The following is a 114,474-nucleotide window of genomic DNA, read 5'->3' as shown; positions in this document are numbered from 1 at the left end:
ATCCAGATTCGTACCCGCGAAATGGAAGAGATGGCCAACAACGGTATCGCCGCGCACTGGCTGTACAAGTCGTCTGGCGATGAACAGCCGAAGAGCACCCATGCGCGGGCCCGTCAGTGGGTCAAGGGCGTGCTGGAAATGCAGCAGCGTGCGGGCAATTCGCTGGAATTCATCGAGAGCGTAAAGATCGACCTGTTCCCGGACGAGGTCTACGTGTTCACGCCGAAGGGCCGGATCATGGAGCTGCCGAAAGGCTCCACGGCGGTCGATTTTGCTTATGCCGTGCACACTGACGTCGGCAACAGCTGCATTGCCTGTCGGATCAATCGTCGGCTGGCCCCGCTTTCCGAACCGCTGCAAAGCGGCTCGACCGTCGAGATCGTCAGTGCTCCCGGGGCGCGTCCGAATCCGGCCTGGCTCAACTTCGTCGTGACCGGCAAGGCCCGTACGCACATCCGCCATGCGCTCAAACTGCAGCGCCGGTCGGAATCGATCAATCTCGGCGAGCGTCTGCTGAACAAAGTGCTTAACGGCTTCGACAGCACGCTGGAAAAGATTCCGGCCGAGCGCGTGCGCCTGATTCTTGCCGAGTATCGGGTCGAGGTCATCGAAGACCTGCTTGAGGACATTGGCCTGGGCAACCGCATGGCTTATGTGGTCGCTCGCCGATTGCTGGCCAGTGAAGGCGACCAACTGCCGAACGCAGAAGGTCCTCTGGCTATTCGTGGCACCGAAGGCCTCGTCCTCAGCTACGCCAAGTGCTGCACGCCGATTCCAGGCGACCCGATTGTCGGGCATTTGTCTGCGGGCAAAGGCATGGTCGTGCACTTGGACAACTGCCGGAACATCACGGAAGTCCGCCACAACCCCGAGAAGTGCATTCAGCTGTCCTGGGCCAAAGACGTCACCGGCGAATTCAATGTCGAGCTGCGCGTCGAACTGGAACACCAGCGCGGCCTGATCGCCCTGCTCGCCAGCAGCGTGAATGCTGCGGACGGCAATATCGAAAAAATCAGTATGGATGAACGCGATGGTCGCATCAGCGTGGTCCAACTGGTGGTCAGCGTTCACGACCGAGTGCACCTGGCCCGCGTGATCAAGAAACTGCGCGCCCTGGCCGGCGTGATCCGCATCACCCGCATGCGCGCGTAGTCAAACCGCAAACAGGAGTTTTTCATGAGCAAGACCGTCATCTCCAGCGACAAAGCCCCTGCCGCCATCGGCACCTATTCCCAGGCAATCAAGGCGGGCAACACCGTCTACATGTCGGGACAGATTCCGCTGGACCCCAAGACCATGGAGCTGGTCGAAGGCTTTGAAGCTCAGACCGTTCAGGTCTTCGAAAACCTGAAGGCTGTGGCCGAAGCTGCAGGCGGTTCGTTCAAGGACATCGTCAAACTGAATATCTTCCTCACCGACCTGAGCCACTTCGCCAAGGTCAACGAGATCATGGGCAAGTATTTTGAGCAGCCGTACCCGGCGCGCGCCGCCATTGGCGTTGCGGCGCTGCCGCGTGGCGCGCAGGTCGAAATGGACGCCATTCTGGTCATCGAGTAAATCCCGGTGCGGAGCGCAAGCCCGTTCCGCCTCCTCAGAAAAGGAAGGACTCCACCCATGCGTGTTGCGTTTGCCCTCCCGCTGCTGGTCGCACTGCTCAGCGGCTGCGCCAGCCACTCCGACAAAAGCCCGGACGGTACCTGGATCAATCAGGCCGCCATCGACGCCGCAGCCCAAGGCGGTAACCTTCGGCAGGCCCTGCTGGCTCACGGCCCGAATCTGGAATGGAACATCAACACCAAGGCCGGACAGGCCACTGCTTCCAACGGCTTCGAGCTGAGTGAAGGCAAGATCGCCAGCAATGCCGACGGCAAGTTGCGTGTCGACTTTTACGGCAATGCGTCCGATGAGTTGACCATCAAGGGTGATGACCTGGTGCAGCGCGCCAGCGACACGGGCCCCGAGCAACATTTCCGCACGCCCAAGGAAGCAGCGCCGGCCGGCGCCCAACCCGGCACCAGTTTCGAGCGTGCTCTTTACACCGCCTACCTCGGCGGCAAGTGGACCATCGTCAATGGCGAAGGCCAGGGCAGCACGGTTGAGTTCCTGCCAGACGGCAGCGTCAGCGGCCTGCCGGGCAATGATCGCTATGCGCTGTGCCTCGCCGGCGACTGCGCAGCCATGAGCGGTGAGTACGACAGCATGTGGCTGGAGAAGAACGAGCGCGGCAATCCGTGGATCTTCGTGCGCAACGGCAAACAGCTGGAGTTGTTCCAGGCGGTAAATAACGCCCAGGCAACTGAAATGCCGGATCTTCGCCCGGGTGAGCAGCGCTGGGTGCTCGAGAAGAACTGACTATCGCGTACGCATGGTAGGACCGGCTTCAGCCGGGAAGAGGCCAGTACCTACAACCTCAATTTCCCGGTTGTAAGACTGACGCCTTCCCGGCTAAAGCCGATCCTACGAATCGACGCCAACGCTAACTAGTTCGGCTGATCTGCCAGCATCGCCTTATACCCTTCCTTATAAGTCGCATAACGCGGCGTCCAGCCCAGCGCCTTGGCGCGGGCGTTGCTGCAGCGCTTGCTCCCGGTGCGGCGCACGCTGTTTTCATCCGACCACTCCGTGACACCCAGACGCTGACGCATCCAGTCGACCACTTCGGCCAGCGGCGCGGGTGCATCGTCGACGCCGAGATAGCAGTCTTTCAGTGCCACCTCGTCCGATGCTGCTCGCAGCAAAAACGCCAGCAGCCCGGCGGCGTCATCGGCATGAATGCGGTTGCCATACAGCGGCGGGTTGGTTGCAACGGTGTAGCCCTGACGTACCCGGTTCATCAGGTCACTGCGGCCCGGACCGTAAATTCCGGTCAACCTGACAATGGTCGCTGGCACCCCACTGTCCAAGGCCACTTGCTCTGCCTCGCGCATGACCTGGCCCGAGTAACCGGTGGCGTCAACGGGTGACGTTTCATCGACCCACTCGCCTTGCTGTTGACCATAAACGCTGCTGCTGGAGACGAAAAATATCCGCTTGGGTCTCTGGCCGCTGCGCTCGCTCCAGCCCAGTACGTGCCGGAGGCCTTCAACATAAGCCGCGCGGTAACCCGCTTCATCCCGGTCAGTCGGTGTGGCGCAGTAGACCAGGTAATCGAGCCGGCCTTCCGGCCAGTGCGCGGGAATGCGGGCGTCGAACAGGTCGCCGCTGACGCCGAGCACGCCTGCAGGCAGTTTCTCAACGGAGCGGCGCAGGCCGTACACCGTCCAGTCATCAGGCAACAGCTGGGACGCCAATCGGCTCCCGATGTCGCCACATCCAGCAATCAAAACGGATGGCGCTGACATGTCCAATCTCCACATCACTTATTGAATTTCAGCCCGTAAAACGGGCTATAAAACCGACCATTGGGAAGCATTCTCAGGAAAAAAGAGACGCTCTTACTTTTGTTAACAAGAATTACTTGCAATAATAACGGCCCTTTGTTCTCCTCCGCTCGCCTAGCGCCAGCGTGACGCTCTCAGAACGAACACCTATTTCATATCAGGTCGGGCCAGCATGACATCTATTCAAATCCCCGCTTCGTCAATTGCCACTCGAGGTCTGCCATGTGCTGGACGCGCCATTGCCGCGCTGCTGTTCAGCCTGATGTTGACGCCTGTAGCCCTCGCTGACGCCAACGCTCCTGCACAAAAACCCGCCGTACAAGCCGAGGCGCCAGCCGCTACACCGGTTGACCCCGCTACAGCGCCAGGCGTTCAAGAACTGACCCCGGCTTCTGCTCCAGCTGAGTCGCTCGACGCCGCGGCGGAAGATAACAGCCTGGGCATGTCCCACGATCTCTCGCCATGGGGCATGTACAAGAACGCGGACATCATCGTCAAAGCCGTGATGATCGGTCTGGCCATTGCATCGGTCATCACCTGGACCATCTGGATCGCCAAGGGCTTCGAACTGCTCGGCGCCAAACGTCGTCTGCGAAGCGAAATCGCTGCGCTGAAACGCGCGCGTAATCTGGACGAAGCCAGCGCAGGGGCCAAAAAAGAAGGCACCCTTTCCCACTTGCTGGTGCATGACGCACTCGAAGAGATGCGTCTGTCGGTCAACACCCGCGAGCGCGAAGGCATCAAGGAGCGCGTTGCTTTCCGCCTTGAACGCCTGGTCGCCGCCTGCGGCCGCAACATGAGCATGGGCACCGGTGTATTGGCGACCATCGGTTCGACTGCGCCGTTCGTGGGCCTGTTCGGTACCGTCTGGGGGATCATGAACAGCTTTATCGGCATCGCCAAAACCCAGACCACCAACCTGGCCGTTGTAGCGCCGGGCATCGCCGAGGCCTTGCTGGCCACCGCGCTGGGCCTGGTTGCCGCGATTCCTGCCGTGGTCATCTACAACGTCTTCGCCCGCTCCATTGCCGGTTACAAGGCGCAAGTGTCCGACGCTTCGGCGCAGGTTCTGTTGCTGGTTAGCCGCGATCTGGATCACCAGCCTGCGGCCGAGCGCAACCAACCGCCGCACATGGTAAAGATGGGGTAAACCATGGGCCTGCATTTGAAGGAAGGCGATGACGATCTCGCCGAGAACCACGAAATCAACGTGACGCCGTTCATCGACGTCATGCTGGTCCTGCTGATCATCTTCATGGTTGCCGCACCGCTGGCAACCGTGGACATCAAGGTCGACCTGCCCGCCTCTACCGCCAAACCGGCGCCTCGGCCCGAAAAACCGATTTTCCTGAGCGTGAAAGCTGATCAGAGCCTGTACCTGGGCGATGAAAAAGTGGCCCGCGAGCAGATCGGTCAGGTGCTGGATGCCAGGACCAAGGGCAAGAAAGACACCACGATCTTCTTCCAGGCTGACAAAGGCGTCGACTATGGCGACCTGATGGACGTCATGAATGCCCTGCGCGGCGCCGGCTACCTGAAGGTGGGCCTGGTGGGTCTCGAGACGGTCGGCAAGAAATGATCAATACGCGCCAAAAGCTGACGCGCTATAGCGGTAGTCTGTTGTTGGTGCTGGCGGTCCATGCCGTGGCGATTGTCGTCGCATTGCGCTGGCCCTCCTCGCAGGCCATTGAGCTGCCCCCGGCGGCGATGATGGTCGAGCTGGCGCCCGTTCCAGAGCCTGCACCGCCGCCACCGCCAAAAGTCGTGCAACCGCCGCAGCCGCCCGCGCCTGAAGAACAGCTGCCAATTCCGCCAGTCGCCGAGGCGCCCAAGGCCGAAATCGCTGTGCCCAAGCCGGTCAAGCCCAAACCCAAACCACAGCCGCCAAAACCTGTGAAGAAGGTCGAGCCGCCGAAGGAAGAAAAGCCAGCCGACGACAAGCCGCTGGACGCACCGCCGTCCAACGCCAAACCGGAGAAGTCGGCGTCGCCGCAACCCGCTCCGCCCACGCCACCGAGCAATGCATTACCGACGTGGCAGGGTGAATTGCTGAGTCACCTGAGCAAGTTCAAGCGTTATCCGGAAGACGCCCGACGCCGGGGCATGCAGGGCACCAGCAAGCTGCGCTTTGTGGTCGATGGCGAAGGCCGCGTGCTGTCCTATGAACTGGCCGGCGGCTCAGGAAGCGCTTCACTGGACCGAGCGACTCTGGAAATGATCCGCCGCGCGCAGCCATTGCCCAAGCCGCCGCCGGAATTGCTGAAGAACGGGTCGCTGGAAGTCGTCGCTCCCTTCGTTTATTCCCTGGATAAACGCTGAAACCAGAATTTTGTCAGCCGCGACGGGTTGATAACGTGCGTCTATCGATTGCACCCGCTATGCTGGGGCCGCAACTTCATGGACGCACGTTATGACCCTCACAGAATTGCGCTACATCGTTACCCTCGCCCAAGAGCAGCACTTCGGCCATGCCGCTGAACGCTGTCACGTCAGCCAGCCGACCTTGTCAGTGGGCGTAAAAAAGCTGGAAGATGAACTCGGCGTGCTGATTTTCGAGCGCAGCAAGAGTGCCGTACGTCTGACCCCGGTTGGCGAGGGCATCGTGGCCCAGGCGCAGAAGGTTCTCGAACAGGCTCAGGGCATTCGCGAACTGGCCCAGACCGGCAAGAATCAACTGACCGCGCCGCTTAAAGTCGGCGCGATCTACACCGTTGGCCCGTACCTGTTTCCTCACCTGATTCCGCAACTGCACCGGGTCGCCCCGCAGATGCCGTTGTACATCGAGGAAAACTTCACCCACGTGCTGCGCGACAAGCTGCGCAATGGCGAGCTCGACGCGATCATCATCGCCCTGCCGTTCAACGAGGCCGATGTCCTGACGCTGTCGCTGTACGACGAGCCGTTTTACGTGCTGATGCCGGCCGATCATCCCTGGACCCAGAAAAAGACCATCGATGCCTCGGCGCTGAACGACAAGAGCCTGCTGCTGCTCGGCGAAGGTCACTGCTTCCGCGATCAGGTGCTCGAAGCCTGCCCGACGCTGGTCAAGGGCGGCGACGCTGCCAAGCACACCACCGTGGAGTCCAGCTCGCTGGAAACCATTCGGCACATGGTCGCGTCGGGGCTGGGTATTTCCATCCTGCCGATGTCCGCCGTCGACAGCCATCACTACGCGCCCGGCGTGATCGAGGTCCGTCCGCTGTCGCCGCCGGTGCCATTCCGCACCGTGGCAATCGCGTGGCGTGCCAGCTTCCCGCGTCCGAAAGCCATCGAAATCCTCGCTGACTCGATCCGTCTGTGTTCCGTCGCTCGTCCTAAAGCTCAGGCTGAAGCGAGTTAAGGGACGGTATGACGGAGCTGTCTCATGTCTCGGTCACGGCGCTAAAAGGCGTCGGTGAGGCAATGGCTGAAAAGCTGGCGAAAGTCGGTCTTGAGAACATTCAGGACGTGCTGTTTCACCTGCCGTTGCGTTACCAGGACCGGACTCGTGTTGTGCCCATCGGCGAATTGCGTCCGGGCCAGGACGCCGTGATCGAAGGTGTGGTCAGCGGCGCTGACGTGGTCATGGGCAAGCGCCGCAGCTTGCTGGTCAGGATGGGCGACGGCACCGGCGTGTTGAGCCTGCGCTTTTACCACTTCAGCAACGCGCAAAAGGACGGCCTCAAGCGCGGTACCCACGTGCGCTGTTACGGCGAAGCCCGGCCCGGTGCCTCAGGCCTTGAGATCTACCACCCGGAATACCGCGCGATCACCGGCGACGAGCCGGTGGCCGTCGAGCAGACACTGACGCCGATCTACCCCACGACCGAAGGCCTCACCCAGCAGCGCCTGCGGCAGTTGTGCCATCAGAGCCTGTCAATGCTTGGCCCGAAGAGCCTGCCTGACTGGCTGCCGGATGAGCTGGCGCGCGACTATCAACTCGCGCCCCTGGCTGACGCCATTCATTACCTGCACAACCCGCCTGCCGATGCTGACGTCGAAGAGCTCGCCTTGGGCCATCACTGGGCGCAGCACCGACTGGCATTCGAAGAGCTGCTGACACACCAGCTTTCCCAGCAACGCCTGCGTGAAAGCCTGCGCTCGCAACGCGCACCTGCACTGCCACCGGCGAAACGCCTGCCGAAGAAATTCCTCGCGAACCTCGGATTCCCGCCCACGGGTGCGCAGCAGCGCGTCGGCAACGAGATCGCCTACGACCTCAGTCAGCACGAGCCGATGCTGCGTTTGATTCAGGGCGACGTAGGCGCAGGCAAGACGGTCGTGGCAGCACTCGCGGCCTTGCAGGCCCTCGAAGCGGGCTATCAGGTCGCACTGATGGCGCCCACCGAGATCCTCGCCGAACAGCACTTCATCAATTTCACCCGCTGGCTGGAGCCACTCGGCATCGAGACGGCCTGGCTTGCAGGTAAGCTCAAGGGCAAGGCCCGCGCGGCGTCACTGGCGCAGATCGCCGGCGGTACGCCCATGGTCGTCGGCACCCACGCGTTGTTCCAGGACGAGGTGCAGTTCAAGAACCTCGCGCTGGTCATCATCGACGAGCAACACCGTTTCGGCGTTCAGCAACGCCTGGCCCTGCGCAAGAAGGGCGTCGGCGGCTTGATGTGTCCGCATCAGCTGATCATGACCGCCACCCCCATCCCGCGCACCCTGGCGATGAGCGCCTACGCCGACCTCGACACGTCGATTCTCGACGAACTGCCCCCCGGGCGTACGCCGGTGAATACCGTTCTGGTGGTCGACAGCCGGCGCATCGAAGTGGTCGAGCGCGTACGCAATGCATGCGCCGAAGGCCGGCAGGCGTATTGGGTGTGCACGCTGATCGAGGAGTCCGAGGAGCTGACGTGTCAGGCCGCTGAAACGACGTTCGAGGAACTGACCAGCGCGCTGGGCGAGCTCAAGGTCGGCTTGATTCACGGGCGCATGAAGCCCGCCGAAAAAGCCGCCGTCATGGGCGAGTTCAAGCAGGGCAACCTGAATCTGCTGATTGCCACGACAGTGATCGAGGTCGGCGTGGACGTCCCCAATGCCAGCCTGATGATCATCGAAAACCCGGAACGCCTGGGCTTGGCGCAGCTTCATCAATTACGCGGTCGGGTCGGCCGGGGCAGCGCGGCCAGCCATTGCGTGCTGCTGTATCACCCCCCGCTTTCGCAGATCGGTCGCCAGCGGCTGGGCATCATGCGTGAAACCAACGACGGCTTCGTGATTGCAGAAAAGGATCTGGAGCTGCGTGGGCCGGGCGAGATGCTCGGAACGCGCCAGACAGGACTGCTGCAATTCAAGGTTGCTGACCTGATGCGCGATGCAGATTTGCTGCCAGCGGTCAGGGACGCGGCGCAGGCGCTGCTTGAGCGCTGGCCCCAACATGTCAGTCCCCTGCTGGAGCGCTGGCTGCGCCATGGCCAGCAATACGGCCAAGTGTGAAGCAGTCAACGCAATAACAGGGTGTCTCACCTCTATAACAACTAAGCTGGTTATACTTCAGCGATTGTAGGAATCTGGATACAGGCCATGACAGAAGTTGCCCACATCGACGCAACCCCACACTGCCCCTCTATCATTCGGCAGTTGCTGGGCAAAGCCGCTATCAACTTCCGTGAAGTGACTGATGACGAGTCTCTTCCGCTTGATCAAAAAGTGCAGGCCATTCTGGTCGACGATTCCGTTGGCGCGCTGTTCATCCTGTTTCCACAAAACCAATTGCTCGACCTCAATCGTGTTACCGAGTTGACCGGCCGCAAGTTGAAGGCGGTTCCGAAAGAGTCGCTCGAACTCATGCTGCAAAAACATAAACTGGGCACGTTGCCCGGCCTGCCTTCGCTGACCAGCTCGCCTTGCCTATATGAAGAGCGGATTCTGTCCGGCAATACCGTGCTGATCGATTCCGGTGAACCAGGCCTCTTGCTGGAAATCAGCAGCGAGGAATTCAAGACGCTGTTGACCAAGGCCAGCGCTGCCCGCTTTGGCGAGCCGGTGACCTCCGTCACGCCCAACCTCACGCGTCCCGATGACGACCGCGAGGAAATCACCAAAGCCGTTCAGAATTTCACTGCCCGGCGCATCCAGCAGCGTCTGGAGTCCACGGTGGAAATCCCGCCGTTGGCCGACACGGCGCAGAAGATCATCAAGCTGCGTGTCGATCCCGACGCGACCATCGACGACATCACCGGCGTGGTGGAAACCGATCCGGCATTGGCGGCACAAGTCGTGAGCTGGGCTGCGTCCCCGTATTACGGTTCAGCCGGCAAGATCCGCTCGGTGGAAGATGCCATTGTTCGCGTGTTGGGTTTTGATCTGGTGATCAATCTGGCGCTCGGTCTGGCGCTGGGCAAAACCCTGGCGCTGCCCAAGGATCATCCGCAGCAGGCAACGCCGTACTGGCAGCAGTCGATCTACACAGCCGCGATCATCGAAGGCCTGACCCGCGCCATGCCCCGTGCCGAGCGCCCGGAAAGTGGCCTGACGTACCTCGCCGGCTTGCTGCACAACTTCGGCTATCTGCTGCTGGCGCACGTGTTTCCGCCGCATTTTTCGCTGATCTGCCGCCAGATCGAAGTCAACCCGCACCTGCATCACAGCTATGTCGAGCAGCACCTGCTGGGCATCAGCCGCGAGCAGATCGGCTCCTGGCTTATGCGCAACTGGGACATGCCGGAGGAACTGGTCATCGCCCTGCGCTTCCAGCACGACCCGCACTACGCAGGCGAGCATTACAAGTATGCGAACCTGGTGTGCCTGGCGGTGAGACTGCTGCGCAAGGAAGGCATTGGCTCAGGCCCGCTGGAAAGCATTCCGGACGAGCTGCTCGAACGCCTGAAGCTGTCCCGCGAGAAAGCTCAGGACGTGGTGAAGAAAGTACTGGAGGCCGAAGTGCTGTTGCGCGAACTGGCCTCGCAGTTCAGTTAATCCGGAAGTGTCCGGGGAGGACTACTTCTTCTTCCTCGGCTTCAGATACTTCGTCAGCCCCTGAAACCACATCACCAGGCCAGCGTTGCCGGTCACCACGATATTCTTTTCCTGAATGCCCTGCATGAACGCGAGCTGCTTGTTCCGAGCCTGCAGGGTGGCGAAGCCGTAGTCGGCATCCTTGAAAGAAATCACGAAAGCAGGCGCCGCGAAGGTGCCGGCGCGGCTCTTCACGCGTTGATCGCGCACGATGAAATGCCTGGCGATCTTGCCGTCAGCCGTCTGCAACTGGAACGCCAGATCCTTCCCCGCAAGTTGCTGTTGAAACGCGGGATTATTGCGACTGGCGCGGGCCATCAACAGGCCCAATATCCAGAGTAGAAAACGAAACTTCATGCGTGGGCCTCATGGGGTCAGCGGCAGTTTGGGTGACCAGGCGCAGTGTAGCGAGCTTGATTGACCGGTGAACAAGCAGAACCGGTCAGTCGCAAAGTGGCGGACTGGACGAAGCGCACAGGTCCAGCACGGTTGATTCATCGGGCATAAAAAAATGGACATGCCGACTGATCGGCATGCCCATTTCCGCGCTGCTCGCCCCCCGCAGAGCGCTCAGCGAATTACTTTTTCTTTGCTGCGGGTGCCTTGGCCGCTGCGGCCTTGGCTGGCTTGGCATCTTTGGCGGCTGCTGCCGGCTTGGCTGGTTTCGCTGGCTTTGCCGCGTCCGGATTAACGCTGTCTTTGAGAAACTTGCCCGGCTTGAACGCCACCGTGTTGCTGGCCTTGATCTTGACGGGCTCACCGGTCTGAGGGTTCTTACCGGTGCGGGCGCCACGATGGCGCTGCAAGAAAGTGCCGAAGCCAACCAGTGTGACACTGTCCTTCTTGTGCAGCGCGTTGGTGATTTCGTCGAGCACGGCGTTGAGGACGCGATTGGCTTGTTCTTTGGTGAGATCTGCTTTCTCGGCGATAGCCGCTGCGAGTTCTGGTTTACGCATATGAAGCCTCTTTTACGGTTTTTTGTTTTTATGTCCCGTGCAGCCCTTGCGGACAGCGAGCAGGTGCCGCAACAGCTCTACGTTGCGGCAGACCGGAATGAGAATGGCACGCCACCGGGGCCCGCGCCAGTACGTGAGCCACGATTGTTTCAACTAAAAGATGGCTTATCCGACAGAACGACTGTTAATCATGCCAGCAGCGGGGGCAAAGCCTTGTTCAGGGCGAGCTTGTCCATCACCGCAGCGCCTGTCAGCGCGTAACCCAGCAGGTTGCCGTCGCTGTCGCAGCACAACGCTTTGATATCGGCGCCCTCACCTTCCACGGTCCAGACACCTTCCGAGCCCTTGGGCGGCGGGGACACTACCAGCGGGCAAACCGGCGTTTTCACCGTCACCGGCATTGGGCCATATTTGACGGCTGTGGGTGTACCAGCGAGGGTCTGCGCCAAGGCTCGGGCGCAGTTCATCAGCGGCATGACGTAAAGCAGGTTCAGCCCATCCACTTCAGCGCAGTCGCCCAGCGCGTAGATGTTTGCGTGGGACGTCTGCAAATGCCGGTCGACCACAATGCCACGCCCGACTTCCAGGCCCGCCGCTGCGGCGAGATCAGTGCGAGGACGCAGGCCTATGGCCGACACCACCAGATCGCAATGCAGCACCTCGCCATCGGACAGGTGCGCTTCGAGCCCGGTGTCGGCACGATCAAGCCGAGTCATCAAAGGTCCGAGGTGAAAACGCGCGCCCAGGCTTTCCAGCCCGGCCTGTAATGCTGCGGCGGCCGCAGGAGGCAGCAATGTCGGCATCACCTGCTCGCATGGCGCAACGAGGTCGATTTCGTGGCCGCCCAAAATCAGATCGTTGGCAAACTCACAGCCGATCAGGCCTGCGCCGAGGATCAACACCCGCTTCTTGCCGGCTGCTGCGGCGCGGAAACGCGCGTAATCCTCAAGATCGTTGATCGGGAATACGGCGTCGCAAGCATCACCCGCCACCGGCACGCGGACGGTTTCCGCCCCCCAGGCCAGAATCAGGTCGCGGTAGGCCACCGCTTCCTCGCCGATCCACACACGCTTATGACCCGGATCGATGCCGCTGACGCGGGTGTGCGTGCGTACCTCGGCCCTGAGCTGCTCAGCCATGGCGCCCGGCTCGGCCATGCTCAGTCCGTCGGCTTCCTTGTTTTTGCCAAAGCCGGTGGAAAGCATGGGTTTGGAGTACGAACGGCCGTCATCGGCGGTGATCAGCAACAGCGGCGTCTCGCCATCCAGCTTGCGAAATTCGCGAGCGAGGTTGTAGCCGGCCAGCCCGGTACCGATGATCACGACAGGTGCGTTCATTCACTTCTCCAGCGGGGTCTTGGAAGTCGGCGGATCAGCCGATTTCGATCATTTCAAAATCCATTTTGCCGACGCCGCAGTCAGGGCACAGCCAGTCTTCCGGCACATCCTGCCAGAGCGTGCCCGGCGCGATGCCGTCATCCGGCCAACCGTCGGCTTCGTTGTAAATCAGGCCACAGACTACGCATTGCCACTTTTTCATCGTTCGGTTCTCTTGGTTTCACGCTAGACGTCCCGGACGCTCCGCTGTCGTCGCGAAGTTTATCGAATGGGTCAGGCCTTTTACTGATCACAGCGCCATGACGCAAGTTTCATTGATGTACAACGCGTGTACTTTCCAGTGGGAGCTGGCTTTAGCCGGGAAGGCGTCAGTGGCCTCACCGCGAAATCGAGGGTGCTCACACCGGCCTCTTCCCGGCTGAAGCAGGTCCCACGAATACTCCGCGCATCGCCAGGTGGACTGGCTTTAGCCGGGAAGGCGTCGGGGGCGTCGGCGCAAACGGGTGGGTGCTCCGGTCGTCGGTCAAAAATCGCAATCATGCTAAGCTCGCCGCCTCGATTGCCGCCTGTGTTTGTCTCCCGTGATCCAGCAAACCCCTGCATTTCCAGCGCCCGAGTGGCTTTTGCGCGATCAATTGATCGGAGCACCCTCGACCGCCGTTCTTGAGTGGCTTTTCCACGAAGATTCCTTGACCCGACGCCTGACCCGGCTCTCTGACGACCATTTTTGCGTCGAACCGCAGTTCGAAGGCTGGCAGCCCCTGCGTGACGATGAATGCGCCGCGCTGCAATTGCCTGAGGGCAGCGAAGGCTGGGTGCGTGAGGTCTACCTGCTGGGCCGCAATGAAAGATGGGTGTTTGCCCGCAGTGTCGCCGCTCGCCGCGCGCTGGAGCAGGATGGCCTGCACATGGACGAACTCGGCACCCGGTCACTGGGCGAGTTACTGTTCAGCGATGAAGCCTTCGCCCGCGGCCCGCTGCAGGTCTGCCGCTATCCTGCGCAATGGCTGCCCGAGACGGACGCACAGCAGGGCTTGTGGGGACGCCGCTCCTGTTTCAGCCGAGGGAACTTGAGCATTCTGGTAGCGGAAGTGTTTCTGCCCACTGCATGGCGTGCCATCGAACCCAACGCTCCACTGCATGCTCAAGAGGGCCGCTGATGTACCTGTCGTTGCTCAAATCCCTGAACCGTCTGCACCCGCGCGCCTGGGACTTCATCCAGCTCACGCGCATCGACAAGCCCATCGGCATTTATCTGTTGCTGTGGCCCACCTTGTGGGCCGTCTGGATTGCCGGCAAAGGCTCGCCATCCCTGAGCACGCTGCTGATTTTCGTCGTCGGCGTGTTCCTGATGCGCGCGGCGGGCTGCGTGATCAACGACTTCGCTGACCGCAAGGTGGACGGCCACGTCAAACGCACCGAGCAGCGGCCTTTGGTCAGCGGCAGGGTGACGTCAAAAGAAGCGCTGATCCTGTTCGCGGTACTGGTGGGAGCGAGCTTTGTGCTGGTCTTGTTCACCAACGCGACGACGATCTGGCTGTCGTTCGGCGGGCTTGCTCTTGCAGCCACTTACCCCTTCATGAAGCGCTACACCTATTACCCGCAGGTGGTGCTGGGTGCCGCGTTCTCGTGGGGCATGCCGATGGCGTTCACCGCCGAGACCGGCGAGCTGCCCGCTGCCGCCTGGCTGCTGTACATCGCCAATCTGCTGTGGACGGTGGGATACGACACGTATTACGCGATGACGGATCGCGAGGACGACTTGAAGATCGGCGTGAGATCCACCGCCGTGCTGTTCGGCGATGCGGATCGGGTGATCATCCTCACGCTGCAATGCCTGGCGTTGTTTTGCCTGATGCTGGCGGGTGCGCGCTTCGAGCTGGGCCTGTATTTCTTCATCGGTCTGCTGGTAGCGGCGGGATGCTTCGCCTGGGAGTTCTGGTCGACGCGGGACAAAGACCCGCAAGCCTGTTTTAAGGCCTTTCTGCACAACCATTGGGCGGGGCTGGCGATTTTTGTCGGGATCGTGGCGGACTACGCGCTGCGCTGACCAATTCGGACGCACGCAGCGCTTTAAGCGATCAGATTATGGCTTGGCGATGTGCCAGACGTCGCCCTTGCCGTCGCCGGTTTTGTCGCCAGCGGCCTTATCGCTTTTGAAGAAGTACAGCGGCTTGCCCTTGTAAACCCACTGCGAAGCACCGTCATCGCGCTTGATAATGGTCCAGTCGCCCTCAGGCTTGTCGCTGGCCATGGCAGTCAGCGGCGGCCAGTTGGTTGCGCACTGATCGTTGCAAACGGACTTGCCTGCCGAGGTGTCTTTATCAAAGGTGTAAAGGGTCATGCCTTTGTGGTCGGTGAGCATGCCGTCACTGGTCATCGCGGGCGCGGCAGCGAATGCCATCCCGGAAGATGCCAACGCTGCTGCCGCCAAAAGGCGCATCAGAGCAGAAGAAATTTTAGCCATGGATGAATCCTCTTCTTGTTTGTCGTTGTATGGACATTTCTTGTAGGACAAGTCCCCAGCTTAGCCCTAGACCGGCGAATACGCCTAGCGCGAACTAACCTGTCACACGACTGCAATAATTCCGTTATCTAATGCGCCCCAAGACAGTTAAATGACAAGAGGTTCGAGGCATGGCTGGCAGGAGCATTCTGATCGTCGACGACGAAGCACCCATACGCGAAATGATTGCCGTCGCGCTGGAAATGGCTGGCTATGACTGCATTGAGGCTGAGAATTCGCAACAGGCCCATGCCGTGATTGTCGACCGCAAGCCGGACCTCATCCTGCTGGACTGGATGCTGCCCGGTACATCCGGCATTGAGCTGGCCCGTCGTTTGAAGCGTGACGAGCTGACCGGTGACATCCCGATCATCATGCTCACGGCCAAAGGCGAGGAGGACAACAAGATCCAGGGTCTTGAAGTCGGCGCCGATGATTACATCACCAAACCCTTTTCTCCCCGCGAACTGGTCGCCCGGCTCAAGGCCGTGCTGCGGCGAGCTGCCCCGAACGATGGCGAATCGCCGATCGAAGTGGGCGGTCTGCTGCTGGACCCGATCAGCCACCGCGTGACCATCGACGGCACACCTGCCGAGATGGGCCCGACCGAATACCGCCTGCTGCAATTCTTCATGACCCACCAGGAACGCGCCTACACCCGCGGGCAGTTGCTCGATCAGGTCTGGGGCGGAAACGTCTACGTGGAAGAGCGCACCGTGGATGTCCACATCCGGCGTCTGCGCAAAGCCCTCGGCGAGGCTTACGAAAATCTGGTACAAACCGTCCGCGGTACTGGCTACCGCTTCTCCACCAAAAGCTGAAAACGCTTTTGGCAGCGATTCAGACCGCTGAAGACAAGGACGCGTTAATTGAATCACAACTGGCATGGCACCCTGATCCGGCACTTGCTGATGTTGGTCACAGCCTCGCTGTTGGCCGGTTTGATCAGCGGGCATTACGGCGGGTGTCTGGCAATCGGTCTGGGGCTGTATCTGGCCTGGACCCTCAAACAGCTGCTACGCCTGCATGACTGGCTTCGCCATCACAAACCCGACGAGCCGCCACCCGATGGCTATGGCTTGTGGGGGGAAGTCTTCGACAGCATTTACCATCTGCAACGACGCGACCAGCGCGTGCGTGGCCGCCTGCAAGCAGTTATCGACCGTGTTCAGGAATCCACTGCCGCGCTGAAAGATGCCGTGATCATGCTCGACAGCGACGGCAACCTGGAATGGTGGAACCGCGCGGCAGAAACCTTGCTGGGCCTGAAGACGCCCCAGGACAGCGGGCAACCCGTAACCAATCTGGTCCGCCATCCGCGCTTCAAGGAGTACTTCGCCCACGCCAACTACGCCGAACCGCTGGAGATTCCTTCGCCGGTCAATGACCGCCTGCGCATTCAGATGCTGATCACCCGCTACGGCAACAACGAGCATCTGATGCTGGTGCGCGACGTGACGCGCATGCACCAGCTGGAGCAGATGCGCAAAGACTTCGTCGCCAACGTGTCCCACGAGCTGCGCACACCATTGACGGTGATCTGCGGCTATCTGGAGACGCTGCTGGATAACGTCGAGGACGTGAACCCGCGCTGGGTCCGTGCGTTGCAGCAAATGCATCAGCAAGGCGGACGCATGCAGACGTTGCTCAACGACCTCCTGCTGCTGGCCAAGCTGGAAGCCACCGATTACCCGTCCGACAACCAGCCCGTGGCCGTGTCGTCGCTGCTGCAAAGCATCACCAATGATGCTCAGGCCCTGTCAGGAGACAAGAACCAGCAGATTACCCTGGAGCTGGAAAGCGACGTCAGCCTCAAGGGCAGCGAGGCGGAGTTGCGCAGCGCGTTCTCCAACCTGATCTTCAATGCGGTCAAATACACGCCGGCTGAAGGCAAGATCCGCGTCCGCTGGTGGAGTGACGGGCGTGGCGCCCACCTGAGCGTGCAGGACTCCGGCATCGGTATCGACAGCAAACACATTCCGCGCCTGACCGAGCGCTTCTACCGCGTCGACTCCAGCCGCGCGTCAAACACCGGCGGCACAGGCCTGGGCCTGGCGATCGTCAAGCACGTGCTGCTGCGCCACCGTGCGGCACTGGAAATCAACAGCGTCCCCGGCAAGGGCAGTGTGTTTATCTGCAACTTTGCCCCGGCGCAGATGACCAAAGCCTAGGCAAGCCTGTAGATAGCCGCTAAATTGCGTCCCTTGTGCCCTCCAATTGTGAGGGCTTGTTTCATTCCACACCTCAAAACGGAACCTGCAAAACCCCATCATGGACCCTTCCCCTGGTATCAGCCTGGCTTCACTCTTCGCCGATTTCGGCATGATTCTTTTCGCAATGGTGTTGGTTCTGCTCAACGGATTCTTCGTTGCGGCCGAGTTCGCCATGGTCAAACTGCGCTCGACTCGTGTTGAGTCCATCGCCGACAACAACGGCTGGCGCGGACGCATTCTGCGCACCGTTCACAGTCAGCTCGATGCTTACCTGTCGGCTTGCCAGCTGGGTATTACGCTGGCGTCGCTGGGTCTGGGCTGGGTCGGTGAGCCGGCGTTCGCGCACTTGCTGGCCCCTTTGCTCGAGACGGTAGGCGTGGAGTCGCCTGAAGTCGTCAAAGGCGTGTCGTTCTTCAGCGCCTTTTTCATGATTTCGTACCTGCACATCGTGGTGGGTGAACTGGCGCCGAAATCCTGGGCCATTCGCAAGCCCGAGCTGTTGTCGCTGTGGACCGCGGTGCCGCTGTACCTTTTCTACTGGGCGATGTACCCGGCCATTTACCTGCTCAACGCCAGTGCCAACGGCATTCTGCGCATCGCTGGCCAAGGCGAGCCCGGCCCTCATCACGAGCATCATTACAGCCGTGAAGAGCTCAAGCTGATCCTGCACTCAAGCCGCGGTCAGGACCCCAGCGATCAGGGCATGCGCGTGCTGGCCTCCGCTGTGGAAATGGGCGAACTGGAAGTGGTGGACTGGGCCAACTCCCGCGAAGACATGGTCTCGCTGGAGTTCAACGCCCCGCTCAAGGAAATCCTCGCGATGTTCCGCAGGCACAAGTTCAGCCGGTACCCGGTGTACGACTCAGACCGCAACGAGTTCGTGGGTCTGTTGCACATCAAGGACCTGCTGCTGGAGCTGGCGGCACTGGATCACCTTCCCGAGTCCTTCAACCTCGCCGAGCTCACGCGGCCGCTGGAGCGCGTCTCCAAGCACATGCCGTTGTCGCGTCTGCTGGAGCAGTTCCGTCAGGGCGGCGCGCACTTTGCGCTGGTTGAAGAAGCTGACGGCAAGATCATCGGCTATCTGACGATGGAAGACGTGCTGGAAGTGCTGGTGGGCGATATCCAGGACGAACACCGTAAGGCCGAGCGCGGGATCCTGGCTTATCAGCCGGGCAAGCTGCTGGTACGCGGGGACACGCCGCTGTTCAAGGTCGAGCGCCTGCTGGGCATCGATCTGGACCACGTGGAAGCCGAAACCTTGGCAGGCCTGATCTACGACAGCCTCAAGCGCGTGCCTGAGGAAGAGGAAGTCATGGAAGTCGAAGGCCTGCGCATCATCATCAAAAAGATGAAAGGCCCGAAGATCGTGCTGGCAAAGGTGCTCAAGCTGGATTGAACTGCCCGTCAGAGCAGATGATCAATTCCCGCCAATCGCGAAGTTGGGCAGGCTCTGGACCGGTTGCGAGAATTCGTACGGGATCGACTCCAGCGCCAGCCCGACATTGCGCTGCACCACGAAGTGCAAATGCGGGCCGGTGCTGTTGCCGGTGTTGCCGGAGCGCCCGAGCGGCGCGCCCACTGCCACATGCTGGCCTTCCTTGACGCTCACCGATCCCTGCTGCAAATGCAGATAAACGCCCATCGTGCCGTCGTCGTGCAGGATGCGCACGAAGTTGCCGGACGGATTGGCGCCTCGGCCAGTTTGGGCATTTTCGGTTTTGATCACAGTACCGCCTCGCGCAGCGATGATTTGCGTGCCTTCAGGCATGGCAATGTCGATCGCATAGCGGCTCTTGGCACCTATGTGGCTGTAGGACCCGTTGGCACCCTGACTGATGCGAAACGGCCCGCCCACCCACGGCAACGGATAGCGATAGGCAAATCCACTCGCCGAGACGCCCCGCTGTGGGTCGCCAACGATCGATCGCAGACTGGGCTTGTAGGTCATGGCCTTGCTGGCGACTTGCGGGCTGAGGGCGATGAGGCGTTCGTTGCTGCGCGCCGCGATGGTGCGGCGAATGACTTGGTCGGACACCCCCACCACGTTCTTCACCCCGGCCAGACGCAGCTCGACTTCCACGGGTGCGTAAAGGTCGTTTCGCACGTACAGGCTGTCGCTGCCATTGGCTTTCTTGACGCTCAGGCGCACCTGGCTGTCGATGCGCTCGACCATGCGCTCGCGAAGCTTCATCACTTGCGCGCCACGCACGGGCTGGTCGGTAAACGACACCACGCCATTGGCATCGGTGAACCGATAGATCGTGACTGCCCCGGCGGTCTGCGTCGCCAGCAGTAAGGCACAGACAACCAGCACGCGCTCTAACATCGGGATAGACCTGGTGAGTGGACGATTGGCGCCCAGCCTAACAGCGATGCCGACGCAATTGGACTCATCCGAATCAATCGGTAATAGACGAAGCGTCAAGGAAATCGCGTCAGCATGGGGCGCGATCGGAATTGCAAATTCTATGCTAGGTAGCGTGAGAGCGAGCTTGCTCGCGAAGATGGACTCCCGGCCGCTGCAAATTTAGCGGATTTACCGGTCTCTTCGCGAGCAAGGTGGAGCACCACCCCGGTTGCTCCCACATAGTGAGCACTCGCCGGAAAATCAGCACCCCTGACGTGGCAGCGGATCAGGCACCCGGCACGAAATGCTTCTGCGCAGTGCCACGGGCAATCAGGCGCGAGAGGTAATCGAGCTTCTGGGTGTCCTTGTCGACGAAGCGGAAAGTGACCTGCAGCCAGTCGCTGTCGGGCTTCTGCTCGAAGGCGGCAATCGCGTGCAGATAGCCGTTGAGACGCGCGACCTCGGCGTTTTCACCCTGTTCCAGATCGAGCACGGCGCTCTCCAGGATCTGCGGCAGCACCTCGCCACGGCGGACCAGCAGCGACGCTTCCTTGAGCGTCAGCGCCTTGATCACACAGGGCTGGTTCCCGCTCGGAAGACGCAACTGACCCTGACCACGACCCGTCGGTGCAGCGGCTGGAGCAGCCTTGGCCATTGGCTGGACCGCAGGCTGAGCCGCCTGCGATGCCGCCGAAGCAGCGGGTGCCGTATTGACGACCTCAGGGCGATTACCGGTCAAAGCGCTGAGCGAGTCATTGGCAAACGCCGCATTGGCGCGGGCCGGACCACTGGACATCAAGGCATCGAGCTTGCCGACCTTGTGCAGCGCTTTTTTGACCTTGGTCAGCAGTTGTTCGTTGGTGAACGGCTTGCCGATGAAGTCCGATACGCCGGCCTGGATCGCCTGGATGACGTTTTCCTTGTCACCACGGCTGGTGACCATGATGAACGGCATGGTCTTCAGGTTTTCCTGCTGGCGGCACCAGGTCAACAATTCCAGCCCGGACATTTCGGGCATTTCCCAATCGCACAACACCAGATCGAACACTTCACGGCTCAACAGCACTTGCGCCTTGCGGCCATTGACGGCGTCTTCCAGCGCGACGCCTGGAAACGCGTTGCGCAGTCCTTTCTTGACCAGATCACGGATGAACGGTGCGTCATCCACCACCAATACACTGACTTTACTCATCGACGCTCCTGATGGCGTGTTCACCGCAAAGGCGAGCATTCGCTGGCGGGCGGCCAGCTGCCAAACTGTTTGACGACACCGGGACTTTTATTCGCGGGTGACTTGAAAAAATACGGGCAGACCGGAGAAACAAAAACGCCCGGCGGTCGCCAGGCGTTTTTTCTCAGGCAATCTTATTTATCGTCAGGCGCGTCCAGAACATTAATCCTTTCGGCGGTCAGACCTTTGACTTCTTCCTGCATGCGCTTGAGGCCCAGGTGGCGAACGTCGGTACCGCGCACGAGGTAGATGACCAGTTCGGAGATATTCCGCGCGTGGTCACCGATGCGCTCCAGCGAACGCAGCACCCAGATCACATTGAGCACGCGGGAGATCGAACGCGGATCTTCCATCATGTAGGTGACCAGCTCACGCAGCGCCGTCTTGTACTCGCGGTCGATATTTTTGTCGTACTGCGCAACGGACAACGCCAGATCGGCATCGAAACGAGCGAACGAGTCCAGTGCATCGCGCACCATCTTGCTCACCTGATCGCTGATATGGCGCACTTCGACGTAACCGCGCGGCGACTCACCCTCCTCGCACAGCTGAATCGCACGGCGGGCGATCTTGGTGGACTCATCGCCGATACGCTCAAGGTCGATGACCGACTTGGAGATGCTGATGATCAGACGCAGGTCGGAGGCAGCAGGCTGACGACGGGCCAGAATGCGCAGGCACTCTTCATCGATGTTGCGCTCCATCTGGTTGATGCGGTCGTCCACCTCGCGCACTCGCTGGGCCAGGCCCGAGTCGGCTTCGATCAACGCGGTAACGGCGTCGTTGACCTGCTTCTCGACCAGACCACCCATTTCCAGCAGGTGGCTGCGAACTTCTTCCAGTTCAGCGTTGAACTGCTGGGAGATGTGATGTGTATGGCTGTCTTTGATCATGAGTGTCCGTCCGATTGATTGCGCGGTGGTTCAAGGCTGACGAAACACGTGCTAGCCGTAACGACCGGTTATGTAGTCTTCAGTCTGCTTTTTGGTCGGATTGGTGAACAACGTATCGGTGTCCCCGTACTCGACCACCTTGCCCATGTGCAGAAACGCGGTGTAATCCGACACGCGCGCGGCCTGCTGCATGTTGTGGGTAACGATCACAATGGTGTATTTGGATTTCAGTTCGTAGATCAGCTCTTCGACTTTCAGGGTCGAAATCGGGTCGAGCGCGGAGCACGGCTCATCGAGCAGCAGCACTTCAGGTTCGACGGCGATGGTGCGGGCGATCACCAGACGTTGCTGCTGACCACCGGAAAGTCCGAGCGCCGACTCATGCAGGCGGTCCTTGACCTCGTCCCACAGTGCGGCGCCGCGCAACGCCCATTCGACGGCTTCGTCGAGCACGCGCTTCTTGTTCACGCCTTGAATACGCAGCCCGTAAACCACGTTTTCATAAACGGTCTTGGGGAACGGATTGGGCTTCTGGAAGACCATGCCGACCCGGCGACGCAACTCGGCGACGTCCTCGCCTTTAGTGTAGATGTCGTGGCCATAGAGCTTGATCTCGCCCTGAACGCGACAGCCGTCCACCAGATCGTTCATGCGGTTGAAGGTGCGCAGCAACGTGGACTTGCCGCAGCCGGACGGCCCGATGAACGAGGTGACGCGTTGTTTCGGGATGTTCATCCGGATGTCGAACAGCGCCTGCTTCTCGCCATAGAAGAGATCCAGCCCCGGCACTTCCAGCGCAACGGCTTCGTTCGCCAGATCCAGCACCTGGCGCTTGCGACCCAGGGCCGACATGTTGATGCCGTGGGCGTGGGGTTCGTGTTGCATGGTCTCTCTCCGTTCGTAGCTGCAAGCCTTTAGCCGCAAGCTGCAAATGTGGTGCTGATACGGTATGCGGCTTTTCAGCTCGCCGCTTGAAGCTTGAAGCTTGTCGCTGACTCAGTCTTCAAACGCCTTGTACTTGTCGCGCAGGCGGTTGCGAATCGTCACCGCCGAGAGGTTCAGCAGCGCAATCACCAGCACCAGCAGCAGGGCCGTGGCGTACACCAACGGGCGCGCGGCCTCGACGTTGGGGCTTTGAAAACCGACGTCGTAAATATGGAAACCCAGGTGCATGATCTTCTGATCAAGGTGCAGGTACGGGTAATTGCCGTCCAGCGGCAACGACGGCGCCATCTTGACCACACCCACCAGCATCAGCGGCGCCACTTCACCCGCTGCCCGTGCCACGGCCAGAATCAGGCCGGTCATCATGGCCGGGCTGGCCATCGGCAGAACGATCTTCCACAAGGTTTCGGCCTTGGTCGCGCCCAGGGCCAGCGAGCCCTCGCGCAGCGTCAGCGGGATGCGCGCCAGGCCTTCTTCGGTGGCGACGATCACCACCGGCACGGCGAGCAGCGCCAGAGTCAACGACGCCCAGAGCAGGCCGGGCGTGCCGAACGTCGGCGCCGGCAGGGCTTCGGGGAAGAACAGTTGATCCAGAGAACCGCCCAGCACGTAAACGAAAAAGCCCAGCCCGAACACGCCGTAGACGATCGCCGGAACGCCCGCGAGGTTGTTCACGGCGATGCGGATCAAGCGTGTCATCACGCCCTGACGTGCGTACTCACGCAGATACACGGCCGCGAGCACGCCAAAGGGCGTCACGATGACGGCCATGATCAGCGTCATCATCACGGTGCCGAAGATAGCCGGGAAAATCCCGCCCTCCGTGTTGGCCTCGCGCGGGTCGTCGCTGAGGAACTCCCAAAGCTTCTGGAAGTAGAACCCCAGCTTGGTCATCGTGCCCATGGCGTTGGGTTGATACGCGTGAACCACCTTGCCGATGCTGATCTCGATTTCTTTGCCGTTGGCGTCACGGGCCGTCAGGCTGTCACGATTGTATTCGGCGTGTAACGCGCCAAGCCGCGACTCGACGTCTTTGTAGCGGGCGTCGTATTCGGCACGCTCGGTGGCCATGTCGGCTTGGGCCGCTGCGTCGAGTTCGCCGTTCAGCTCAAGCTTGCGCGCTCGCAGACGCAGCCGCTCGATCCCGTGGTTGATCGCGCCGATCTCGCCCTTTTCCAGGTCATCCAGCTGATCGGAAATCCCCTGCACGCGCTCGATACGCGCCTGCAGTTGCGGCCATGCGGCTTCGCCTTGCGCGACGACTTTGCCGTCTTCCTTGACGTTGACCAGATAGCCGTAAAAGTTGCCCCACTCGCGGCGCTCCAGGGTCATCAATTCTGCTGGCTTGCGCGGGTCCTTGAGCCACTCGCCAATGACCCAGTTAAAATCGCTGGGGCTGATGTCCCGGTTGCCGACCTTGAACAGATCGCGGGTCATGAACTCCGGCCCCCGATCAGGGACTGGCAACCCGGCGGCCTTGAGCCTGGCGCGCGGCACTTGTTCAGACTGAACCAGCTCGCCCACCAGCACGTGGCTTTCCTGTCCGGGAACGTCGTATTGGGCGGAAATCACATCGGCGGGCCAGAAGTGTCCCAGCCCGCGCACGGCGATCACTGCCAGCAGGCCGATGGTCATGATCACCGCGATAGACACCGCGCCCGCGCTCAGCCAGACGCCGGGGGCGCCACTGTTGAACCATCGCTTGAGGGAGGTCTGCTTCATCGGTTTCAACCTGCCCTAAAGAGACGAATACTGCTTGCGCAGGCGCTGACGAATCAGCTCCGCCAAGGTATTCATGACAAATGTGAACATCAGCAGCACCAGGGCGGCGAGGAACAGCACGCGATAATGACTGCCGCCCACTTCCGACTCGGGCATCTCCACCGCTACGTTGGCCGCGAGCGTGCGCATGCCTTCGAACAGGTTCATGTCCATGATCGGCGTGTTGCCGGTGGCCATGAGCACGATCATGGTTTCGCCGACGGCGCGCCCCATGCCGATCATCAGCGCAGAAAAAATCCCCGGGCTGGCCGTGAGGATCACCACCCGAACCAGCGTCTGCCACGGCGTGGCGCCGAGGGCCAGTGAGCCGAGCGTCAGACCGCGCGGTACGCTGAACACGGCGTCCTCGGCGATCGAGTAAATGTTGGGGATGACCGCAAAGCCCATGGCGATCCCGACCACCAGTGCGTTGCGCTGATCGTAGGTGATGCCCAGGTCGTTAGTGATCCACGAGCGCATGTCGCCGCCGAACCACCAGTTTTCCAAGTGCGGGCTCATGCTCAGTGAGACCCAGCCAATCAGCAGAATGACCGGAATCAGAATCGCGCTTTCCCAACCGTCGGGCACCCGCAGACGAATCGAGTCAGGCAAGCGCGTCCAGCCGAACCCTGCCAACAAGATGCCGATGGGGGTAAAGATCAGCAGGCTAAAGATGCCCGGCAGATGCCCTTCCAGATACGGTGCCAGAAACAGCCCGGCGAAGAACCCGAGAATCACCGTCGGCATCGCTTCCATCAGCTCGATGATCGGCTTGACCTTGCGGCGCATGCGCGGCGCCATGAAGTAAGCGGTGTAAATCGCCGCAGCGACGGCAATCGGTGCGGCCAGCAGCATGGCGTAGAACGCGGCTTTGAGCGTGCCGTAAGTGAGGGGTGCGAGGCTGAGCTTGGGCTCGAAATCACTGTTGGATGCGGTGGATTGCCAAACGTATTTGGGTTCGTCGTAGTTTTCGTACCAGACCTTGTCCCACAGGGCGCTCCAGGAAATCTCCGGGTGCGGGTTTTTCAGGCTCAAGGGCAGCAGCTTGCCGCTGTCCTCAACGACGATGCGATCCGCCCGCGGCGACAAGCCCATCACGGCCGGGCCGCTGGCAATCGGGTCGATCAGCAGCGTGCGGTGAGCGGTGCTGTGGAACACACCGAGCTTGCCGGAGGTGTCCATGGCGATGAAGCCCTTGCGGCGTTGCTCGGCGGTGATCAGGGAGATCGGTGCGCCGCTCATTTTGAAATCCCGAATGTGCTGCAGATGCATCTCGCCATCGACGTCCCGCGCCATGAACCACTGCGCGATATTGCCTCGGGAACTGCCGATCACCAGAGAGACGCCACCGACCAGTTGCGTGCTCGCGGTAGTTTCGGCATCGGCGTCTTCAAGCAGTTTGTAGCGGCCGTTCAACGTGCGATCCCGCAGGTCGAACACATCCACCAGCGCGCGACCATTGATCACGTAAAGCCACTGCTGGCGTGGGTCGACGTAGATGGCTTTAACGGCCGCCGACAGCTGCGGCAGCTCGATTCGGTTCTGCTCGCGAGTCGTTTCGCCCGTCATCAGGTTTTCAGACTGGGTCAGCGACAACACGTGCAGCTGGGGACCGGTTGCGCCGGCCAGAATCAGGGTGGTGTCGCTCGCCTTCAGACTGACGTGCTCGATCGCCCGCCTCCCTTCGTCCAGCACCAGCGGCGTCTCGCCGTAGGGATAGGTAATCGTGGGGGTGATGGTTTTTTTGCTGTCGGGATAGCTGATCGGGTAAGCGTGCTTGAACACCAGCACCTGGCCGTTGGACAGGCCAACCGCGATCAAAGGCTTGCCGGGCTGATCCTGTGCCACCGACGTCACTTTCGCGCCAGCAGGGATCGGCAAAGCCATTCGGGAAATCTCGCCGCCGTCCTTGAGGTGGAAAAACAGCGCTTCGCCCTTGTCGGACACGCGCATGGCGACCTGATTCTGCTCTTCGATGGCCAATACCATCGGCTTGCCGGCATCCTGCAGCCAGGCAGGCGTTTGAGCATCGCTGCGCGTCAGTTTCGCCCCTTGGAACAACGGCGCAACGACGTAAGCCAGATAGAAGAAAATCAACGTGATGGCGGCCAACACGGCAAGACCACCGACTAAGACGTACCAACGCGTCAGACGGTCTTTGAGCGCACGGATCCTGCGCTTGCGTTGCAGCTCGGGCGCATTGAAATCGATGCGCCCGGGACGGGGGTTTTCGGTCATTGATGAATTGGCCAAATCATTCATGCGCACACCGTAGCCGCTGTGTATGACAAATACATGACAGCGAGGTGACGCAAAAAAGCCCGCCGCCCCTGAATCGGGGCAACGGACTGTTCAGTGTTCTGCGAGCCTCGTTCCATAAGGCCTTTGTCGTTTGTGGCGGGACGAACCTGTCACCCCGCTTCAGGGTTGTCTGGGCAGCGTGCTCGCTACCGTTCTTGTAGCCCCAGATCAGCCAAGGCTTTGCTAGCGACCTTGGCTGGTAACGGAATGTACCCGTCTTTCATGACAACTTCCTGACCTTGTTTTGACAGGATCAATTTGACGAACTCGGCTTCAAGCGGATTCAACGGTTTGTTCGGCGCTTTGTTGACGTAGACATAAAGGAAGCGCGCCAGTGGGTAGGTGCCATTCAGCGCGTTGGCTTCGTTGTCTTCGACGAACTCGCCGCCTTCTTTTTTCGCCAGGGGTACGGTTCGCACGCTGGACGTTTTATAACCAATGCCCGAGTAGCCAATGCCGTTCAGCGAATTGCTGATGGAGCTGACCACTGACGCTGAGCCGGGCTGTTCGTTGACGTTGGGTTTGAAGTCGCCCTTGCACAGCGCCACTTCCTTGAAATAACCGTAGGTGCCGGAAACCGAATTACGCCCGAACAACTGGATGGCCTTGCCGGCCAGATCCCCCGTCACGCCCACATCGCCCCAGGTTTTTGCATCGGTTCTGGCGCCGCACAGCCGGGTGGCGGAAAAGATCGCGTCGACCTGCTGCAGCGTCAGGCCCTTGATCGGGTTGTCCTTGTGAACGAACACTGCCAACGCATCCACCGCTACGGGAATCGCCGTCGGTTTGTAGCCGTGCTTCTGCTCGAAGGCCGACAATTCGCCGTCTTTCATCTTGCGGCTCATGGGCCCCAGGGTCGCAGTGCCCTCAGTCAATGCGGGCGGCGCTGTCGAAGAGCCGGCGGCCTGAATCTGGATGTTCACGCTTGGGTATTCTTTCTTGTAGGCCTCGGCCCACATCGTCATCAGGTTGGCCAGTGTGTCGGAGCCCACGCTGGACAGATTCCCGGAGACCCCACTGGTTTTGACATAGGGCTTGATTGCCGGGTCGACGGCGGCACAGGCATTGCCGACAGTCACGCCAGCCGCCGCGAAAGTCAGCGCCGTCATCAAACGTTTGAAGGTCATGCATTGCTCCTGGCGAGGTGAAGAGTGCCGCCATCGCTGATGGCCATGTGACCACTCTATGACCGGAATATGACAATCAAATGAAAGGCGCCAGTCATAACGACTGGCGGCTTCGGTTTCAGCGGGGGGGGTTATCTATGGTTCGATCAGGATTCGACCGGCTTTCTTCTCATCAGGAAAATACCGATCCCCATGCCCATGGCGCAAAGAATCGCCACGTACCACGCCGGGCCCATCGGGTTGGCAGCGAACATCAGGCTGACGACCATAGGCGTTAAACCGCCAAAGATGGCGTACGCCAGGTTGTAGGAAAACGACAGCCCGGAGAAGCGAACCACCGGCGGGAAGGCCTTGACCATCACGAAGGGCACGGCACCGATAGTGCCGACAAACAAACCAGTGATGGCATAGAGCGGATACAGCAGATCCGGGTGCGTGCCGATCATGTGGTAGAAGGTCCACGAACTCACCAGCAGACCGAGTGAGCCGAACAGGAACACCAGGCCCGCGCCAACTCGATCCGCCAGCGCGCCAGCCCCGATACACCCCAGACTCAGCAAGACAATGGCGAGGCTGTTGGCTTTCAGGGTATCGGCAGGTGCGAAACCATAGGCCTTTTGCAGCAGGGTCGGGGTCATCAGGATAACCACCACCACACCGGCAGAGAGCAGCCAGGTCAGCAGCATCGACAGCACAACGGCGCCACGGTGATCGCGCAGGACTGCCTTGAGCGGCACTTCGTCAGCCAGTTGCTTGCGCAATTGGAGCTCGGCGAACACCGGGGTTTCGTGCAGCCAGCGGCGCAGGTAAACCGACATCAGACCGAAGACGCCACCAAGCAGGAAAGGAATCCGCCAGGCGTAGTCCGATACTTCAACGGGCGAGTACACGCTGTTGATCCAGGTAGCGACCAGCGAGCCGAGCAAAATCCCGGCCGTCAGGCCGGACGTGAGGGTACCGCAGGCGTAACCGACGTTACGGGCGGGAACGTGTTCGGAAACGAATACCCACGCGCCAGGCACTTCGCCACCAATCGCGGCGCCTTGAATCACGCGCATCAGCAGCAGCAACATCGGCGCCCAGATGCCGATCTGCGCGTACGTTGGCAGCAAGCCCATGATCAGCGTCGGCACGGCCATCAGGAAAATGCTCAGGGTGAACATTTTCTTGCGGCCCAACAGGTCACCAAAGTGCGCCATGACGATGCCGCCCAGCGGCCGAGCCAGATAACCGGCGGCAAAAATGCCAAACGTTTGCATCAAACGTAGCCATTCGGGCATATCTACGGGGAAAAACAGCTTGCCTACTACTGCTGCGAAGAACACGAAAATGATGAAGTCGTAGAACTCCAACGCTCCGCCCAGGGCAGACAGTGAAAGGGTTTTATAATCGTTACGGTTCAGCGGGCGCGAAGGCTGTGTGGCGCTTAAAGGCACAGAGGACATAACAATGGCTTCTCTTTTGAGGCTCTCTTTGGGCGAAAAATCAACGGTGACTCAACCGTGGGTAACGGCTTCACACGCGATTTCTCGACTCGAAAAGTTAATCGGGCATCAAAATTGCGTGCCAAAAATGGCGTAGTGCGCCAAGTCGGTCCGGCACGATAGCAAATTGCGTACAAATGCACATGGATTGCAATGACGCGAAGGCATCATGAAAAAGCGGCGGTCGTGTCAAGACGGCGCGCTCGATATACTTGCCGGCCGCGACTCAACCGGGCTCTTCAGGGAAGTTGTGCGAAGCCATTTGCCCAAGTCGTTTTCGCAGAGTTTCCCTTTAAACAAAATGAAGACTTAGTAGAGTCATGGGTCAGAGGGACCCAATAATGATTGAGCTCGAACAAGAAGATCCGATACCGCAGGGCGATCTTGCCCTGCAGATTACCGCCCTGCCTCGCGAAACCAACGGCTTCGGCGATATTTTCGGCGGCTGGCTGGTTTCCCAGATGGACCTCGCCGGTACTGCCATGGCGAGCAAGGTGGCCGGAGGACGTGTGGCGACTGTAGCCATCGACCGCATGGCGTTCCTGGTGCCCGTCGCGGTGGGGGCGCAGTTGTCGTTCTATACCCAGACCCTGGAAATCGGCCGCAGCTCGATTCAGATGATGGTCGAGGTGTGGAGCGATGATCCACTGTCCAGCGAATGGCGCAAGGTGACCGAAGCGGTGTTCGTTTTTGTCGCCATCGACGGCAGCGGCCGTACCCGCTCGGTGCCTGCCCGACGCTGATCCTTAAGCCCGGGCGGGCCGATGTGCCCGCCCTTGGCTTTGCGCAACAAACTCATCAAGCTTGGCGCAGTCTGATTCAGTCACTGTCCTTCGAGTGAGAACCCCTATGCCTACGTCAAACGTCGAATCCTTCCAGCTCGGTGAGCTTAATTGCTGGCGCATCCGCCACGGCCAGGCCGAGCTGGTGATCGCCCAGCAAGGCGCTCATATCATCAGTTACCAGGTGGACGGCGATAATCCGCTGATCTGGTCCAACCCGGGGGCGTTGTTCAAATCGGGTAAGCCTATTCGCGGCGGGATGCCCATCTGCTGGCCGTGGTTTGGCAATTTGCAGCGCAATCCGCCAAGCGTGCAGGCCATGCGCGAGAGCGATGAACCGGCAAAGGCCCACGGTGAAGTCCGCGCGATCGACTGGGAGTTGATGGGCGTGGGTGAGGACGGCGACGCATTGATCGTCGAATTCATCCAGCCCCAAGCCGAAGGGCATTTGCCGGGCTGGCCGCACGCCGTTGGCCTGAAGCTGCACATCCGCCTGGATGCCGCGCTGAATGTCAGCCTGGTGAGCTTCAACGCTGGTGCTGAAGACGTCACGCTCAGCCAGGCGCTGCACAGTTATTTCGCGGTGAGCGACGTGGCCCAGATCAGCATCGAAGGGCTGGATGGCGTCGAGTACCTGAACACACTGGAGAGCTGGGACACCCAGAACGTCCAGGTGGGTGACATTACGTTCACTGGCGAGACGGACCGGATTTATCAGGACACGCCTAACCTGATCTCAGTGGTCGACCCGACATGGGAACGCCGTATTCAGATTCAGACGGCGGGTTCGCAATCGGCCATCGTCTGGAACCCGTGGATCGACAAGACCCTGACCTTCGACGATATGCAGGCTGATGGCTGGAAGAGCATGGTGTGCGTTGAGACGGCGAACGTCATGACTGACGTCGTGACGCTCAAACCGGGTGATATGCACGCGCTGAGCGTCAGCATCTGGGCCGAGCCGTTGGCAGACGCCTGACAACACTGCGCTATTTTGTAGGACCGGCATTAGCCGGGAAGGGGCCGGTTTGAGCACCATCAATTTTGTGGTGCAACACCCGACGTCTTCCCGGCTAAAGCCAGTCCTACAGTGCGTCGAGCCGGTCCCATCGGGATCTGTGCGCGGCGCCAGTCCTTACAAATCCGCCTCAACCACCACACGCACTTTCGACGCGTCCAGCGCGTAGGCGGCGTCGGCGAGATCATTGCTGACCTTCTCGACCTTTAAGGTGCCGATGACCCACAACGGTGTGTAAATGTCGGAGATCTTCAGGCCTTTCGGATAGCGCACCAGCACCAGCTGATTCGGCGGCGGTGGCGGCACGTGGATGCAGGCGCCCGGGTACGGGACGAGGAAGAACAGCGTGCTGTGGCCTTTCGCATCAGTCTCCAGCGGCACCGGATAGCCACCCAGGCGGATGGTTTTGTCGTTCATCGACGCAACGGTTTTGGTGGAGTACATGACGGCAGGCAAGCCCTTGCTCTGCTTCAAACCGCCCTTGCTGTCGAACGTTCCCTGACCTTCCGGCGAGTTGTGGTCGATTTCGGGCATGGATTCGAGGGCTTTCTGATCCGACTTCGGCATCAGTTCGAGCCAGTCGGTTTCGGGTAATTCAGCGGCGCGTACCAGTCCGCAGACCAGCAGCAGTGAAACGAAGAGGAGATGACGCATTGGAGATGCTCGGCGGGAGGAGTTGAGTGCCGGGCATTCTAGCCCTCCGCGCAGCAATAGCGCAGAGGGCCAGCGGTGCTTAACGCTTTTTAATCATGCCGTAGATCACCAGCAGGATGATCGCGCCGACGAGCGCACCGAGGAAACCTGCACCCTCACCTGCGCGATAGATACCCAGCGCCTGACCACCATAAGTGGCGGCCAGCGAGCCACAGATGCCGAGCAGGATGGTCATGATCCAGCCCATGCTGTCGTCGCCTGGCTTCAGGAAGCGCGCCAGCAGACCTACGATCAAGCCGATGAAGATGGTTCCGATGATTCCCATGCCATGTCCCTCTGTTTGAATGAATATGCCAATAGCCTAGCTAGCTATCGGCAACACGCTATGAGAGGGGCAGCGGTGGCGAATGGTTCAACAGGATGTGCAGGACACCGCTGTGATCAGTTTTTGATCAAGGCTTCGACCCGTTTCACCTGACGATCCAGCGTTGCGCGATCTTTGCTGCGCACGGTGGCGTGGCCGACCTTGCGCCCGGCCTTGAAGGCTTTGCCGTAGTGGTGCAGATGGCAATCTTCGACGGCGATGACCTGATCCACTGCCGGCACTTCACCGATGAAATTGAGCATCGCGCTTTCGCCGACCTTGGCCGTCGAACCCAACGGCAGACCGGCAACAGCGCGCAGATGGTTCTCGAACTGGCTGCACTCGGCGCCTTCGGTGGTCCAGTGGCCCGAGTTGTGGACGCGCGGGGCGATCTCGTTGGCTTTCAGGCCGCCATCGACTTCGAAGAACTCAAAGGCCAGCACCCCTACATAATCCAGCTGCTTGAGCACACGACCGGCGTAGTCTTCGGCCAATGCCTGCAACGGGTGGTCGGTGCTGGCGATGGACAGGCGCAGGATGCCGCTGTCATGGGTGTTGTGAACCAGCGGATAGAAGCGGGTTTCGCCATCACGGGCGCGTACGGTGATCAGCGAGACTTCGCCGGTGAACGGCACAAAGCCCTCCAGCAGGCACGGCACGCTGCCCAGTTCGGCGAAGGTGTCGCTCACGTCTTCAGGGGTGCGCAGTACTTTCTGGCCCTTGCCGTCATAACCCAGCGTGCGGGTTTTCAACACGGCCGGCAGACCGATGCTGGCTACCGCAGCGTCCAGATCCGCCTGGGACTGGATGTCAGCGAACGCCGGCGTCGGGATGCCGAGGTCCTTGAACATGCTTTTTTCAAACCAGCGATCGCGGGCGATGCGCAGTGCTTCGGCACTCGGGTAAACCGGCACGAACTGCGACAGGAAAGCGACGGTTTCAGCCGGCACGCTTTCAAATTCGAAGGTGACCAGATCAACATCATTCGCCAGCAGGCGCAGGTGTTCCTGATCGCCGTAATCGGCGAGCAGGTGCTCGCCAAGGGCAGCGGCGCAGGCGTCCGGTGCAGGGTCAAGGAAGGCGAAGTTCATCCCCAGCGGAGTGCCCGCCAGTGCCAACATGCGACCCAACTGGCCGCCACCGATTACGCCGATCTTCATGAAAACCTCAGGCCTCGCGTGGGTCTGGATTGTCCAGAACGCTGTCTGTCTGCTCAGCGCGGAATGTCTTCAGCACTGCGTGGAAGTGTGGGTGCTTGGCGCCCAGAATACTGGCCGACAACAGCGCAGCATTGATCGCGCCTGCTTTGCCGATGGCCAAGGTCGCGACCGGAATGCCGGCAGGCATCTGCACGATGGAGAGCAATGAATCGACGCCCGACAGCATGGAAGACTGAACCGGGACACCCAGAACGGGCAGGTGAGTCTTGGCAGCGCACATGCCTGGCAGGTGAGCGGCGCCACCGGCGCCGGCGATGATCACCTCGATGCCACGGCCCTCGGCTTCTTCGGCGTACTTGAACAGCAGATCGGGCGTGCGGTGCGCCGAAACCACTTTGACTTCGTACGGAATGCCGAGCTTTTCAAGCATGTCGGCGGTGTGGCTAAGGGTGGACCAATCGGACTTGGAGCCCATGATCACGCCAACCAGTGCGCTCATCGTCGTGCCTCTCATCGGGCGCCCGCAGGCGCGGCTAAAAACAACAAGCCACGCGGGAGGACCGGCGTGGCTTGTTGTACAAATGATGACCAGTCGAACCGGCCGAAGGCCGCGGAGTATACCGCAAAGATCCTCGTTTGACAGGCTGCCGGCGACCTCCCGTCAGCCCGCCAAACCGGCCCGTGGAAGCCCGGATTTACTGACTCCAAGGTCAGGCAGCCGGTTAGGTGCCGCCGGCTTCCAGCTTGCGCCACAGCAGCCGGACATTGGCCTTTCGAACCAAGGCGCAGCGGTACAGCCGAATCTCCAGCGGGACGTGCCACTGAGTGCCGCCGCAGATCACCAGCTCTCCCCGTTCGAGCTCCGCCGTCACGCTCAGCCTTGGCACCCATGCGATCCCCAACCCCTGCAACGCCATGCCCTTGAGACTGTCGGCCATTGCCGTTTCGTAAATCGTCGTGAAGCGCACGCTACGCTGGCGCAACAGCAGGTTCACCGAGCGACCCAGAAACGCACCTGCGCTGTACGCCAGCAGCGGCACGCTCTGCTCCCCTTCCAGGTCGAACAGCGGCCGTCCCTCTTCGTCCGTCGAGCAGACCGGCAGCATTTCGGTCACGCCCAGATGCAACGACGGGAAGATCTCGGCGTCCATTTGCAGCGCCGCGTCGGGGTCGTAGAACGCCAGCATCAGATCGCAGCCGCCTTCACGCAGCGCGTGCACCGCGTCACCGACGTTGGTGGCGACCAGGCGTGTGGCAATGTTCAGCCCTTCGTTGCGCAATTGCGCGATCCAGCGGGGAAAAAAACTCAGTGCCAGCGAGTGCGCCGCAGCGATCTGCATGACCTCGCCCTGCCCGCTTTCCAGATGGTGCAAATGACGCAGCACTTCGCCGAGCTGGTCGACCACCGTGCGCGCGGTGACGAGGAATAACTGCCCCGCCGCTGTCAGTTCGATCGGCGTGCGAGAGCGATTGACGAGCGTCAGCCCCAAGGCTGCTTCGAGGCTGCGAATGCGCCGGCTGAAAGCCGGTTGCGTGACGAACCGACGCTCCGCTGCCTGGGAAAAACTGCGGGTCGCGGCCAGCGCACTGAAGTCTTCCAGCCATTTGCTTTCCAGGTTCATCGTTTCTCCAACCTAAAAGAAGTTACGCATACGCAGGCGCAAACGGGAGCGTCATACACTGATTCACACGCTTGCAACAATCCCCACGTCACCACGGCATTATGCCGATTGCGCATAGGGCAGCGTTTTACAGCATTGGTCCAGAATAGCCTACAGGCCTAGTATCAAGGGCGTTCCGGCTTAGTCCGTGCCCATCTTGAGACTTTCTCTATCATGTCCTCCGCTGCATCATTTCGCATCGAAAAAGACTTGCTTGGCGTTCTCGAAGTACCCGCTGAAGCGTATTACGGCATCCAGACCCTGCGCGCAGTGCATAACTTCCGCCTCTCTGGCGTTCCGCTTTCGCACTACCCAAAGCTGGTCGTAGCGCTGGCGATGGTCAAGCAGGCAGCAGCGGACGCAAACCATCAGCTGGGCCATTTGAGCAACGAGAAACATGCGGGCATAAGCGAAGCCTGCGCGCGACTGATCCGCGGTGATTTCCACGATCAGTTCGTCGTCGACATGATTCAAGGCGGCGCCGGCACCTCCACCAACATGAACGCCAACGAAGTCATCGCCAACATCGCGCTCGAAGCGATGGGCCATGCCAAAGGCGAATACACATTCCTGCACCCGAACAACGACGTGAACATGGCGCAGTCCACCAACGACGCCTACCCGACGGCCATTCGCCTGGGTCTGCTGTTGGGCCACGACGCGCTGCTCGCCAGCCTCGACAGCCTGATTCAGGCGTTCGCGGCCAAAGGCCACGAGTTCAACCACGTGTTGAAAATGGGTCGTACCCAACTGCAAGACGCGGTGCCAATGACCCTGGGTCAGGAATTCCGCGCCTTCGCCACCACCTTGACAGAAGACCTCAACCGCCTGCGCAGCCTGGCCCCTGAGCTGCTGACCGAAGTTAACCTCGGCGGCACTGCCATCGGTACCGGCATCAACGCCGACCCTGGTTATCAGCACCTGGCCGTTCAGCGTCTGGCGACCATCAGCGGCCAGCCGCTAGTGCCGGCTGCGGACCTGATCGAAGCCACGTCCGACATGGGTGCTTTCGTGCTGTTCTCCGGGATGCTCAAGCGCACCGCGGTCAAGCTGTCGAAGATCTGCAACGACCTGCGCCTGCTCTCCAGCGGCCCGCGCACCGGCATCAACGAAATCAACCTCCCTGCCCGTCAGCCAGGCAGCTCGATCATGCCGGGCAAGGTGAATCCGGTGATTCCGGAGGCGGTGAACATGTGCGCCTTTGAAATCATGGGCAACGACCTGGCGCTGACCATCGCGGCCGAAGGCGGTCAATTGCAGTTGAACGTGATGGAGCCGTTGATCGCCTACAAGATCTTCGACTCGATTCGCCTGCTGCAGCGCGCCATGGACATGCTGCGCGAGCACTGCATCGTCGGCATTACCGCCAACGAAGTGCGCTGCCGTGAGCTGGTCGAGCACTCGATCGGCCTCGTCACTGCGCTGAACCCGTACATCGGCTACGAAAACGCCACTCGCATTGCCCGTATCGCGCTCGAAACAGGCCGTGGCGTGCTGGAGCTGGTGCGTGAAGAGGGCTTGCTGGACGACGTCATGCTGGCGGACATCCTGCGCCCCGAGAACATGATTGCGCCGCGGCTCGTGCCCTTGAAGGCTTGATCGTCCGGCTCTGCAGCACTTGCAACATGATCACCAGGCTGAGGGTCTAGACACCCCTCACCCTTTTGAGGGCCGGGAGCACACGCTTCCAGGCCCTTTTTTTTGCCCAGTGTCATATGGGCTTGATGCAAACCGGATAAAGACTCCAATAACGCGCGCCGGTATAGTGCGCACCCTCTAAGAAAGCGAGGAAACACCAATGCTTGAAGTCATCAACGACTTCCTCTCGGGAAAAGTACTGATCGTGCTCATTGTTGGGCTCGGTGGATATTTCACGATTCGCTCGCGTTTCGTTCAGTTCCGTCACTTCTTTCACATGTTCGCCGTGTTTCGCGACAGTCTGCGCAGCAGCGCGGGCCAGTTGAGTTCATTTCAGGCCTTGATGCTGAGCCTTGCCGGCCGTGTTGGCGCCGGCAACATCGCAGGCGTCGGCATTGCCGTGACCCTGGGTGGCCCCGGCGCAGTGTTCTGGATGTGGGTCACTGCCCTTGTCGGCATGGCGAGCAGCTTTTTCGAATGCTCCCTCGGCCAACTGTACAAACGCTGCGACGCCGAAGGCCAGTTCCGCGGCGGTCCGTCGTATTACATTCAGCACGGGCTGGGCAAACGCTGGCTGGGCATGATCATGGCGGTGTTGTTGCTGGTGACCTTCGGTTTTGCCTTCAACGGCCTGCAATCCCACGCCGTGACCCACTCGCTCAACGACGCGTTCAAGATCTCGCCGAGCTACGCCGGCGTCGGTCTGGCGATTCTGCTGGGTCTGGTGTTCGTCGGCGGGATCAAGCGCATCGCCAAGGTCGCCGACCTGCTGGTGCCGATCAAGACGCTGGTCTATATCGCCGTCACGCTGTATGTCATCGGCGTGCAGTTCGAACACGTTCCGCACATGCTGATGACCATCGTCAAAAGCGCGTTCGGCATGGATGAAGTGTTCGGTGGCCTAATCGGCAGCGCCATTGTCATGGGCGTCAAACGTGGCGTCTTCGCCAACGAAGCCGGGCTGGGCAGTGCGCCCAACGTTGCAGCGGTCGCTCAGGTCGAGCACCCGGTTGCACAGGGTGTGGTTCAGGCGTTCAGCGTATTCCTCGACACTTTCGTCATCTGCACCTGCACCGCGCTGCTGATCCTGCTGTCGGGTTTCTACACGCCTGGCTTCGAAGGCGATGGTATTGCCCTGACGCAGAACTCCCTCGCCGCCGTCGTCGGTGACTGGGGCAGACTGTTCATCAGCGTGGCGCTGGCGCTGTTCGTGTTCACCTCCATCCTCTACAACTACTACCTGGGCGAAAACAGCCTGCGCTTCCTGCTGGGCGAGAACCGCAAGGCGATCTTCTTCTATCGCGTATTGGTCCTTGCGCTGATTCTGTGGGGCGCCGTTGAAGATCTGGGCACGGTGTTCGCCTTCGCCGACATCACCATGACGCTGCTGGCCTTCGTCAACCTGATCGCGTTGGCGATGCTGTTCAAAATCGCGCTGCGGGTGTTGAACGACTACGATGCCCAGCGTAAAGCCGGCATCAAGACGCCAGTCTTCGACTCCAGCCAGTTCCCCGATCTGGACCTGGACCTGAAAGCCTGGCCAAAGCCTGATGCCGCTCAGCCTGCGGCCCACGCGCAAGCGATCAGCGGCAAACCCGTCGCGGACCCGCGTTGATCATTTGAACGTCTACTGAGGGAGACAGGCATGAACCGCGAAAACCACGCACCAGCCCGCCAGGTGATGGTGCTGTATACCGGTGGAACCATCGGCATGCAGGCCAGCGAAAACGGGCTGGCGCCCGCTTCCGGCTTTGAAGCGCGCATGGCTGAGCAACTGGCTGCACTGCCCGAAATGGTCGTGCCGCAGTGGACGTTCCGCGAAATGTCTCCCCTGATCGACAGCGCCAACATGACGCCCGCCTACTGGCAGCGCTTGCGTGAGGCGGTGGTCGAGGCAATTGAAGCGCAAGGTTGCGATGCCGTGCTGATCCTGCACGGCACCGACACCCTGGCCTACAGCGCAGCGGCCATGAGCTTTCAACTGTTGGGCCTGAATGCCCCTGTGGTGTTCACCGGCTCCATGCTGCCAGCGGGGGTTCCCGACAGCGATGCCTGGGAAAACGTCAACGGCGCCTTGCAGGCGTTGGGTCACGGGCTCGCCTCGGGGGTGCATCTGTACTTCCACGGCGAGCTGCTCGAGCCCACTCGTTGCGCGAAGATCCGCAGCTTCGGCCGTAATCCGTTCGCGGCACTTAATCGCGCTCGGGGTGGTGAGGCCGCATCGGCGTTGCCAGCGGCACTGGATTATCGTCAGCCCAGGCAACTGGCGAACGTCGCCGTGCTGCCCCTGTTTCCCGGCATTGGCGCCGCTCAGCTCGACGGTCTGATCGACAGCGGTATTCAGGGTCTTGTGTTGGAATGCTTCGGCAGCGGCACGGGCCCCAGCGATAACGCCGACTTTCTTGCCAGCCTGCAGCGTGCGCACCGGCAAGGCGTCGTCGTCGTGGCGATTACCCAATGCCACGAAGGCGGCGTCGAACTGGATGTGTATGAGGCCGGCAGTCGTCTGCGCGGTGTCGGCGTGCTGTCCGGCGGCGGCATGACCCGCGAAGCCGCATTCGGCAAGCTGCATGCACTGTTGGGGGCTGGACTAAATGGGGATGACGTGCGGCGGTTGGTGGAGCTGGATGTGTGTGGGGAATTGCGCTGAGCGACTAGCGCCGCTCAGATGATGGTCTGCAGGCCTTTGTCGGCGATGACATTCAGCAATTTCAACGCAGGTCCTGCAGGACGGCTATCGCCCTGTTCCCATTTGCGTACCGTTGAAGCTGTAGTGTTAAGGTGCAGCGCGAATACAGGCTGGCTGAAATTCAACGCCAGCCTCAAGTTCCGTATATCCCCAGGGCTAAGCTCCCGGACGGGTGCTGGGCATATCGACTCAAACTCGCGCAGGGTGATCTTGCCCACAGCGCCTTCCGCATAAAGCTCGGCGATATCTGCCCGTAGCGCCTCAATGATTTTACTGGTCACAGTGAACCTCCTCTAACGTTCCAGCCCGCAAAGCCAACACCATTGCATCCTCGGGCAGGCCGAGAAAAACTTTGCCCGCACAGCGCAGAGCCTTTTTTTTCCTCAGCCGTAATATTTGCTCGGGCGCTTTTCGCAAAACCGATCAGAAACACGTAGCTGTCTCCCGACTTCGCGGATAGCAGGGTACGATAACCGCTGCTCTTCCCTCCGCCGGACCGGGCGACTCGCTTCTTGTACAAGCTTCCTCCCAAATCCGCGTCGACCAAACCGTCTTCCATCTCTGCAACTGCATCGCAGAGCGCGTTGTCGGAAAGATTTTCGCCAGCTTGCCACTTTGCGAAATCCCTTCGCTTCAGCACCATCATCCGATCACCTGATTCTGAGTGTATACCCGTTACGGGTATGATTTATGTCGATAGGGCCATGACTCCGCCCAACGGCTTTAACCATAGCCAACATAGATCAGCAGCACGGGGATAAACGTCACCAGGTGATACAGCTCGCCGACGTCTTACGCCATTTCACATCCGGTAGCGGCTCGCTAATTCAAAACGTCCCACGCTATGTAGCATTTAATGCTGACCTCGCAGAGCCGGGACGCAGGGAATATCTAGATCTACGAATAAGCCACTTCAACCGGCCGCTTATCCATCGCGTCCTGCAGCATCGAATTCAGATTGCCGGAGATGTTTTCGCACAGCGCTTTCATCTGGATCTCGTGCTCGGAGGCTTTGAACGGGCTTTGCAGGTCGGTGCCGATTTTCTCGATTGCCAGCAGCATGAAGCCCACCACGGTGGACGCCAGCGGCGTGAACCATCCCAGCGTGTCTACCAGGCCGATCGGCACAATGATGCAGAACAGCGTGATGAAAAGGCGCGGAAACGTCACGTAGGGGTAAGGCAACGGCGTATTGGCGATGCGCTCCATTCCGCCCTGATTATTGGAAATTTCCACCAGCGTCGCTTCGAGGCGCTCCAGACGGATGCTGTCCAGGCGGCCGGCTTTGTATTCCTGCGCGATGATCGCGGCAGACTCATTGAGAATCGCGTTGGGGAAGTTGTTGGTGCGGGTTCGGCGCTCGTACTCTTCCCGGGAAATCATCGCGGTCACCTGCTCGGCGCAATCGCTGCCCTTCAGATGGGCCGAGAGGCATTCGACGTAAGCCACGTGACGGCGCAGCAGTGTGGCCTTGACCGGGTTCAGGCCGTCCTCGTCATCAATGAACGTCAGCACCTGCCGGGCGAAACTGCGGGAGTTATTCACCAGCGCGCCCCATAACGTGCGTGCTTCCCACCAGCGATTGTATGCGCTCGTGTTGCGGAAACTGGTCAGCACCACCAGCGCAGAACCCAGCAGAGTCAGGGGCATCGATGGCAGGGTGATCTTGCGATCCAGAAACAGCATGAAGTCGGCGGTGACGACAACGTCCCAGATCAGCAGCCAGAACAAGGACCAACCGATGTAGGTAAACGTCCGGATCATTGTCCGGTACTTCTTGACGATAAATTCCTGCAAAAGCCACCCCCCGTCGCAATACGTTGAATCAGTCGGCAAAGGCTCGACCCACAGCTTCGAATACCTGCAGGCAAGTTCGTTCGTTACGACCACAGGCTAAATGTAACCAATTACTCTAGGAAAGCTGAATCGGTTCTCCCCCGAGCCGGCTGACAGATTGTTCATGGAACGATAACGCCCTCCCTGTGCTCAACACCTATCTGGATGTTTCAGCTACCCGTCACGAGGAGAACGTTAATGAGCTCGTCTGCCAATACTCCCTCCACCGAACGATCAGGCGCTGCGCGCACGTTCACGCCGCACACCGACCGCGACCAACTGACCATCAATACCATTCGCACCCTGGCCATGGATGCCGTGCAGAAAGCCAATTCCGGCCACCCCGGCACGCCTATGGCGCTGGCACCTGTCGGCTACACGCTGTGGAAAGATTTCCTGCGTTATCACCCGGAACACCCTGACTGGCCAAACCGGGACCGCTTTGTGCTATCGGTCGGTCACGCTTCGATGCTGGTTTATTCGCTGCTGCACCTGGCAGGTGTGATCGAGATCGACGAGCACGGCAAACCATCGGGCAAGCCTGCGGTGAGCCTCGAGGACATCAAGCAGTTTCGTCAGATGGACTCCAAAACTCCGGGCCATCCTGAATACCGCATGACCACCGGCGTAGAGACCACCACTGGCCCGCTGGGCCAAGGTTGCGCCAACAGCGTCGGCATGGCGATGGGCGAGCGCTGGCTGGGCGAGCACTTCAACAAGCCCGGCGCTACGCTGTTCGATTACAGCGTTTACGTGCTGTGTGGCGATGGCGACATGATGGAAGGCGTCACCGCAGAAGCGGCTTCACTTGCCGGACATTTGAAGCTGTCGAACCTGTGCTGGATCTACGACAACAACACCATCAGCATCGAAGGCCACACCGAGCTGGCTTACAGCGACGATGTGCAGAAGCGTTTCGAGGGCTACGGCTGGAAAACCCTGCACGTCAAAGACGCCAACGACGCCAACGCCCTGGCAAAAGCGCTGCAGACCTTTCAGCAAACCAGCGATGCACCGACCTTGATCGTGGTCGACAGCATCATTGGCTTCGGTTCTCCCAATAAGCACAACACGTCTGCCGCCCACGGCGAACCGCTGGGCGATGACGAAATCAAGCTGACGAAAAAAGCCTACGGCTGGGATGAAAACAGCAGCTTCCTGGTGCCGGAAGATGCCCGCCATTGCCTGCGTGATGCATTGCTGGAACGCGGCGGCAGCGATTACGACGCCTGGCTGGCGACCTTCAACCAGTTTGAAAAGGACCAGCCCGACCTCGCTGATCAGCTCAAGCGCATGCGTGCCGGTGAAATGCCCGAAGGCTGGCAGGACAAGCAGATGCGTTTTGAAGCGGATGCCAAAGGCATCGCCTCGCGCGCTTCCGGTGGCAAGGTGCTGAATGCATTTGCCGAGCAAATCCCTTGGCTGATCGGTGGCTCGGCCGACCTTTCGCCGTCGACCAAAACCAATCTGACGTTTGATGGTGCAGGCAGCTTCGAAGCAGGCAATTACGGCGGTCGAAACCTTCACTTCGGTATCCGCGAACATGCCATGGGTTCCATTGCCAATGGCCTGGCTCTGTCATACATCCGCCCGTATACCTCGACCTTTCTGGTGTTCAGCGATTACATGAAGCCACCGATCCGTCTGGCGTCGATCATGGAATTGCCGGTTATCTTCGTCTTTACCCATGACTCCATTGGCGTCGGCGAGGACGGTCCGACCCACCAGCCTATCGAGCAACTGACTCAGCTGCGTGCGACACCGGGTGTGCTGACGATTCGTCCGGGCGATGCCAACGAAACGGCCCAAGCCTGGAAAATTGCACTGGCGCAAACCAGCAGGCCGTCGTGCCTGGTGCTGTCGCGTCAGCCGCTGCCAACCCTTGATCGCTCGAAGTACGCGAGCGCCAAGGGCTTAACCAAAGGCGCTTATGTGCTGGCCGATGCGGTGGAAGGCAAAGTGGACGTCATCCTGATTGCCACTGGTAGCGAGGTCGGCATGACCGTCGAGGCGTTCGAGAAGCTCAAAGCCGAGGGGGTCGCGGCGCGAGTGGTGTCGATGCCGAGCTGGGAACTGTTCGAGGATCAGGACAAGGCCTATCGCGACGGCGTGCTGCCCCCGGACGTCAAAGCCCGGGTGGTGGTGGAGCAGGCAGGGCCGGTGGGCTGGGATCGGTATGTCGGTCAGACCGGCGCGAAGATCGTGATGAACACCTTCGGTGCGTCGGCTCCCATCGACAAACTGCAGGCCAAATACGGATTCACGGCGGAAAACATCGCCAAGCGGGCGAAAGAGCAAATCGCCGGTTAAATCCTGCTTAAGTGCGCTTGCCCGCAATCGCGGGCAAGCGCCCTCCTTCCTTTAGATCACTCGATCAGCATCCGGTCAATACAGCGGGCCGACGCTCACCCGCAAAGAAGAACGGCCGAATCCTCACGCCCACTGCGTTGCCTGCGAAGGCAGCGACCAGCCAAAGCCAGCCGTGCACGCTGCCTGAAGCGATGCCGCTGAAGTAAGCGCCGATGTTGCAGCCGTACGCCAGGCGTGAACCGTACCCCAGCAAGAGCCCACCAATCACTGCCGCGATCAACGAGCGCGTCGGGATTTTCAGACTAGGGGCGAATCGTCCTGCAAGACCCGCCGCCACTGCCGCACCCAGCATGATGCCGATGTCCATGACGGTGGTGATGTCCTCCCACACCGGCGCGGCCAACGCCTTGGCGTTTGCTGGCATCTGCCAAAACGGCCAGCTGCCTACATCCACGCCCAAACCACCGGCGACCTTTGCGCCCCACAGCGCGAAAGCCGAGGTGATTCCCCAGGGACGACCTGCCAATGCCAGCGTGGCGTAATTGAGCAGCGCCAACCCTACCGCGCCCCACACCAGCGGCCAAGGGCCACGGAGGAAACGGCGCAAGCCAACGTGCTCACTGGTGACGGCCGCTTCCAGCTCCCCATGCCGACGCTTTTCCAGCTTGACGGTCACAAGGGCGATGACCGCGAACAGGGCCAGGCTCGTGAGCAGCGCGGGCATCACACCGAAGCTTTTGACGATGGAGGTGGCAGGAAACGACGGCAGCGAGAACCACCAATCGACGTGATGGGTGGCGATCAGCGAGCCAATGATGAAGAACAGCAGGGTCACGAGCATCCTCGCATTGCCGCCGCCGACGGTGAACAGCGTGCCAGACGCACAGCCGCCGCCCATTTGCATGCCGATGCCGAAGATGAAGGCGCCGAAGACTACGGACACACCGGCCGGGGCCACGAGGCCGGTGACCGGCGTGCCGAACAGCGTACCGGCACCCAGCGCGGGGAAAAACAGCACCACCGCGACGGCCAGCATCACCATTTGCGCGCGTAAACCGGCACCGCGTCGCTCGTTGATAAATACCCGCCAGGCCGAGGTGAAGCCGAACGCAGCGTGATAGAGCGTCAGGCCCAGCGCGGCGCCAACGATCAGTAATAGCACTTGCCTGCCGCCAACGGCCGATTGCAGGAAAAGAGCGCCGACCACCAACAAGAGGAAGGCGATCAGCGGCGCGCCAAGCTTGCGCTGCGGCGCCGCAGAGAGAAGAAGACTCATGGGCGTATCTCGGAGAAGGATTGCGATGGGCGCGAGTATACGCCGGTGTCTGCTGGATGACGCGCCGACGCCGCCACCGGCTTCAGCACCCTCAAACCCGCCAGACGCTTCGCAACCGCGCCAGCGCCGAGGCGATGTCGGCCTCAGGCACCGCCGCAAATCCCAACACCAGCCCGGCCCGATCATCCATCGGCGTCTCTGACTCCGGCAGCCAGTACTCACTCAACGGCGCGACCTCGACCCCGACACTTTCCGCTTTGGTCACCAGTTCCGTCTCACGCTCTAACGTGTCCACCGCGACCGTGACATGCAGCCCTGCAACCGGCTTGATCATCGGGCTGCAACCCGCAAGTTCATGGGGCCAGTCGGCCAGTAATGCGTCACGTCGACTCAAGGCAGCCCGGCGCATGCGACGGATGTGCCGCTGAAAGTGACCCGCCGCGATGAACTCGGCCATGACCATTTGCGTGCCGATCTCGGAATGACGCATGTCCACGGCCCGTCGCCGACTGAACGGCTCTACCAGGTTGCGCGGCAACACCAGATAACCCAGACGCAGGGCCGGAAACGCGACCTTGCCGAAGGTCCCGACATACAGCACGCGACCGCTACGATCCAGCGCTGCCAACGGCGCCAGCGGGGCACCGCTGTAGCGGTATTCGCCGTCGTAGTCGTCTTCGACGATCCAGCCCTGATTGCGCTCGGCCCACGCGAGCAGTTCCAGCCGCCGCGCCAGACTCATGGTCACGCCCATCGGGTATTGATGAGAGGGCGTCACGTACGCCAACTTGCAGCCTGAGTCGTCGCGCCCCGGACTGCGCATGCCCTCGGCGTCAACCGCCATGCCCTGCAACGTTGCGCCAGCCACTCCGAAGGCGTGACCGGCCGCGCGGTACCCCGGATTTTCGATGGCCACCACGTCGCCCGGCTCCAGCAGCAGCTGTGCACAAAGGGTTATCGCCTGCTGCGCGCCATTGGTGATCACAATTTGCTCAGGTGCGCAGCGAAGATCGCGGGACGTCCTCAAATAAGCCGCGATCAGCTCCCGCAAACGCCATTCGCCGGCCGGGTCGCCATAGCCCAGATGTTGCAAGCCCGGCTTACGCCAGAAAGCCGCGTGCAGCTTGCCCCACGTGTCAAAAGGGAACAGATCGAATGCCGGAACCCCTGTTCGAAACGCCTTCGGCAGGCCGCTTTTCGGGGGTCGTAAATGATGCTGTTCCAGGGTGTTCATCGCCGTGCTGTGGATAAGATTGTTTGGTAATTCGGCCGCTACTGTCGGCCATTTTGTGGATAAACCTGTTGATAAGCTTGGTGATAACCCTGTGGACAGCTGTGTGGATAGTTTTTTCGCAGCGGACGGTTGCTCCCTCAACAAGGCGACGTACGTGCCATCGCCAACACGGCTTTCGGTAAAGCCTTCCGCGTAGAGCTGGTCATAGGCACGCATGACGCTGTTGCGAGAAATGCCGAGGGACAAGGCCAGATCCCGGCTCGCCGGCAAGCGCGTGCCTCCCGGTACGCGACCGTCGAGGATACGCTCGCGCAGGGTCTGATAGAGCTGGCGGCTGAGGCCATGGCGGCGGTTCAGCGCGATGCCGGCGAAATCGAAGGTCAGCGCCGGCGTGGGTACGTGCATGGAATTGGCCCTATGAGATTGACCATAAATGGCTCTTACAACGAACCATTAGGCTGCCTAGGATTGGTTCAGCCGCCAAGGAAAATCTCATGTATACGCCCAGCTATTTCAAAGACGAGGACCTTGCCAGCCTGCACCGGCAGATAGAAGGCACGCGCCTGGCGACACTGGTCACTTTTGACGAGACCGGTTTGCAAGCGAGCCATATCCCCTTGTTGCTCGAACCCACTCAGGGTCCACACGGCACGCTTTATGGGCATCTGGCCAAGGCCAATCCGCAGTGGAAAGCCCTGGAGACCGGCGCGCAAGCACTGCTGATTTTCCAGGGCGCAGACGCCTACATCAGCTCTTCTTTTTATGCCGCCAAGGCCGAGCACGGCAAAGTGGTGCCCACCTGGAATTATCTGGCGGTGCATGCCTATGGCCGTGCTGACGTGTTCACTGATCCCGCGCGACTGTTGCGGATTGTCAACGGCCTGACCGACAAGCACGAAGCCAGCCGCGCCGAGCCCTGGGCGGTCAGCGACGCACCCGCCGATTACATCGAGAAGATGCTCAACGGCATCGTCGGCTTCGCGATCCCCGTCGAGCGGCTGGAAGGCAAGCGCAAGCTTAACCAGAACCGCAGCGCCGCAGACATCGCGGGGGTAAGCAAAGGCCTGGCACTCAGCCAGGACCCATCCGATCAGAAAATCGCTCAATTGATGAACCAGGGAGCACCGCGTGTCTGACCTCCACATCCGTCCCGTCACCGCCGAACACCAAGAAGCCTGGTTGCCGTTATGGCATGCCTATCTGAGCTTCTACAAAACCACACTGGCTGACGCGGTCACACAGAGCACTTGGCAACGCTTTCTGGACAGCAGCGAGCCCACCAACGCCGCCCTCGCCTGGCAGGACGGCAAGGCGGTGGGCATGGTGCATTTCATTTATCACCGATCCAACTGGAGCATCGGCAATGCCTGCTACCTGCAGGATTTGCTGGTGGTGCCGGAACAGCGCGGCACGGGCGTTGGCCGCCAACTGATCGAGTACGTTTACGCGACCGCCAAACGGGACGGCGCCGACAAAGTCCATTGGCTCACCCACGAGACCAACGCAACCGCCATTCAGCTCTACGAGCGCCTCGCAGACCGCCCGGGCTATATTCAATTTCGCAAACCGCTGTAAGACCAGGAACTCTCGATATGTCGGATCTCACTCAGTGGCAACCGGCCAGGCTGCCGAACACGCGCACGCTGCAAGGACGCTTTATCCGTCTGGAAAAACTCAACGCCGCCCAGCATGGCGATGGCCTGTGGGAGGCACTGGAAGGCCCGGCCGCTGACCGAAAATTGTGGGATTACCTGTTTGTGGGCCCGTTTCCAGAGCGTGGCGCATTCGATGACTATCTCGCAGGCCTGGAGGGCTCGACCGACCCGTGGTTCTACACCGTCATTGATCAACAGACCGGCGCCATCGACGGCTTTCTGGGCTTGATGTCCATCTTCCCGAGCGCGGGGCGCATCGAAATTGGCCATGTGACCTTCGGCGCCTCGATGCAACGCACGCCAAAAGCAACAGAGGCGGTTTATCTCCTGGCGAAGGAATCTTTCTCGCTGGGCAATCGCCGCCTGGAATGGAAATGCAACGCCAACAATTCCCGCTCCAGGCGCGCGGCCGAACGCTTCGGGTTCAGCTTCGAAGGCACATTCCGCCAACACGCGGTGTTCAAGGGGCAGAATCGGGACACCGCCTGGTACTCGATCATCGACAGCGAGTGGCCGGCAATACGGGAGGCGTTCGAAGCATGGCTGGCTGTGGATAACTTCAAGGATGGCCAGCAAATCAGGACGCTGGAGCAACTGCGCGGCAAGTGAGCGCGTTGAAACGAAACAGCCTAAAGCGCCCAGCTTCAGGCAAAAAAAGAGGAGCCACGAGAGCTCCCCCAGAGGTAATCGTTCAGCCTGCCGCGTCTGTGCGCGGCAAGCCGTCAATCTTGCAGCGGCTGTGTCAGCCCTCGATTTCGATCAAAATCTCGCCTGGGTTGACGCGATCGCCTTTCGCGACATGGATGGCCACGACCTTGCCGGCCACTGCCGCCTGAACTTCGGTCTCCATCTTCATCGCTTCGGTGATCAGCACCGCCTGACCGGCGCGAACGTCATCGCCCTCCTTCACCAGCACATCGACGATATTGCCCGGCATGGAAGTACTGACATGGCCCGGCTTGCTGGCTTGCGCACGCTTGCCGATGCCGCTGCCAACGAACTCATTGAGCGGCTCGAACACCACTTCTTCCGGCATGCCGTCGATGGACAGATAGAAGTGGCGCTTACCCTCGGCCTTGACGCCCACGCCAGTGATATCGACGCGGTAGCTTTCGCCGTGAACATCGATCACGAATTCGGTCGGAACGCCCTCGCCGCCTGCTTTAGCGACTGCGCCCGGCTCTGGAATCGGCAGCAAAGGCTCTGGCGCCAGCGTGCCCGCCGCACGTTCTTCGAGAAACTTGCGGCCGATGTCCGGGAACATGGCATAGGTCAGCACGTCCTCTTCGGTGGTCGCCAACGCGCCGATATCGCCGCGCAGCTTGGTCATTTCCGGCTTGAGCAGGTCGGCCGGACGCACATCGATCAGCTCTTCACTGCCGATGGCTTGACGGCGCAAGGTCTCGTCCACTTGCCCTGGCGCCTTGCCGTAGCCGCCAGTCAGGTAAAGCTTCACTTCGTTGGTGATGGTTTTGTAGCGCTCACCGGCCAGCACGTTGAAAAAAGCCTGGGTGCCGACGATCTGTGAAGTGGGGGTCACCAACGGCGGATAGCCCAAGTCTTTGCGCACCCGCGGAATCTCGGCCAGCACTTCGCCCATGCGGTTCAACGCGCCCTGCTCTTTGAGTTGGTTGGCGAGGTTGGAGATCATGCCGCCCGGGACCTGGTTGACCTGCACACGGGTATCGACCGCCGTGAATTCGCTCTCAAACTGGTGATACTTCTTACGCACCGCGTAGAAATACAGACCGATTTCCTGCAGCAGCTCCAAGTCCAGGCCGGTGTCGAATTCGCTGCCTTTCAGGGCCGCGACCATCGATTCGGTACCCGGATGGCTGGTGCCCCAGGCGAAGCTGGAGATCGCGGTGTCGATATGGTCGGCACCGTTTTCGATGGCCTTGAGTTGGCACATCGCGGCCAGGCCCGCGGTGTCGTGGGAGTGAATGAACACCGGCAGCGATTGCTCGGCCTTCAGCGCCTTGACCAGCTCGCCCGTGGCATAGGGAGTCAGCAGACCGGCCATGTCCTTGATCGCGACGGAATCACAGCCCATCGCTTCCATTTCTTTAGCTTGCGCCACAAACGCGCCAATGGTGTGCACCGGGCTGGTGGTGTACGCAATGGTGCCTTGAGCATGCTTCCCGGCAGCCTTCACCGCTTCGACCGCGACGCGCAGATTACGCACGTCGTTCATGGCATCGAAGATCCGGAACACGTCGATACCGTTGTCCGCTGCCTTGGCGACGAATGCCTTGACCACGTCATCGCTGTAGTGTCGATAGCCCAGCAGGTTCTGACCGCGAAGCAGCATCTGCAGACGCGTGTTGGGCAGCGCCGCGCGCAGTTGGCGAAGGCGCTCCCACGGGTCTTCCTTCAAAAAGCGCACGCAGGCGTCGAAGGTCGCACCGCCCCACACTTCCAGCGACCAGTAGCCCACTTTATCGAGCCTGTCGCAGATCGGCAGCATGTCCTCGGTGCGCATGCGGGTCGCCAGCAGGGACTGGTGGGCGTCGCGCAAAATGGTGTCGGTGACGAAGATTTTCTTGGACATGTTCGGATCTCCTTTTAGCTTCAAGCGGCAAGCTACAAGCGGCAAGTCACAGCGGATCGGCTTCAACTTGCAGCTTGCGGCTTAGCGCTTGCAGCTGGCTTTTTTATAAGCCCGCATGGGCAGCGATGGCGGCGGCGATGGCCAGGGCCAGCTCTTCGGGTTTGCGCTTGATCGAGTAATTGGTCAGCTCAGGATGGCTCTCAACGAAGCTGGTGTTGAACTGGCCGCTGCGGAATTCCGGGTTGCGCAGGATTTCCTGGTAATACGCGGCCGTGGTCTTTACCCCCTGCAGACGCATGTCATCCAGCGCACGCAGGCCGCGGTCCATTGCTTCTTCCCAGGTCAGCGCCCAGACGATCAGCTTCAGGCACATGGAGTCGTAATACGGCGGAATGGTGTAGCCGGTGTAGATCGCCGTGTCGGTGCGCACGCCGGGGCCGCCGGGCGCGTAATAACGGGTGATCTTGCCGAAGCTCGGCAGAAAGTTGTTCTTCGGGTCTTCCGCGTTGATGCGGAACTGCAACGCGAAGCCTCGATGGATGATGTCTTCCTGCTTCACCGACAGCGGCAGGCCCGACGCAATGCGGATCTGCTCGCGAACGATGTCGATCCCGGTGATTTCCTCGGTGATCGTGTGCTCGACCTGTACGCGCGTGTTCATCTCCATGAAGTACACCTCGCCCTCGGCGAGCAAGAACTCCACGGTGCCGGCGTTCTCGTAGCCCACGGCCTTGGCGGCCCGCACGGACAAGTCGCCGATGTAGGCGCGCTGCTCCGGCGTCAGTTGCGGGCTGGGGGCGATTTCGATGAGCTTCTGGTTGCGGCGCTGGATCGAGCAATCACGCTCGAACAGGTGAACTACGTTGCCAAAGCTGTCGCCGAGTATCTGCGCTTCGATGTGCTTGGGGTTGACGATGCACTTTTCGAGAAAAACTTCAGCCTTGCCGAACGCCTTGGTGGCCTCGGAAATGACCCGGGGGAACGCCTGCTCCAGTTCTTCCCGGCTGTTGCAGCGACGAATGCCGCGACCGCCGCCGCCGGAAGTGGCCTTGAGCATGACCGGGTAACCGATGCGATCGCCTTCAACCAGCGCCTCGGCGATGTCGGCCACATTGCCCTCCGTGCCGGGCGTCACCGGTACGCCGGCCTTGATCATGCTGCGGCGGGCCTCGGTTTTGTCGCCCATGCGGCGGATCACTTCAGCGGACGGGCCGATGAACTTGATACCCCGTTCGGCGCAGATATCCGCCAGCTCTGCGTTTTCCGACAGAAACCCGTAACCGGGGTGCAGTGCGTCGCAGCCGGTTTCAACGGCGAGATTCACCAGCTTGCGCGGGTTCAGATAGCCTTCGAGGGGCTCCGAGCCGATGCCGTAGGCTTCGTCGGCACGCTTGACGTGCAGCGCGTGACGGTCCGCATCGGAATAGATCGCCACCGAGCGGATGCCCATTTCGGCGCAGGCGCGCACGATTCGGACAGCAATTTCCCCACGGTTAGCGATCAGGATTTTTCTTATCACTGGTATCTCCTCGACCGATTAGCAGACGGACCAGATGACTGGCCAATACCGCGCGACATTCCGTAACTGCATGTTGCTCGCAGGTGAAGCCACCCTATGATGAATCAGCAATTAACAAAAATGAGTAAATATTGGGTGAACCATAAGTAAAACCTTATAGTTGCCAGTATCAGTTAGCCGATTAGGGGCAGAAGGATGCGTAAGTCACTGATGCGCATGACATTGCGTCAATTACGCATCTTCAACGAGGTCTGTGATTTGCGTTCTTACAGTCGAGCGGCTGAGGAAATGTCACTGACCCAGCCGGCGGTGAGCCTGCAGATTCGTCAACTGGAAGAGTTGGTCGGCCAGCCGCTGTTCGAATACGTGGGTAAAAAGCTCTATCTCACGGAGGCCGCGGAGGCGCTGCAGCTCGCCAGTCGCGACATTTTCGGTCGGCTGGAGAACCTCGACATGCAGCTGTCCGACATGCAGGGCTCGCTGCAGGGGCAGCTCAAACTGGCGATCGAATCCAGTGCCAAGTATTTCGTCCCCCACCTGTTCGCAGCCTTCAAGCGCAAGTATCCGGAGGTGATGCTCAACCTCACGGTCGTCAATCGGGCGCAGGTGATTCGGCGACTCTCGGATAATCGTGATGATCTGGTGGTGATGTCGATGGTCCCCCAGGACATGGGGCTGGAGTTCTTGCCCTTTCTGAATAACCCGATTGTGGCCGTCGCGCCGCCGGATCATCCGTTGACCTTGCTCGCCAATCCGACGCTGAAGGACCTGGAGGCAGCAACGCTGGTGGTCCGCGAACAGGGCTCAGGGACGCGCAAGGCCTGCGAGGAGTATTTCAAGGAGAAACGCGTTCACTTCGAGCACACGCTGGAGGTGTCCTCGGCGGAAGCGCAGCGTGAATGCGTGGTGGCGGGGCTCGGCGTCGCACTGCTGACGCGCCATGCACTGAGCCTGGAACTTGCCACTGGCACGCTGATTGAGCTGCCAGTGGCCGAATTGCCGCTGTACCGAAGCTGGTGCGTCGTACAGGCACGGGACAAACGTCTGTCGCCGGTGGCTCACGCGTTCCTGTCATTCATTCGGACAGAGCGTACGCAGATCAGCGAGCTGGTCGCGCGCTTTGATGGCCACCTTCCGAAGCGCTAGCGCTCTGCCAGAAGTGGGCGCTGGCGCTGTCCAGGTAGCTCGAGAGTTCCTGGTTCAGGCGACGCTCTTCAGAATGGCTTTCGATCGCACGCCGGAACGCCATGCGGCGCTGGTCTTCCTGCTGACGGCGGGTCTTGGTGCTGGAGGTGCTGTGCTGCTGCGAGTCATCGTAGTGCCGAGGCATATCCTGTCTCCCATTCGTGTGCGGGAGTACAGAGTGGCGGGATGCGGTGACGATCAGACGTCGGAAGCGTTACAGCTTGGTGAAGGTTTCAGCATTGCGGCGGTTCAGCTCAATCTTCGGACGATTTGATCGACTTCGGCGACAACCGCAGGCTGCGCAAGCTGCGCTTCACGCTCTTCAAGTGATTGACCAGGCTCGGACCGCGCGCCATCGCGACGCCCATCGCCAGGACATCGATGACCACCAAGTGCGCGATACGTGAGGTCAACGGCGTGTAGATTTCGGTGTCTTCGTGCACGTCAATGGCGAGATTGACCGTGGACAGCTCGGCCAATGGCGTCTGACTCGGGCACAGGGTGATCAGGTTGGCGCCGCTTTCGCGCACCAGGTTGGCCGTGATCAGCAGGTCCTTGGAGCGACCGGACTGCGAGATACACACCGCGACGTCAGTGGGCTTGAGCGTCACAGCCGACATCGCCTGCATGTGCGGATCGGAGTAGGACGCTGCCGTCAGTAACAGACGGAAGAATTTGTGCTGGGCGTCAGCCGCAACCGCACCCGATGCGCCGAAACCGTAGAACTCGACCCGATGCGCCGCCGCCATGACCGTCACCGCTGCCTGCAAGGCATGGGGGTCGAGCTTTTCGCGCACTTCTATCAGCGTGTGCAGCGTGGTGTCGAAAATCTTCAGGCTGTAATCGGCGACGGAATCGTCTTCGTGGATAGCGAACTGCCCGAAGCTCGCGCCGGCGGCGAGGCTTTGCGCCAGCTTGAGTTTCAGATCCTGAAACCCGGTGCAGCCAATGGCGCGGCAGAAACGCACGATGGTTGGCTCACTGATCCCGACCGCATGCGCCAGGTCGGCCATGGAGCTGTGCATCACGGCCGCCGGATCGAGCAGCACGTGATCGGCTACTTTCAGCTCCGACTTGCGCAAGAGATGGCGTGACTGGGCGATGTGCTGCAACAGATTCAAAGGACAGGACTCAAGTGAAGGATGGGCCGGGCTGTAGCTTTCTTGTAGTTATACTACATGACCTGCAAACCGCACAGTTAAACGATCTTCCCGTGGTCAACCGATCGGTGTTGAGGGTCAGGTCGCTTTGTAGTGTAGGGCTTTTCGTACAGGACTCCAGGCTTCAGCCAGACAACTGCGCAGGATGCCGCCCATGACGCTGGCCTCCACCGGGCGACTGATCAAGTAGCCTTGAACCTCGTCGCAACCATGAGCCCTGAGAAACTCCAGTTGCTCGCAATCTTCCACGCCCTCGGCCACAACCCTGAGGTCAAGACTGTGGGCCATCGCAATGATTGCCCGTGTAATCGCCGCGTCTTCCGCCCCTTCGTTCAAGCCGCGGATGAAGGCTTGGTCGATCTTCACGCAATGCACTGGAAATCGCTTCAGATAGCTCAACGATGAATAGCCGGTGCCGAAATCGTCGATGGCCAATTTCACGCCGAGTGCGCGCAGTTGCTGGAACGTGGTGATGATGTGCTCGACGCTCTCCAGCAATTGACTCTCGGTGAGCTCAAGCTCCAGGTATTCCGGCTTGAGCCCGGTTTCTTCCAGCACTTGCCGCACGAGGCTGACCAGCTTTCCCTGGCGCATCTGGTGCACCGAGAGATTGACTGACACCCTGATCGGCGCGAGGCCCTCCCGCTGCCATTCGCAGGCCTGGTGGCAGGCTTTGCGCAGCACGAACTCCCCGATGTTGGCGATCAGGCCGGTCTCCTCCGCCAGTCCGATGAACTCGCCGGGCGAAATCAGACCGCGCTCGGGATGACGCCAGCGCACCAGCGCTTCTGCCGAGTTCAGGCGACCGCTTTCCAGCTCCAGCTTAGGCTGATAAAAAACCTCCAGTTGCCCTTCTGCAATGGCGCGACGCAGCTGGATCTCCAGCTGCAAGCGACCGGGCGTGCCCGCCTCAAGGCTTTCGGTGTAGAACTGAAAATTGTCGCCGCCCAGGTGCTTGGCATGCTGCATGGCCATGTTCGCCTGGCTGACCAGCGCGGCGATGTCTCGAGCGGAACCCGGCAGCAACGCGATGCCGATAGAGGCACTGACCACCAGCTCATGGCCGGACACCGATATCGGCGAGCGCAGCTTGGCCAGCAGACGCGTCGTGATCCGCGCCATTGTGGTCAGGTTGCCGTGGCTGTCGAATAGCACGGCAAACTCGTCCGCCGACAAACGCGCGACGGTATCGGCGTCCGCTACGTGGGCGTTCAGCCGGCGCGCGACGAGGCGCAGCAACTGGTCAGCGATGTCGTGACCCAAGCTGTCATTGAGCAATTTGAAGCGATCAAGGTTGATGTGCAGCAGGGCCAGCGTTCGCCCGCCATGACGCGCACGCTGATTGGCCTCGCGCAGCCGCTCGTTGAACAACGCCCGATTGGCCAGGCCGGTCAGCTCATCGTAATGGGTCAGATAGCGCGTACGCTCTTCGTACTGGCGCGTCAGCTCGCGATTCAGCTCGTCACTTTTGGCTTGGGCCTGTTGAAGGTGCTCGATGAGCGCCACGTTCTGAAACCGCCGGATCAGGCCCCGCTCGATCAAACGGTTGACCTGCGCGGCCACCACGATCAGCGCCAGCAGCAGAATCAGGCCGAGCCAGCCCCAGCCATGGCATTGTGGGTCGCCGGTCCAGAACAGATAGAAGATGGGCGGCAGCAGGCACGGCAGCGTGAAGGTGAGGAATGCCGGAATGCTCACCGCATAGGCCACACTGGCAGACAGCGTCGCGGCGCCGATCAGGCCGAACACCCAGGCCTGTTGCGACAGGCTTTGCGCGGGCATCAGCACCAGCGCGGCGCTGGACAAAGTGAAACCGCTGACACAGGCGCCGGCCAGAAACATGCGATTCCAGATTGGCTGTGAACGACGATCCATTGATGCCGACCTGAACGCTGCGACCTGCAGCACGCGCAGACTGACCAGCGCTGACAGCCATCCCAGCCAGACGCCAACCAGCACGTAACGCTCGGGGCTCCAGAGCAGCCATGCGCAGAGCAAACCATTGATGAACATGAACAGGGTCGGCAGGAGCGATCCCTGATAGAGAAGGCGGGTGCGCTCGGCGGCAAGCTGGGTCGCGAACTGCTTGCAGATGACACGGCGTGTCGCCACGGAGTCGGCCGGGGCTTCGGAGCTTAAGGTCATGGCGTTTCTTATAATTGGTGGCCTTGAACGTTCGCGGAGGATACACAAGGGACCGTCGAGACCAAACAGTCATCAATTAAAATCTACAGACGGCAAAATGCGACCGACAACATCACGACCGGCCAGCGTTAGGGTTTGCCCATGCCCTCACGGCACCCTAGAATGCCCCGATGCGCGATGACCTCTCCCTTCTGCTTAACTCCCTCAACGATGCCCAACGCCAGGCCGTAGCTGCCTCCGTGGGTCGTCAGTTGGTCCTGGCCGGCGCTGGTTCCGGCAAAACCCGTGTGCTGGTGCACCGTATCGCCTGGTTGATCCAGGTCGAGAACGCCTCGCCGCACTCGATCCTGTCGGTGACGTTCACCAACAAGGCCGCTGCCGAGATGCGCCATCGCATCGAGCAACTGATGGGTATCAACCCGGCCGGCATGTGGGTGGGCACCTTCCACGGCCTGGCGCACCGTCTGCTGCGGGCGCACTGGCAGGAAGCGGGTCTGAACCAGAGCTTCCAGATCCTCGACAGCGATGACCAGCAACGACTGGTCAAGCGCGTCATGCGCGAGCTGAATCTGGATGAGCAGCGCTGGCCGGCACGGCAGGCGCAGTGGTTCATCAACGGGCAGAAGGACGAAGGGCTGCGTCCCAAACACATTCAAGCCTCGGGCGATCTCTTTCTGACGACCATGAAGTCGGTCTACGAGGCCTATGAAGCTGCCTGTCAGCGCGCCGGCGTTATCGACTTCTCCGAGCTGCTGCTTCGCGCGCTGGACCTGTGGCGCGATAACCCGAGCCTGCTTGCGCACTATCAGCGCCGTTTCCGTCACGTGCTGGTGGACGAATTCCAGGACACCAACGCCGTTCAATACGCCTGGCTGCGCCTGCTCGCCCAGGGTGGCGACAGCCTGATGGTGGTCGGCGACGACGACCAGTCCATCTATGGCTGGCGCGGGGCGAAGATCGAGAATATTCATCAGTATTCCGAAGATTTCCCCGACACCGAGACCATTCGCCTGGAGCAGAACTACCGCTCCACCGCGAGCATCCTCAAGGCCGCCAACGGCTTGATCGTCAACAACACAGGGCGTCTGGGCAAAGAGCTGTGGACGGACGTCGGTGATGGCGAGCTGATCAATCTCTATGCCGCGTTCAACGAACACGACGAAGCGCGCTACGTGGTCGAGACCATCGAAAGCGCAATCAAGACCGGTCTGGCGCGCAGCGATATCGCCATTCTGTATCGCTCCAACGCCCAGTCGCGGGTCCTCGAAGAGGCCTTGCTGCGCGAGCGCATCCCGTACCGTATCTACGGCGGCCAGCGATTCTTCGAGCGCGCCGAAATCAAGAACGCCATGGCGTATATGCGTCTGCTGGACGGGCGTGGTAATGATTCGGCGCTGGAGCGGGTCATCAACGTCCCGCCCCGCGGTATTGGCGAGAAAACCGTCGAAGCGATTCGCGAGCATGCGCGCCATGCCGACGTTTCCATGTGGGAAGCCATGCGCCTGCTGGTCGCCAACAAAGGCTTGACCGGTCGTGCAGCGGGCGCGCTGGGCGCGTTCATCGAACTGATCGAAAACCTCGCCGCCAAGGCTGCGGACATGCCGCTGCATCTGATGACCCAAACGGTGATCGAGCAGTCCGGCCTGATCACGTACCACAAGGAAGAGAAAGGCGAGAAAGGCCAGGCCCGGGTGGAAAACCTTGAGGAACTGGTCAGCGCCGCGCGCGCCTTCGAGAACAGCGACGAAGAGGAAGACCTGACGCCACTGGCTGCCTTCCTCGGCCATGCCTCGCTGGAGGCCGGCGATACGCAGGCGGACGAGCACGAAGACAGCATTCAGCTGATGACGCTGCACAGCGCCAAAGGTCTGGAGTTTCCGTACGTGTTCCTGGTGGGCATGGAAGAAGGCCTGTTTCCACACAAGATGAGCCTGGAAGAGCCGGGGCGTCTGGAAGAAGAGCGTCGCCTGGCTTACGTGGGCATCACCCGCGCCATGCAGCATCTGGTGATGACCTACGCAGAAACCCGACGCTTGTACGGAAGCGAAACCTACAACAAGGTCTCGCGCTTCGTCCGGGAGGTGCCGGCCAATCTGATTCAGGAAGTGCGGTTGTCCAACAGCGTGACCCGGCCGTTCGGCGGTTCCAAAACCATGGCCCCGAGCCGCTTGTTCGATGGCGAAGCCATTCCGCAGAGCCAGTTCTCCCTGGGTCAGCACGTCCAGCACGCGGTGTTTGGTGAAGGCGTGATCCTCAACTTCGAGGGTTCAGGCGCTCAGGCACGGGTCCAGGTGAATTTCTCGGAAGGCAGCAAGTGGCTGATGCTGGGGTACGCGAAGCTCGAGCCGGTGTGATCGGCAACTGCCGATGCGTTGATGCTCCACTTGCATTCCCACATCCACCCCCCATCTTTCCTACAGAACTTTCTTCACCTGCCTACAACCCAAGTGGGACAGGCTGGTGAGGATCCACGCAAAAGCCGGAAACATATGGCCGCTGGTCATCCCCATGTGTCCTGTGCAACATGGCGCGCGTGCAATCCACAAACGGGAATTCCCTTATGCAACGTTTTCTTAGCATCGCTCTGGCAATGATTATCGGGCTCACCATGAGCCTCGATGTCAACGCTGCGCGTTTCGGTGGTGGCAAGAGCATGGGCTCGGCGCCAAGTCACCAGGCGCGTCAAACAGCTCCTTCTACTCCTGCCGCAGCACCTAATGCCGCCGGCCGTCCTGCGCCTGCTGCGGGCGGTGCTTCCAAATGGCTGGGCCCATTGGCGGGTCTCGCCGCCGGTGGTCTTCTGGCCTCCATGTTCATGGGCGGTGGCTTCCAGGGCATGCAGTTCTTCGACATTCTGATCATGGCGATCATCGCCTTCGTGATCTTCCGCTTCATCGCGGCGCGTCGACGCAAACAGCAGCCACAGATGGCTCCCGCCGGTGCTCCTTACCAGCGTGAAACCTTCGAACAGCCACAACCGGCCCAGAATTCGATCTTCGGCGGTTCCGCTCCAGCAGCGGCAGCCCGTCCGGTGATCAACGCACCGACCTGGTTCAACGAAGAACGCTTCATCGAGGCTGCGCGCAGCCACTTCCAGTCGCTGCAACAGCACTGGGACGCGAACGAGATGGACAAAATCTCCGAGTTCGTGACCCCGCAGATGCTGCAGTTCCTGAAGAAGGAACGCGCCGATCTGGGCGACGGTTTCCAGTCCACGTTCATCGACAACCTCAACGTGCAACTTGACGGTCTGGACGATCGTGCCGACAAGACGATTGCCACGCTGACGTTCAACGGTGTGTCGAAAACGTCGCGCTTCGACCAGGGCGAGGTCTTCAGCGAAAGCTGGAACATGGAACGCGCTCAGGGTGACAACCAGCCTTGGCTGGTGGCAGGTATCCGCCAGAACGGCTAATACCGCTGAGCTGCTTCAAATGAACCCCGGACTTGTTCCGGGGTTCTGTTTTTAGAGAAGCCAAGTTAATTTGGCGATGCCTTTGAGCTACTGTATAACCCGCGCAAATCGTTAGAGGATCCACGTCGTGGAAGAAGTCATTGAACAACTCCGTGAAGCCAATGAACCGGTCCCTGTCCCGCTTGAGCTGCCTGATGAAGATCAACTGGTCGAGGTTGAGGAGCAACTGTTCATCAATATCCCCTTCGTCTTCAAAGAGTTCTTGCTGACCGTCAGCGACGTGGTCTACGGCAGCCTTGAGCCCGTCACCGTCACTGACCCGGGCTCGCACACGTACCTGCCGGAAGTGGCGGCGACCGCGTGGGACATCGGCGTGCCGCGCGAGCTGATCCCGATCTGTCAGGACGGCGAGGATTATTACTGCGTTGAAGAAGACGGCACTGTGGTGCTGTGGTCTGGCGAAGAAGAACTGGTCACCGAAGAAAGCTGGGAATCCGTTTGGCACTGGGCGCGCGACGTCTGGCTGGAAAGCTGAGAAGCACAGCCGCCCTCCTCAATCAGCCTTGAGGCACGAACCTCAAGGCTGATTCAGCGCTCATGACTCAGGGTGATTGCCCAAGGTTTCAAGCAACGCGATCTGCATGCGCGTATGCACCCGGATGAACCAGCGCCACAACACGGCAGCCACCACGGCCGCCACGACCACAATCAGCATCAGCCATTCGCGCGTCGGCAGCATGCTGGATGACAGCAATGCGATGAGCAGAAAAATCACCATCAATGACAGCAGCGGGATCACTTCGGCGATCACCCGACGGACACGCGCGGTGTGCCTGCCCGCCATCTCCGGCTTCACGCTCATCTCTGCCAGCAGCATGGACAGCGCCTTGAGCTTGCGATAAGCCGCGATCAGGAACGGCAGGGAAAGCAGCAAGCACCCACCCCAGATCCAGGCTTTTTGCTGCCCGACATCGCTGACCCAATCGCTGAAATAGACGCCAATACGCTCCGCGAAGAATGCGCCGGTGAAGAAGATGGCGATCACCAAAGCCAGATTGATCCCGACTTGCAAGAGGATCTTGCGGATCATCGCTGCCAGCACGGCGCCTTGCCCCTGCGGCTGAATGCTGCGCAACCACTCTCCGTATAGGCCAAACACCCGCGCCATGCGTGCAGGAACAATAGCGCCCAGTGTGTGGGACAACGGGTCTGCTGCCCGGATGAGGTAAGGCGTCAAGAGCGTCGTTATGGCAGACACCGCCACGGCGACCGGGTAGAGAAAATCGCTGGTAACCTGCAGCGTCATCCCCAGCGCTGCGATGATGAAGGAAAATTCGCCAATCTGTGACAGCCCCATGCCCACCCGCAGCGAGGTCTTGCCATCATTGCCCGCGATAAAAGCACCCAGCCCGCAGGAAATCATCTTGCCCAGCACCACGGCAACGGTGATCACGGCGATGGGCCAGGCGTAATCGAGCAGGATTTTCGGATCGATCATCAAGCCGATTGCGACGAAAAAGATCGCGCTGAACATGTCACGGATGGGCTCGACCAGGTGCTCGATCTTCGCCAGTTGCCTGGATTCAGCCATGATTGCGCCGATGAGAAACGCCCCCAGTACCATGCTGTATTCGAGTTTGACCACCAGCAGGCAAAACCCGAAGCACATGCCCAGCACCGTGATCAGCAGCATCTCGTTGCTGTCGAACTTCGCCACATAAGCCAGCAATCGCGGCACAACCAGAATGCCGATGACCAGCGCGACGATCATGAACAGCGACAGTTTGCCGACCGTTGAAAACACCTCGCCGGAACTGACCGTGCCGCTCACGGCGATGCCTGATAACAGCGCGATGATGCCAATGCCGAGGATGTCTTCGACGATGAGCACGCCGAAGATCAGCTGGGCGAAGCGCCGGTTCTTCATTTTCAGGTCGTTGAGCGCTTTGACGATGATGGTGGTGGACGAGATCGCCAGAATGGCACCGAGGAACAGAGAATCCATGGTATTCCAGGCGAAGAACTGGCCGATTTCGTAACCGATCCAGATCATCAGCATGATTTCGAGAAACGCGGCGATAAACGCCGTCGCGCCCACCTTGAACAGTTTGCGCAGGCTGAATTCCAGGCCAAGACAAAACATCAGAAAGATTACGCCGAGTTCGGCGAGGGTCTTGATGGTGTCTTCGTCGTGGATGAGGCCAAAAGGCGGGGTGTGCGGGCCGATGATAAAGCCGGCGACAATGTAGCCGAGTACGACGGGTTGCTTGAGCCGATGAAACACCACCGTTACGACGCCAGCGACGAGCATGATCACAGCCAGGTCTTGAATGAAACTGATGGCATGCATGGGCGCTGCTCCTGCTGGCAATCGGTGAAATATGCGTATCTGCCTGAAAGAGAGACGACTGCTGTACGAAAACTCGCCAACGAGGTCCGATTATTCTGACTGAGACGCAGGATTTACCCCATCCAAGGGCTTCCGCAGGTTAACACCGCACAAAAGCGCGAGAAGCCAGTGCAATATATGGAAACAGATGGGTGCAGGGCGTGACGGCGGAGCGGCCGTTGGCGTCCCGGTATCGATGGTTTTGTAGCCAATCTGCAATTCGAGCACCTGAGCAAGGTGCCTTCTGACCCCTTTAGACCGTGAGCACGCTATGGAACCCGGAAACGCCCAGCTGTCGATGACTGTATTGATGACCCCGGACATGGCCAACTTCTCCGGCAACGTGCACGGCGGGACGCTGCTGAAGTACCTCGATGAAGTGGCTTACGCGTGCGCGAGCCGTTATGCGGGACGCTATGTCGTGACGCTGTCGGTGGATCAGGTGATTTTCCGTGAGCCGATTCACGTCGGCGAGCTGGTCACGTTCCTGGCATCGGTCAACTACACCGGCAATACGTCGATGGAAGTGGGCATCAAGGTGGTGACCGAAAACATCCGCGAACGCTCGGTTCGTCACACCAACAGTTGCTTCTTCACCATGGTGGCGGTGGACGACCAGCGCAAACCTGCCGGCGTACCACCCCTGACGCCGACCAACAGCGAAGACAAGCGCCGTTACGTGCAGGCACAACAACGCCGCCAGATCCGTCAGGAACTGGAGAAGCGTTATCGTGAAATCAAGGATGAGCCCGTTTAAGCCAGCGCCGGGATTCGCTCTACAACCGGACGGCTTCGAACTTGACGCGCGGGTGAGCGATTCGGTCCTGCGCGCGCACCAGCTCCAGCTCGTAGCTGCCGCAGGCCTGGGTTTCCAGCAGCACCTCATGCACTGCTGAGGCCGCGAATTCGAAGGCGCTGCGCAGGTTGTCACCGAGCAGAATCCGCGACAGAAACAGCCCGGACGTCAGGTCTCCCACACCCACTGGCTGTCGAGGGAATGCCAGGAGCGGCCGGCGCAGGTGCCACGTTTCGTCCTCGGTCACCAGCAGCATTTCAAAGCCGTCCGCAGGTTTCCCCGGATAGGCCAGGTGCTTGACGACCACCGCCTTCGGACCTCGGGCCAGCAACGCCCGCGCCATGGCCACGCAGTCGAGCAACGATTCGGGTTTGCGGCCGGAGAAGCTGTCCAGCTCCAGCTGATTGGGGCACAGAAAGTCGGCGACTGCAGCGGCCTCGTCCAGCAGGAAATCGCTGACCTCTTGGGGCACGATGCAACCCTTCTCCGGGTGCCCCATCACCGGATCACACAGATACAGCGCGCGCGGGTTGGCACGTTTGATCTGCGCAACGGCGCTCAGAATCGCCCGCCCCTGCGCTGCGCTGCCCAGATAACCCGACAGCACCGCGTCGCAATTCCCCAACTCGCCTATCGCGGCAATCCCCTCGACCAGCGCCGGAATCTGCTGCGGCGCCAGGACTTCCCCCGCCCAGTGGCCATACTGGGTGTGGTTGGAGAACTGAACGGTATTCAACGGCCAGACATTGATGCCGATACGCTGCATAGGGAACACGGCTGCGCTGTTGCCGGCGTGACCAAACACGACGTGCGACTGGATGGCGAGTAGATGGGGCGTGCGTTTCATGACAGGTTCCTGAGACCGGGAAGGCACAGTAGTGGCGATGCCGGACGAAGTGAAGCGAAATTAAACTTTCGGGCTATGGCTGTCTGTCACCCGACGCAGTTAAGCTGCAAGTCTTCTGTTGGAGTTCCTTTTCCATGCTGACCCTGGGCAACATTTTCGTCCTCATGCTGCTGGCGACCGCCGGCGCCTGGCTGTGGCACGCCCATGGCCTGCGTGAACGGGCGCTCGAACGCGTCAAACAGCACTGCGCCAAACTCGAGCTCGAACTGCTCGACGGCAACGTCGCGCTGAAGAAAATCGCTTTCAAGCGCGACAATGAGGGCCGCAAGCGCTTGGCTCGGGTGTATAACTTCGAGTTCACCGTCACCGGTGAGCATCGGCATCCCGGCACGATCACCATGTTTGGTGCCCATGCGGCGCAGATCGAACTGGCGCCCTACCCGTTCGAGATCAAAGACCCCAAGCCCACGGCCGAAATTATCCAGCTGAGCCAGTGGCGTCAGGAACACAACAAGTGGAAACAGTGATCCGCTGTGGATAACTCGCTTTAAAGCAGACAGGCCGCCAGTGCTGTCTGCAAAGCGGCCTCGTCCTGGGGCTTCTCGAAGATCAGCTCAAGGCGAGAGTCTCTGCGCCACTCACTCGACGTCCATTCCAGCGAACTCCCGTTTAGCGCATTGCCTGAGATCCACCCCTTCTCGCTGTGGATAATCAGCTTGGCGCGCCGCCAGCCCAAGGGTTGCAGCCAGCCTTGCACCTTTGCCGCATCGAATACCCGCTCAGGGTGCCAGCGCCAGCCAATGCTCCAGCCCTCCGCCTGTTGCTGGCTCAGGCACACCGGCGCCATCGGGTCCGACCACGTTGCGGGGAGTTGCGCCAATGACCGAGGGATGGCCGGATTGTCAGAGCCAGCGTGAGCGTTGACGTCGATGCCGGGCAACGCATCCAGAGACAACGCGCCGTGATCAGTCCAGCGCAGCGGCCGAACAGGCAGTCCATCTGTAATCGCCGTTCGCGTCGACGCGTCCAGTCCATCAGACTTGTTCAACACCAACAGGCCCGCCTGCGCCAGGGCGTCTTGCTGGGTGTCAGGCAGCGTTTTGCCCTGAGCGAGCGCCTGGGCGTCGAGCACCATGACACTGGGCTGGATCGCCAGCACGCCGATCCAGGGCGCTTCATGTAGTTGCTTGATCAACTGAACCGGATGCCCCAGCCCGGAGGGCTCGATGAGCAGGCGGTCCGGTCTGGCCTTGCGCAACAACCGGCCGAGCCCCACCTGAAAAGGCGCGCCGTTGACGCAGCACAGGCAACCGCCAGCCACCTCACCAAGTGCGATACCATCGTCGCCGGTCGTCAGCAGTGCCGCATCCAGGCCTATCTGGCCGAACTCATTGATCAGCACAGCCCAGCGCTCGTGCGCAGGTTTCTGCTCGAGAAGATGCCTGATCAGGCTCGTCTTGCCAGCACCTAAAGGGCCTGCAATGACATGAGTGGGGATGTTCTGCAGCATGTCGGCCATTCTTGAGTTCGCTCCTGAAGTGAGCGCTGACGGAGGTAATTGATGCGAATAATCAGGCTGCCCATGGGGCTGGCGTGGGCGCTGCTGGCGATGACGTCGGCGCAGGTCTGGGCCGAGTCGTGCGTTGTACGCAGCCAAGGCGAGCGAGTGGACGTCAAAGTCTGTCAGGAAAACCTGAACATTCCGCCAGACCTGTTCCATGACGGCTTCTGCAAACCCCAGCTCAAGGATCAGAAAACCGAGGTCACGTATTCGGAACAGTGCCCCTCCGGTTCATTTGGCCAGTGCAGCAACGCGCAGGTGGCCAATATGCCTTATCGGCAGAACATTCACTATTACGGCGTGGCCAGCGACGCGGCGTTTCTCAAACCGTTCTGCGAGCAGCAGAGCAAAGGCATCTGGAAAACGCAGTAAGTCGGACCGGTTTTAGGCCGCGTCGCCATACCAGTCGCCGAACGGATCAGGCATCGAGCGCCAGCACGCGACGCCGGCCGCCATCTCGGCGTCGGTCAGCAAGCATTCATCCAACTCGGCAGCCAGCCGACCGAAGTCGATGTTCTGACCGATGAACACCAGTTCCTGACGGCAATCGCCGGTCTCCGCCTCCCAGCTGCGCATGATCACCTGGGTGCTTTCGTCATCCTGCGGCCACTGCGCTTTGGGCACGAAGCGCCACCAACGACCGGCGAAACCATGACGCATCAAGCCGCCGGCCTGGGACCAACTGCCCGCGTCCTCGTGCTTGCTGGCGAGCCAGAAAAACCCCTTCGAGCGCAGCAGACGGCCGTTTTCCCACGGCGCATTCAGGAAGTCGAAAAAGCGTTGGGGGTGAAAGGGCCGACGCGCCCGATAAGCCGTGGATGCGATGCCATACTCTTCAGTCTCCGGCGCGTGTTCGCCACGCAATTCCTTGAGCCAGCCCGGTGCCTGCGCCGCGCGCTCGAAGTCGAAACGGCCCGTGTCGAGAATCTTGCCGAGGGGCACGGCGCCCATGACCATGGGCAGAATCTCCGCCTGACTGTTGAGGCGACGCAAAATGGCCATCAGTTCCCGGCGATCGGTAGAGCTGATCAGGTCGATCTTGCTGATCAGGATCACGTCGGCGAACTCGACCTGCTCAATCAGCAGATCAGTGATCGCCCGCTCGTCCTCCTCGCCCAGGGTCTCGCCACGTGTAGCCAGGCTTTCTGCAGCGTTGAAGTCCTGCAGAAAACTCAGGCCATCGACCACCGTCACCATCGTGTCGAGACGGGCAACATCGGCCAGGCTCCGGCCCTGTTCATCACGGAAGGTAAAGGTCTCCGCCACGGGAAGCGGCTCGGAAATGCCCGTGGACTCGATCAGCAGATAGTCAAAGCGGCCTTCATGGGCCAGCCGGCTGACCTCTTCAAGCAAATCTTCGCGCAGGGTGCAGCAAATGCAGCCGTTGCTCATCTCTACCAGTTTTTCTTCCGCCCGATTGAGGCTGACGTCCCGCTGAACTTCGCTCCCGTCGATGTTGATCTCGCTCATGTCGTTGACGATCACCGCGACGCGCAGGTTTTCGCGGTTGCGCAGAATGTGGTTCAGCAGCGTGCTTTTGCCAGCGCCAAGAAAGCCGGACAGAACGGTAACGGGAAGGCGGTTCATGAAGGTTTCACCAGAGTACGGTTGCGATCACTTTTTACGTTATAGTATAACGATACAAATGCGCTAATCTTTTTTGAAGGCAGCCTCATGACGCGGTGGTTTGGGTTGTTGGCAGGGTGTTCGCTGGTGCTGAGTACGCAGGCGTTCGCCCTGCCACCCTCGCCCAGGCTGGACAAGTCGTTGTGCACGCGCACTGCGACGCTGTTGGCCTGCACCGATGCCGACGACAACACGTACAGCGTGGCGGTGGCAGGGAAGACGATGTTCGTGCGCGGCTTCGAAAGCGTGGGCAAGCGCCGCTGGGCGCAGACCAACAGCCGTTATGGCTCGCTGACGTTTTTTACCGGGCTGGCATCGGACGGCGAGACGTGGGTGGGTTATACCCGGAAAGTGGGGTGGACGACGATCAGTCGGGTGTCCAGTTCAAGCGGGAGCCGGACCAAGATTACCTGCGACCGAGTGATGGGCTGTCGGTGACCCCGATTCCTCGGCGCTCCCACAATCGGTGTTCAGCCAGGTGCATCTGCAGTGGTGTCAAGTTTGATGAGAGCGAACTTGCACATTCTGCCTCATGATTTAGTCCGTCAGACCAACGCCTCATTCGCCTTTTGCGCTTGGCGCCAAGCCACATATGACCCTGCTGGCGGATTGCGCTCGAAGTAGCGCTTCATGCCATCAAACAAACCATCGGCCACGGCCTGCTGATGACGCGCGGTGACGAGGCGCTGACTGTCACGGCTGTTGGAGATGAAGCCGGTCTCGACCAGAATCGATGGGACATCCGGTGATTTCAGCACCGCAAAACCGGCCTGTTCCACGCGCTTCTGGTGTAGCGTCGTGATCCCTTCCAGGCTGCCCAGTACGGTGTGACCCAAATCCAGACTCGCGGCGATCGTGGCGTTCATCGACATGTCGAGAATCACACCGGCCAGCATCGGGTCCTTGTCTTTCAGGTTCAAGAGGCTGGTCGCGCCGATCAGGTCGGCGCCGTTTTCACGCTGCGCCATGAAGCGCGCTGTCGCGGAGGTCGCGCCGTTCTCCGACAAGGCAAACACCGACGCGCCGGAAGCCGTCAAACGAGGCGCTGCGTCGGCATGGACCGAAATGAACATGTCAGCGTTGTATTTGCGCGCGACGTCCACGCGCTTGCGCAGCGGAACGAAGAAGTCGTCATTGCGAACCAGGCGCACATCAAAACCCTTTTCGCGCTTCAAACGCTTGGCGAGCAATTGCGCGATGGACAGCACGACGTCCTTCTCCCGCTCACCCTTCGAGCCGACGGCGCCAGGGTCTTTGCCGCCGTGGCCTGCGTCGACGACCACCATGATGTCGCGCTTGGAACGGTCCCTTCCCGCGGACTGCGCGGGAGGCTCCTTCGCCAACGGTGCGGCTGCAGCCAACTGCACCGGCGGACGGGCAAGTACGTCATGCCCCAGATCAAGAACCAGCCGGTTGCCCTGCGCGCCATCGGGACCCAGCAGGAAGCTGTTGATCTGCACGGGGGATGTCAGGTCGAGCACGATGCGCGTATCGCTCTGACCGAAGTGGCCGGAACGAATGGACTTGATCGGCGTGTTTTCCAGCGCCAGCTGACTGAAGTTGCCCTCAAGCCGCGCGCCGCTGACATCAATGATGATCCGCTCGGGCGCGCTGAGCGTGAAGGTCTTGTACTGCACCGGGCCACTCAGGTCGAACACCAGACGCAGCTTGCTATCGGAACGCCACAGTCGAGCGTTTCGGATCTGCGTCGCGTTGACTGAGAATGGAAGCGCAAAGGCGGCGCTGGCCAAAAGCATGTTGAGCAGCATTTGACGTCGGTGCATGGCACGTTCCGATGGCGTTGAGCATCCCGGCTCAGAGATGGAGGGCGATAGTTACAATATAACAGCCGGGCCATCGGACGAAGATGAAGCTTTTTATAAGATCGGCGGGGTTTTAGTGAGCCTCATCAACGCCTAAGGCGGAAAAGCTCATGTGAAACAACACCATGTTCCACGTGGAACACGACCCGCTGTCTGCACCAACAAAAACGCCCTGACAAGTCAGGGCGCTTATGGAACATTGTGAATCAGGTTCTCGGTTTTACCGTTCCGCATTGCTGGCCCAGCCAAACAGCTCGGGTGTCCATGCTGCCGTTCTGCTGCTGCCCTGTAGCGTTGAAGGAGCCAATGACGTGGGTATTGAACTCACGGTCACTCAGGAACTGTGCAGTGCCGGTGCCTTGAGCGCGAGGGCAGCTGAACTTGAATTTCCAGGTAGCGCCGGTACGTTCGGTGATCTGCTGGGTGCAGCCCGACTTCGGATCGGTCAGCGGGATCTGCTCATTCTTGACCTGCTCTTGGGTCAGGCAAATACGTACGCCCTTACCACCCAGAGTAACGCCTTGTTTTTCCAGCATTTGCTCCATGGCCGCGCGCTGCTGCGGCGCCATCATTTGCAGCTGGGACAGCATCACCTGCAGGTCCGGCATCTGCTGACCGTCGACCTGCATGTTGCTAGAACTCAACTCCCACAGCCCCGGCTGCAACACCTGCGCCTGGGCGAAGGGGGCAGTCAGACAAACCATCAACGCCAGTACGCGCTTTTTCATGAATCGGGTTCCTTTATTACTTTTGGGCATCTTGATGCGGCCTGCTTGCAAGCCACTGAACGATGACGGTTAGACGGCAGATCGGGTAGCCAGTTGCACCCGCAATAAAATAGCGACAATCCTGGTGCAGTGTGGTCTGTTAGACACCAATAAGCTTCTAGCACAAGGTTGCGCATGGATTACCACAGCCCGTATTTCTTTGGCTATTTGCTGGGTTTCACTCACCTGCTGGGCATTGTCGCAGCAATCCACGCCTTACTCACCGTACGTACTGCTCAGGGCTCGATTGCCTGGGCGATGCCCCTCATTTTCATCCCTTATGTCGCCCTCCTCCCGTACCTTGTTTTCGGGCGGAGTACGTTCGATGCCTACATCAAAGCACGGCGTCAGGCGAACACCGAGATGCGCACAGCGATCGCCGACTTCAACTGGAAGCCATGGATTGAAGAGGCGGTGGCCGCGCGGCGCTCGGACGCTTATCGCTCGCTGCGCGCGATGCCAAAACTGGGCCGCATGCCGTGTCTGGCGAATAACGAAGTGAAGCTGTTGATCAACGGGGATGAAACATTCGGTGCGATTTTCGAGGCCATCAAAAGCGCACGGGAAGTGGTGTTCGTGCAGTTTTTCATCATCCATGACGATGATCTCGGTCGCCGACTGCAAGGGCTGTTGCTGGAAAAAGCCGCTGAAGGCGTAGCGATTCATGTGCTCTACGACCGCATCGGCAGCCATGCGTTACCGGCGCGCTACATCGACAAACTGCGTGCCGGTGGCGTTCAGATCAAGGCCTTTGCCACACGGGGCGGCTGGCTGACGCGCTTCCAGATCAACTTCCGTAACCACCGCAAGATCGTCGTGGTGGATGGCATCAAAGGCTTCGTTGGCGGGCACAACGTGGGCGATGAGTACCTCGGCCTCAAGCCGCCGCTGGCGCCATGGCGCGACACTCACGTTAGCGTTGTCGGACCTGTCGTGGCGTGCTTGCAGGAATCGTTCGCCGAGGACTGGTTCTGGGCGACTCGTGAAATCCCCCCGCTGATCCTGCCCGACAGCTACCCGGAAGACGGCGTACTGTGCCAGTTACTTGCCAGCGGCCCGGCCGATGCGCAGGAAACCTGCTCGCTGTTCTTCGTCGAAGCCATTCATGCGGCGACCGAACGGGTTTGGATCACCACACCCTATTTCATTCCCGACGAAGCAGTGTCGGCGGCGCTGAGATTGGCGGTCCTGCGCGGCGTGGATGTGCGCCTGCTGCTGCCGTCGCGTCCTGATCACTACACCGTCTATGCCGCCTCCAGCTTGTTTGCGTTTGAAGCCGTCCGCGCAGGCGTTCGCATCTTTCGCTACAAACCCGGCTTCCTGCACCAGAAGGTGGTGCTGGTGGATAACGCGATCTCGGCGATCGGCAGCGCCAACCTGGACAATCGTTCGTTCCGGCTCAACTTCGAACTCATGCTCTTGACCGTGGATGAGGATTTCGCACGCGAGGTCGAAACCATGTTGATCGACGACTTCGCCCTCTCCCACGAAATCTCCAGTGAAGAGAGCAAAGAGACCCATCACCTTCAGCAGTTGGGAATGCGCGTTGCCAGGCTGATTTCGCCGATTCTGTAGATGTGATTGAGCAGTACGCCAAGTGTGGGAGTGAGCTTGCTCACGAAGACGGTATTTCAACCGCCGATGATTCGATGGATGTACCGACGTCTTCGCGAGCAAGCTCGCTCCCACAAGTTTTAGCAATTACGCGTAGATATCGTCCCTGGTCAGCGGCAAATTATGGCTGCCATCCGCATGCGGCTTGACCGCCAGAATCTGGTGCAGATTGATCCAGCCCTTGGAAAACGCATACGCACAACCAGCCAGGTACAACCGGAAGATCCTCAGTGCCTGCTCCGGCACCATCGTAGCGGCGAGGTCGAGCTTCTCCTCCAGACGGGCGCTCCAGTGCTCCAGCGTCCTGGCGTAGTGCAGGCGCAGGCTTTCCACATCGACCACCTCCAGCCCGGCCTCGCTGATGAATCCGGTGATCATCGACAGGTGCGGCAGCTCACCATTGGGAAACACATAGCGATCAATAAAATCTCCCGCGCCGCGCCCGACAGGTCGCCCGTCGGTGTGCTTGGCGGTGATGCCGTGGTTCATCACCAGACCGCCCTCCTTCACCGCACCGAACAAACACTTTGCGTACAGCTCAAGATTGGCGTGGCCGACATGCTCGAACATGCCAACGCTGACGACCTTGTCGAAGCGGCCGTCCCTGGGCAGATCCCGGTAGTCGAGCAGCTGCAGTTCGACACGGTCCTGCAGACCGTCCGCGCGCACCCGCTCCTGGGCAAGCGCCAGTTGCTCACGGCTTAACGTGATGCCGAACACCCGGACGCCGTACTCACTCGCGGCAAAGCGGGAAAGCCCTCCCCAGCCACAACCCACGTCGAGAAGGTACTCCCCCGGTTTGAGGCGCAGCTTGCGGCACAGGTGATGAAACTTGTTCTGTTGCGCCTGATCGAGCGTCTCGTTGCCGGTCTTGAAGTAGGCGCAGGAGTAGACCATCTCCCGGTCCAGCCACAAGCGGTAGAAGTCGTTGGAGAGGTCGTAGTGGTAGGAAATCGACGCGGCGTCGGTGGCCTTGTCGTGCTCGGTGCGCACCGGGAGATGGTCATCGCCCTCGTCTACCAGCGCTTTGGTCAGCTCGTCGCACACCCGGACCACTTCGCTGATTGACCCTTCCAGCTCAAGCCGGCCTTCAACGAAAGCGCTGCCCAGAAGGCCCAAACTCGGGTGGGTGAAATCGGAAACGAGGGACGGGTCTTTAACCACGATCGTGACGCGGGGATCATTTCCCAAGTCGAGCTCGTTGCCGTCCCAGAGCTTGAGACGCAGCGGCAAATGAAGGTTCTGTAACGCCGGTGGAAGTTGCGCGAGCATATGAAATCCCCCTGATCCAGCTACATGGAAAAGGGTAGTCCATAACCGGCTCCAGACCAGGAGCCGTCAGGCGATCGGCTTGTTTGAACGACGACGAATCTACAACGGGTACAACCTCGTGCCCCAGAATTCGAGCCAATGTGACGCCTGCAAATGGAGCACCCCGAACAAGACTGAACTTAATTTGTAACAGAGTTCTTCAAAGCTCAAGCGAATTTTAATACTTAGGGGAGCCCTCTAACCCGGCGCTTTCGATGCAGGCGCCGGGGAATATGGCTTAGGAAGGATTGTGAAACTTCGCGATGGGCTCGTGGAAACGCAGCAGTCGCCCAGCATTACCCAGCACTAGCAGCGTGCTGAGGTTATGCAAAACCGCCGCGATCATGGCGCCTGCGGCACCCAGCACACCGAAAGCCGCCATGGCGACAATGGCCAGCGTCCAGCCCAGTCCAATGATCACGTTCACTTGCAGGGTGTGGCGACACTGACGGCTCAGCCGCACACAGGTGCCCAGCCGGCGCAGATCACTGCCGATCAACACGATGTCGGCGGAGGCCAGCGCGATATCCGCACCGCCCGCGCCCATCGCCACGCCAACCACCCCGGCCTTGAGCGCCAGGGAGTCGTTGATGCCATCGCCGACGACCATCGGGCGAAAGCCTTTTTTGATTTCGCTCAGCACCCGATTCAGCTTGTCCTCGGGCAACGCCTGGGCGTGGATATCACTGATGCCGACCTCCTGACCGAGGCTGTCGGCGACACTCTGGCGATCCCCCGTCAGCAGTAACTGCCGACCCATGCCCAGTTCGCGCAGTTCACTGAGCGCCTGACGCGCCTCGGGCTTGAGGCTGTCGGCCAGCAGCAGCCAGGCCAGGAAGTGGCCATTGACCGCGAGCCCGGCAATCGGGCCATCGTGATCGGGGATCGGCGAGGTCGCGATGCCCATCTGCGCGAACAGCTCAGGCCGCCCCAACGCGGCTTCACCCCGCGCGGTCTGCGCAACCACGCCCAGCCCCTGGCGCTCTCGAATGTCGTCCAGTGGGAGCAGATGATCCTTGTCCACCAACGTGGCCAGCGCGCGACTGACCGGGTGGCTGCTCGCCGAGCCCAGGCTTGCCGCCAGCTCAATGACGTCGTCGCCCGCGCCCTCCTCGGCCTGAACCGATTGCAGACGCAAACTGCCGTAGGTCAGCGTGCCGGTCTTGTCGACGACCAGTGAAGTGAGGTCGGCCAGTTCTTCAAGGAAAGCCGAACTGCGGATCAAAATGCCGTGACGCGCGGCGACTGCAATACCGGCGATGGCTGTCGCCGGCGCTGACAGCACCAGCGCGCAAGGGCAGGCAGCGACCAATACCGCCAGCATGGCCTGGGCGTTATTGGTGATGAACCAGGTCACGGCCGCAATCAGCAGCACCAGCACCATGTAGCTGCCCGCGTACTTTTCCAACAGGCGAGTGATGGGCGGTTTGGAGCGTTCGGCACTTTGCATGAGTGCGATGACCTTGCCCAGGGTCGACTCGTTGCCAATGCGCGTCACTTCGATGCGCAGCAGCCCGTCGAGGTTGATCGCACCGCCGAAGACTTCCATGCCGGCGCGCGCTTCGAGCGGAACCGACTCTCCGGTGATGGGCGCCGTATCGAGGCTGGCCTGCCCCGAGACCACCAAGCCGTCGGCCGGGACACGGTCACCGGCGCGCACTTCGACGCGATCACCGGCCACCAGCGTACCGTTGTCGACTTCGCGAATGGAGCCATCCTTATCGATCAGCCGGGCGTGGCTGCGGGTCAGACGGCCCAATGCCTGAATGGCTTCCTGGGAGCCGATCACGCTGCGCTCTTCCAGCACGTGGCCGAAAATCATGATGATCGGCAGCAACGCGGCGGTCATCAAATCGCCCGTCGCCCACGCGCCCAGCATGGCCAGTGCGATCAATTGGTCAGTAATGCCGTGCAGGCTGGGGTACCGCAAGCTGTGCCAGCCGGCGCTGACCACCGGGATGGCGACCAACAGCGAGGCGGCGCCCAACAGCAACTGGCTGACGCCGACTTGCTCGGGCGAGAAAAATCGCCACACCAGCCCCAGCGCGAGCAGGCCGAGGGCAAGCATCGCCAGCGTCAACTGTCGGGCTGCGCTTCGCTGTTCACGGCTGGTGAGCATGCTGCCGGGCGCGTCGGGCTCGGCATGCGAGTGAGCAGGGTCGTGGGAATGGTTGTGTACGGCTTCGCCACTCATTTGTCAGCTCCCTGAATGATCAGGCGGGAATCGTCGCGGGGGTCGACCGTGGTCACTGAACCCGCCTGTTTCAGGATGGCCGGCACCCGCTCGCGGTAGATCCGCAGCAGCAATCCGGGATCGCTCTTGTTTTGGATCGACATCGCCAGGCCGGTCACTGCTGCGGTGTCGGTCTGCGCCTTGGCCAGCCGTTCAGACGCTTGGGCATGGGCGACCTGCAGCGTGCGGTCGGCCTGCTGATTGGCGGTCTGGTTGAGTTTCTCTGCGTCCGTGCGCGCGTTCGCCACGGCCTGATCGGCTTGCTGGCTGGCAGTCAGCACCGCGTTGAACGCATTCACCGCCGCAGCCGGCAGACTGGACTGCACGTCGACACGCACGACTTCAACGCCCAGACCCACGCCAGTGGCCGTCAGCTCGCCAAGCCGCGTATTGATGCCCTGCACCAGATCGCCGCGCAGGCGTTCGCGACGCTCGGCAGACTGGCTGTCAGAGCCCACCAGCTCGGGACGCGCCACCAGAATGGTGTCCAGATCCCGCGCCGCCGTGAGGCTGACGGCGCTGCGATTGACCAGACGGTCCAGTGCCGGCAGCACGTGTTCGCCTTGGAGCACGAACTCCCGTGGGTCCGTCACTTTGTAGTACGCCGTCACGTCGAGTTGTACGACACCGGCGTCGCCCGTAAGCAGATAACCCGAACCTGCCAGTGCGTCGCTCATCGGCGTCGCAAAACTGGTGATCTTGTCGGCCGCCAACGCAGTGGGTGAACGCATCAGTGTTTCGACATGGCGCTCAATCACGCGGTCAGCAGAAGGCAACAGCACCACTTGCTCAAACGGCTGCGGCCAGGCCAGCAGCAAACCGGCGTTCTGCACGCGATCCATCTCACCGAAGCGAAACACCACGGCGCGGTTCTGTGGGTCGATTTCCCGCACATTGGAGACAGCCCAGCCGAGCGCTGCCAGCAGGGTCACGACATACAGCCCCAAAAACGCCAGCCGGCTGGCCTGCAGCCATGGACTGTTCACCACCGGCCGCTCGATGTGCGCCGTGTCTTGCTCGGTCATGGCTGCGTTCCAGCCTTGCCATCCAGGGTCGGCGGGCCGTCCACGAGGACACGGAACGGCGCGGCATCGGTGCGCAGAATCAGTTTGGTGCTCGGCCCCACCACGGTGCCGAGGGTGTCCAGCGAGCGCAGCAAGTTGTACAGCTGCGGTGAACCGGCGTAGGCGCGACCGTAAATCTGCGCCGCTTCAACGCGGGATTGCGCTTCGATGTCGGCGGCTTTCACGGTTGCGTCGGCCTCGACAATCCGCGCGTCGCGTTCGGCGGCAGAGCGGATCTGCGCCGCCTCGCGTTTGCCGATGGCGGTGCGCTCGGTGGCGATGGTCTCGCGCTCGGCGCGCATGCGATCGACCGTCGCGTTGAGGGTTACCGACGGCAACGTAAGACGTTCAACACCCACTTGCAGGACGCGAACCCCGTAGGTGGTCAGCAGTTGCTTATCGATCTGCTGACGCAGCTGGTTTTCGAAATCGGCGATGCGCACCTGATTGGCGTCAGTGTTGATCAGGCTCGACAGATCAAAACTCGCGGCGGTGGTTTCCAGCGCCGAGCCGACGAAGGTGCGGATCTGCCGGGCCGCTTCGTCCGGCTGGTTTTGCACGGCGCGCATGAAGCGCTTCACGTTGTCCGGATCGCCCTGCACCTGCCAGGCCACGTACGCCTGAACGATGATGCGCAGGCCGTCACGGGTGCCGACGTCCTGCAAGCCGCTTGAGGTGGTGCGCAAACGCAGGTCGACGGGGATCGCCGCTTCGAATGGCGCCGGCCAGCGCCAGCTCAGGCCGGGATCGAGCAGCACCCGCGCCGGATTGCCGAAGCGCGTGATGACCGTCGCCTCCCCGGAGCGCACCTGCACCAGACTCGCCGCCGCGACCGCGAAGGCAATCAGCACCGCTGCCAACGCAGCACGACGCCACGGAAAGACAGCAGGGCCGGAGGCTTCGCCATGGTGATGACCGTGATGGTGGCCGCCATGACCATGGCCTGCGTGGTCGTGACCGGAATGGTCGTGGTGATCGTGGGAATGAAACAGACTCAAGAGACGACTCCTTATTCAGCCGAGGGCTGTTCAGCTGACGGGGTCGACGCTGCGGGGTCGACCGGGAGGGTAAAGGAACGCAGATCGATGGTCGGCGCGCTGGTGCCACCGAGCCGATGATCCAGTACCAGCAATTTGGCGTGGGTCAGGCCCTGGGTCAGCTGACTGAAGTACTGCTCCAGCAGGAACGCCTGGCCCGCTTTGGCGTAGCCCTGTCGTTCGGCGCTGAAACGCAAGTCCGCACCTTGCGCCGTTGCCATGACTTCCCGCGAACTCGCGGCCGCCTGGTCATGGGCCATGCTGGCGTGCAATTGCGCCACATTGGCCTGATCGGCCGCCGCGCCACGCTCCCGGGCAATGAGTGCCTGGGCGCTGATCTGTGCGGCCTGGACCGCGTGATAGGCATTGGCTGCGCCGGCTGGTGGATGAATCGACTCGACCACGGTCGCGAGAATCTCCACGCCGCTGTCGAGTTTTTTCAGGTCCCGCTGTACGGCATCGCCGATGTCAGCCGCCAGATCATTGCGCTGCTCACCGAGCAATTCATCGAGGGTGCGCGAGGCGAAATCGTGCACCAGCACGCGGCTGGCGGTGCTGCGAATCAGACTGGGGATGTCGGCGCTGTTGTACGTTGCGGCCAGTGCGGCCTCGTCCGTCAAACCGATGCGATACACAAAGCGTACGTCCATGTTGACGATCTGGAAGCTCTGCTTGGCACCGGAGCCGCTGGCGATCACTTGCGACTTGTCATTGATGTGCGTGGCGTCCCATAACCGGTTGGCAATGGCAGGCGGCGGGCCTTCGGCAGGGTCAAGGGTCAGCTCGGCGCCCGCCCCCTCCGCGACGCTGGTCGCCAGCTCGTGGACCACACCGTTTTCCACCGCCAGTACTGTTCCGAACGGCCAGGGCAAACCGGCATGCAGACCGGGCTCCAGGACTCCAACCGGTTTGCCAAACCGCTCGTAAATGCCACGGCCCTGCATGGGAATTTCGTGAACACCGCTCAGCAACCAGCCCAAACCGACGATGACCGCCATCACCGGCAGAAAGGCGCGGCGCATGTAGGTAAACGCCCAGATCTGCCGCAGGTCGATGCCGAAACGGTTGTGCAATTCGTTTTGCAGCGCGAGCAGCGGGCGTGGTGGCCAGCGCAACAGACCGGCGACGAAGCTGCTGGCGATCAAGCGCGGCTCTAGACGCTCATTGCGCGGGCTGAAGACGGACAAGAACGCGCGGATGAGTAACTCGATGGCGACCAGCCCAGGCAACAGGCCAATCAACACCGCAAGCCGGGCGGGCCATACGCGATCGACGGAGGAGAAAAACAGGCAGAACGCCGTGATCAGCAGCGTACCGATGGCGACCTTGGTGATCTGCGCCAACTGCTCGGCTTCTGGCCAACCTGCCTCGGACTCATTGCTGAATTGCCGCTCCAGCACCAGCAGCGCAAACCCGATCAACAGCAGCAGGCCGCCGACCACGTTGCCGACAAGGCCGACATTGCTGCCTGCCAAAGCAAGGTTCCAGATAAGACCAATACTGATCAGCGACAGCAACGTCCAGCCCGCCAGCCAGAACACCGGCAATCCAACCTGGCCGACCATTGAGGTGCCGGCGCCGCTGATGCGGCCGAGCACGCGGTCGTACCAGCCCTGCTCTTCGGTGTGAAGCAGCGCTTCATCGCCAGAAGCCGCTGCGGAAGGGGGTGCGATGACGTCGGCGCGCCACTGGCTGACCACGTGCGCCGACTGCAATGCCGCCGCCAGCACGAACAGGCTCGCGGCACTGTTGGTCAGCACTGCCGTCCACAGCGAGTTGGGAGAAAAGAGGTCAACAAAAAGCGACACCACCAGGCCGATGACGCCCACCGCTCCTGTCAGATACGTCAGCCGTGAAAGACGCCGCGATTGCACAGCCGCTCGCTGAAACCGTGGCAGGCTTGACGGTGCAGCGCCCTCATCATCCAGATCAACCCGCATTGAAACTCCAAAGCCCGTTTAACGCTGTAATCATCACCCCTCCCGCCCGCTCGCAGGCGTTACGTGGCACTGCTTACAGCCACGCTGACACAGGGCGTTACGATATAACAGAAGTCGTGAAATTTTCGTCTGATTATTCATTTGCGCAGCCCTGAATGCGGGGTCAGACAGCCAGCAGACAGGTGAACATTCACTGCAGTCGCATTGGCTCACATCCCCGACCAGACCGAAGGCGCCTTCGCCGCTAAAGCCGGTCCTGCGAGATGCGCGAGGAATAGCGCCGGGGCCACGCACTTGACTTTGAAGTACCCGGGGAGAAATATTACAGCCATCATTTAAGCCGTCCAGGTGATGTGCGACATTTGTCCAGACACGGCTACGCTTCCCTCCATTGCTGGATTCCTCGAGGAGTACGTTCATGAGTCACTACGACGTTGTCATCATCGGCGGCGGCCCCGGCGGCTACAACGCGGCGATCCATGCGGGCCAGAAAGGCCTGAAAGTGGCGTGCATCGAAGGCCGTGAAACGCTGGGCGGCACATGCCTGAACGTAGGATGCATTCCTTCCAAATCGTTGCTCCACGCCTCGGAGCTGTATGAGGCGGCGACGGGCGAGGAATTCAAGAAGCTCGGCATCGAGGTCACGCCGACACTGAACCTGACCCGGATGATGGCGCAAAAGGCTGAAAGCGTGACAGGCCTGACCAAGGGCATCGAGTTTCTGTTTCGCAAGTACAAGGCTGAGTGGATCAAGGGTTGGGGCCGCCTCGCCGGGCCCGGCAAGGTCATCGTCACCGATGCTGCAGGTGTCGAAACCGAGCTGACCGCCAAGGACATCATCATTGCCACCGGCTCCGAGCCGACGCCCCTGCCAGGCGTGACCATCGACAACAAACGTATTCTCGATTCCACCGGCGCGCTGTCGTTGAGCGAAGTGCCCAGGCATCTGGTGGTGATTGGCGCGGGGGTCATCGGTCTCGAGCTGGGCTCGGTCTGGCGGCGGTTGGGGGCGAAGGTGACGGTGGTCGAATTTCTCGACCATGTCGCCCACGGCACCGACCTTGAGGCGGGCAAGACGCTGCATCGCTCACTGTCGCGTCAGGGGATGGCGTTCAAACTCGGCTCGAAGGTCACCTCTGCCGTCGCCGCGGAAACCGGCGTCACCCTGACCGTGGAACCCGCCGCCGGAGGCGAAGCCGAACAGATCGAAGCGGACTACGTGCTGGTGTCCATCGGCCGTCGCCCGGTGACGAAAGGACTGAGCCTGGAAACCGTCGGGCTGGAAGTAGACAAGCGCGGCGTCCTGCCCAACACGGGGCATCGCACGGCGGTGGAGGGCATCTGGGTGATTGGCGACGTCACGTCCGGCGCGATGCTTGCGCACAAGGCGGAGGACGAAGCCGGCGTGTGTGTCGAGCGCATTGTTGGCAAGAAGGGTGAGCTGAATTACAACCTGATCCCCAATGTCATCTACACCCAGCCCGAACTGGCCAGCGTCGGCAAGACGGAAGAGCAACTGAAGGAGGAAGGTCGCGCTTACAAAGTCGGCAAATTCCCGTTCAGCGCCAACAGCCGCGCCAGGGTCAATCACGAAACGGACGGCTTCGCGAAAGTGCTGGCGGATGAGCGCACTGACGAGATTCTTGGCGTACACCTCGTCGGCCCAAGCGTCAGCGAGATGATCGCCGAGTACTGCGTGGCGATGGAGTTCGCGGCCTCTGCTGAAGACATCGCCCTGACCTGCCACCCCCATCCGACAAGGTCCGAGGCGCTGCGCCAAGCGGCAATGGCCGTAGGGGGACATACCACGCAGGCTTGAAGTGCGCGGCCAAAATCGGCCGCGCGAGCAAGACGCTGAAGCAAAACAGGTTGTGCCCTGAAACGATTTTTTTCCCCGTTGCGCGAACAAGATGCCGAGATTGTTATCTGTTTGTTGGTAATTTGCGTTCAGCAAGGATTGGGAAAGCGCACTTTTTTGTGCAGGAAGGCACAGCATCTTCAGAGGCTTCACCATATGAATCGCAGGAATCTCTTGAAAGCGTCCATGGCGCTGGCAGCCTATAGCGCGCTGCCCGCCTCAGGTCTTTATGCGGCACGCGCGCTGGCTGCGGCGGCCGATGGCGACATCGAACACTTTGACTTCAAGACCTTGCAGGACAACGCCAAACAGATGGCCGGCAAGCCTTACGTCAGCACCAAGCAGAACCTGCCGCCTACCCTGGCGAACATGACGCCTCAGCAGTTCAATGCGATCAAGTACGACGCCGGTCACTCACTGTGGAACGACGTGAAAGGCCAACTGGACGTGCATTTCTTCCACGTCGGCGCAGGGTTCAAGACGCCGGTGCGCATGTACAGCGTCGACCCGGCGACCCAGCAGGCGCGTGAAGTGCATTTCCGCCCTGAGCTGTTCAACTACGAAGCCAGTCGCATCGACCAGAGTCAGCTCAAGGGCGACTTGGGCTTTGCCGGGTTCAAGCTGTTCAAAGCCCCCGAGATCGCCATCAACGACGTTCTGTCATTCCTGGGCGCCAGTTACTTCCGCGCCATCGACAGCAACAAGCAATACGGTCTTTCCGCCCGGGGTCTGGCGATCGACACCTACGCCCATCGCCCCGAAGAATTCCCTGACTTCACGCAATTCTGGTTCGAGAAACCGACCAAAGACGCCACGCGCTTTGTGGTCTACGCGCTGCTGGACTCTCCCAGCGCGACGGGCGCGTACCGCTTCGACATCGATTGCCAGGCCGACCGCGTGGTGATGGACATCGATGCGCACATCAATGCCCGAGCCGACATCGAGCAGTTGGGCATTGCGACCATGACCAGCATGTTCAGCTGCGGCACACACGAGCGCCGCATGTGCGACACCCTTCACCCGGAGATCCACGACTCCGACCGGCTGGCGATGTGGCGCGGCAATGGCGAATGGATCTGCCGCCCGCTCAATAATCCGGCCAAGATCCAGTTCAACGCCTTCGCCGACAAAGACCCGAAAGGCTTTGGCCTGGTGCAGACCGACCATGACTTCAAGACCTACCAGGACACCGTGGACTGGTACCACCGCAGGCCGAGCCTGTGGGTCGAACCGACGACGGCCTGGGGCGAGGGCTCAATCGATTTGCTGGAACTGCCGACCACGGGTGAAACCCTGGATAACATCGTCGCGTTCTGGAACCCGAAAGTGCCGGTCAAGGCCGGCATGTCGATGAATTATGGCTACAAGCTTTACTGGAGCCCGCTGCCTCCGGTCAGCACACCACTGGCTCAAGTGCACGCGACGCGTTCAGGCATGGGCGGGTTCATCGAAGGCTGGGCGCCGGGCGAACACTACCCGGAAGTCTGGGCGCGGCGCTTTGCCGTGGACTTCAACGGCGGCGGGCTGGACCGACTGCCGGAAGGTTCGGGCATCGAGCCGGTGGTCACCGTGTCCCACGGCAAAATCCAGGATTTCAATGTGCTGGTACTGCCCGACATCAAGGGTTTCCGCGTGACGTTCGACTGGTACCCGACCAGCGACTCCGTGGAGCCGGTGGAGATGCGCATGTTCATCAAAACCGGTGACCGCACGCTGAGTGAAACCTGGCTGTATCAGTATTTCCCTCCCGCACCGGACAAGCGCCGCTACACCTGAGTGTGATCAGCTAATGGCGTAGCGGCATTCAGCTTGCTCGCAAGACGGCGTATTCGCCGCTGAATATTCAGCGGTGAATGCGTCGCACTTGTAACGAAAATGAGTCATAGAAAGCCGTCGCCATACCGGGATTTCTTCTCTTTTTAACAGCGTCAATTTTCTATCTGCTATAAGAATCAATGGCTTACGATTCATGATATTTAGCCACCACTAAATATGTCCGTAAATTTGACTAATTGATTGACAGCCCCCCGATCTGCGGCTGATATATCCCTGTCGTGCCGTTTGCGAGGGGACGGAAACGCCCTTCTCCTCCCCCGCTGCGACTCCCAAAAATCATCGCGATTGCATGCCATCGACGGCCATTGCCGCTCCTCCGGGCAGTAGCTTTTCCGCCCGGCGGCCTGCTCGCACGCTGACGCTTATCACACGTACAAATGCTCCCGAGGGGCTGCACATGATGTCGACTTCCCCCGCTTACGTTGAAAAACCTTCTTTGCTGTCATTCGATAAATCCACGGCGATCGTGCTGGTTGCGATCAGCCTGATGCTGGTCGAGACCTTCAACGGGGCTCTGCGTTTCTATCTGGATCAGGCAGGCATTTCCGTATTGCTCTATGCCCCGAAGGTCGCGTGTCTGCTGTTCTTCGCACTGGAGCTGCGCAGCTTCAAAGCCGGGCCGGGGGTCTGGCTGAGCCTGCTGGTGCTGTTGCTGTCGGCGGGATGGGCAGCGCTGAATGGCGCCCAGGCCGGGAACTTCGCATTTGCGCTGTACGGGATCAGCCCGCTGCTGTTCGGGATCGCCTGCGGTGACCAGATCATTCGCCACAAGCGCCTGTTCATGTGGGCGATTGCCTTGTGCCTGCTGGCTTCGCTGGGCGGGATTGCCCTCGACCGGTACGTCAGTCTGCCGTGGAAGGGCTACAGCTACACCGTCGGCGGCACCGAGCTGAGCGCCAACACCGCATGGACCTCCGAAGACATGGACCGCCCGGCTGGATTCGCGCGAATCTCCAGTTCACTGGCCATTATCATCTCGGTTCTCAGCCTGTACCTGATGGCGACCCTGCGCTCGAAGTTGCTCGGGTTGGCAGTCTGCGTGATCGGCCTCGCCGGCGTGATATTGACCACCAGCAAGGCGCCAGCGTTGGCGTTCATTGGCGGTACCGGCCTGCTGCTGATGTTGCGGTTTCGCTGGACAGCACGGGCGACCATCGTTGTCGCGGTCGTACTCGGCATGTCGCTGCCCTTCGTGGCGATGATGACCGACTTCGATGCCAACAAAATTTCGGCCACCAGTTCGCTGGCATCTATCTATGACCGGTTGATCAACACTTGGCCCAACGTGATTCGGACGCTGATGGACGATGATCGAACGCTCACCGGTGTTGGCTTCGGGCTGGTTGGCAGTGCCGTGGCCGCCTTCCCGGTGCCCGGCGCCGACATCTTCATGGTTACCGACAGCACCGTGGTTTACCTGTGGGCGACGTTTGGACTGGTCGGGCTGTTTCTCTACGCCCTGCACCTCCCGTTGTTTTTCATCCTGGCCGACAGCGTCAGCCGTTACGGCCAGGCGTTGCTGGTGACGGGTTTTTGCATCTGCATTGTCAGCTGGACGACCGATACGCTGGAAGTTACCCTCGCCAACATGTTCCTGGGCATGGCAATCGGCCATGCGCTGGCCATGAAATCGCGGGTTAGACAACCGGCCCCAAAGTCCCATGAGTTGCCCACGTGGAATGGCCTGCCGGGCCTGAGTTGACTGAGGCACTCCTATGAGCTTTCGCAGCATCGGCCTGAGCGGCCTGGCACTGATGGCCGCCCTGTGCGCTGCCAATGTCGCCATGGCCGAGCCTTTTATCGTAGGCGTTGCCACCCATTCGATGAATAACACCGGGCAACCGCTGCGCAGTCTTCAGATGGCGAAAGCGGCTGGCGTCACGTCCATTCGCGATGACGCCTTCTGGTCTACGGCCGAACCTGTACGGGGTCAGATGCAGATCATTGCGCCGTGGCGCGCATGGCTGAGCACTGCCAAGGGGCTGAATCTTGCCCCGATGGTCATTCTCGGCTACGGCAGTTCGTATCAGGGCGGCGCCAAGCCCCGCAAGCCTGAGGTCAAGATTCCGTACCTGAAATACGTGGACTACCTCACTCGCCAGTTGGGCAATCCGGTCAGGTTCTATGAGGTCTGGAACGAGTGGGACCTGGACGGCCCGGCCGATCCGCGCTTGAGCAATGACTACGTGACGCTGGTCCGGGACGCGGCACCGATCATTCGCAAGAATAACCCCCAGGCGCTCGTACTCGCCGGTGCCGTAACGAGCATGGGCATCAAGAGTGGCTTCGTTGACCGCATCCTGGCTGCAGGGGTGATGAAGTACGCCGATGGCCTCTCGCTGCACCCGTATGTGCACTGCGAAGGCAGCTACCGCAACACGCCGGAGAGCTGGATCGGCTGGATGCGAGATCTGGACCGTCGAATCAGCGCCAAGGTCGGCAGGCCGGTGCCGCTGTATCTGACCGAGATGAGCTGGCCGAGCCACAATGGCAATTGCGGCGTCAGCGCCGAGCGCCAGTCTGCGTACCTGGCGCGTGCGTACTTCCTCATTCGCACGCTGCCGAACGTCAAAGGCATGTGGTGGTATGACCTGATCAACGATGGCACCAACCGCACCGAGCAGGAGCACAATTTCGGCCTGCTTGATGCCGATCTGCGCGCTAAACCGGCTTATTCGGTGCTCAAGGCCATCAGCCCTTATCTGCCTGATTTCAACTACGAGCCGGCAAACAGCCTCCAGTCCGACGGCGTCTTCCAACTGGCATTCAGCAATGGCCGCGAGCGGATTATGGTGGCGTGGGTCAGCGGTCGCGAACACGAATTCAGCATCAGCGCCGCGGCCATGAAAAATAAACCGGTGCGCATCCTCGATACGCAAACGCCGGATAAAGGCATGACCGACTCCGCGCAGCAGTGGGTGTGCGATGCCCAGCGTTGCTCGGCCCGACTGACGCTGACGGAGTTTCCGAAAGTCATTCGCCTAAGTCCAGACGCCTGACGACCGCACCTGTGCAAACCCGCCTGACCTGTCAGCGCGGGTTTTTTTATGTGCTGCAGATCCAGATAGTGGCAATACGACATTTACTGGACATGTCTTACTGCTATTTTACGACCTTGGGCAGACACACTGCCGGAGGAACGTATGGGGCTTCGAGGAAGATTCATCGTTGGCGGGTTGCTTGGGCTACTCATGCTGCCAGCAGTGGCTGAACCGTACGTCGCGGGCGGAGCTCAGTCGAAGCCGTATGCCTATGAAGACAAGGACGGTCACCTGGAAGGGATCTCCATCGACATCTCGCGGCGCGTGATGAAACTGGCAAACATTGACGTTACCTTCGTGATCTACCCGGTCAACCGCCTGCAGGCGATGCTGCGCAAGGGCGAGATCGATATCAACTTTGCCGACGCGCTGATCTGGAACAGCCCCGAGGAGCAACGTCGATACGTGTTCTCCAAGCCCTATTCCACGGTCAAAGAGCACCTGTACTTTCTGGCCAATCACCCTGCCCGCGGCCAGACCATCGCACAACTGGAGCACCTCACGATCGGCATGGTTCGGGGCTACAACTATCGGGCACTGGACCCGGCGATCGAGGCGCGCCGTTTGAGCCGGCTGGAAACATCGCAAGATGAAGCGCTGATCAAGTTGCTCCAGAGCAGGCGCGTGGATGCCATCGCCATGGTCGACGACATCTTTGATGAAGTAACTTCGGCCCATGACCTGGATCCCGGCCAGTTCGTCCAGGGCGCACGACTCAGCGAAGCGCCGCTGGTGTTCAAGCTCCAGCCGCAATACGCCTCGTGGTTGCCGCAGATCAACAGCGCGATCGACAGTCTGAACAAGACGGGCGAGCTGGAGCGGATTCGACGCAAGTATTTGCCTGGGGCGAAGGCGGCGAAGTGAAAGCAGCCAGATCAATGAGCCAGCAATTTTGTAACCGTGGAACAGTAGGCAGCGCGCATCCCAGAGCTCGAAAGTACAATGCCGACCTCAAAAAAAACCCCACCGTGAGGTGGGGTTCTTGTTACTTCGTCTGTCCTCGGGGGGAGGTGCATGCACCCGCGTATCCCGTGGCTAGTGAAAAAACTATATGGACATGGGTTTATTGAATCAAGGCCTCTTTTCACGGTTAGTCGCTGTTACTGCGAAGACGGCGCTCAAACTATTGCCCTGACTTCCACATTCAACCCCAACATCTCGCGGGCGATTCGGTCGGCGTCGACGAAGGCCCGGGAGTAGCTGCCCGAGGACGGGACGTAGTGGTTGTAATAAGTAGAGCCTTCGACAAGAGGGCCGGTTATCCACAGATTAGGCTGGGCTTTGCCTTGACTGTCGACCAGCACGCCCTCTCCATTTTCGGTCAGGCTGTGGATAATTCCGTTGCTTTTTAACGAGCGAAGGATCGTTGGCAGCGACGATACGTCACAGGGGGTACTGACGTGGGCCTTGATAATTCTGTTTAAGGGAACAGTCAGATTGCCAGCGAGAAGCACTGCGGTCCGTGCTCCGTCATCACTGTGGATAACTTGAGAATGTCGCACCCAGTGGACAACCCCCGCGTCGGCCAAGGCTAGCAGCTCCTGATGACGTTCCTTCTGCGGCCCGGCCACCATTCTATTGACATGAGGCGCATACTTTTCGAAGAAGACACTGCGTGAAATGCTGGTCAGCCCGCGGTTATCCACAACCCGACGCAGCTGCTCACGACAACTTCTCCACACTTCAATCGCGGCTTTGATAGGGCTTGCATCGAGCCCTAAACAGCTCTGCGCAATGTCGCTTTCAATAAATGCGCGCATGACCTGGGGATAATCCAATGCGTCAATGCTTGGCACATGGGGGTTATACACAGCCTCGTCTAGTGGCGGCGCTTGAAAACGTGATGCCATTTCAGCGGACACCGCTTCAAGCTGGCCTGAGTCATACGCTCGCGCAATTTCCGCCTTGATCCTTACTGCCGATTCGCTCTTTTGAGAGGCGATCATTCCGAAGTATTCCGCGACCATTTCAGCTTTGATCAACGGAAGGACCTGCTGCTCGAAATCCAGTCCGGCAGGGTTTTCCGTTCGCAGATCAGCGACAGCCGACAGTGTAAAAATCAGCGCCGCATTCGAAGTCCGATGGGGCACGATGTCCGGTCGTGTGCGGTACGGCAGACCGCTGCGCGAGAACAAATAGATACGCGGCTCTTGTCCACTGGGCTCGTAGTGCAAGCCTTCCGCCCGTTTGCTGAATTGGCCTCCGCGTCCGACCGTCAAACCGGCCACAACGTCCATGGCGGTCAAGCCTAATCCTTCGATGCCAACCGCTTCTGTGGATAACTCAACACCGCGCGAATCAGAGTGTCGGTTGATGGCTAGCCATCCGGGCAGCTCCTTATGGTCATCCCGCAACTCACGCGCATGCCCTACTGTGATCGCCAACCAATCCACAGAGCGCTCTGCCTCGGCTGTGGACAGAACAAACCGGCCCATATCTGTATGTTCAATGTTATCCACAGCGTGAGGATGTTGAATGACGCGCACGTTTGTCGGCAGACTGCGAATGACTTCCTTGTAAGTCCACGCCAGATATTCCCCCAGCCAGCTCCGTGGCAGGAACTCATTGGGCTGTACGCTGCGCGCTGCAGATTTAAAACGCAGGCACCATTCGTAGAAGTCGGGTCCTTGGCGTCCCACTTTTCCGTCCAGTGCGGCCGTGTCCGGAAACATCGAGATCTGCGAGGCAACGGTGTTGAGCATCAGGTATTCAGGTTGATCGACGGCATGTAAGCCCGGCCCCGGTGCCTGGGGGTCAAATACGTTTACTTCGATGCGCCGGGCCGTATTGACCGCCAGCGCACAGATACGCTCCAGCACCGTAAGGCCGCGTGAGCCACACCCGACGATACCGACGCTGATACCAGGCTTTTCCGCACCTGGGGATAACTTTTCGGCCGCCAGCGCTGCGCTCAGTTCCATCTCAGGGTTTCTCCGAAGAACGATTCAATAGCCACGCCACGGGAGTCAGCCAGCGCGGTATCAACTATGAATTTGCTCAGCGCCAGGTCGAGTACGCCCAAGCCGAACGGCGAGAAAATCGAGGGCTTTGCGGGGTCAAGCTCGACCTCGCCGCGGATGAGGCCAGCCAGCGTGCCGTTCATGAAAGCGCGTCCGCCGGTGAGTTGCTCAGCCAGGTGCGGCGACGTATTGGCCTTCATACAGTGCTCGATGTCGTCACAGAGGTTGTTCGCCTCCAGCAGCAACTGCGGCGCGATGTCCCGCAACGAAATGTTCAGCACGACCTGCCCGGCGCGAAACGCCATTGGCGGTTTGACGTAGGGCTCGCCAGCTGTCGTGGCGAAGATCACCAGATTTGCCGCGAGCGCTTCCTCCAATGACCCGGTGCGGGCTGTGCATAAATCGGTATTTTCGATGAAGCCAGTCAGAGCATCCGCAGACGCTAGGTCGAAATCATGCACAACGGCGTGGCCGATGTCCCACCCTTCGACGCAGAGCATTCTGGCGATGTTGCGGGCAATCACTCCGGCACCGATAAATCCTACGGACGCGGCCTTGCGTGACTGACCGTTGAGCCAGTAAGCGCCTGACACCGCCGACGCTGCCGTGCGCACCGCGCTGATTTGTGCCCCTTCCAGGCACGCATAGGGATAGCCGGTGTTAGGGTCGTTGAGGATGACCACGGCTGATGCCCTCGGTTTCTGCTGCGCGACGTTGCCGGGGAAGCTGGAGATCCACTTGATCCCGGCCACGGCGTCCTCTCCCTCCAGCGCCGCTGGCAGCGCGATGATCCGGTTGGCAGGTTGTTGAGGGAAACGCAGAAAGTAGCTGTCCGGGTTGAGCGTCTGGCCGTCATGGTGCTGCAGATACACCTGCTCGATGCGCCGCACCATGTCGTGGGCGTGGCTGTCGAGGATGTCTTTGATGACAGCGCCGGGGATCACATGGAAGTCAGACATTCAGCGCTTCTCCCTCGAAGGTGTGAACGTACTGCTTCAGATACCGAGTGATCGGCTGCGAACCCAGCGCGGTCAACTCTGCGCGCCCGAACTTCTGCATGACCCACTCATCGTTGTAGATGGTCTCCAGATAGCGCTCGCCGGCGTCCGGTGATATCGCCACGACAACGGCGTCTTTGGGAATTCCCAGCGAGGGTGCTGCCAGCCCGGCCACCACGGTCCCGGTAGAACCGCCCGCCAGCACGCCATTGGATTTCGCCAGCCAGCGACACATGGCGACGGTGGCGCGCTCATCCACCACTTGCTGCTTGTGCAGGTGGTGGGCGCGGAAGATCGGCGGCGTCTGGCTGGAGCCGAGTCCTGGAATGAAGCGCGGGCCGGTCGCCTGACCGAAAGTCACCGAACCAACGCTGTCTACCGCGATGATCTTGGTGCGCGGCGAATGCTTGCGGAAATACTGCACACAGCCCATCAAGGTGCCGGTCGTTCCGGCGCCGACCACCAAGTAATCCAATGCCGGAAAGGCGATATGAATCGACCGCGCCGTGGTGTGTTCATGGGTCTTGGCGTTGGCCGGATTGCTGTACTGGTTAAGCCACAGATGCCGGGGATCGCGGGCTACGGCATCGCGAATGTAACGAATGCGCGTGCCCAGATAGCCGTCGTTGTCATCGCGCTCGGTGACGATAACGATCTGCGCACCAAAGGCTTCCATCATCTTGATGTTGTGCAGGTTGGTGTTGGGGTCAACGACACAGCAGAAGGTGTAGCCGCGCTCGGCGCAGATCATTGCCAGCGCCACGCCGAGATTTCCGGACGAAGATTCGATCAGCACCGTGTCCTTGTGGATAAGTCGGCGCTCGGTAAAGGAGTCGATCAGGCCGATGGCTGTCTTCATCTTGATCGAGCCGGCAGGGTTGCAGGACTCGAGCTTCAGATGCAGGTTTTCAAAACCCAGGCCTTTTACCCTGACGAAGTTCGAATCACCGACGATGTGGGAGATGAAATTCATGGCCGCGCCTCGACGGGTGCGGGCCGGGTGTAGCCCGGCATGGTCACCCGCGGCGCGTGCTGCCGGGGTTGGGTCGCCAGCAGCGCATCGGTCAGGTGCTGCGCCCGTAAGGCAACCATGGAAAACGACTGGGCGTCGCTGATGCCGTGGGTTTTTTCCGATGTGCCGTTCGCCAAAATCTGCACGCCCTCGCTGTGCTGCAGGGCAACCCGGTAATAACGGTCGACCGCCAGCGTGCCGTCCTCATCGCGGACCAGCCAGGGTTGCAGCAGGGTCAGCAGCGGTGGCACGGCGAGCTGCTCGTAGCCGGTACCCAGGACAATGCCGTCGACATACAGCACAGTTTCAACACCAGCATTGCTGTCACGCAGCACCACCGAATAGGCATCGCCCACTTTTTCCACCGAAGTCACTTCGGACCACGCATGCAGATTCAGACGTCGGTGTCCCGTCACCTCGCCTTCATACAGGAAGGAGTAAAGCGCCTGACTCTCGTCGACATCGATGCCTGCGTAATTGGTCGACCGGATCTCTTCGAATACCCGGCTGCGTCTGCCGGGCTCAAGGTCGTGGAAATAGTCGATGTGCTCTGGCAGGAAGGCCATGTTGGGAAACTGCCCGAGCTGTCCCACCTTGAAACCCACGCCGCGGTGCACCGAATGCACCTGCGTGGTGGGCGCGGCGCCGAGCAGGTGGGTGACCGCCTCCCCCGCGCTTTGACCCGAGCCCAGCACCAGCCACCGCTGCGCGATGGGACCGCCGCCGAGGTGGATGTTTTTCAGGTACCGGGACGTGTGAAAGACACGACCGCCGAGATGCGCGCTGAACGGCTCCGGTATCCGGGGCAGGCTGCCGTGGGAAAGCACCAGCCGCTTGGTGCGATAGGTGCCTTTTGCAGTGACGACATCAACGCCCTTCAAGATGCCCTTTTCCGCCACCGGCAACACGTCGAGCACGCCTTCGTCGTAGGCAACGTAGTCCTTGAGTTGTGCGGCGACCCAGGCGATGTAGTCAGACCATTCCACCCGGCTGGCCGGACGCCCGAGCAAGCCGAATTTATGCAGACGACCCTTTTCCTTCAGGTACATGGCGAAGGAAAAGCGGCTGCGCGGATTGCGCGGCGTCACCAGGTCTCGAAAGACATGGTGGTTGATGTCGGTGCCCGCCAGCAGAAACGCGCCATGCCAGGTTGAATCACGCCCTTTTTCGAAGAAGCGCACGCGCTGGAAAGGCTTTCGGCCGCAATCTTCCGCCTCATCCTCCAGCGCACAGGCCAGTGCGATACCGGCCGGGCCGAAGCCGATCGAGACGACGTCCAGCGTTTCACGCACACCTTCGATTTCATACTGAGTCATGGTCATTCTTCCTGAAAGTTGCAAAAGATGTGGCGAGCTTTTGGGCAGGACGCTTCAACACAGCAGCCGCCGCTCATGGACATGCTCGTCGGTGTAGACCCACAGCGACACCCGGGCGTAATCGTTCTCCCCGTCGCTGAAACTGACCGGGCCGGCAGGTGTGGCAAAGTGATCAAGGCGCAGTGCGTCCAGCAGTCCGCGCTCATCAGCGGCGGCTCGGTCCACCAGGGCAAACGCTGCAAGCGTCTCGACGGCGTATACCGGCGCCTGTTCGAAATAGATCTGTTGATAAGTCGCATCGAATGACTGCGCCTCGGCCAAGTCGCCCGCGATCGGAAAGCTGATGACGTACACCGTGCCGGTTTGCGCCATTCCATCCACCAGCGCAGGAGACGCGGCATCGTCGGTGAAGAAGATCGGCAATCCACAGCCAACAGCACGGTTATCCACAAGGAACTGCCGGCTTGCTTTCAATCGCCCGCAGAAAACCAGGGCGTCGGCGTTATTCACATCGCCCACCAGATTGACTGTGGATAACGTCGCCGCTGCGTGAAGTTCATGCATCTGCTGGCGCCCGTGCAGGCTCGGATCAGTAAGCACAGCGAGGCGGCGCAGCCCTTCAGATTCGGCGAATTCGATCAGGCGCGTTGCCAAGAGTCGATCAGAGGCACAAAGGCGAAACGTGGTTTTCCCAACGCCGGTCAACGCTGCACAGGTGGATGCTGGCAAGATCAGCGGAATGCCGGCCTGTGCATAACTTTCTGCCGCAGCGGCGGCAGAGTCCGAGGCGAAGTGACCAATCACAGCATCCACCTTCGCGTCGATGAAATGCCTTGCCGCCGCACGGCCGCCCTCCGCGCTCGCGCCGTCATCAAAGTAAAAATGTCGCGCGCGTCGCACATGGGGGAACAGGTGGCTGGACAGGTACACGCTGCGCAAGAAACCGCGCGCGTGCAGCGTGGTGCCAACGTCGAGTGCCGCGCAGATACCCAGGCGCATCATGACAACGCCACCTCGGCGAACCGCGAAGGGCGGAACGCTTCCATGACCGATCGGTAAGCCTCGTCCATCGACACACCGGACATCAAACCACCCAGCTCGAGCGCCAGCAGCTCGGCAACATTCGGTGCCATTTTGAAGCCGATGCCGCAAAACCCGGTGGCGAGAAACAGGTGGCTCTTAGCGCTGGAACGGCCAATCACGGGGCGGCCGTCTTCGGTGTACGCGTCCCAGCCCACCTGCGTGACCACCGGCAGACTGTGGTGCCTGTCGTAGCCGAGACGAGACACTCGGTCCATGACGTCTTGCTCGTTATCCAGCGGCGCCATGTTCAGCTGATCCGCATGTTCTGCGCGCTGGCGCCGCTGGCCGCCCACTTGCACGAGATTGCGTCCCAGCGGGAGCAGGTAGGTATTCAGGTGGTGAGTAATGATCGGCATGCTCGGGGCCTGGTCGCAGCCGAAGCGCGTGAACGGAATCGTCCGCGCGTGCACGGCGTTGTGCGGCCGGGGCATCGGGCCACTGGCACCGCAGGCATCGACGACCCATGTCGCTTCCAGGCACAGCTTGCCGGCATGAACCTGAACATAGCCGTCCAGTTCGACGCAGCGGTCGACGGCCAGGTGATCGAGGTACGTCGCTTTTTCACTGACGTAGCGGCATAGATTCGACACCGCGACGCGAGCATCGACCGTGCCGCCATTGCGTTCAATAAGCAGGCATTCGCCGACACAAAACGGCGAGAAACGCCCGTTATCCAGCGCGTCGACAGACGCGTGCAGCTCAATGCTTTCGCAGCCATCGCTGTCCACCGCTTCCAGGTATTGCCCACACACTTCGGCGCTGGCGATGTAAGCGACGCCACTGCGATTCAGTGCGCTCTCATAGAGGCCGTGGACGATGCCTGGATTGCCGTAAAGTGATCCGCGGCGAGTCAAGGGACGCAACGTGGCGTCCAGCTCCAGACCGCGAACGATGCCGCCCGTGTCCCGCGTTGCGCCCTGGGCGCCAGCGATGCCTTTCTCCATCAGCGCCACATCGAGGCCGCTTTCAACCAGTGCCGCTGCGATCGAAGCGCCCATGATGCCGGCTCCGATCACGATCACATCAAATGAAGTTTTCATCGTCGTCGCCCGCCTCTCGGTCAGATTTCGTACTCGACCGCACTGACATACACCAGCTGCTGCAGGACTTCGTTTTCAGTAAAACGGCAATAGCGCAGGATCTGTTTCGCCAAGTCCGGGAACACGGGTGCGCCGATGGCACCGATCAGGGCCATGTACGGCAGAATCCGCTTGCCGAGGGTCTGCCGATCACGGGCGGCGTTGATGATGTCCGACAGCAGCACCGCGAGGCCCTTCATGCTGAAGTGATCCACCGACGTCACTTCGAACCAGCGCGCAACCAGAATCTTGAGGGCCGCCGCGTCCGCCGCACTGACTTTCAGGCTGTCGCCGTCCACCCGTTCGCGCTCGGCCTGGGCGGCCAGCTTGACCAGCACCTCGTTGAAGGTTTGCTCACGCCAGGCGGAGAACTTCTCGACATCGAAATCATCCGTGTCCTGCTCCGGCGCGATCAGCGCCAGATAGAAGCGTGCGCTGTCGGTGCAGGCGTCTGCCACCAGGTCCCGCGCCCAGATCGCATAGTTGCGACTGGTGGAAAGGTTCTTGCCGTTCAAGGTCAGAAACTGGTTGGTGTAGAAGGTCTGGCGCAGGCGATAGCCGTGCATGGTCTGCAGCAGCGAGGGGTAAACCATCATGTGGCTAAAGGCGCAGTCGTAACCCAGAAAGTGCACCAGCCGGCCTTTACCGGAGCGGCAGTATTCGTCGTACTCCCACGGCGCAAGCTTGTGTTCATTGGTGTATTCGCGGAAGGCCGCCAGGTAACCGGACAGGCCCATGACCCAGGTGTGTATGCGCCGGCTGCCATCGGGCTTGAGATCCAGTCCGCCGTCGTAGGGACGGGTTATGCCCCAGTCCGCCGGGCCGATGTCGAATTCTTCCTCCAGAAAGCGGCGAATGAAAGGCCGCAGCGGCGTATGTTCGAATGTGCTTTTGAGGTGGTTACGGAAGTTCGACAGCGCCAGAAACTCACGCTCTATCGGCCGCCAGATCATAGGCGCCGCGCATAATTTGCAGCGGAAGTTACTCATCTTCGAGGCATTGGGGGTATGGGCGCATTCTTCGCACTGGCTGGCATCCGAGTCTGAGCCACAGTGATCACAATTGCCCCGCCCGAAGGCTTCGTAGCCCCACTTATCACAGTGCTCGCAATACGGTTCCGGGCTGACTTTTTTGTAAATGGCCCCCGCCTTCACCGCGTACTCGTACATCTCCTCCACGGCGTTCTTGAAGTAACTGTTGCCGAACGGGCGCATCCAGAAATCCACCTGGATGCCCATCTTCTCAAGCGTGTCGTTGATCTTGTCAGTGTTCTCCAGCGCCAGTGTTTGAGGCGCCTGGTCCAGCTCGATTCCTCGCCGCAGCATGTAGGATTGATAGTCATCGGAGTATGAGACGAGGGTGCAATCGTGACCGCGTTGGCGTTGGGCCCGGGTATAGATGTCCGCTGCCAGAAAAGGCCCCGCCATATGACCAATGTGTAAATCACCATTGGGGGTCGGCGGCGTGATCGTAACCAGCAACTTGCCCATCACGACGCCCTCTGATCGGACACGTCATGAACCGTCGCTTTGTGCAGGGCGAACTCATTGGCGGCCACGGCCTGCCGGGCGTCTTCATCGAGGAAGCGATTGGCGGATTCGCGATCCCACCATACGACGTAGAAGTGGAAGTCTTCGTCAGTGTCGTTAAATACATAGTGATCGGTGTGTTTGGGAATGGCAGCAATGTCGCCCATGGTGAACGGGTACGTTCGATCCCCGACGATCAACTGTGCGGTCCCTTTGATGCCGATAAAGAATTCCTGGTCTATCTGCGTGTGGGACAAGGATTTGGTGTGGGGCCGCACGACACACCAGCCGCCGCCGATGGGCGTCGGATATCCATTCCACGGCAGCAGCCTTGCGCCATCCAGGTCATATTCATGAACCAGTTTGTCCCACGCCATGGGACGAAAAATATCGAAATCAGTCATGGGGTTTTCCTTCAGCCGGAGCATCCTGCTCGCTGTTTTATCGGCGCCAGGCTGAGCTGACGGGCGCGTATTAGCTAAGGAATAAACTGAAGAAAAGTAAGTGGCGGGGCAAACTAGAAATCCGCAATCAGCGGTTAAGTCTGACTTAACGGGTCTCGGCTTAATTGTTTTTATAATCAACACGTTGATCAGTTTTACCCGTATGGGTGTATCACCCACGGACACTGAAGCAGGACTTAACTGCCCTGATAACTATTCAACACTGTGTCGGGGAACGTGAACGCAAACTATCGCGTGGTGAATTCACGCTGACTGACGGTGGCCTGGGACACTAGCCAGTCACGAAACTGCTTGCTGGACTTGGGGAGAATGGCTGTCTCGTCGTAAACCAGGTAATAGGCAATCGGCGTGTCGATCGTCGCGCGAAACGGCACGACCAATCGGCCGGACGCCAGCTCTTCTCGAATCAGCGAACGGCGCACCAGCGCAATGCCCATTCCCGCCAGTGCAGCCTCGATGACCCCGTTGGAATCCACGAAAACCGAGCCCTTGTGAACGGCGGCCTCGCCATCTTCGATACCCACCGCACGGAGCCATAACGCCCAGTCTTCGCGGTGTTCGTCGTGCAACAGGGTGTAGCTTTTCAGGTCAATGGGGGACGACAGGTACCGGGAGTCCGGCAGCAAGGAAGGGCTGCAGACAGGCTGCAGTCGGTCGTTGATCAGCATCTCCACTTCCAGACCGGGATAACGGCCGAGGCCATGGCGCACGGCGAAGTCAACGCCGTCGCCGAGCAAATCAACCAGCCGATTGGTGGTGCTGATCAGCACCTCGATGCCGGGGCAGATGGCTTGAAAATCAGGCAGCCGGGGCAGCAGCCACTGCATGGCAAAGCCGCTGGTGCAGCTAACGGTGATCGTATTGGGGCCGTTGTCGCTCATCAGACGCTGGGTGGCGTCGGATATCTGCCCAAGTGCGGGGCGAATGGCCCGCAGGTAGATCTTGCCCTCGGCAGTCAGCTCCAGGCGTTTGGTGTTGCGGATGAACAGCGTGACGCCAACGGCTTTCTCGAGCTTGGCGATCTGTTGGCTAATGGCCGCAGGGGTCACAAACAGCTCACCGGCCGCGCCTTTCATGCTGGCGTGGCGCCCCGTCGCTTCAAAACACAACAGCGCGTGCAGGGGCGGGAATTTCATGCCTGACCTCGGTTAAGAAAATCTAATGTGCTTAAGAAAAGCTCGCTTGAGCACCACTTCAGACACTGCTCAAATCATCACACCCGAACTCGACGAGCGTCAATCAACAACGTTTCGGTCGGCGTATCAGTGATAGGGATCAAGAAAGGAAACACGATGAAAGTGTCCGACTGTGTTCGACTGATCGTTCTGGCCGCCATCTGGGGCGCCAGTTTTCTCTTCATGCGCGTTGCCGCCCCGGTACTGGGTGCGTTGCCGACCGCTTTCTTTCGGGTGTTGCTTGGCGCCATCGGGTTAATGGTTATTCTGACCATCTTCAGAACCCGCCATGAGTTCAACGGCAAGTTCAAATCCACCTTGATCCTCGGCATTATCAATTCCGGCATTCCCTTTTTGATGTACAGCATGGCGGCCCTGTTATTACCCGCGGGTTATTCCGCCATCCTGAACGCGACCACGCCATTGATGGGCGTGTTAATTGGCGCTGTGTTTTTCAATGATTCGCTGACACCCAAAAAAGCCATCGGCGTGTTTCTCGGTTTGCTGGGGATAACGTTACTGACCACGACAGGCCCGGTGACTTTCACCACGTCGGTGGTCATGGGCGCACTCGCTTGCCTGGTCGCGACCAGTTGCTATGGCGCCGCAGGATTCATGACCCGTCGGTGGATCGGCGACCGGGGAGGACTGGACGCCAAGCTCGTAGCCTTCGGCAGCCAGATCGGCGCAACGCTGTTCCTGCTGCCCTTCTTCGCCGTCTCCGCGACGGTCAACCCGCCGGCCACGTGGGGCGACTCGACCGTTTGGCTGTCCCTGGCAGCCGTTGGTTTCGTGTGCACGGCGTGCGCTTACATTCTGTACTTCCGTTTGATCGCTGATATCGGCCCGGTGCGTTCGCTGACCGTCACCTTCCTCATTCCGCCGTTCGGCGTCCTGTGGGGAGTGATGTTCCTCGGTGAAAAGGTTTCTGCGGGACACCTTTACGGCGGCGGCCTCATCTGCCTGGCGGTCTGGTTCGTGCTGAGCCAAAGCAAGCCGAAGCCGGTACCGGTCGCTCGGGACAGCGCCGCAACCACCTGAAAACACGTTATCCACAACTGACTTCCACGCCGGGTATGCACCCGCCCGGGCCCGGCTGCGCCTGACAATATCCAATGCCGGGTGATAAACACCCTTTTGGGATTCATCCGATGGCAACTTCTAGACGCTTTTCCGTCACCTGGCGCACGGGCAGCACTCTCACGGCGAGGTATGCAGGATGAGCAAAGCGATCCCGTTGATAGCCCTCCGCACGTTCGTTGAGGTGTGCAAGGCCGGAAGCATGAAACGTGCAGCGGATCAGCTGTGCGTGTCACCGGCGGCCATCAGTCAGCAGATCAAAGGGCTGGAAGACCAGATTGGCAGGCGCCTGTTCGAGCGAGACGCCAAGGGCATCCAGCTCACCCCTTGCGGACGCAGTCTGTTTGACGAACTCGCCGGCACTTTCGACGTGATCGAAAAAGCCTGGTCGCGCGCTGCACTCAAGGCGCCACGTCAGACGCGTCTGGTCATCAGCACAACGTCCACCATCGCAAGTTCGTGGCTGATCCCGGCACTGAGCGGCTTCAAGGAGCGCTGCCCCAACGTCGAAATCTCGATTCAGATCTGTAACGGTCTTTCCGAGCTCAAGCACGGCCACGTGGACATCTGCATTCAGCGTGAAACGGCAGCCAGTTGCGAAAACCACGCCACGCATTTGTGGTCGTCCTACCTGATACCCGTGTGCAGCCCACGCCTGCTCAGCACCCAGCGCAACATCGAGAGCCCGCAGGATTGCCTGACCTTCCCGCTGCTGCAGGACACCGAGCGCAACTACTGGAAGGTCTGGATGAACGCGTTCGGCATGAGCAATCGCAAGATGATTCAGGGCTCCAGTTATGGCGATGAGTCCCTGTTGATAAGTGCGGCCTGTGCGGGTCAAGGCATTGCACTCGTCAACAGCGTCTTTGCCTCCGAAGCCCTGCAAAGTAAACGCCTGGTGCAAGTCACCAACGCGACGGCGGAGCTCAAGTTCGACTATTTCGTGTACTGCGCGAAAGAACGGCGCGAAGAGTGGGCGATTGCGGAATTCATGAAGTGGGCCGTGCAGCAGGCGGGCAAGACCGCGAAGGGGCATGCGCGGGAGATTGAAAGCGCGGGCCAGGTGGCTTGATTCAGTTCGAGCAACCCTTTGAAAACATCTTTCAAATAAGCATGCGGCTCATGCCCACTGAGTCGCGCGATGGCACATTGGCCGAGGGATCGCCCATGCGACGCTGACTTCCGCTGCGAAAGCACCTCGAACGTTCGTTACGGACATCATAGAACAGCTGCGTGGCCTGCTCGCCAGTCAGAGTCCCTTCTGTTCGTCCCTGCTCGATCCGAGTGAGCAGCGCGTCACACTCATCTTCCAGTCTGGGCCGGTCGACCTTATGCAGATCGTTTATGGATTGCTTGAGAGCATCGAGCACAAGGATCACCTGGATCGCGCATTAACTGGGGGTCATTGAGACGTGCAGACATGACCCATTGCAACAGTCATTACTGTCCGGCTTGACCCGAGAACTGCTCAACGGCAACCACGACACTGTTGGCACCTTGCTGAATGTCCTTGATCACCTCGTCCGCCTCACTGGCCAAATCCAGCGCCGCCCCGGCCTGCTGCTTGCTTTTGCCAATCAAGGTCACCGCACTGGACGCCAGAACCTGGTTGTTTTTCACGACCTCGAAGATTTCCGCCGTCGCTTTAGTGGTTCGAAGGGCCAGGTTCCTGACCTCGTCGGCGACCACAGCGAATCCCCTGCCCTGCTCCCCGGCACGTGCCGCTTCGATCGCCGCGTTCAAGGCCAACAGATTGGTCTGGTCCGCGATGCTGCCGATGGTTTTGACAATGGTGCCGATTTCCTGGCTCTGGGCATCCAGTGCTTCGATGCCATGGGCCGCATCCTCCATCAAGGCAGAAAGCGTATTGAGGGTCGTGACGGTGTTCTGAATGACTTCGCGACCTTGCTGTGCGCTGGTATTGGTTCGAACCGAGGTGCCGTGGGCCATGCCGGCTGCCTCGGAGACAGCGCGCTCGCGGATGACCTGGTCGGTAATAACGGTGGCTAACTTGGCAATTTTGTACAGCTTGCCATTGGCATCCACGATTGGGTTGTAGGAAGCCTCCAGCCATACCTCGTTGCCGAATTTATCCACTCGGCAGAACCTGCCGGCGACATAGGATGCCTGTCTAAGGGTCTGCCAAAACCGATCGTATTCCTCTGACTGAGCGTCGGATGGCACGCAAAAGATTCGGTGGTGCTTGCCCAGGATTTGGGGAAGCGTATAGCCCATAGCGCTCAGAAAATTCTGATTGGCTGTCAGCACGACTCCGTCCAGGGAGAACTCGATAACGGCAGTGGAGCGCATCAACGCTCCCACCAGCGCTTCGTTCTCCCTTGAGGCTTCAATGGTTCGTGTGAGCACGCTGGAATACATAACGATCCGTTCGACACGCCCACTCTCACCCGCGAAAGGGATAACCATTGCTCGTAGCCAGACGTGTCGACCGTCGTGGCTGCACAGGCGCAAGGTACCGCTGTAATGCTTGCCTTCGGCGATTGCATCCAATGCGCGACGCTGATGGACATCGCCCTGCAGTTCAGAGGGACTGAATTCACGCAGGGTTCGACCGACCAATTCAGCCTGTTTGAATCCCAACTCTTTCTCGAACTGAGCATTCACCTCCAGGATGACGCCTCCCGCATCCAGAGTGACGGACACGGTTTCGAGATCCAGAGTTGCCTTTACCTGCTCCAGGGCTCCCAGCTGTTTTTCCAATTGCTGGATTCTATTTTTCAACCGGGTATTGAACATGAGGGGCGCTCGCATTGACTTGAGAAGCTATCGACGCGGCGAGGGAAACCTTGAGCAACATGGCCATCATACTGATGGCTGGTACAGATCAAGCATTTAATCCAGCGTGTAGGCACTCCTTTGCCTACACGGTAACAACCTGCGACTGCTCTGAAGCTCAATAACAGTATGCAGTGGATAACTTATTCCACCGTCACAGACTTCGCCAAGTTACGCGGCTGATCCACGTCCGTCCCCTTCAGCACTGCCACGTAATACGAAAGCAGTTGCAGCGGGATGGTGTAGAGAATCGGCGTCAGTGCATCGAGGATATGAGGCATGGAAACCACATGGGTGCCCTCTCCGTTGACCAGCCCGGCCTGTTCGTCCGCGAAGACGATCAGCTCGCCGCCCCGGGCCCGCACTTCCTGCAGGTTGGATTTCAGCTTCTCCAGCAGCTCGTTGTTTGGTGCCACGGTGACAACAGGCATGTCGCTGTCCACCAAGGCCAACGGGCCGTGTTTCAGTTCGCCGGCCGGATAGGCCTCGGCGTGGATATAGGAGATTTCCTTGAGCTTTAACGCCCCTTCCATCGCCACCGGGAATTGCGCGCCACGGCCCAGGAACAGGGTGTGATTCTTCTCGGCGAACAGTTCGGCAATTTTCTCCACCGTTGTGTCCATCGCCAGCGCTTCACCCAGGCGGGTCGGCAGGCGGCGCAGTTCTTCCACCAGTTCTGCTTCCACGCCAGCGCCCAGCGTGCCTTTGACCTGACCCAGAGACAGCGTCAGCAGCATCAGCGCGACCAACTGGGTGGTGAACGCTTTGGTCGACGCGACGCCGATTTCCGGGCCGGCCTGAGTGAGCAGGGTCAGATCGGACTCACGCACCAGCGAACTGATGCCCACGTTGCAGATCGCCAAGCTGGCAAGAAAACCCAGTTCCTTAGCATTGCGCAGCGCGGCCAAGGTGTCAGCCGTCTCGCCGGACTGGGAGATCGAAACGAACAGCGTGTCCGGCTGGACCACGACTTTGCGGTAGCGGAATTCGCTGGCCACCTCGACCTGGCAGGGAATACCAGCCAGGCCTTCGAGCCAGTAACGCGCGACCATGCCGGCGTGATAGCTGGTGCCGCAGGCGACGATTTGCACGTTGCGCACTTTAGCGAACAGCTCCGCCGCTTGCGGCCCGAATGCCTGCACCAGAACCTGCTGCTGACCGAGGCGGCCTTCCAGGGTGCGCTGCACGACTTTTGGCTGCTCGTGGATTTCCTTGAGCATAAAGTGGCGGTACTCGCCTTTGTCCGCCGCTTCTGCGCCCTCGTGGTACTGAACGGTCTCCCGCTCGACGGGCAGGCCGGAGGCGTCCCAGATCTGCACGCTGTCGCGGCGGATCTCGGCGATGTCGCCCTCTTCCAGGTACATGAAGCGATCGGTGACCTGACGCAATGCCAGTTGATCGGAGGCGAGGAAGTTTTCCCCAAGGCCCAGGCCCACCACCAGCGGACTGCCACTGCGAGCGGCAATCAGGCGATCCGGTTGCTGTGCGCTGATGACCGCAAGACCATACGCGCCGTGCAGTTCTTTGACCGTAGCCTTCAAGGCAGCGGCCAGGTCAGGGGTGTCCCGCAGTTTGTGGTGCAGCAGGTGGACAATGACCTCGGTGTCCGTGTCAGACGTGAACACGTAACCCAGACCCTTCAAGCGCTCGCGAAGCGGCTCATGGTTTTCGATGATGCCGTTGTGGACCACCGCCAATTGCTCGTTGGAGAAATGCGGGTGCGCGTTGTGCTCCAGCGGTGCGCCATGGGTCGCCCAACGGGTGTGGGCAATGCCGAGGCGTCCTGTCACCGGTTCGCCGGCAAGAGCCCGCTCCAGTTCGTTCACCTTGCCGACTCGACGACGACGCTCGAGCACGCCGGCGTTGTTGAATAACGCTACGCCAGCGCTGTCGTAGCCCCGGTATTCCAGGCGCTTGAGGCCCTCCAGCAGGATCGCAGTCACATTCCGTTCAGCAACAGCGCCGACAATTCCACACATGGTCTTCTCCTAGGAAACAGCAGCGCAAATCAAGGTTACGCCGCGAGCCTGAATTTGTTCGCGTGCCTCTTGAGGCAGGCGATCATCGGTAATGAGGGTATGGACGCTGCTCCAGGGCAGCTCCAGATTGGGAATCTTGCGCCCGACCTTGTCAGCCTCGACCATCACGATCACTTCCCGGGCGACTTCGGCCATCACCCGGCTGAGGCCGAGCAGTTCGTTGAATGTGGTTGTGCCGCGAGTCAGATCAATGCCATCGGCACCGATAAACAGCTGATCAAAATCGTAGGAACGCAGCACCTGCTCTGCCACCTGGCCCTGAAACGACTCTGAATGCGGGTCCCACGTGCCGCCGGTCATCAGCAGGACCGGTTCGTGCTCCAGTTCACCCAGCGCGTTGGCGACATGCAGTGAATTGGTCATCACCACGAGGCCCGGCTGCAACCCCAGTTCCGGGATCATCGCAGCCGTTGTACTGCCGCTGTCGATGATGATCCGTGCGTGTTCCCGAATGCGGGCAACCGCCGCGCGTGCGATGGCTTGTTTGAACCTGGAAACGGGCTGGCCGGGTTCGCCGATCAATTCCTGGGGCATCGGGATGGCGCCGCCGTAACGACGAAGCAGCAACCCGTTGCTTTCGAGCGCAGCCAGATCCTTCCGGACCGTCACCTCGGAGGTCTCAAAGCGCTTGGCCAACTCATCCACACTTACCTCGCCCCGCTCATTGAGCAAAGCAAGGATGTTATGGCGGCGCTGGGGCGTATTACGTTTCGACATGATGATCTTAAGTTTCGATTCGAAAGTTAACGATCGCAATGAAAGCTCATCGAAAGATATACGTCAAGGGGGAGAGAGGCGTTTCTAGAGAAGGAATCAGGGATTTGCTTGAACGGATCCGTTCAACACCCGGCATCGGCTGCTTGTCTGGCAAGCAGCCGAACAGACCTGTGGATAACTTAGTCTTTCTTGATTTTCACCGGACGCTTCCAGCCTTCTATGTTGCGTTGACGCGCACGGGCGACCGCAAGCTGTTCGGCGGGTACATCCTGATTGATGGCAGAGCCGGCGGCAGTGCTCGCGCCCGAAGCGATATACACAGGAGCGATCAGCGAGTTGTTCGAGCCGATGAACACGTCTTCGCCCATCACCGTCTTGTGCTTGTTCGCGCCATCGTAGTTGCACGTAATGGTGCCTGCCCCGATGTTGGTACGCGCGCCGATGACCGCGTCACCCAGGTAGGTCAGATGACCCGCCTTGGCACCCTCGCCCAGATGAGCATTCTTCAATTCTACGAAGTTACCCACGTGGGCGCGGGCGTCGAGCACACTGCCTGGGCGCAGACGAGCGAAAGGCCCCGCATCCGCGCCTTCGCCCACGATTGCGCCTTCCAGGTGACTGTTTGCCTTGATGATTGCGCCTTTGCGCAAGGTGCTGTCCTTGATCACGCAGTTTGGCCCAATCGAAACGTCGTCTTCGATCACCACTCGGCCTTCAAGGATGACGTTCACGTCGATCATCACGTCGCGGCCCGTGGTGACGTCGCCACGAACGTCGAAACGCGCCGGGTCCCGAAGGGTGACGCCCAACGCCATGAGTCGGCGGGCTTCGCGCTGCTGGTAATGACGCTCGAGCTCGGCAAGCTGTTTACGATCATTGGCGCCCTGCACTTCCATCGCATCTTCAGGCTGTGCGGTGGCGACTACCAAGCCATCGCTGACGGCCATCGCGATAACATCGGTCAGGTAATACTCACCTTGAGCATTGTTATTGGAAAGGCGGCCCAGCCAGTCGGCCAGGTGCTTGCCCGGTACTGCGAGTATTCCGGTGTTCCCTTCCTTGATAGCCTTCTGCGCTTCCGTTGCATCCTTGTGCTCGACGATGGCAGTGACGCGGTGCTCCGTGTCACGAACAATCCGACCGTAGCCGGTTGGGTCATCCAGGGTGACTGTCAGCAGGCCCAGTTGCTGATGGTTTACCAGGGCAAGCAAGCGGTGCAAGGTCTCCACGTTTATGAGCGGGACGTCGCCGTAAAGAATCAGGACGGTTTCGGCGGTCAATACCGGCAGCGCTTGCGCGACTGCATGGCCTGTCCCCAATTGTTTGTCCTGCAGAACAAAACTCAGATCATCGCTGGCCAGTTGCTCGCGGACCCGCTCGGCGCCATGCCCGATAACCACATGAATGCCTTGGGGTGAAAGCTGCCGTGCGCTATGGATAACATGACCGAGCATCGATTTACCGGCCACAGGATGCAACACCTTGGGCAGAGCAGAACGCATGCGAGTGCCCTGACCCGCAGCAAGAATGACGATATCGAGAGACATGAAGGGATTCCAGACGAGCAGGCCACATTAGCCAAGCTGATGATTCGGGCGAGAAAGCCGAAAAAAGAAAAAGGGTAGCCGAGGCTACCCTTTTACTCAATCGCGCAACGAGACGTCGGGGTTAGCCGCCGAACTTCTTGCGAATTTGCTGAACGGTGCGCAGCTGAGCCGCGGCCTCCGCCAGACGTGCAGCAGCAGATCCGTAATCGAAATCTGCGCCTTTTTCATTCAGAGCACGCTCGGCAGCCTTGACGGCTTCCTGAGCTGAGGCTTCGTCCAGATCAGCAGCGCGTTGCACGGTATCGGCAAGCACTTTGACCATGTTCGGTTGAACCTCAAGGAAACCACCGGAGATGTAAAACACCTCGGCTTCGCCACCCTGCTTGATCAGGCGGATCGGACCTGGCTTCAGATCGGTGATCAACGGTGCGTGACCTGGAGCAATACCGATATCACCCAGGTTACCGTGTGCAATCACCATCTCGACCAGACCGGAGAAAATCTCTCCTTCCGCGCTGACGATATCGCAATGGACTGTCATAGCCATTTGCCTGCCTCAACCTGATTAGCGCCCGTTGCCGGGCGCCTGGATTACAGTTTCTTGGCTTTCTCGATCGCTTCTTCGATGCCGCCGACCATGTAAAACGCCTGTTCAGGCAGATGGTCGTAGTCACCGGCGAGGATGCCTTTGAAGCCAGCAATGGTGTCTTTCAGGGAAACGTATTTACCCGAGGCACCGGTGAAGACTTCAGCCACGAAGAACGGCTGCGACAGGAAGCGCTGAATCTTACGAGCGCGGGATACCAACTGCTTGTCGGTTTCCGACAGCTCGTCCATACCCAGGATCGCGATGATGTCTTTCAGCTCTTTGTAACGCTGCAGAACATACTGAACGCCGCGAGCGGTGTCGTAATGCTCCTGACCGATGACGTTCGGGTCCAGCTGGCGCGAAGTCGAGTCCAGTGGATCGACCGCTGGGTAGATACCCAGGGATGCGATGTCACGGGACAGAACGACAGTGGCGTCCAAGTGAGCAAACGTTGTAGCTGGCGATGGGTCAGTCAAGTCATCCGCCGGTACGTATACCGCCTGGATCGAAGTGATCGAGCCTTCCTTGGTCGAAGTGATGCGCTCTTGAAGCACGCCCATCTCTTCAGCCAGCGTCGGCTGGTAACCTACTGCAGACGGCATACGGCCCAGCAGTGCGGATACTTCAGTACCGGCCAGTGTGTAACGGTAGATGTTGTCGACGAACAACAGAACGTCGTTACCTTCGTCACGGAACTTCTCAGCCATGGTCAGGCCAGTCAGGGCGACGCGCAGACGGTTACCCGGCGGCTCGTTCATCTGACCGTAGACCAGCGCTACTTTGTCCAGAACGTTGGAGTCCTTCATCTCGTGGTAGAAGTCGTTACCCTCACGGGTACGCTCGCCCACACCGGCGAACACAGAATATCCGCTGTGCTCGATGGCGATGTTACGGATCAGTTCCATCATGTTTACGGTCTTGCCGACACCGGCACCACCGAACAGACCGACTTTACCGCCTTTGGCAAACGGGCAAACCAGGTCGATGACCTTGATGCCGGTTTCCAGGAGGTCGTTGCCGCCAGCCTGATCAGCGAACGAAGGTGCAGGACGGTGAATGCCCCAGCGCTCTTCGGTCTCGATCGGGCCCGCTTCGTCGATCGGGTTGCCCAGTACGTCCATGATCCGGCCCAGCGTCGCTTTACCGACCGGTACGGAGATGGCTGCGCCGCTGTCGATAACGTCCAGACCGCGCTTCAAGCCTTCGGTGGAACCCATCGCAATGGTACGAACTACGCCGTCGCCCAGCTGCTGCTGAACTTCCAGAGTAGTTTCCGCGCCTTGTACTTTCAGCGCGTTGTAGATGCTCGGTACGCTGTCGCGTGGAAATTCCACGTCGATCACGGCGCCGATGATTTGAACGATACGTCCGCTACTCATTAGCTGGATCCTCTGAATATTTGAACCGTTAAACCGCGGCAGCGCCGCCGACGATTTCCGAGATCTCTTGGGTGATCGCTGCCTGACGCGCCTTGTTGTAGATCAGCTGCAAATCGCTGATCAGATCACCGGCGTTGTCAGTGGCGTTCTTCATCGCGATCATCCGCGCAGCCTGTTCAGCCGCGTTGTTCTCGACCACCGCCTGATAGACCTGCGACTCCACGTAACGGACCATCAAGCCGTCCAGCAGCTCTTTGGCGTCGGGTTCGTACAGGTAATCCCAGTGGTGCTTGAGTTCTTGATCCTGGGTCGCGACCAACGGAATCAACTGCTCGACCGTTGGCTGCTGAGTCATGGTGTTGATGAACTTGTTGGACACCACGGACAGGCGGTCAATACGGCCCTCCAGGTAAGCGTCCAGCATCACCTTGACGCTGCCGATCAAATCGTTGATCGACGGCTCTTCGCCCAAGTGGCTGATCGCAGCGACGACGTTACCGCCGAAGTTGCGGAAAAACGCCGCACCTTTGCTGCCGACCACGCACAGATCGATCTCTACGCCGTTTTCACGGTTCTTCGCCATGTCCTTGACCAAAGCCTTGAACAGGTTGGTATTCAAGCCACCACACAGACCACGGTCACTGCTCACCACGACGTAACCGACGCGCTTTACTTCGCGCTCGATCATGAAGGGATGACGGTATTCCGGGTTAGCGTTGGCGAGATGACCAATCACCTGGCGGATGCGCTCCGCGTAAGGACGGCTAGCAGCCATGCGCATTTGAGCCTTGCGCATTTTACTGACCGCCACTTTTTCCATGGCGCTGGTGATCTTTTGCGTGCTTTTGATGCTCGCAATCTTGCTGCGAATCTCTTTTGCGCCTGCCATGTAACACCTATCAGGTTAGCAAGCGGGAACCTCGCGGCTCCCGCTGCGGCTTACCAGGTTTGGGTGGCCTTGAACTTCTCGATACCGGCTTTCAGGCCAGAATCGATTTCGTCATTGAAGTCACCCTTCACGTTGATCTTCGCCATCAAATCGGCGTGATCTCGGTTGAAGTAAGCAATCAGCGCTTGTTCAAAGCTGCCAACCTTGGCGATTTCGACGTCAGTCAGGAACCCACGCTCAGCGGCATACAGCGACAGCGACATGTCAGCGATCGACATTGGCGCATATTGCTTCTGCTTCATCAGCTCGGTCACGCGCTGACCATGCTCAAGTTGCTTACGGGTCGCTTCGTCCAGATCAGAGGCGAACTGGGCAAATGCTGCCAGTTCACGGTACTGAGCCAGAGCGGTACGGATACCACCGGAGAGCTTCTTGATGATCTTGGTCTGAGCGGCACCACCCACACGGGATACCGAAACACCGGCGTTCACTGCCGGGCGGATGCCGGAGTTGAACATGGCCGATTCCAGGAAGATCTGACCGTCAGTGATGGAAATCACGTTGGTCGGAACGAACGCGGAAACGTCGCCAGCCTGGGTTTCGATGATCGGCAATGCGGTCAGGGAACCGGTTTTGCCGGTCACTGCGCCATTGGTGAACTTCTCTACGTACTCTTCCGAAACGCGGGATGCACGCTCCAGCAGACGGGAGTGGAGATAGAACACGTCGCCTGGGTAAGCTTCACGGCCTGGTGGACGGCGCAGAAGCAGGGAGATCTGGCGATAAGCCACGGCCTGCTTGGACAGATCGTCATAAACGATCAGTGCGTCTTCACCGCGGTCGCGGAAGTACTCGCCCATGGTGCAACCGGCATACGGAGCCAGGAATTGAAGCGCAGGAGATTCCGAAGCACTGGCCGCCACGATGATCGTGTTGGCCAGAGCGCCGTTTTCTTCCAGCTTGCGAACAACGTTGGCGATGGTCGATTGCTTCTGACCGATTGCTACGTAGACGCAGAAAATGCCGCTGTTCTTCTGGTTGATGATCGCGTCGATCGCCAGAGCGGTTTTACCGATCTGACGGTCGCCGATGATCAGCTCACGCTGGCCACGGCCGACGGGGATCATCGCATCGACAGCCTTGTAGCCAGTCTGTACAGGCTGGTCTACCGACTTACGCCAGATCACGCCTGGAGCAACTTTCTCGACCGCATCGGTCTCGGTGTTGTTCAGCGGACCTTTGCCGTCGACAGGGTTGCCCAGTGCGTCGACCACGCGACCCAGGAGTTCCTTACCAACCGGAACTTCCAGGATGCGGCCGGTGCACTTGGCACTCATGCCTTCAGCCAGAGAGGTGTAAGCGCCCAGTACGACAGCACCCACGGAGTCTTGCTCCAGGTTCAGTGCCATACCGTAAACGCCGCCCGGGAACTCGATCATTTCGCCGTACATAGCGTCGGCGAGACCGTGAATCCGCACGATACCGTCAGACACGCTGACGACAGTGCCTTCGTTTCGGGCTTGGGAGGCTACATCGAGGTTCTCGATGCGGCCCTTGATGATTTCACTTATTTCGGAAGGATTGAGTTGCTGCATTGCTCTGCTGCCCCTTCAAACTCAAGATTTCAATGCTTCGGCTAGTTGCGCGAGTTTGCCGCGAACTGAGCCATCGATAACCAGGTCGCCGGCGCGGATGATGACACCACCTATCAGGGCAGCATCCTCCGCAGCGTGCAGGCGCACTTCCCGGCCGAGCCGTGCACTGAGAACCTTGGCGAGTTTGTCTTGCTGTTCTTGGTTCAATGCGAAGGCACTGGTTACATCCACATCTACCGATTTTTCCTGTTCGGCCTTGTAAAGCTCGAACAGTTCGGAGATCTCCGGCAGAAGCTGGAGACGGTCGTTTTCAGCAACGACGTGAATGAAATTCTGTGCCTTGGCATCGAACTTGTCGCCGCACACTTCAATAAAAGTGGCGGCCTTGTCTGCGCTCGTCAGTCGCGGGGCCTTGAGCATGCGCTGCATCGTGTCGTCTTGCGACACTGCAGCAGCCAGGCCGAGCATGGCTGACCAATTGGCCAGTTGCTGGTGCGCCTGTGCATGCTCGAAGGCTGCCTTAGCGTAAGGTCGGGCCAACGTGGTCAGTTCTGCCATGATCGCCCTCGCTTAAATTTCAGCAGCCAGTTTGTTTACCAGCTCCGCGTGCGCGTTTTGATCGATTGTGGCACCCAGGATCTTCTCTGCGCCGTTGACTGCCAGGCTACCCAGTTGGGCGCGCAGCGCGTCTTTGACGCCGTTCAGTTCCTGTTCGATCTCGGCCTGAGCCTGAGCCTTGATGCGGTCAGCTTCGACGCGAGCCTGTTCACGGGCTTCGTCGACAATCTGGGTACCGCGTTTCTTGGCTTGCTCAATGATCTCAGCTGCCTGAGCCTTAGCTTCGCGCAGTTGCTGACCCACTTTATCTTGGGCCAGCTCCAGGTCGCGAGCTGCTCGTGTAGCAGCGTCCAGTCCATCCGCAATCTTCTTCTGACGTTCGTGCAAAGCCGCGATGACCGGAGGCCACACGAACTTCATGCAGAACAGCACAAAAATGAAGAACGCAACGGACTGGCCAATCAGGGTTGCATTAATGTTCACGCCAACACCTCGCTCGTTCGTTGTCCATCACACCAATCAACTCGAAAATTCGAGTGATCAGCCAGCGAGTTGACCAACGAAGGGGTTCGCAAAAGTGAAGAACAGAGCGATACCAACACCGATCATGGTCACGGCGTCGAGCAGACCAGCCACGATGAACATTTTAACTTGCAGCATTGGAACCATTTCCGGTTGACGCGCAGCGCCTTCCAGGAATTTACCGCCCAGCAGGCCGAAACCGATTGCAGTACCCAGTGCGCCCAGGCCGATCAGCAGTGCAACAGCGATAGCAGTTAGACCAACTACAGTTTCCATCTTTCCTCCCGACTTTTACGTCGTATTGGTTAGGTTTTCTTAGATTAAAGCGGTAAAGCAAAATCGTTTCTTACATCAAGCCCTCGCGGGCACCCCCTCACCGAAGCAAGGGGATCATCAGACTCGCCAGGCGGGTCTCAATGGTTATCTTCGTGAGCCATCGACAGGTACACGATGGTCAGCATCATGAAGATGAACGCTTGCAGGGTGATGATCAGGATGTGGAACACAGCCCACGCCCATTGCAGGACCACGCCCAGACCGCTGAGCCACAGCAGGCCGCTGCCGAACATGACCGCGATCAGAATGAACACCAGCTCACCCGCGTACATGTTGCCGAACAGTCGCAGTGCCAGGGAGATCGGCTTGGCCACCAGAGTCACGAATTCAAGCAGGAAGTTCACCGGAATCAACAGAGCCTGAACGAAAATGTTCTTGCTGCCGAACGGGTGCAGGGTCAATTCGCCGATGAAGCCGCCGATACCCTTGATCTTGATGCTGTAAAAAATGATCAGCGCGAATACGGAGAGTGCCATACCCAGCGTCGCGTTCGGATCGGTTGTCGAGACGGCGCGGAAAGGAATGTGGTGATCACCGGTGACCATGATTGCCAACTGCGGGATCCAGTCGACAGGAATCAAGTCGACGGCGTTCATGAGGAACACCCAGGCAAAGATGGTCAATGCCAGAGGAGCGATCACGGCGCTACGCCCATGGAAGCTGTCTCGAACGCTGCCATCGACGAACTCGACGAGGACTTCAACGAAGTTTTGCAACGCGCCCGGCTGGCCGGAAGTCGCCTTTTTTGCGGCCATACGGAAGATAAGGACGAAAATCAGACCCAGTGCGACCGACCAGCCGAGGGTATCGACGTGGAAAGCCCAAAAGCCCATTTCTTTTGCTTCCGCCGCAGAATGCGCGAAGCCCCAACTGCCGTCAGGCAAATGACCAAAGGTCAAATTCTGCAAGTGGTGCTGGATATAGCCCGAAGCTGTCTGCTCTGCCATGGTTGCCTCAAACGCCCTAAGGTCTCGAAAGTCTTGTTTTCAGTAGCAGGGGCGCAAACCAACTGACCAGTTGGGTCAGTATGAATACGCCGAAAACCGCCAGCGGAGCCAGCGGCTTTACTCCTGCAAACGTCAGTGCAAAAAGCACTGCCGTAAAAATCAGCTTGCCTGCCTCGCCGGCGTAGAACGACCGAACGATGGCCTGCGCTGCCCTGGCCCCGGAGTACCGGAATGCCTTATGAGCAAAATACAAATTCGGCAGCCAGGCTATCAGGCCTCCGCAAAGCCCCGAATACCCGGCCACGACACCATGCCACTGCCAAAGCGCCAGCGCAGCCCCGAGAAGGACAATCAACTGAGCCAGCAAGATCGGGAAAACAGCCAGGCGATGGAATGGCAAGCGGTTTGGCGTGCGTGTCTCCATCACATGGGCTCCTCGTGAGCCGGCCGCCAAAATCAATAACTTGGCATAAATTGTGCCGACAAAATGCGCGCAGAGTATAGGGGCGGTTCAGCCCCTATTCAACTGCCAGGTAGTGATTTCCGACTACGCGCTACGCATGATTTGTTTCAGCGAATGTGGGCGAGCACACCCTGCAGCTCATCCAGAGAGTTATAACGGATAACCAACTGACCTTTGCCCTTCTGTCCATGGCGGATTTGCACCGCGGAGCCCAGCCGCTCGGCGAGGCGCTGCTCCAGACGTGTGATGTCAGGATCGGCCTTCACTGGCTCCGCAGCGTCCTGCTTCCCGCTGAGCCACTGGCGAACCAGTGCCTCGGTCTGACGCACAGTCAGACCGCGTGCGACAACGTGTCGCGCCCCATCAACCTGCTGATCTTCGGGTAGACCCAGCAGCGCACGGGCGTGGCCCATCTCCAGATCACCATGGGAAAGCATTGTCTTGATCGCTTCCGGCAATGCGATCAGTCGCAGCAGATTCGCGACGCTGACTCGCGATTTACCCACCGCCTCGGCCACTTGCTGTTGGGTCAGCTGAAATTCCTGCTGCAGACGCTGCAGTGCAATCGCTTCCTCGATCGGATTCAAGTCCTCGCGCTGAATGTTCTCGATCAGCGCCATCGCGATGGCCGCTTCATCAGGCACGTCGCGCACCATGGCAGGGATGGTTTCGATCCCTGCCTGCTGGCTCGCGCGCCAGCGGCGCTCTCCTGCGATGATTTCGAAGCGGTTGTCAGCAATCGGACGGACCACGATCGGCTGCATCACCCCTTGCGCCTTGATCGAGTTCGCCAGTTCTTCCAATGCCTGGGGATCCATATCACGACGTGGCTGATATTTGCCTCGTTGAATAAGGTCCAGCGGAATGTGCTGAAGCTCGCGCTCACTGGCCTTCACCGCCTGTTCTTCCAGGGCGGTGACGGTGGGGCTGCTCAGCAGTGCGTCCAGCCCACGTCCGAGTCCACGTTTCTTAACGGCCATGGAATTTCCTTAAGTGGGCTGGGCCGCGGCACGACTGCCGCGACGTTGGCGACGGACCATCTCGCCCGCAAGCGCCAGGTAAGCCAGCGCGCCGCGAGATGTCTTGTCGTACGCCAACGCCGGCATGCCGAAGCTGGGCGCCTCAGCCAGTCGAATATTGCGCGGGATAACGGTGTCGTACAGCTGGTCGCCAAAGTGCTCTTTTAGCTGCGCCGAAACATCGTTGATCAGGCTGAGCCGCGGGTCGTACATGGTCCGCAGCAAGCCTTCGATCTTGAGTTGAGGGTTGAGTAACTCACCGATGCGCTTGATGTTATCCACAAGGTCGCTCAAACCTTCGAGCGCGAAATACTCGCACTGCATGGGGATAATGACGCCATCGGCCGCAACCAGCGCATTCAGCGTCAGCATCGAAAGCGATGGAGGGCAGTCGATGAGGATGTAATCGTAATTCTCGCGGATGGGCGCCAGTGCCGAACGCAGACGCGATTCCTTCATCTGCATTTCGAGCAGGACCACCTCGGCAGCCGTCAAATCACGGTTTGCCGGCAGCAGCTGATAGCCCCCGTGTTCGGAAAAGTGCATGGCCTGATTCAGGTCGCATTCGCCAATCAGCAAATCGTAGACCGAATGCTCGAGCGCATGCTTATCCACACCGCTGCCCATGGTGGCATTGCCTTGCGGATCGAGATCGATCAACAGCACCCGACGCTTGGTAGCCACCAGCGAAGCCGCGAGGTTGATGCAGGTTGTGGTCTTACCCACCCCCCCTTTTTGGTTCGCTATCGCGAATACCTTAGCCATTCTTGCGTGTGTTCCCTGTCATGCCGTGCGGCGCAGTATCAGCAGATGCCGTTGACCTTGGCAACCGGGTACGGCCAAGGCTTGCGCGCTTTCCAGATGAATATCTGCGGGCAATGCTACCAGTTCATCCACCGGATGCAGACCCTTCATTGCCAACCAGCGCGTTTCACCGTCGCCCATGTGCCGAGTCCAC

General features: G+C 60.0%; 104 protein-coding genes and 3 pseudogenes (2 of these 107 cut by a window edge). 40 read left to right on the top strand and 67 right to left on the bottom strand.

Annotation, left to right across the window (positions count from 1 at the left end; all coding sequences use genetic code 11):
* The 3 genes in view from spoT to BBI10_RS09215 are tightly spaced (at most 57 nt apart) and all read left to right on the top strand, a layout consistent with a single transcriptional unit that may run on beyond the window.
* On the top strand, window positions 1-1,152 hold the 3' portion of the coding sequence (gene spoT, locus BBI10_RS09225) for a bifunctional GTP diphosphokinase/guanosine-3',5'-bis pyrophosphate 3'-pyrophosphohydrolase (RefSeq protein WP_065988224.1). It extends 957 nt beyond the left edge of the window; only the last 1,152 of its 2,109 coding nucleotides appear in the window; its start codon lies beyond the left edge, outside the window; the stop codon is at window positions 1,150-1,152.
* A 24-nt stretch (window positions 1,153-1,176) separates the two neighbouring features.
* A complete protein-coding gene (locus tag BBI10_RS09220) occupies window positions 1,177-1,557 on the top strand; it encodes a RidA family protein (RefSeq protein WP_065988223.1) in 381 nt (126 codons plus the stop codon).
* A 57-nt stretch (window positions 1,558-1,614) separates the two neighbouring features.
* Complete coding sequence (locus tag BBI10_RS09215; RefSeq protein ID WP_065988222.1) at window positions 1,615-2,352, top strand: hypothetical protein; 738 nt, start codon at window positions 1,615-1,617, stop codon at window positions 2,350-2,352.
* Between the two features lie 128 nt (window positions 2,353-2,480).
* Here the strand turns inward: BBI10_RS09215 and BBI10_RS09210 are convergent, their stop codons facing one another.
* Window positions 2,481-3,341: an SDR family oxidoreductase gene (locus BBI10_RS09210; protein WP_065988221.1), complete on the bottom strand. Its 861-nt coding sequence runs from the start codon at window positions 3,339-3,341 to the stop codon at window positions 2,481-2,483.
* 211 nt (window positions 3,342-3,552) lie between these two features.
* Here BBI10_RS09210 and exbB point away from each other — a divergent pair, with 211 nt between their 5' ends.
* The 6 genes from exbB (at window position 3,553) to BBI10_RS09180 (ending at window position 10,286) form a co-directional block, all read left to right on the top strand.
* A complete protein-coding gene (exbB, locus tag BBI10_RS09205) occupies window positions 3,553-4,530 on the top strand; it encodes a tonB-system energizer ExbB (RefSeq protein ID WP_065988220.1) in 978 nt (325 codons plus the stop codon).
* 3 nt (window positions 4,531-4,533) lie between these two features.
* Window positions 4,534-4,959, top strand: coding sequence for a TonB system transport protein ExbD (gene exbD, locus BBI10_RS09200; RefSeq protein ID WP_065988218.1), 426 nt, complete (start codon window positions 4,534-4,536; stop codon window positions 4,957-4,959).
* On the top strand, window positions 4,956-5,699 hold the full coding sequence (locus BBI10_RS09195; protein WP_065988217.1) for an energy transducer TonB: 744 nt from the start codon (window positions 4,956-4,958) through the stop codon (window positions 5,697-5,699). The genes exbD and BBI10_RS09195 overlap by 4 nt, the downstream gene beginning before the upstream one ends.
* 91 nt (window positions 5,700-5,790) lie before the next feature.
* Entirely contained in the window at window positions 5,791-6,720 is a 930-nt protein-coding gene (locus BBI10_RS09190; protein WP_065988216.1) for a hydrogen peroxide-inducible genes activator, read from the top strand.
* Between the two features lie 8 nt (window positions 6,721-6,728).
* Window positions 6,729-8,804, top strand: coding sequence for an ATP-dependent DNA helicase RecG (recG, locus tag BBI10_RS09185; RefSeq protein WP_065988215.1), 2,076 nt, complete (start codon window positions 6,729-6,731; stop codon window positions 8,802-8,804).
* An 87-nt stretch (window positions 8,805-8,891) separates the two neighbouring features.
* Window positions 8,892-10,286, top strand: coding sequence for an aminoacyl-tRNA deacylase and HDOD domain-containing protein (locus tag BBI10_RS09180; protein ID WP_065988214.1), 1,395 nt, complete (start codon window positions 8,892-8,894; stop codon window positions 10,284-10,286).
* A gap of 21 nt (window positions 10,287-10,307) precedes the next feature.
* Here BBI10_RS09180 and BBI10_RS09175 read toward each other — a convergent pair whose 3' ends face one another.
* The 4 genes and pseudogenes from BBI10_RS09175 to BBI10_RS09160 form a co-directional block, all read right to left on the bottom strand.
* Window positions 10,308-10,682: an SCP2 sterol-binding domain-containing protein gene (locus tag BBI10_RS09175; RefSeq protein WP_065988213.1), complete on the bottom strand. Its 375-nt coding sequence runs from the start codon at window positions 10,680-10,682 to the stop codon at window positions 10,308-10,310.
* A gap of 329 nt (window positions 10,683-11,011) precedes the next feature.
* Window positions 11,012-11,281: pseudogene (locus BBI10_RS09170) on the bottom strand (HU family DNA-binding protein); the annotation flags it as partial.
* Between the two features lie 188 nt (window positions 11,282-11,469).
* Window positions 11,470-12,618 carry an NAD(P)/FAD-dependent oxidoreductase gene (locus tag BBI10_RS09165; protein WP_065988212.1) on the bottom strand — a complete coding sequence of 383 codons (1,149 nt, stop codon included), beginning with the start codon at window positions 12,616-12,618 and terminating at the stop codon, window positions 11,470-11,472.
* A 34-nt stretch (window positions 12,619-12,652) separates the two neighbouring features.
* Entirely contained in the window at window positions 12,653-12,820 is a 168-nt protein-coding gene (locus BBI10_RS09160; RefSeq protein WP_032856748.1) for a rubredoxin, read from the bottom strand.
* Window positions 12,821-13,199: 379 nt separating this feature from the next.
* Here BBI10_RS09160 and BBI10_RS09155 point away from each other — a divergent pair, with 379 nt between their 5' ends.
* Window positions 13,200-13,778, top strand: coding sequence for a chorismate--pyruvate lyase family protein (locus tag BBI10_RS09155; protein WP_065988211.1), 579 nt, complete (start codon window positions 13,200-13,202; stop codon window positions 13,776-13,778).
* Window positions 13,778-14,668 carry a 4-hydroxybenzoate octaprenyltransferase gene (ubiA, locus tag BBI10_RS09150; protein WP_065988209.1) on the top strand — a complete coding sequence of 297 codons (891 nt, stop codon included), beginning with the start codon at window positions 13,778-13,780 and terminating at the stop codon, window positions 14,666-14,668. The genes BBI10_RS09155 and ubiA overlap by 1 nt, the downstream gene beginning before the upstream one ends.
* Before the next feature lie 36 nt (window positions 14,669-14,704).
* Here ubiA and BBI10_RS09145 read toward each other — a convergent pair whose 3' ends face one another.
* Complete coding sequence (locus tag BBI10_RS09145; protein WP_065988207.1) at window positions 14,705-15,085, bottom strand: COG4315 family predicted lipoprotein; 381 nt, start codon at window positions 15,083-15,085, stop codon at window positions 14,705-14,707.
* A 170-nt stretch (window positions 15,086-15,255) separates the two neighbouring features.
* On the opposite strand from BBI10_RS09145, the gene phoB reads away from it, so the two are divergent.
* The 3 genes from phoB (at window position 15,256) to BBI10_RS09130 (ending at window position 18,736) form a co-directional block, all read left to right on the top strand.
* The gene (gene phoB / locus BBI10_RS09140; protein ID WP_065988205.1) at window positions 15,256-15,945 is read left to right on the top strand and encodes a phosphate regulon transcriptional regulator PhoB; all 690 of its coding nucleotides are present in this window, start codon (window positions 15,256-15,258) and stop codon (window positions 15,943-15,945) included.
* A gap of 90 nt (window positions 15,946-16,035) precedes the next feature.
* Window positions 16,036-17,295 (top strand): phosphate regulon sensor histidine kinase PhoR, encoded by a 1,260-nt coding sequence (gene phoR, locus BBI10_RS09135; protein WP_244160331.1) that lies wholly within the window; start codon window positions 16,036-16,038, stop codon window positions 17,293-17,295.
* A gap of 100 nt (window positions 17,296-17,395) precedes the next feature.
* Window positions 17,396-18,736, top strand: coding sequence for a hemolysin family protein (locus BBI10_RS09130; RefSeq protein ID WP_065988202.1), 1,341 nt, complete (start codon window positions 17,396-17,398; stop codon window positions 18,734-18,736).
* A gap of 21 nt (window positions 18,737-18,757) precedes the next feature.
* Here the strand turns inward: BBI10_RS09130 and BBI10_RS09125 are convergent, their stop codons facing one another.
* The 8 genes from BBI10_RS09125 to BBI10_RS09090 all read right to left on the bottom strand — a co-directional run bounded on the left by BBI10_RS09125 (window position 18,758) and on the right by BBI10_RS09090 (window position 29,390).
* On the bottom strand, window positions 18,758-19,666 hold the full coding sequence (locus tag BBI10_RS09125) for a peptidoglycan DD-metalloendopeptidase family protein (RefSeq protein ID WP_065988199.1): 909 nt from the start codon (window positions 19,664-19,666) through the stop codon (window positions 18,758-18,760).
* 307 nt (window positions 19,667-19,973) lie between these two features.
* The gene (locus BBI10_RS09120) at window positions 19,974-20,879 is read right to left on the bottom strand and encodes a response regulator (protein ID WP_065988197.1); all 906 of its coding nucleotides are present in this window, start codon (window positions 20,877-20,879) and stop codon (window positions 19,974-19,976) included.
* A 173-nt stretch (window positions 20,880-21,052) separates the two neighbouring features.
* Window positions 21,053-21,811 carry a phosphate signaling complex protein PhoU gene (phoU, locus tag BBI10_RS09115; RefSeq protein ID WP_037016764.1) on the bottom strand — a complete coding sequence of 253 codons (759 nt, stop codon included), beginning with the start codon at window positions 21,809-21,811 and terminating at the stop codon, window positions 21,053-21,055.
* 51 nt (window positions 21,812-21,862) lie between these two features.
* Window positions 21,863-22,696: a phosphate ABC transporter ATP-binding protein PstB gene (gene pstB, locus BBI10_RS09110; RefSeq protein ID WP_065988194.1), complete on the bottom strand. Its 834-nt coding sequence runs from the start codon at window positions 22,694-22,696 to the stop codon at window positions 21,863-21,865.
* A 111-nt stretch (window positions 22,697-22,807) separates the two neighbouring features.
* The gene (gene pstA, locus BBI10_RS09105; protein WP_065988192.1) at window positions 22,808-24,478 is read right to left on the bottom strand and encodes a phosphate ABC transporter permease PstA; all 1,671 of its coding nucleotides are present in this window, start codon (window positions 24,476-24,478) and stop codon (window positions 22,808-22,810) included.
* A gap of 15 nt (window positions 24,479-24,493) precedes the next feature.
* The gene (locus tag BBI10_RS09100) at window positions 24,494-26,779 is read right to left on the bottom strand and encodes an ABC transporter permease subunit (protein ID WP_065988190.1); all 2,286 of its coding nucleotides are present in this window, start codon (window positions 26,777-26,779) and stop codon (window positions 24,494-24,496) included.
* 185 nt (window positions 26,780-26,964) lie between these two features.
* Window positions 26,965-27,945, bottom strand: coding sequence for a phosphate ABC transporter substrate-binding protein PstS family protein (locus tag BBI10_RS09095; protein ID WP_065988188.1), 981 nt, complete (start codon window positions 27,943-27,945; stop codon window positions 26,965-26,967).
* Window positions 27,946-28,091: 146 nt separating this feature from the next.
* The gene (locus BBI10_RS09090) at window positions 28,092-29,390 is read right to left on the bottom strand and encodes an MFS transporter (protein ID WP_065988186.1); all 1,299 of its coding nucleotides are present in this window, start codon (window positions 29,388-29,390) and stop codon (window positions 28,092-28,094) included.
* A 380-nt stretch (window positions 29,391-29,770) separates the two neighbouring features.
* On the opposite strand from BBI10_RS09090, the gene BBI10_RS09085 reads away from it, so the two are divergent.
* Complete coding sequence (locus BBI10_RS09085) at window positions 29,771-30,172, top strand: acyl-CoA thioesterase (RefSeq protein ID WP_037016781.1); 402 nt, start codon at window positions 29,771-29,773, stop codon at window positions 30,170-30,172.
* A 106-nt stretch (window positions 30,173-30,278) separates the two neighbouring features.
* The gene (locus tag BBI10_RS09080; protein WP_065988184.1) at window positions 30,279-31,190 is read left to right on the top strand and encodes a D-hexose-6-phosphate mutarotase; all 912 of its coding nucleotides are present in this window, start codon (window positions 30,279-30,281) and stop codon (window positions 31,188-31,190) included.
* Between the two features lie 156 nt (window positions 31,191-31,346).
* Here the strand turns inward: BBI10_RS09080 and BBI10_RS09075 are convergent, their stop codons facing one another.
* From BBI10_RS09075 to BBI10_RS09055, 5 genes are all read right to left on the bottom strand, one after another.
* A complete protein-coding gene (locus tag BBI10_RS09075) occupies window positions 31,347-31,883 on the bottom strand; it encodes a DUF3299 domain-containing protein (protein ID WP_065988181.1) in 537 nt (178 codons plus the stop codon).
* A 79-nt stretch (window positions 31,884-31,962) separates the two neighbouring features.
* Complete coding sequence (locus BBI10_RS09070; RefSeq protein ID WP_037016790.1) at window positions 31,963-32,208, bottom strand: GlsB/YeaQ/YmgE family stress response membrane protein; 246 nt, start codon at window positions 32,206-32,208, stop codon at window positions 31,963-31,965.
* A 116-nt stretch (window positions 32,209-32,324) separates the two neighbouring features.
* On the bottom strand, window positions 32,325-33,407 hold the full coding sequence (locus BBI10_RS09065) for a 5-(carboxyamino)imidazole ribonucleotide synthase (protein WP_065988180.1): 1,083 nt from the start codon (window positions 33,405-33,407) through the stop codon (window positions 32,325-32,327).
* A gap of 7 nt (window positions 33,408-33,414) precedes the next feature.
* A complete protein-coding gene (gene purE, locus BBI10_RS09060; RefSeq protein WP_065988179.1) occupies window positions 33,415-33,906 on the bottom strand; it encodes a 5-(carboxyamino)imidazole ribonucleotide mutase in 492 nt (163 codons plus the stop codon).
* A gap of 223 nt (window positions 33,907-34,129) precedes the next feature.
* Entirely contained in the window at window positions 34,130-35,029 is a 900-nt protein-coding gene (locus BBI10_RS09055; protein WP_065988178.1) for a LysR substrate-binding domain-containing protein, read from the bottom strand.
* 213 nt (window positions 35,030-35,242) lie between these two features.
* On the opposite strand from BBI10_RS09055, the gene BBI10_RS09050 reads away from it, so the two are divergent.
* The 3 genes from BBI10_RS09050 (at window position 35,243) to BBI10_RS09040 (ending at window position 39,356) form a co-directional block, all read left to right on the top strand.
* Window positions 35,243-36,667 carry an aspartate ammonia-lyase gene (locus BBI10_RS09050; RefSeq protein WP_065988176.1) on the top strand — a complete coding sequence of 475 codons (1,425 nt, stop codon included), beginning with the start codon at window positions 35,243-35,245 and terminating at the stop codon, window positions 36,665-36,667.
* A gap of 199 nt (window positions 36,668-36,866) precedes the next feature.
* Window positions 36,867-38,321 (top strand): alanine/glycine:cation symporter family protein, encoded by a 1,455-nt coding sequence (locus tag BBI10_RS09045; RefSeq protein WP_065988174.1) that lies wholly within the window; start codon window positions 36,867-36,869, stop codon window positions 38,319-38,321.
* Between the two features lie 30 nt (window positions 38,322-38,351).
* On the top strand, window positions 38,352-39,356 hold the full coding sequence (locus tag BBI10_RS09040; protein WP_065988172.1) for an asparaginase: 1,005 nt from the start codon (window positions 38,352-38,354) through the stop codon (window positions 39,354-39,356).
* A gap of 14 nt (window positions 39,357-39,370) precedes the next feature.
* On the opposite strand, the gene BBI10_RS09035 is transcribed toward BBI10_RS09040, so the two are convergent.
* From BBI10_RS09035 to BBI10_RS09025, 3 genes are all read right to left on the bottom strand, one after another.
* Entirely contained in the window at window positions 39,371-39,676 is a 306-nt protein-coding gene (locus BBI10_RS09035) for a helix-turn-helix domain-containing protein (protein ID WP_065988170.1), read from the bottom strand.
* Window positions 39,673-40,041 carry a type II toxin-antitoxin system RelE/ParE family toxin gene (locus tag BBI10_RS09030; protein WP_432213744.1) on the bottom strand — a complete coding sequence of 123 codons (369 nt, stop codon included), beginning with the start codon at window positions 40,039-40,041 and terminating at the stop codon, window positions 39,673-39,675. The genes BBI10_RS09035 and BBI10_RS09030 overlap by 4 nt, the downstream gene beginning before the upstream one ends.
* A 251-nt stretch (window positions 40,042-40,292) precedes the next feature.
* Entirely contained in the window at window positions 40,293-41,159 is an 867-nt protein-coding gene (locus BBI10_RS09025; protein WP_410928314.1) for a bestrophin family protein, read from the bottom strand.
* Between the two features lie 270 nt (window positions 41,160-41,429).
* Here BBI10_RS09025 and tkt point away from each other — a divergent pair, with 270 nt between their 5' ends.
* Window positions 41,430-43,541 (top strand): transketolase, encoded by a 2,112-nt coding sequence (gene tkt, locus BBI10_RS09020; RefSeq protein WP_083233063.1) that lies wholly within the window; start codon window positions 41,430-41,432, stop codon window positions 43,539-43,541.
* 64 nt (window positions 43,542-43,605) lie between these two features.
* Here tkt and BBI10_RS09015 read toward each other — a convergent pair whose 3' ends face one another.
* Both BBI10_RS09015 and BBI10_RS09010 read right to left on the bottom strand, forming a co-directional pair.
* Window positions 43,606-44,817, bottom strand: coding sequence for a YeeE/YedE family protein (locus tag BBI10_RS09015; protein WP_065988166.1), 1,212 nt, complete (start codon window positions 44,815-44,817; stop codon window positions 43,606-43,608).
* 91 nt (window positions 44,818-44,908) lie between these two features.
* Entirely contained in the window at window positions 44,909-46,456 is a 1,548-nt protein-coding gene (locus BBI10_RS09010) for a PLP-dependent aminotransferase family protein (protein ID WP_065988164.1), read from the bottom strand.
* 89 nt (window positions 46,457-46,545) lie between these two features.
* Here BBI10_RS09010 and BBI10_RS09005 point away from each other — a divergent pair, with 89 nt between their 5' ends.
* From BBI10_RS09005 to BBI10_RS08995, 3 genes are read left to right on the top strand one after another with little or no spacing between them, the layout of a single operon-like run.
* Complete coding sequence (locus tag BBI10_RS09005; protein ID WP_065988162.1) at window positions 46,546-47,187, top strand: FMN-binding negative transcriptional regulator; 642 nt, start codon at window positions 46,546-46,548, stop codon at window positions 47,185-47,187.
* Window positions 47,180-47,626 (top strand): GNAT family N-acetyltransferase, encoded by a 447-nt coding sequence (locus tag BBI10_RS09000; RefSeq protein WP_065988161.1) that lies wholly within the window; start codon window positions 47,180-47,182, stop codon window positions 47,624-47,626. The genes BBI10_RS09005 and BBI10_RS09000 overlap by 8 nt, the downstream gene beginning before the upstream one ends.
* Window positions 47,627-47,643: 17 nt before the next feature.
* Complete coding sequence (locus BBI10_RS08995) at window positions 47,644-48,315, top strand: GNAT family N-acetyltransferase (protein ID WP_065988159.1); 672 nt, start codon at window positions 47,644-47,646, stop codon at window positions 48,313-48,315.
* 133 nt (window positions 48,316-48,448) lie between these two features.
* Here BBI10_RS08995 and oadA read toward each other — a convergent pair whose 3' ends face one another.
* Both oadA and BBI10_RS08985 read right to left on the bottom strand, forming a co-directional pair.
* Entirely contained in the window at window positions 48,449-50,257 is a 1,809-nt protein-coding gene (gene oadA / locus BBI10_RS08990) for a sodium-extruding oxaloacetate decarboxylase subunit alpha (RefSeq protein ID WP_065988157.1), read from the bottom strand.
* 103 nt (window positions 50,258-50,360) lie between these two features.
* Window positions 50,361-51,776 (bottom strand): acetyl-CoA carboxylase biotin carboxylase subunit, encoded by a 1,416-nt coding sequence (locus BBI10_RS08985; RefSeq protein WP_065988155.1) that lies wholly within the window; start codon window positions 51,774-51,776, stop codon window positions 50,361-50,363.
* Window positions 51,777-51,971: 195 nt separating this feature from the next.
* Between BBI10_RS08985 and BBI10_RS08980 the strand changes: the two genes are divergently transcribed.
* Window positions 51,972-52,922, top strand: a complete 951-nt coding sequence (locus BBI10_RS08980; RefSeq protein ID WP_065988153.1) for a LysR family transcriptional regulator — start codon at window positions 51,972-51,974, stop codon at window positions 52,920-52,922.
* Here BBI10_RS08980 and BBI10_RS08975 read toward each other — a convergent pair.
* Window positions 52,876-53,106 (bottom strand): PA3496 family putative envelope integrity protein, encoded by a 231-nt coding sequence (locus tag BBI10_RS08975; RefSeq protein WP_065988149.1) that lies wholly within the window; start codon window positions 53,104-53,106, stop codon window positions 52,876-52,878. The genes BBI10_RS08980 and BBI10_RS08975 overlap by 47 nt on opposite strands.
* Here BBI10_RS08975 and BBI10_RS27550 point away from each other — a divergent pair.
* Window positions 52,996-53,235 carry a hypothetical protein gene (locus BBI10_RS27550; RefSeq protein ID WP_167355780.1) on the top strand — a complete coding sequence of 80 codons (240 nt, stop codon included), beginning with the start codon at window positions 52,996-52,998 and terminating at the stop codon, window positions 53,233-53,235. The two genes, BBI10_RS08975 and BBI10_RS27550, sit on opposite strands and share 111 nt — an antisense overlap.
* On the opposite strand, the gene hexR is transcribed toward BBI10_RS27550, so the two are convergent.
* Window positions 53,216-54,082: a transcriptional regulator HexR gene (gene hexR / locus BBI10_RS08970; RefSeq protein WP_065988147.1), complete on the bottom strand. Its 867-nt coding sequence runs from the start codon at window positions 54,080-54,082 to the stop codon at window positions 53,216-53,218. The genes BBI10_RS27550 and hexR overlap by 20 nt on opposite strands.
* A 117-nt stretch (window positions 54,083-54,199) precedes the next feature.
* Window positions 54,200-55,996 (bottom strand): putative bifunctional diguanylate cyclase/phosphodiesterase, encoded by a 1,797-nt coding sequence (locus tag BBI10_RS08965; protein WP_410928360.1) that lies wholly within the window; start codon window positions 55,994-55,996, stop codon window positions 54,200-54,202.
* A gap of 440 nt (window positions 55,997-56,436) precedes the next feature.
* Between BBI10_RS08965 and uvrD the strand changes: the two genes are divergently transcribed.
* From uvrD to BBI10_RS08950, 3 genes are all read left to right on the top strand, one after another.
* The gene (uvrD, locus tag BBI10_RS08960) at window positions 56,437-58,620 is read left to right on the top strand and encodes a DNA helicase II (RefSeq protein ID WP_065988144.1); all 2,184 of its coding nucleotides are present in this window, start codon (window positions 56,437-56,439) and stop codon (window positions 58,618-58,620) included.
* Window positions 58,621-58,826: 206 nt separating this feature from the next.
* The gene (locus tag BBI10_RS08955; protein WP_065988142.1) at window positions 58,827-59,681 is read left to right on the top strand and encodes a Tim44 domain-containing protein; all 855 of its coding nucleotides are present in this window, start codon (window positions 58,827-58,829) and stop codon (window positions 59,679-59,681) included.
* Between the two features lie 127 nt (window positions 59,682-59,808).
* On the top strand, window positions 59,809-60,216 hold the full coding sequence (locus BBI10_RS08950) for an SMI1/KNR4 family protein (RefSeq protein WP_065988140.1): 408 nt from the start codon (window positions 59,809-59,811) through the stop codon (window positions 60,214-60,216).
* Window positions 60,217-60,276: 60 nt separating this feature from the next.
* Here the strand turns inward: BBI10_RS08950 and BBI10_RS08945 are convergent, their stop codons facing one another.
* Window positions 60,277-62,031, bottom strand: a complete 1,755-nt coding sequence (locus tag BBI10_RS08945) for a cation:proton antiporter (protein ID WP_065988135.1) — start codon at window positions 62,029-62,031, stop codon at window positions 60,277-60,279.
* 310 nt (window positions 62,032-62,341) lie between these two features.
* On the opposite strand from BBI10_RS08945, the gene BBI10_RS08940 reads away from it, so the two are divergent.
* A complete protein-coding gene (locus tag BBI10_RS08940) occupies window positions 62,342-62,827 on the top strand; it encodes an acyl-CoA thioesterase (protein ID WP_065988133.1) in 486 nt (161 codons plus the stop codon).
* A 19-nt stretch (window positions 62,828-62,846) separates the two neighbouring features.
* On the opposite strand, the gene pdxY is transcribed toward BBI10_RS08940, so the two are convergent.
* Window positions 62,847-63,713 carry a pyridoxal kinase PdxY gene (gene pdxY / locus BBI10_RS08935; protein ID WP_065988127.1) on the bottom strand — a complete coding sequence of 289 codons (867 nt, stop codon included), beginning with the start codon at window positions 63,711-63,713 and terminating at the stop codon, window positions 62,847-62,849.
* A 134-nt stretch (window positions 63,714-63,847) separates the two neighbouring features.
* Between pdxY and BBI10_RS08930 the strand changes: the two genes are divergently transcribed.
* The gene (locus tag BBI10_RS08930; protein WP_065988125.1) at window positions 63,848-64,240 is read left to right on the top strand and encodes a DUF3301 domain-containing protein; all 393 of its coding nucleotides are present in this window, start codon (window positions 63,848-63,850) and stop codon (window positions 64,238-64,240) included.
* Between the two features lie 20 nt (window positions 64,241-64,260).
* Here the strand turns inward: BBI10_RS08930 and BBI10_RS08925 are convergent, their stop codons facing one another.
* Window positions 64,261-65,223 carry a CobW family GTP-binding protein gene (locus BBI10_RS08925; protein ID WP_065988274.1) on the bottom strand — a complete coding sequence of 321 codons (963 nt, stop codon included), beginning with the start codon at window positions 65,221-65,223 and terminating at the stop codon, window positions 64,261-64,263.
* Between the two features lie 51 nt (window positions 65,224-65,274).
* On the opposite strand from BBI10_RS08925, the gene BBI10_RS08920 reads away from it, so the two are divergent.
* Complete coding sequence (locus BBI10_RS08920) at window positions 65,275-65,646, top strand: NADH:ubiquinone oxidoreductase (RefSeq protein ID WP_065988123.1); 372 nt, start codon at window positions 65,275-65,277, stop codon at window positions 65,644-65,646.
* 12 nt (window positions 65,647-65,658) lie between these two features.
* Here the strand turns inward: BBI10_RS08920 and zigA are convergent, their stop codons facing one another.
* Complete coding sequence (zigA, locus tag BBI10_RS08915) at window positions 65,659-66,861, bottom strand: zinc metallochaperone GTPase ZigA (protein ID WP_065988121.1); 1,203 nt, start codon at window positions 66,859-66,861, stop codon at window positions 65,659-65,661.
* A gap of 87 nt (window positions 66,862-66,948) precedes the next feature.
* Between zigA and BBI10_RS08910 the strand changes: the two genes are divergently transcribed.
* The gene (locus BBI10_RS08910; protein ID WP_065988119.1) at window positions 66,949-67,338 is read left to right on the top strand and encodes a glutamine synthetase; all 390 of its coding nucleotides are present in this window, start codon (window positions 66,949-66,951) and stop codon (window positions 67,336-67,338) included.
* A 107-nt stretch (window positions 67,339-67,445) separates the two neighbouring features.
* Here BBI10_RS08910 and BBI10_RS08905 read toward each other — a convergent pair whose 3' ends face one another.
* Window positions 67,446-68,684 (bottom strand): N-acetylmuramoyl-L-alanine amidase, encoded by a 1,239-nt coding sequence (locus BBI10_RS08905; protein ID WP_065988115.1) that lies wholly within the window; start codon window positions 68,682-68,684, stop codon window positions 67,446-67,448.
* A 245-nt stretch (window positions 68,685-68,929) separates the two neighbouring features.
* Complete coding sequence (locus tag BBI10_RS08900) at window positions 68,930-69,451, bottom strand: DUF3617 domain-containing protein (protein ID WP_065988113.1); 522 nt, start codon at window positions 69,449-69,451, stop codon at window positions 68,930-68,932.
* Window positions 69,452-69,625: 174 nt separating this feature from the next.
* On the opposite strand from BBI10_RS08900, the gene cls reads away from it, so the two are divergent.
* The gene (gene cls / locus BBI10_RS08895; RefSeq protein ID WP_065988111.1) at window positions 69,626-71,065 is read left to right on the top strand and encodes a cardiolipin synthase; all 1,440 of its coding nucleotides are present in this window, start codon (window positions 69,626-69,628) and stop codon (window positions 71,063-71,065) included.
* A 126-nt stretch (window positions 71,066-71,191) separates the two neighbouring features.
* On the opposite strand, the gene cfaB is transcribed toward cls, so the two are convergent.
* From cfaB to hflK, 5 genes are all read right to left on the bottom strand, one after another.
* The gene (gene cfaB / locus BBI10_RS08890; protein WP_065988107.1) at window positions 71,192-72,376 is read right to left on the bottom strand and encodes a C17 cyclopropane fatty acid synthase CfaB; all 1,185 of its coding nucleotides are present in this window, start codon (window positions 72,374-72,376) and stop codon (window positions 71,192-71,194) included.
* A gap of 277 nt (window positions 72,377-72,653) precedes the next feature.
* A complete protein-coding gene (locus BBI10_RS08885; RefSeq protein WP_244160330.1) occupies window positions 72,654-74,534 on the bottom strand; it encodes a cation-translocating P-type ATPase in 1,881 nt (626 codons plus the stop codon).
* A 71-nt stretch (window positions 74,535-74,605) separates the two neighbouring features.
* Entirely contained in the window at window positions 74,606-75,673 is a 1,068-nt protein-coding gene (locus tag BBI10_RS08880) for an SPFH domain-containing protein (RefSeq protein WP_065988101.1), read from the bottom strand.
* A complete protein-coding gene (gene hflC, locus BBI10_RS08875; protein ID WP_065988098.1) occupies window positions 75,670-76,710 on the bottom strand; it encodes a protease modulator HflC in 1,041 nt (346 codons plus the stop codon). The genes BBI10_RS08880 and hflC overlap by 4 nt, the downstream gene beginning before the upstream one ends.
* Window positions 76,711-76,721: 11 nt before the next feature.
* A complete protein-coding gene (hflK, locus tag BBI10_RS08870) occupies window positions 76,722-78,689 on the bottom strand; it encodes a protease modulator HflK (protein WP_065988097.1) in 1,968 nt (655 codons plus the stop codon).
* A gap of 418 nt (window positions 78,690-79,107) precedes the next feature.
* On the opposite strand from hflK, the gene lpdA reads away from it, so the two are divergent.
* From lpdA to BBI10_RS08845, 5 genes are all read left to right on the top strand, one after another.
* Window positions 79,108-80,508, top strand: a complete 1,401-nt coding sequence (gene lpdA, locus BBI10_RS08865; protein WP_065988096.1) for a dihydrolipoyl dehydrogenase — start codon at window positions 79,108-79,110, stop codon at window positions 80,506-80,508.
* A gap of 195 nt (window positions 80,509-80,703) precedes the next feature.
* A complete protein-coding gene (locus tag BBI10_RS08860) occupies window positions 80,704-82,323 on the top strand; it encodes a glucan biosynthesis protein D (protein WP_065988095.1) in 1,620 nt (539 codons plus the stop codon).
* Window positions 82,324-82,780: 457 nt separating this feature from the next.
* The gene (locus BBI10_RS08855; RefSeq protein ID WP_065988094.1) at window positions 82,781-84,085 is read left to right on the top strand and encodes an O-antigen ligase family protein; all 1,305 of its coding nucleotides are present in this window, start codon (window positions 82,781-82,783) and stop codon (window positions 84,083-84,085) included.
* A 13-nt stretch (window positions 84,086-84,098) separates the two neighbouring features.
* On the top strand, window positions 84,099-85,382 hold the full coding sequence (locus BBI10_RS08850; RefSeq protein WP_065988090.1) for a hypothetical protein: 1,284 nt from the start codon (window positions 84,099-84,101) through the stop codon (window positions 85,380-85,382).
* 204 nt (window positions 85,383-85,586) lie between these two features.
* On the top strand, window positions 85,587-86,288 hold the full coding sequence (locus BBI10_RS08845) for a substrate-binding periplasmic protein (protein WP_167355783.1): 702 nt from the start codon (window positions 85,587-85,589) through the stop codon (window positions 86,286-86,288).
* Window positions 86,289-86,542: 254 nt separating this feature from the next.
* On the opposite strand, the gene BBI10_RS08840 is transcribed toward BBI10_RS08845, so the two are convergent.
* From BBI10_RS08840 to gcvA, 9 genes are all read right to left on the bottom strand, one after another.
* Window positions 86,543-88,345, bottom strand: a complete 1,803-nt coding sequence (locus BBI10_RS08840) for an FAD/NAD(P)-binding protein (RefSeq protein WP_065988088.1) — start codon at window positions 88,343-88,345, stop codon at window positions 86,543-86,545.
* The gene (sbnB, locus tag BBI10_RS28335) at window positions 88,336-89,343 is read right to left on the bottom strand and encodes a 2,3-diaminopropionate biosynthesis protein SbnB (protein WP_065988087.1); all 1,008 of its coding nucleotides are present in this window, start codon (window positions 89,341-89,343) and stop codon (window positions 88,336-88,338) included. The genes BBI10_RS08840 and sbnB overlap by 10 nt, the downstream gene beginning before the upstream one ends.
* Window positions 89,336-90,355: a 2,3-diaminopropionate biosynthesis protein SbnA gene (gene sbnA, locus BBI10_RS28330; protein WP_065988086.1), complete on the bottom strand. Its 1,020-nt coding sequence runs from the start codon at window positions 90,353-90,355 to the stop codon at window positions 89,336-89,338. Before sbnA ends, sbnB begins: the two co-directional genes overlap by 8 nt.
* On the bottom strand, window positions 90,352-91,710 hold the full coding sequence (locus BBI10_RS08825) for a SidA/IucD/PvdA family monooxygenase (protein WP_065988084.1): 1,359 nt from the start codon (window positions 91,708-91,710) through the stop codon (window positions 90,352-90,354). The genes sbnA and BBI10_RS08825 overlap by 4 nt, the downstream gene beginning before the upstream one ends.
* Before the next feature lie 54 nt (window positions 91,711-91,764).
* Window positions 91,765-92,712 (bottom strand): ABC transporter substrate-binding protein, encoded by a 948-nt coding sequence (locus BBI10_RS08820; RefSeq protein WP_065988082.1) that lies wholly within the window; start codon window positions 92,710-92,712, stop codon window positions 91,765-91,767.
* Window positions 92,709-93,833, bottom strand: coding sequence for an NAD(P)/FAD-dependent oxidoreductase (locus BBI10_RS08815; RefSeq protein WP_065988080.1), 1,125 nt, complete (start codon window positions 93,831-93,833; stop codon window positions 92,709-92,711). Before BBI10_RS08815 ends, BBI10_RS08820 begins: the two co-directional genes overlap by 4 nt.
* A 20-nt stretch (window positions 93,834-93,853) precedes the next feature.
* Complete coding sequence (locus tag BBI10_RS08810) at window positions 93,854-95,362, bottom strand: methionine--tRNA ligase (RefSeq protein WP_065988078.1); 1,509 nt, start codon at window positions 95,360-95,362, stop codon at window positions 93,854-93,856.
* On the bottom strand, window positions 95,362-95,805 hold the full coding sequence (locus BBI10_RS08805; protein ID WP_065988077.1) for a cupin domain-containing protein: 444 nt from the start codon (window positions 95,803-95,805) through the stop codon (window positions 95,362-95,364). Before BBI10_RS08805 ends, BBI10_RS08810 begins: the two co-directional genes overlap by 1 nt.
* A gap of 287 nt (window positions 95,806-96,092) precedes the next feature.
* Window positions 96,093-97,001, bottom strand: a complete 909-nt coding sequence (gene gcvA / locus BBI10_RS08800; RefSeq protein ID WP_065988075.1) for a transcriptional regulator GcvA — start codon at window positions 96,999-97,001, stop codon at window positions 96,093-96,095.
* Window positions 97,002-97,157: 156 nt separating this feature from the next.
* Between gcvA and BBI10_RS08795 the strand changes: the two genes are divergently transcribed.
* Both BBI10_RS08795 and BBI10_RS08790 read left to right on the top strand, forming a co-directional pair.
* A complete protein-coding gene (locus BBI10_RS08795) occupies window positions 97,158-98,081 on the top strand; it encodes a DMT family transporter (protein WP_065988073.1) in 924 nt (307 codons plus the stop codon).
* A gap of 178 nt (window positions 98,082-98,259) precedes the next feature.
* Entirely contained in the window at window positions 98,260-99,192 is a 933-nt protein-coding gene (locus BBI10_RS08790) for a LysR substrate-binding domain-containing protein (RefSeq protein ID WP_065988071.1), read from the top strand.
* A gap of 31 nt (window positions 99,193-99,223) precedes the next feature.
* On the opposite strand, the gene BBI10_RS08785 is transcribed toward BBI10_RS08790, so the two are convergent.
* The 18 genes and pseudogenes from BBI10_RS08785 to rsmG form a co-directional block, all read right to left on the bottom strand.
* Complete coding sequence (locus BBI10_RS08785; RefSeq protein WP_141695145.1) at window positions 99,224-99,490, bottom strand: hypothetical protein; 267 nt, start codon at window positions 99,488-99,490, stop codon at window positions 99,224-99,226.
* A 70-nt stretch (window positions 99,491-99,560) separates the two neighbouring features.
* A pseudogene (locus BBI10_RS28555) lies at window positions 99,561-99,992 on the bottom strand (methyl-accepting chemotaxis protein); the annotation flags it as partial.
* Between the two features lie 126 nt (window positions 99,993-100,118).
* Window positions 100,119-100,877, bottom strand: a pseudogene (locus tag BBI10_RS28550) (PAS domain-containing protein); the annotation flags it as partial.
* Between the two features lie 182 nt (window positions 100,878-101,059).
* Entirely contained in the window at window positions 101,060-102,895 is a 1,836-nt protein-coding gene (gene glmS, locus BBI10_RS08775) for a glutamine--fructose-6-phosphate transaminase (isomerizing) (RefSeq protein ID WP_065988065.1), read from the bottom strand.
* A 9-nt stretch (window positions 102,896-102,904) separates the two neighbouring features.
* Window positions 102,905-103,675 (bottom strand): DeoR/GlpR family DNA-binding transcription regulator, encoded by a 771-nt coding sequence (locus BBI10_RS08770; RefSeq protein ID WP_208600742.1) that lies wholly within the window; start codon window positions 103,673-103,675, stop codon window positions 102,905-102,907.
* A 176-nt stretch (window positions 103,676-103,851) separates the two neighbouring features.
* On the bottom strand, window positions 103,852-105,219 hold the full coding sequence (gene glmU, locus BBI10_RS08765; RefSeq protein WP_065988061.1) for a bifunctional UDP-N-acetylglucosamine diphosphorylase/glucosamine-1-phosphate N-acetyltransferase GlmU: 1,368 nt from the start codon (window positions 105,217-105,219) through the stop codon (window positions 103,852-103,854).
* A gap of 121 nt (window positions 105,220-105,340) precedes the next feature.
* Entirely contained in the window at window positions 105,341-105,766 is a 426-nt protein-coding gene (locus BBI10_RS08760) for a F0F1 ATP synthase subunit epsilon (protein ID WP_037016911.1), read from the bottom strand.
* A 44-nt stretch (window positions 105,767-105,810) separates the two neighbouring features.
* Window positions 105,811-107,187 (bottom strand): F0F1 ATP synthase subunit beta, encoded by a 1,377-nt coding sequence (gene atpD, locus BBI10_RS08755; RefSeq protein WP_065988059.1) that lies wholly within the window; start codon window positions 107,185-107,187, stop codon window positions 105,811-105,813.
* 28 nt (window positions 107,188-107,215) lie between these two features.
* On the bottom strand, window positions 107,216-108,076 hold the full coding sequence (gene atpG / locus BBI10_RS08750; protein ID WP_037016916.1) for a F0F1 ATP synthase subunit gamma: 861 nt from the start codon (window positions 108,074-108,076) through the stop codon (window positions 107,216-107,218).
* 50 nt (window positions 108,077-108,126) lie between these two features.
* Entirely contained in the window at window positions 108,127-109,671 is a 1,545-nt protein-coding gene (gene atpA, locus BBI10_RS08745; protein WP_065988057.1) for a F0F1 ATP synthase subunit alpha, read from the bottom strand.
* A gap of 21 nt (window positions 109,672-109,692) precedes the next feature.
* Window positions 109,693-110,229 carry a F0F1 ATP synthase subunit delta gene (locus BBI10_RS08740; protein ID WP_037016920.1) on the bottom strand — a complete coding sequence of 179 codons (537 nt, stop codon included), beginning with the start codon at window positions 110,227-110,229 and terminating at the stop codon, window positions 109,693-109,695.
* 12 nt (window positions 110,230-110,241) lie between these two features.
* Window positions 110,242-110,712, bottom strand: a complete 471-nt coding sequence (locus tag BBI10_RS08735; protein WP_065988056.1) for a F0F1 ATP synthase subunit B — start codon at window positions 110,710-110,712, stop codon at window positions 110,242-110,244.
* Window positions 110,713-110,769: 57 nt separating this feature from the next.
* Window positions 110,770-111,027, bottom strand: coding sequence for a F0F1 ATP synthase subunit C (gene atpE / locus BBI10_RS08730; RefSeq protein WP_002555987.1), 258 nt, complete (start codon window positions 111,025-111,027; stop codon window positions 110,770-110,772).
* A gap of 137 nt (window positions 111,028-111,164) precedes the next feature.
* Window positions 111,165-112,034: a F0F1 ATP synthase subunit A gene (atpB, locus tag BBI10_RS08725; RefSeq protein WP_065988055.1), complete on the bottom strand. Its 870-nt coding sequence runs from the start codon at window positions 112,032-112,034 to the stop codon at window positions 111,165-111,167.
* A 16-nt stretch (window positions 112,035-112,050) separates the two neighbouring features.
* Window positions 112,051-112,458: a F0F1 ATP synthase subunit I gene (locus BBI10_RS08720; RefSeq protein ID WP_065988054.1), complete on the bottom strand. Its 408-nt coding sequence runs from the start codon at window positions 112,456-112,458 to the stop codon at window positions 112,051-112,053.
* 146 nt (window positions 112,459-112,604) lie between these two features.
* Window positions 112,605-113,477 carry a ParB/RepB/Spo0J family partition protein gene (locus tag BBI10_RS08715; RefSeq protein ID WP_065988052.1) on the bottom strand — a complete coding sequence of 291 codons (873 nt, stop codon included), beginning with the start codon at window positions 113,475-113,477 and terminating at the stop codon, window positions 112,605-112,607.
* 9 nt (window positions 113,478-113,486) lie between these two features.
* On the bottom strand, window positions 113,487-114,281 hold the full coding sequence (locus BBI10_RS08710) for a ParA family protein (RefSeq protein WP_065988051.1): 795 nt from the start codon (window positions 114,279-114,281) through the stop codon (window positions 113,487-113,489).
* A gap of 18 nt (window positions 114,282-114,299) precedes the next feature.
* Window positions 114,300-114,474 carry the end of a 16S rRNA (guanine(527)-N(7))-methyltransferase RsmG gene (gene rsmG, locus BBI10_RS08705; RefSeq protein WP_208600741.1) on the bottom strand. Its footprint extends 461 nt past the window's final position, so the window shows 175 of its 636 coding nt (coding positions 462-636); the start codon falls outside the window, past its right edge — the gene reads right to left on this strand; it ends in the stop codon at window positions 114,300-114,302.

Source organism: Pseudomonas graminis, from assembly GCF_001705435.1.
GTDB lineage: Bacteria > Pseudomonadota > Gammaproteobacteria > Pseudomonadales > Pseudomonadaceae > Aquipseudomonas > Aquipseudomonas graminis_B.
Note: the sequence above shows the minus strand (reverse complement) of the source record. Positions and strands in the feature narration are given on the sequence as shown.

Excerpts from the sequence above, each read along its gene's own strand:
- BBI10_RS09015 (WP_065988166.1), bottom strand. The coding sequence starts at position 44,817 with ATGAGTCTTCTTCTCTCTGCGGCGCCGCAGCGCAAGCTTGGCGCGCCG.
- BBI10_RS09120 (WP_065988197.1), bottom strand. The coding sequence starts at position 20,879 with ATGAGTAAAGTCAGTGTATTGGTGGTGGATGACGCACCGTTCATCCGT.
- BBI10_RS09215 (WP_065988222.1), top strand. The coding sequence starts at position 1,615 with ATGCGTGTTGCGTTTGCCCTCCCGCTGCTGGTCGCACTGCTCAGCGGC.
- BBI10_RS09055 (WP_065988178.1), bottom strand. The coding sequence starts at position 35,029 with ATGAACCTGGAAAGCAAATGGCTGGAAGACTTCAGTGCGCTGGCCGCG.
- BBI10_RS08955 (WP_065988142.1), top strand. The coding sequence starts at position 58,827 with ATGCAACGTTTTCTTAGCATCGCTCTGGCAATGATTATCGGGCTCACC.
- BBI10_RS09030 (WP_432213744.1), bottom strand. The coding sequence starts at position 40,041 with ATGATGGTGCTGAAGCGAAGGGATTTCGCAAAGTGGCAAGCTGGCGAA.
- BBI10_RS08980 (WP_065988153.1), top strand. The coding sequence starts at position 51,972 with ATGCGTAAGTCACTGATGCGCATGACATTGCGTCAATTACGCATCTTC.
- BBI10_RS09075 (WP_065988181.1), bottom strand. The coding sequence starts at position 31,883 with ATGCGTCATCTCCTCTTCGTTTCACTGCTGCTGGTCTGCGGACTGGTA.
- oadA (WP_065988157.1), bottom strand. The coding sequence starts at position 50,257 with ATGTCCAAGAAAATCTTCGTCACCGACACCATTTTGCGCGACGCCCAC.
- BBI10_RS09005 (WP_065988162.1), top strand. The coding sequence starts at position 46,546 with ATGTATACGCCCAGCTATTTCAAAGACGAGGACCTTGCCAGCCTGCAC.
- BBI10_RS09210 (WP_065988221.1), bottom strand. The coding sequence starts at position 3,341 with ATGTCAGCGCCATCCGTTTTGATTGCTGGATGTGGCGACATCGGGAGC.
- BBI10_RS08885 (WP_244160330.1), bottom strand. The coding sequence starts at position 74,534 with ATGCTCACCAGCCGTGAACAGCGAAGCGCAGCCCGACAGTTGACGCTG.
- BBI10_RS09165 (WP_065988212.1), bottom strand. The coding sequence starts at position 12,618 with ATGAACGCACCTGTCGTGATCATCGGTACCGGGCTGGCCGGCTACAAC.
- BBI10_RS09175 (WP_065988213.1), bottom strand. The coding sequence starts at position 10,682 with ATGAAGTTTCGTTTTCTACTCTGGATATTGGGCCTGTTGATGGCCCGC.
- pstB (WP_065988194.1), bottom strand. The coding sequence starts at position 22,696 with ATGCAACACGAACCCCACGCCCACGGCATCAACATGTCGGCCCTGGGT.
- BBI10_RS08840 (WP_065988088.1), bottom strand. The coding sequence starts at position 88,345 with ATGGAACTGAGCGCAGCGCTGGCGGCCGAAAAGTTATCCCCAGGTGCG.
- BBI10_RS08925 (WP_065988274.1), bottom strand. The coding sequence starts at position 65,223 with ATGCTGCAGAACATCCCCACTCATGTCATTGCAGGCCCTTTAGGTGCT.
- BBI10_RS08905 (WP_065988115.1), bottom strand. The coding sequence starts at position 68,684 with ATGCACCGACGTCAAATGCTGCTCAACATGCTTTTGGCCAGCGCCGCC.
- BBI10_RS09195 (WP_065988217.1), top strand. The coding sequence starts at position 4,956 with ATGATCAATACGCGCCAAAAGCTGACGCGCTATAGCGGTAGTCTGTTG.
- glmS (WP_065988065.1), bottom strand. The coding sequence starts at position 102,895 with ATGTGTGGAATTGTCGGCGCTGTTGCTGAACGGAATGTGACTGCGATC.
- atpE (WP_002555987.1), bottom strand. The coding sequence starts at position 111,027 with ATGGAAACTGTAGTTGGTCTAACTGCTATCGCTGTTGCACTGCTGATC.
- BBI10_RS09220 (WP_065988223.1), top strand. The coding sequence starts at position 1,177 with ATGAGCAAGACCGTCATCTCCAGCGACAAAGCCCCTGCCGCCATCGGC.
- BBI10_RS08995 (WP_065988159.1), top strand. The coding sequence starts at position 47,644 with ATGTCGGATCTCACTCAGTGGCAACCGGCCAGGCTGCCGAACACGCGC.
- atpG (WP_037016916.1), bottom strand. The coding sequence starts at position 108,076 with ATGGCAGGCGCAAAAGAGATTCGCAGCAAGATTGCGAGCATCAAAAGC.
- BBI10_RS09180 (WP_065988214.1), top strand. The coding sequence starts at position 8,892 with ATGACAGAAGTTGCCCACATCGACGCAACCCCACACTGCCCCTCTATC.
- BBI10_RS09145 (WP_065988207.1), bottom strand. The coding sequence starts at position 15,085 with ATGGCTAAAATTTCTTCTGCTCTGATGCGCCTTTTGGCGGCAGCAGCG.
- pstA (WP_065988192.1), bottom strand. The coding sequence starts at position 24,478 with ATGAAGCAGACCTCCCTCAAGCGATGGTTCAACAGTGGCGCCCCCGGC.
- BBI10_RS08965 (WP_410928360.1), bottom strand. The coding sequence starts at position 55,996 with ATGGATCGTCGTTCACAGCCAATCTGGAATCGCATGTTTCTGGCCGGC.
- BBI10_RS08710 (WP_065988051.1), bottom strand. The coding sequence starts at position 114,281 with ATGGCTAAGGTATTCGCGATAGCGAACCAAAAAGGGGGGGTGGGTAAG.
- recG (WP_065988215.1), top strand. The coding sequence starts at position 6,729 with ATGACGGAGCTGTCTCATGTCTCGGTCACGGCGCTAAAAGGCGTCGGT.
- BBI10_RS08975 (WP_065988149.1), bottom strand. The coding sequence starts at position 53,106 with ATGCCTCGGCACTACGATGACTCGCAGCAGCACAGCACCTCCAGCACC.
- BBI10_RS08900 (WP_065988113.1), bottom strand. The coding sequence starts at position 69,451 with ATGAAAAAGCGCGTACTGGCGTTGATGGTTTGTCTGACTGCCCCCTTC.
- phoR (WP_244160331.1), top strand. The coding sequence starts at position 16,036 with ATGTTGGTCACAGCCTCGCTGTTGGCCGGTTTGATCAGCGGGCATTAC.
- BBI10_RS08795 (WP_065988073.1), top strand. The coding sequence starts at position 97,158 with ATGAAAGTGTCCGACTGTGTTCGACTGATCGTTCTGGCCGCCATCTGG.
- BBI10_RS08930 (WP_065988125.1), top strand. The coding sequence starts at position 63,848 with ATGCTGACCCTGGGCAACATTTTCGTCCTCATGCTGCTGGCGACCGCC.
- atpD (WP_065988059.1), bottom strand. The coding sequence starts at position 107,187 with ATGAGTAGCGGACGTATCGTTCAAATCATCGGCGCCGTGATCGACGTG.
- sbnB (WP_065988087.1), bottom strand. The coding sequence starts at position 89,343 with ATGTCTGACTTCCATGTGATCCCCGGCGCTGTCATCAAAGACATCCTC.
- BBI10_RS08920 (WP_065988123.1), top strand. The coding sequence starts at position 65,275 with ATGCGAATAATCAGGCTGCCCATGGGGCTGGCGTGGGCGCTGCTGGCG.
- BBI10_RS27550 (WP_167355780.1), top strand. The coding sequence starts at position 52,996 with ATGGCTTTCGATCGCACGCCGGAACGCCATGCGGCGCTGGTCTTCCTG.
- lpdA (WP_065988096.1), top strand. The coding sequence starts at position 79,108 with ATGAGTCACTACGACGTTGTCATCATCGGCGGCGGCCCCGGCGGCTAC.
- cls (WP_065988111.1), top strand. The coding sequence starts at position 69,626 with ATGGATTACCACAGCCCGTATTTCTTTGGCTATTTGCTGGGTTTCACT.
- BBI10_RS08810 (WP_065988078.1), bottom strand. The coding sequence starts at position 95,362 with ATGGGCAAGTTGCTGGTTACGATCACGCCGCCGACCCCCAATGGTGAT.
- exbD (WP_065988218.1), top strand. The coding sequence starts at position 4,534 with ATGGGCCTGCATTTGAAGGAAGGCGATGACGATCTCGCCGAGAACCAC.
- BBI10_RS09065 (WP_065988180.1), bottom strand. The coding sequence starts at position 33,407 with ATGAAGATCGGCGTAATCGGTGGCGGCCAGTTGGGTCGCATGTTGGCA.
- BBI10_RS09160 (WP_032856748.1), bottom strand. The coding sequence starts at position 12,820 with ATGAAAAAGTGGCAATGCGTAGTCTGTGGCCTGATTTACAACGAAGCC.
- BBI10_RS08820 (WP_065988082.1), bottom strand. The coding sequence starts at position 92,712 with ATGATGCGCCTGGGTATCTGCGCGGCACTCGACGTTGGCACCACGCTG.
- atpA (WP_065988057.1), bottom strand. The coding sequence starts at position 109,671 with ATGCAGCAACTCAATCCTTCCGAAATAAGTGAAATCATCAAGGGCCGC.
- BBI10_RS09130 (WP_065988202.1), top strand. The coding sequence starts at position 17,396 with ATGGACCCTTCCCCTGGTATCAGCCTGGCTTCACTCTTCGCCGATTTC.
- BBI10_RS08880 (WP_065988101.1), bottom strand. The coding sequence starts at position 75,673 with ATGACCGAGCAAGACACGGCGCACATCGAGCGGCCGGTGGTGAACAGT.
- BBI10_RS08740 (WP_037016920.1), bottom strand. The coding sequence starts at position 110,229 with ATGGCAGAACTGACCACGTTGGCCCGACCTTACGCTAAGGCAGCCTTC.
- BBI10_RS08825 (WP_065988084.1), bottom strand. The coding sequence starts at position 91,710 with ATGACTCAGTATGAAATCGAAGGTGTGCGTGAAACGCTGGACGTCGTC.
- BBI10_RS08715 (WP_065988052.1), bottom strand. The coding sequence starts at position 113,477 with ATGGCCGTTAAGAAACGTGGACTCGGACGTGGGCTGGACGCACTGCTG.
- BBI10_RS09045 (WP_065988174.1), top strand. The coding sequence starts at position 36,867 with ATGCTTGAAGTCATCAACGACTTCCTCTCGGGAAAAGTACTGATCGTG.
- gcvA (WP_065988075.1), bottom strand. The coding sequence starts at position 97,001 with ATGAAATTCCCGCCCCTGCACGCGCTGTTGTGTTTTGAAGCGACGGGG.
- purE (WP_065988179.1), bottom strand. The coding sequence starts at position 33,906 with ATGAGCGCACTGGTTGGCGTGATCATGGGCTCCAAGTCCGATTGGTCC.
- BBI10_RS09190 (WP_065988216.1), top strand. The coding sequence starts at position 5,791 with ATGACCCTCACAGAATTGCGCTACATCGTTACCCTCGCCCAAGAGCAG.
- BBI10_RS08760 (WP_037016911.1), bottom strand. The coding sequence starts at position 105,766 with ATGGCTATGACAGTCCATTGCGATATCGTCAGCGCGGAAGGAGAGATT.
- phoU (WP_037016764.1), bottom strand. The coding sequence starts at position 21,811 with ATGATCAAAGACAGCCATACACATCACATCTCCCAGCAGTTCAACGCT.
- exbB (WP_065988220.1), top strand. The coding sequence starts at position 3,553 with ATGACATCTATTCAAATCCCCGCTTCGTCAATTGCCACTCGAGGTCTG.
- BBI10_RS08805 (WP_065988077.1), bottom strand. The coding sequence starts at position 95,805 with ATGACTGATTTCGATATTTTTCGTCCCATGGCGTGGGACAAACTGGTT.
- atpB (WP_065988055.1), bottom strand. The coding sequence starts at position 112,034 with ATGGCAGAGCAGACAGCTTCGGGCTATATCCAGCACCACTTGCAGAAT.
- zigA (WP_065988121.1), bottom strand. The coding sequence starts at position 66,861 with ATGAACCGCCTTCCCGTTACCGTTCTGTCCGGCTTTCTTGGCGCTGGC.
- BBI10_RS08790 (WP_065988071.1), top strand. The coding sequence starts at position 98,260 with ATGAGCAAAGCGATCCCGTTGATAGCCCTCCGCACGTTCGTTGAGGTG.
- tkt (WP_083233063.1), top strand. The coding sequence starts at position 41,430 with ATGAGCTCGTCTGCCAATACTCCCTCCACCGAACGATCAGGCGCTGCG.
- BBI10_RS09090 (WP_065988186.1), bottom strand. The coding sequence starts at position 29,390 with ATGTCCTCTGTGCCTTTAAGCGCCACACAGCCTTCGCGCCCGCTGAAC.
- phoB (WP_065988205.1), top strand. The coding sequence starts at position 15,256 with ATGGCTGGCAGGAGCATTCTGATCGTCGACGACGAAGCACCCATACGC.
- BBI10_RS08945 (WP_065988135.1), bottom strand. The coding sequence starts at position 62,031 with ATGCATGCCATCAGTTTCATTCAAGACCTGGCTGTGATCATGCTCGTC.
- hflK (WP_065988097.1), bottom strand. The coding sequence starts at position 78,689 with ATGCGGGTTGATCTGGATGATGAGGGCGCTGCACCGTCAAGCCTGCCA.
- BBI10_RS08855 (WP_065988094.1), top strand. The coding sequence starts at position 82,781 with ATGATGTCGACTTCCCCCGCTTACGTTGAAAAACCTTCTTTGCTGTCA.
- BBI10_RS09085 (WP_037016781.1), top strand. The coding sequence starts at position 29,771 with ATGATTGAGCTCGAACAAGAAGATCCGATACCGCAGGGCGATCTTGCC.
- BBI10_RS09010 (WP_065988164.1), bottom strand. The coding sequence starts at position 46,456 with ATGCACGTACCCACGCCGGCGCTGACCTTCGATTTCGCCGGCATCGCG.
- uvrD (WP_065988144.1), top strand. The coding sequence starts at position 56,437 with ATGCGCGATGACCTCTCCCTTCTGCTTAACTCCCTCAACGATGCCCAA.
- BBI10_RS09125 (WP_065988199.1), bottom strand. The coding sequence starts at position 19,666 with ATGTTAGAGCGCGTGCTGGTTGTCTGTGCCTTACTGCTGGCGACGCAG.
- ubiA (WP_065988209.1), top strand. The coding sequence starts at position 13,778 with ATGTACCTGTCGTTGCTCAAATCCCTGAACCGTCTGCACCCGCGCGCC.
- BBI10_RS09050 (WP_065988176.1), top strand. The coding sequence starts at position 35,243 with ATGTCCTCCGCTGCATCATTTCGCATCGAAAAAGACTTGCTTGGCGTT.
- BBI10_RS09025 (WP_410928314.1), bottom strand. The coding sequence starts at position 41,159 with ATGATCCGGACGTTTACCTACATCGGTTGGTCCTTGTTCTGGCTGCTG.
- BBI10_RS09095 (WP_065988188.1), bottom strand. The coding sequence starts at position 27,945 with ATGACCTTCAAACGTTTGATGACGGCGCTGACTTTCGCGGCGGCTGGC.
- BBI10_RS09040 (WP_065988172.1), top strand. The coding sequence starts at position 38,352 with ATGAACCGCGAAAACCACGCACCAGCCCGCCAGGTGATGGTGCTGTAT.
- BBI10_RS08850 (WP_065988090.1), top strand. The coding sequence starts at position 84,099 with ATGAGCTTTCGCAGCATCGGCCTGAGCGGCCTGGCACTGATGGCCGCC.
- BBI10_RS08940 (WP_065988133.1), top strand. The coding sequence starts at position 62,342 with ATGGAACCCGGAAACGCCCAGCTGTCGATGACTGTATTGATGACCCCG.
- BBI10_RS08860 (WP_065988095.1), top strand. The coding sequence starts at position 80,704 with ATGAATCGCAGGAATCTCTTGAAAGCGTCCATGGCGCTGGCAGCCTAT.
- pdxY (WP_065988127.1), bottom strand. The coding sequence starts at position 63,713 with ATGAAACGCACGCCCCATCTACTCGCCATCCAGTCGCACGTCGTGTTT.
- cfaB (WP_065988107.1), bottom strand. The coding sequence starts at position 72,376 with ATGCTCGCGCAACTTCCACCGGCGTTACAGAACCTTCATTTGCCGCTG.
- BBI10_RS08910 (WP_065988119.1), top strand. The coding sequence starts at position 66,949 with ATGACGCGGTGGTTTGGGTTGTTGGCAGGGTGTTCGCTGGTGCTGAGT.
- BBI10_RS09070 (WP_037016790.1), bottom strand. The coding sequence starts at position 32,208 with ATGGGAATCATCGGAACCATCTTCATCGGCTTGATCGTAGGTCTGCTG.
- BBI10_RS08815 (WP_065988080.1), bottom strand. The coding sequence starts at position 93,833 with ATGAAAACTTCATTTGATGTGATCGTGATCGGAGCCGGCATCATGGGC.
- sbnA (WP_065988086.1), bottom strand. The coding sequence starts at position 90,355 with ATGAATTTCATCTCCCACATCGTCGGTGATTCGAACTTCGTCAGGGTA.
- glmU (WP_065988061.1), bottom strand. The coding sequence starts at position 105,219 with ATGTCTCTCGATATCGTCATTCTTGCTGCGGGTCAGGGCACTCGCATG.
- BBI10_RS09080 (WP_065988184.1), top strand. The coding sequence starts at position 30,279 with ATGCCTACGTCAAACGTCGAATCCTTCCAGCTCGGTGAGCTTAATTGC.
- BBI10_RS08720 (WP_065988054.1), bottom strand. The coding sequence starts at position 112,458 with ATGGAGACACGCACGCCAAACCGCTTGCCATTCCATCGCCTGGCTGTT.
- BBI10_RS09100 (WP_065988190.1), bottom strand. The coding sequence starts at position 26,779 with ATGAATGATTTGGCCAATTCATCAATGACCGAAAACCCCCGTCCCGGG.